Source organism: Terrabacter tumescens, from assembly GCF_014646815.1.
GTDB lineage: Bacteria > Actinomycetota > Actinomycetes > Actinomycetales > Dermatophilaceae > Terrabacter > Terrabacter tumescens.
This window is the reverse complement of the sequence record NZ_BMNZ01000002.1, coordinates 228,939-339,771: the sequence shown is the minus strand read 5'-3', so window position 1 is coordinate 339,771 and position 110,833 is coordinate 228,939. Positions and strand designations below refer to the sequence as shown.

The 110,833-nt window shown below is 72.2% G+C and carries 113 protein-coding genes and 2 pseudogenes (2 of these 115 only partly in view); 58 read left to right on the top strand and 57 right to left on the bottom strand.

Annotated features, from left to right (window positions below; translation table 11 throughout):
* Together IEY30_RS05580 and IEY30_RS05575 are read left to right on the top strand one after the other, a co-directional pair.
* Window positions 1-146: the final stretch of a DinB family protein gene (locus IEY30_RS05580; RefSeq protein WP_229674854.1), read on the top strand. Its footprint begins 484 nt before the window's first position; the window shows 146 of its 630 coding nt (coding positions 485-630); its start codon lies off the left edge, out of view; the stop codon is at window positions 144-146.
* Window positions 143-1,627 carry a sulfatase family protein gene (locus IEY30_RS05575; RefSeq protein ID WP_030198062.1) on the top strand — a complete coding sequence of 495 codons (1,485 nt, stop codon included), beginning with the start codon at window positions 143-145 and terminating at the stop codon, window positions 1,625-1,627. The genes IEY30_RS05580 and IEY30_RS05575 overlap by 4 nt, the downstream gene beginning before the upstream one ends.
* A gap of 30 nt (window positions 1,628-1,657) precedes the next feature.
* Here the strand turns inward: IEY30_RS05575 and IEY30_RS05570 are convergent, their stop codons facing one another.
* Window positions 1,658-2,596 carry a CHAD domain-containing protein gene (locus IEY30_RS05570; RefSeq protein WP_052358515.1) on the bottom strand — a complete coding sequence of 313 codons (939 nt, stop codon included), beginning with the start codon at window positions 2,594-2,596 and terminating at the stop codon, window positions 1,658-1,660.
* Window positions 2,597-2,703: 107 nt separating this feature from the next.
* On the opposite strand from IEY30_RS05570, the gene IEY30_RS05565 reads away from it, so the two are divergent.
* The 5 genes from IEY30_RS05565 to IEY30_RS05545 all read left to right on the top strand — a co-directional run bounded on the left by IEY30_RS05565 (window position 2,704) and on the right by IEY30_RS05545 (window position 8,063).
* Window positions 2,704-3,633, top strand: coding sequence for a S1C family serine protease (locus tag IEY30_RS05565; RefSeq protein ID WP_229674853.1), 930 nt, complete (start codon window positions 2,704-2,706; stop codon window positions 3,631-3,633).
* A 70-nt stretch (window positions 3,634-3,703) separates the two neighbouring features.
* Window positions 3,704-4,885: an AAA family ATPase gene (locus IEY30_RS05560; RefSeq protein ID WP_229674852.1), complete on the top strand. Its 1,182-nt coding sequence runs from the start codon at window positions 3,704-3,706 to the stop codon at window positions 4,883-4,885.
* On the top strand, window positions 4,864-5,883 hold the full coding sequence (locus tag IEY30_RS05555; protein WP_030198050.1) for a DUF58 domain-containing protein: 1,020 nt from the start codon (window positions 4,864-4,866) through the stop codon (window positions 5,881-5,883). The genes IEY30_RS05560 and IEY30_RS05555 overlap by 22 nt, the downstream gene beginning before the upstream one ends.
* A gap of 52 nt (window positions 5,884-5,935) precedes the next feature.
* The gene (locus IEY30_RS05550; protein ID WP_030198048.1) at window positions 5,936-6,940 is read left to right on the top strand and encodes a VWA domain-containing protein; all 1,005 of its coding nucleotides are present in this window, start codon (window positions 5,936-5,938) and stop codon (window positions 6,938-6,940) included.
* A gap of 1 nt (window position 6,941) precedes the next feature.
* Window positions 6,942-8,063 carry a VWA domain-containing protein gene (locus IEY30_RS05545; RefSeq protein ID WP_030198045.1) on the top strand — a complete coding sequence of 374 codons (1,122 nt, stop codon included), beginning with the start codon at window positions 6,942-6,944 and terminating at the stop codon, window positions 8,061-8,063.
* 66 nt (window positions 8,064-8,129) lie between these two features.
* Here the strand turns inward: IEY30_RS05545 and IEY30_RS05540 are convergent, their stop codons facing one another.
* Both IEY30_RS05540 and IEY30_RS05535 read right to left on the bottom strand, forming a co-directional pair.
* Entirely contained in the window at window positions 8,130-8,627 is a 498-nt protein-coding gene (locus IEY30_RS05540; RefSeq protein WP_229674851.1) for an SRPBCC family protein, read from the bottom strand.
* Between the two features lie 124 nt (window positions 8,628-8,751).
* Window positions 8,752-10,596, bottom strand: coding sequence for a GMC family oxidoreductase (locus tag IEY30_RS05535; RefSeq protein ID WP_052358514.1), 1,845 nt, complete (start codon window positions 10,594-10,596; stop codon window positions 8,752-8,754).
* 130 nt (window positions 10,597-10,726) lie between these two features.
* On the opposite strand from IEY30_RS05535, the gene IEY30_RS05530 reads away from it, so the two are divergent.
* Complete coding sequence (locus tag IEY30_RS05530; protein WP_030198027.1) at window positions 10,727-11,137, top strand: MmcQ/YjbR family DNA-binding protein; 411 nt, start codon at window positions 10,727-10,729, stop codon at window positions 11,135-11,137.
* Window positions 11,138-11,162: 25 nt separating this feature from the next.
* Here the strand turns inward: IEY30_RS05530 and IEY30_RS05525 are convergent, their stop codons facing one another.
* From IEY30_RS05525 to IEY30_RS05515, 3 genes are read right to left on the bottom strand one after another with little or no spacing between them, the layout of a single operon-like run.
* On the bottom strand, window positions 11,163-11,756 hold the full coding sequence (locus IEY30_RS05525) for a GNAT family N-acetyltransferase (RefSeq protein WP_030198025.1): 594 nt from the start codon (window positions 11,754-11,756) through the stop codon (window positions 11,163-11,165).
* 9 nt (window positions 11,757-11,765) lie between these two features.
* Window positions 11,766-12,449, bottom strand: coding sequence for an N-acyl homoserine lactonase family protein (locus IEY30_RS05520; RefSeq protein ID WP_052358513.1), 684 nt, complete (start codon window positions 12,447-12,449; stop codon window positions 11,766-11,768).
* Window positions 12,442-12,813: a YciI family protein gene (locus IEY30_RS05515; protein WP_229674850.1), complete on the bottom strand. Its 372-nt coding sequence runs from the start codon at window positions 12,811-12,813 to the stop codon at window positions 12,442-12,444. Before IEY30_RS05515 ends, IEY30_RS05520 begins: the two co-directional genes overlap by 8 nt.
* 205 nt (window positions 12,814-13,018) lie before the next feature.
* Between IEY30_RS05515 and IEY30_RS05510 the strand changes: the two genes are divergently transcribed.
* Both IEY30_RS05510 and IEY30_RS05505 read left to right on the top strand, forming a co-directional pair.
* On the top strand, window positions 13,019-13,651 hold the full coding sequence (locus IEY30_RS05510; protein ID WP_030198005.1) for a dihydrofolate reductase family protein: 633 nt from the start codon (window positions 13,019-13,021) through the stop codon (window positions 13,649-13,651).
* An 82-nt stretch (window positions 13,652-13,733) separates the two neighbouring features.
* Window positions 13,734-14,207 (top strand): nuclear transport factor 2 family protein, encoded by a 474-nt coding sequence (locus tag IEY30_RS05505; RefSeq protein WP_081920474.1) that lies wholly within the window; start codon window positions 13,734-13,736, stop codon window positions 14,205-14,207.
* A gap of 118 nt (window positions 14,208-14,325) precedes the next feature.
* Here IEY30_RS05505 and IEY30_RS05500 read toward each other — a convergent pair whose 3' ends face one another.
* Entirely contained in the window at window positions 14,326-14,529 is a 204-nt protein-coding gene (locus IEY30_RS05500) for a hypothetical protein (protein WP_030198000.1), read from the bottom strand.
* A gap of 50 nt (window positions 14,530-14,579) precedes the next feature.
* Window positions 14,580-17,450: a helix-turn-helix transcriptional regulator gene (locus tag IEY30_RS05495; protein WP_030197998.1), complete on the bottom strand. Its 2,871-nt coding sequence runs from the start codon at window positions 17,448-17,450 to the stop codon at window positions 14,580-14,582.
* A gap of 179 nt (window positions 17,451-17,629) precedes the next feature.
* On the opposite strand from IEY30_RS05495, the gene IEY30_RS05490 reads away from it, so the two are divergent.
* The 4 genes from IEY30_RS05490 to IEY30_RS05475 all read left to right on the top strand — a co-directional run bounded on the left by IEY30_RS05490 (window position 17,630) and on the right by IEY30_RS05475 (window position 20,400).
* Window positions 17,630-17,965 carry a hypothetical protein gene (locus IEY30_RS05490; RefSeq protein WP_052358512.1) on the top strand — a complete coding sequence of 112 codons (336 nt, stop codon included), beginning with the start codon at window positions 17,630-17,632 and terminating at the stop codon, window positions 17,963-17,965.
* Window positions 17,962-18,492, top strand: coding sequence for a YceI family protein (locus IEY30_RS05485; protein ID WP_030197991.1), 531 nt, complete (start codon window positions 17,962-17,964; stop codon window positions 18,490-18,492). Before IEY30_RS05490 ends, IEY30_RS05485 begins: the two co-directional genes overlap by 4 nt.
* A 360-nt stretch (window positions 18,493-18,852) precedes the next feature.
* Window positions 18,853-19,788, top strand: coding sequence for a DNA glycosylase AlkZ-like family protein (locus IEY30_RS05480; protein ID WP_081920472.1), 936 nt, complete (start codon window positions 18,853-18,855; stop codon window positions 19,786-19,788).
* A 21-nt stretch (window positions 19,789-19,809) separates the two neighbouring features.
* Complete coding sequence (locus IEY30_RS05475; RefSeq protein ID WP_030197989.1) at window positions 19,810-20,400, top strand: dihydrofolate reductase family protein; 591 nt, start codon at window positions 19,810-19,812, stop codon at window positions 20,398-20,400.
* Here the strand turns inward: IEY30_RS05475 and IEY30_RS05470 are convergent.
* Window positions 20,372-20,671 (bottom strand): hypothetical protein, encoded by a 300-nt coding sequence (locus IEY30_RS05470; protein ID WP_081920471.1) that lies wholly within the window; start codon window positions 20,669-20,671, stop codon window positions 20,372-20,374. The genes IEY30_RS05475 and IEY30_RS05470 overlap by 29 nt on opposite strands.
* Before the next feature lie 173 nt (window positions 20,672-20,844).
* Between IEY30_RS05470 and IEY30_RS05465 the strand changes: the two genes are divergently transcribed.
* The 4 genes from IEY30_RS05465 (at window position 20,845) to IEY30_RS05450 (ending at window position 24,007) form a co-directional block, all read left to right on the top strand.
* Window positions 20,845-21,909, top strand: a complete 1,065-nt coding sequence (locus IEY30_RS05465) for a saccharopine dehydrogenase NADP-binding domain-containing protein (RefSeq protein WP_030197984.1) — start codon at window positions 20,845-20,847, stop codon at window positions 21,907-21,909.
* Window positions 21,906-23,255, top strand: a complete 1,350-nt coding sequence (locus IEY30_RS05460) for an NAD(P)/FAD-dependent oxidoreductase (protein ID WP_030197981.1) — start codon at window positions 21,906-21,908, stop codon at window positions 23,253-23,255. The genes IEY30_RS05465 and IEY30_RS05460 overlap by 4 nt, the downstream gene beginning before the upstream one ends.
* A gap of 93 nt (window positions 23,256-23,348) precedes the next feature.
* Entirely contained in the window at window positions 23,349-23,606 is a 258-nt protein-coding gene (locus tag IEY30_RS05455) for a DUF4287 domain-containing protein (protein WP_030197980.1), read from the top strand.
* Window positions 23,607-23,725: 119 nt separating this feature from the next.
* Complete coding sequence (locus IEY30_RS05450) at window positions 23,726-24,007, top strand: DUF427 domain-containing protein (protein ID WP_030197979.1); 282 nt, start codon at window positions 23,726-23,728, stop codon at window positions 24,005-24,007.
* Between the two features lie 27 nt (window positions 24,008-24,034).
* Here IEY30_RS05450 and IEY30_RS05445 read toward each other — a convergent pair whose 3' ends face one another.
* Complete coding sequence (locus IEY30_RS05445) at window positions 24,035-24,433, bottom strand: iron chaperone (RefSeq protein WP_030197978.1); 399 nt, start codon at window positions 24,431-24,433, stop codon at window positions 24,035-24,037.
* A gap of 135 nt (window positions 24,434-24,568) precedes the next feature.
* Here IEY30_RS05445 and IEY30_RS05440 point away from each other — a divergent pair, with 135 nt between their 5' ends.
* Together IEY30_RS05440 and IEY30_RS05435 are read left to right on the top strand one after the other, a co-directional pair.
* Window positions 24,569-25,468: a thermonuclease family protein gene (locus tag IEY30_RS05440; RefSeq protein WP_081920470.1), complete on the top strand. Its 900-nt coding sequence runs from the start codon at window positions 24,569-24,571 to the stop codon at window positions 25,466-25,468.
* Between the two features lie 309 nt (window positions 25,469-25,777).
* Window positions 25,778-26,344 (top strand): BUD32 family EKC/KEOPS complex subunit, encoded by a 567-nt coding sequence (locus IEY30_RS05435; RefSeq protein WP_156035249.1) that lies wholly within the window; start codon window positions 25,778-25,780, stop codon window positions 26,342-26,344.
* Window positions 26,345-26,346: 2 nt separating this feature from the next.
* Here IEY30_RS05435 and IEY30_RS05430 read toward each other — a convergent pair whose 3' ends face one another.
* The 4 genes from IEY30_RS05430 to gnd form a co-directional block, all read right to left on the bottom strand.
* Entirely contained in the window at window positions 26,347-27,111 is a 765-nt protein-coding gene (locus tag IEY30_RS05430; RefSeq protein WP_030197967.1) for a GNAT family N-acetyltransferase, read from the bottom strand.
* 72 nt (window positions 27,112-27,183) lie between these two features.
* Entirely contained in the window at window positions 27,184-29,289 is a 2,106-nt protein-coding gene (locus IEY30_RS05425) for a vWA domain-containing protein (protein WP_229674848.1), read from the bottom strand.
* Between the two features lie 9 nt (window positions 29,290-29,298).
* Complete coding sequence (locus tag IEY30_RS05420) at window positions 29,299-30,693, bottom strand: sigma 54-interacting transcriptional regulator (RefSeq protein WP_030197962.1); 1,395 nt, start codon at window positions 30,691-30,693, stop codon at window positions 29,299-29,301.
* An 85-nt stretch (window positions 30,694-30,778) separates the two neighbouring features.
* On the bottom strand, window positions 30,779-32,230 hold the full coding sequence (gene gnd, locus IEY30_RS05415; protein ID WP_030197960.1) for an NADP-dependent phosphogluconate dehydrogenase: 1,452 nt from the start codon (window positions 32,228-32,230) through the stop codon (window positions 30,779-30,781).
* 113 nt (window positions 32,231-32,343) lie between these two features.
* Between gnd and IEY30_RS05410 the strand changes: the two genes are divergently transcribed.
* Together IEY30_RS05410 and IEY30_RS05405 are read left to right on the top strand one after the other, a co-directional pair.
* Entirely contained in the window at window positions 32,344-33,231 is an 888-nt protein-coding gene (locus tag IEY30_RS05410; RefSeq protein WP_162181005.1) for a DUF429 domain-containing protein, read from the top strand.
* Between the two features lie 38 nt (window positions 33,232-33,269).
* The gene (locus IEY30_RS05405) at window positions 33,270-33,737 is read left to right on the top strand and encodes a GNAT family N-acetyltransferase (RefSeq protein WP_030197955.1); all 468 of its coding nucleotides are present in this window, start codon (window positions 33,270-33,272) and stop codon (window positions 33,735-33,737) included.
* Between the two features lie 29 nt (window positions 33,738-33,766).
* On the opposite strand, the gene IEY30_RS05400 is transcribed toward IEY30_RS05405, so the two are convergent.
* The 5 genes from IEY30_RS05400 to IEY30_RS05380 form a co-directional block, all read right to left on the bottom strand.
* On the bottom strand, window positions 33,767-34,870 hold the full coding sequence (locus IEY30_RS05400) for an SGNH/GDSL hydrolase family protein (RefSeq protein WP_030197952.1): 1,104 nt from the start codon (window positions 34,868-34,870) through the stop codon (window positions 33,767-33,769).
* 165 nt (window positions 34,871-35,035) lie between these two features.
* Window positions 35,036-35,860: an SDR family oxidoreductase gene (locus IEY30_RS05395; RefSeq protein ID WP_030197944.1), complete on the bottom strand. Its 825-nt coding sequence runs from the start codon at window positions 35,858-35,860 to the stop codon at window positions 35,036-35,038.
* A gap of 335 nt (window positions 35,861-36,195) precedes the next feature.
* Complete coding sequence (locus tag IEY30_RS05390; RefSeq protein WP_081920469.1) at window positions 36,196-37,134, bottom strand: alpha/beta fold hydrolase; 939 nt, start codon at window positions 37,132-37,134, stop codon at window positions 36,196-36,198.
* Window positions 37,131-38,369, bottom strand: a complete 1,239-nt coding sequence (locus tag IEY30_RS05385; protein ID WP_081920468.1) for an RNA polymerase sigma factor — start codon at window positions 38,367-38,369, stop codon at window positions 37,131-37,133. Before IEY30_RS05385 ends, IEY30_RS05390 begins: the two co-directional genes overlap by 4 nt.
* A gap of 13 nt (window positions 38,370-38,382) precedes the next feature.
* Entirely contained in the window at window positions 38,383-38,778 is a 396-nt protein-coding gene (locus IEY30_RS05380) for a YciI family protein (RefSeq protein WP_030197939.1), read from the bottom strand.
* Window positions 38,779-38,916: 138 nt separating this feature from the next.
* Here IEY30_RS05380 and IEY30_RS05375 point away from each other — a divergent pair, with 138 nt between their 5' ends.
* Window positions 38,917-40,047 carry a glycoside hydrolase family 76 protein gene (locus tag IEY30_RS05375; protein WP_030197937.1) on the top strand — a complete coding sequence of 377 codons (1,131 nt, stop codon included), beginning with the start codon at window positions 38,917-38,919 and terminating at the stop codon, window positions 40,045-40,047.
* A 181-nt stretch (window positions 40,048-40,228) separates the two neighbouring features.
* Window positions 40,229-41,323 (top strand): alpha/beta hydrolase family protein, encoded by a 1,095-nt coding sequence (locus tag IEY30_RS05370; protein ID WP_081920467.1) that lies wholly within the window; start codon window positions 40,229-40,231, stop codon window positions 41,321-41,323.
* A 9-nt stretch (window positions 41,324-41,332) separates the two neighbouring features.
* Here IEY30_RS05370 and IEY30_RS05365 read toward each other — a convergent pair whose 3' ends face one another.
* On the bottom strand, window positions 41,333-42,250 hold the full coding sequence (locus tag IEY30_RS05365) for an amidohydrolase family protein (protein ID WP_030197930.1): 918 nt from the start codon (window positions 42,248-42,250) through the stop codon (window positions 41,333-41,335).
* A 191-nt stretch (window positions 42,251-42,441) separates the two neighbouring features.
* Entirely contained in the window at window positions 42,442-43,776 is a 1,335-nt protein-coding gene (locus IEY30_RS05360; protein ID WP_030197926.1) for a C1 family peptidase, read from the bottom strand.
* Window positions 43,777-44,015: 239 nt separating this feature from the next.
* Between IEY30_RS05360 and IEY30_RS05355 the strand changes: the two genes are divergently transcribed.
* Both IEY30_RS05355 and IEY30_RS05350 read left to right on the top strand, forming a co-directional pair.
* Entirely contained in the window at window positions 44,016-44,249 is a 234-nt protein-coding gene (locus IEY30_RS05355; protein ID WP_030197922.1) for a hypothetical protein, read from the top strand.
* A 51-nt stretch (window positions 44,250-44,300) separates the two neighbouring features.
* Window positions 44,301-44,744 carry a hypothetical protein gene (locus IEY30_RS05350; RefSeq protein WP_156035245.1) on the top strand — a complete coding sequence of 148 codons (444 nt, stop codon included), beginning with the start codon at window positions 44,301-44,303 and terminating at the stop codon, window positions 44,742-44,744.
* Window positions 44,745-44,778: 34 nt separating this feature from the next.
* On the opposite strand, the gene IEY30_RS05345 is transcribed toward IEY30_RS05350, so the two are convergent.
* On the bottom strand, window positions 44,779-45,723 hold the full coding sequence (locus IEY30_RS05345; RefSeq protein ID WP_052358510.1) for an NAD(P)/FAD-dependent oxidoreductase: 945 nt from the start codon (window positions 45,721-45,723) through the stop codon (window positions 44,779-44,781).
* 59 nt (window positions 45,724-45,782) lie between these two features.
* Here IEY30_RS05345 and IEY30_RS05340 point away from each other — a divergent pair, with 59 nt between their 5' ends.
* Complete coding sequence (locus IEY30_RS05340) at window positions 45,783-46,220, top strand: MerR family transcriptional regulator (RefSeq protein ID WP_030197914.1); 438 nt, start codon at window positions 45,783-45,785, stop codon at window positions 46,218-46,220.
* A gap of 62 nt (window positions 46,221-46,282) precedes the next feature.
* Complete coding sequence (locus tag IEY30_RS05335) at window positions 46,283-47,284, top strand: NAD-dependent epimerase/dehydratase family protein (RefSeq protein WP_030197910.1); 1,002 nt, start codon at window positions 46,283-46,285, stop codon at window positions 47,282-47,284.
* A 131-nt stretch (window positions 47,285-47,415) separates the two neighbouring features.
* Here the strand turns inward: IEY30_RS05335 and IEY30_RS05330 are convergent, their stop codons facing one another.
* A complete protein-coding gene (locus IEY30_RS05330) occupies window positions 47,416-47,982 on the bottom strand; it encodes a CGNR zinc finger domain-containing protein (RefSeq protein ID WP_030197907.1) in 567 nt (188 codons plus the stop codon).
* Between the two features lie 71 nt (window positions 47,983-48,053).
* Here IEY30_RS05330 and IEY30_RS21805 point away from each other — a divergent pair.
* The 4 genes and pseudogenes from IEY30_RS21805 to IEY30_RS05320 all read left to right on the top strand — a co-directional run.
* A pseudogene (locus IEY30_RS21805) lies at window positions 48,054-49,286 on the top strand (MFS transporter); the annotation flags it as partial.
* A gap of 4 nt (window positions 49,287-49,290) precedes the next feature.
* Window positions 49,291-49,482 (top strand): annotated as a pseudogene (locus tag IEY30_RS21800) (MerR family DNA-binding transcriptional regulator); the annotation flags it as partial.
* 45 nt (window positions 49,483-49,527) lie between these two features.
* Complete coding sequence (locus IEY30_RS21795) at window positions 49,528-49,713, top strand: hypothetical protein (RefSeq protein ID WP_229674893.1); 186 nt, start codon at window positions 49,528-49,530, stop codon at window positions 49,711-49,713.
* A gap of 135 nt (window positions 49,714-49,848) precedes the next feature.
* Entirely contained in the window at window positions 49,849-51,381 is a 1,533-nt protein-coding gene (locus tag IEY30_RS05320) for a SulP family inorganic anion transporter (RefSeq protein ID WP_081920493.1), read from the top strand.
* Window positions 51,382-51,438: 57 nt separating this feature from the next.
* On the opposite strand, the gene IEY30_RS05315 is transcribed toward IEY30_RS05320, so the two are convergent.
* Window positions 51,439-51,915, bottom strand: coding sequence for an ATP-dependent zinc protease family protein (locus IEY30_RS05315; protein ID WP_030197898.1), 477 nt, complete (start codon window positions 51,913-51,915; stop codon window positions 51,439-51,441).
* Window positions 51,916-51,939: 24 nt separating this feature from the next.
* Between IEY30_RS05315 and IEY30_RS05310 the strand changes: the two genes are divergently transcribed.
* On the top strand, window positions 51,940-53,133 hold the full coding sequence (locus IEY30_RS05310) for a RimK family alpha-L-glutamate ligase (RefSeq protein ID WP_030197895.1): 1,194 nt from the start codon (window positions 51,940-51,942) through the stop codon (window positions 53,131-53,133).
* 67 nt (window positions 53,134-53,200) lie between these two features.
* On the opposite strand, the gene IEY30_RS05305 is transcribed toward IEY30_RS05310, so the two are convergent.
* From IEY30_RS05305 to IEY30_RS05280, 6 genes are all read right to left on the bottom strand, one after another.
* Window positions 53,201-53,536: a twin-arginine translocase TatA/TatE family subunit gene (locus IEY30_RS05305; protein ID WP_030197892.1), complete on the bottom strand. Its 336-nt coding sequence runs from the start codon at window positions 53,534-53,536 to the stop codon at window positions 53,201-53,203.
* 118 nt (window positions 53,537-53,654) lie between these two features.
* Window positions 53,655-54,323 (bottom strand): M23 family metallopeptidase, encoded by a 669-nt coding sequence (locus IEY30_RS05300; protein ID WP_043416703.1) that lies wholly within the window; start codon window positions 54,321-54,323, stop codon window positions 53,655-53,657.
* A 38-nt stretch (window positions 54,324-54,361) separates the two neighbouring features.
* Complete coding sequence (locus tag IEY30_RS05295) at window positions 54,362-55,180, bottom strand: DinB family protein (protein ID WP_030197887.1); 819 nt, start codon at window positions 55,178-55,180, stop codon at window positions 54,362-54,364.
* Window positions 55,181-55,252: 72 nt separating this feature from the next.
* Complete coding sequence (locus IEY30_RS05290; protein WP_030197883.1) at window positions 55,253-55,819, bottom strand: TMEM165/GDT1 family protein; 567 nt, start codon at window positions 55,817-55,819, stop codon at window positions 55,253-55,255.
* 247 nt (window positions 55,820-56,066) lie between these two features.
* On the bottom strand, window positions 56,067-56,849 hold the full coding sequence (locus IEY30_RS05285) for a metal-dependent transcriptional regulator (protein WP_030197879.1): 783 nt from the start codon (window positions 56,847-56,849) through the stop codon (window positions 56,067-56,069).
* A gap of 172 nt (window positions 56,850-57,021) precedes the next feature.
* Complete coding sequence (locus tag IEY30_RS05280) at window positions 57,022-57,702, bottom strand: DUF4396 domain-containing protein (RefSeq protein WP_229674847.1); 681 nt, start codon at window positions 57,700-57,702, stop codon at window positions 57,022-57,024.
* 175 nt (window positions 57,703-57,877) lie between these two features.
* On the opposite strand from IEY30_RS05280, the gene IEY30_RS05275 reads away from it, so the two are divergent.
* The 5 genes from IEY30_RS05275 (at window position 57,878) to IEY30_RS05255 (ending at window position 61,770) form a co-directional block, all read left to right on the top strand.
* Window positions 57,878-58,774 (top strand): hypothetical protein, encoded by an 897-nt coding sequence (locus IEY30_RS05275; protein ID WP_030197871.1) that lies wholly within the window; start codon window positions 57,878-57,880, stop codon window positions 58,772-58,774.
* Window positions 58,775-58,853: 79 nt separating this feature from the next.
* Complete coding sequence (locus tag IEY30_RS05270) at window positions 58,854-59,669, top strand: ABC transporter ATP-binding protein (protein WP_030197868.1); 816 nt, start codon at window positions 58,854-58,856, stop codon at window positions 59,667-59,669.
* The gene (locus IEY30_RS05265) at window positions 59,666-60,466 is read left to right on the top strand and encodes an ABC transporter permease (protein ID WP_052358509.1); all 801 of its coding nucleotides are present in this window, start codon (window positions 59,666-59,668) and stop codon (window positions 60,464-60,466) included. The genes IEY30_RS05270 and IEY30_RS05265 overlap by 4 nt, the downstream gene beginning before the upstream one ends.
* Before the next feature lie 73 nt (window positions 60,467-60,539).
* The gene (locus IEY30_RS05260) at window positions 60,540-61,310 is read left to right on the top strand and encodes a helix-turn-helix domain-containing protein (RefSeq protein ID WP_030197861.1); all 771 of its coding nucleotides are present in this window, start codon (window positions 60,540-60,542) and stop codon (window positions 61,308-61,310) included.
* A 10-nt stretch (window positions 61,311-61,320) separates the two neighbouring features.
* Window positions 61,321-61,770, top strand: a complete 450-nt coding sequence (locus IEY30_RS05255) for a VOC family protein (RefSeq protein WP_030197858.1) — start codon at window positions 61,321-61,323, stop codon at window positions 61,768-61,770.
* Between the two features lie 37 nt (window positions 61,771-61,807).
* Here the strand turns inward: IEY30_RS05255 and IEY30_RS05250 are convergent, their stop codons facing one another.
* The gene (locus tag IEY30_RS05250) at window positions 61,808-62,326 is read right to left on the bottom strand and encodes a putative immunity protein (RefSeq protein WP_030197854.1); all 519 of its coding nucleotides are present in this window, start codon (window positions 62,324-62,326) and stop codon (window positions 61,808-61,810) included.
* A gap of 184 nt (window positions 62,327-62,510) precedes the next feature.
* Here IEY30_RS05250 and IEY30_RS05245 point away from each other — a divergent pair, with 184 nt between their 5' ends.
* Both IEY30_RS05245 and IEY30_RS05240 read left to right on the top strand, forming a co-directional pair.
* Window positions 62,511-63,437, top strand: coding sequence for a hypothetical protein (locus IEY30_RS05245; RefSeq protein WP_030197850.1), 927 nt, complete (start codon window positions 62,511-62,513; stop codon window positions 63,435-63,437).
* Between the two features lie 96 nt (window positions 63,438-63,533).
* Complete coding sequence (locus IEY30_RS05240) at window positions 63,534-64,124, top strand: GNAT family N-acetyltransferase (RefSeq protein WP_030197846.1); 591 nt, start codon at window positions 63,534-63,536, stop codon at window positions 64,122-64,124.
* Window positions 64,125-64,148: 24 nt separating this feature from the next.
* On the opposite strand, the gene IEY30_RS05235 is transcribed toward IEY30_RS05240, so the two are convergent.
* Window positions 64,149-64,856 carry a 4a-hydroxytetrahydrobiopterin dehydratase gene (locus IEY30_RS05235; RefSeq protein ID WP_043416702.1) on the bottom strand — a complete coding sequence of 236 codons (708 nt, stop codon included), beginning with the start codon at window positions 64,854-64,856 and terminating at the stop codon, window positions 64,149-64,151.
* A 115-nt stretch (window positions 64,857-64,971) separates the two neighbouring features.
* Between IEY30_RS05235 and IEY30_RS05230 the strand changes: the two genes are divergently transcribed.
* Window positions 64,972-65,505 carry a DUF1990 domain-containing protein gene (locus IEY30_RS05230; RefSeq protein ID WP_030197840.1) on the top strand — a complete coding sequence of 178 codons (534 nt, stop codon included), beginning with the start codon at window positions 64,972-64,974 and terminating at the stop codon, window positions 65,503-65,505.
* 66 nt (window positions 65,506-65,571) lie between these two features.
* On the opposite strand, the gene dnaB is transcribed toward IEY30_RS05230, so the two are convergent.
* The 8 genes from dnaB to IEY30_RS05190 form a co-directional block, all read right to left on the bottom strand.
* A complete protein-coding gene (gene dnaB / locus IEY30_RS05225) occupies window positions 65,572-68,478 on the bottom strand; it encodes a replicative DNA helicase (protein ID WP_030197837.1) in 2,907 nt (968 codons plus the stop codon).
* Between the two features lie 435 nt (window positions 68,479-68,913).
* Entirely contained in the window at window positions 68,914-69,693 is a 780-nt protein-coding gene (locus IEY30_RS05220; protein WP_030197833.1) for a glucosamine-6-phosphate deaminase, read from the bottom strand.
* Window positions 69,693-70,769 carry an ROK family protein gene (locus IEY30_RS05215; protein WP_052358508.1) on the bottom strand — a complete coding sequence of 359 codons (1,077 nt, stop codon included), beginning with the start codon at window positions 70,767-70,769 and terminating at the stop codon, window positions 69,693-69,695. The genes IEY30_RS05220 and IEY30_RS05215 overlap by 1 nt, the downstream gene beginning before the upstream one ends.
* Window positions 70,766-72,190, bottom strand: a complete 1,425-nt coding sequence (gene nagZ, locus IEY30_RS05210; protein ID WP_043416701.1) for a beta-N-acetylhexosaminidase — start codon at window positions 72,188-72,190, stop codon at window positions 70,766-70,768. Before nagZ ends, IEY30_RS05215 begins: the two co-directional genes overlap by 4 nt.
* 1 nt (window position 72,191) lies before the next feature.
* Complete coding sequence (locus tag IEY30_RS05205) at window positions 72,192-73,055, bottom strand: carbohydrate ABC transporter permease (RefSeq protein WP_030197824.1); 864 nt, start codon at window positions 73,053-73,055, stop codon at window positions 72,192-72,194.
* Complete coding sequence (locus tag IEY30_RS05200; RefSeq protein WP_030197821.1) at window positions 73,052-73,999, bottom strand: carbohydrate ABC transporter permease; 948 nt, start codon at window positions 73,997-73,999, stop codon at window positions 73,052-73,054. Before IEY30_RS05200 ends, IEY30_RS05205 begins: the two co-directional genes overlap by 4 nt.
* Window positions 74,000-74,083: 84 nt before the next feature.
* Window positions 74,084-75,451, bottom strand: coding sequence for an extracellular solute-binding protein (locus IEY30_RS05195; protein ID WP_030197819.1), 1,368 nt, complete (start codon window positions 75,449-75,451; stop codon window positions 74,084-74,086).
* 158 nt (window positions 75,452-75,609) lie between these two features.
* Window positions 75,610-76,746: an ROK family transcriptional regulator gene (locus IEY30_RS05190; RefSeq protein WP_030197815.1), complete on the bottom strand. Its 1,137-nt coding sequence runs from the start codon at window positions 76,744-76,746 to the stop codon at window positions 75,610-75,612.
* Window positions 76,747-76,902: 156 nt separating this feature from the next.
* On the opposite strand from IEY30_RS05190, the gene IEY30_RS05185 reads away from it, so the two are divergent.
* The 6 genes from IEY30_RS05185 to IEY30_RS05165 all read left to right on the top strand — a co-directional run bounded on the left by IEY30_RS05185 (window position 76,903) and on the right by IEY30_RS05165 (window position 80,934).
* Entirely contained in the window at window positions 76,903-77,178 is a 276-nt protein-coding gene (locus IEY30_RS05185) for a DUF2277 domain-containing protein (protein WP_030197812.1), read from the top strand.
* Window positions 77,179-77,225: 47 nt separating this feature from the next.
* Window positions 77,226-77,633 (top strand): hypothetical protein, encoded by a 408-nt coding sequence (locus IEY30_RS21790; RefSeq protein ID WP_030197810.1) that lies wholly within the window; start codon window positions 77,226-77,228, stop codon window positions 77,631-77,633.
* 61 nt (window positions 77,634-77,694) lie between these two features.
* Entirely contained in the window at window positions 77,695-78,216 is a 522-nt protein-coding gene (locus IEY30_RS21785) for a metallophosphoesterase (protein WP_052358507.1), read from the top strand.
* A gap of 10 nt (window positions 78,217-78,226) precedes the next feature.
* Window positions 78,227-78,853: a class I SAM-dependent methyltransferase gene (locus tag IEY30_RS05175; protein WP_030197804.1), complete on the top strand. Its 627-nt coding sequence runs from the start codon at window positions 78,227-78,229 to the stop codon at window positions 78,851-78,853.
* Between the two features lie 33 nt (window positions 78,854-78,886).
* Window positions 78,887-79,597, top strand: a complete 711-nt coding sequence (locus IEY30_RS05170; protein WP_188960103.1) for a DNA alkylation repair protein — start codon at window positions 78,887-78,889, stop codon at window positions 79,595-79,597.
* Entirely contained in the window at window positions 79,594-80,934 is a 1,341-nt protein-coding gene (locus IEY30_RS05165; protein WP_030197798.1) for an MATE family efflux transporter, read from the top strand. Before IEY30_RS05170 ends, IEY30_RS05165 begins: the two co-directional genes overlap by 4 nt.
* Window positions 80,935-81,026: 92 nt before the next feature.
* Here the strand turns inward: IEY30_RS05165 and IEY30_RS05160 are convergent, their stop codons facing one another.
* Both IEY30_RS05160 and IEY30_RS05155 read right to left on the bottom strand, forming a co-directional pair.
* On the bottom strand, window positions 81,027-81,632 hold the full coding sequence (locus IEY30_RS05160; protein WP_188960112.1) for an MSMEG_6728 family protein: 606 nt from the start codon (window positions 81,630-81,632) through the stop codon (window positions 81,027-81,029).
* A gap of 104 nt (window positions 81,633-81,736) precedes the next feature.
* A complete protein-coding gene (locus IEY30_RS05155) occupies window positions 81,737-82,216 on the bottom strand; it encodes an anthrone oxygenase family protein (RefSeq protein WP_030197790.1) in 480 nt (159 codons plus the stop codon).
* Between the two features lie 89 nt (window positions 82,217-82,305).
* On the opposite strand from IEY30_RS05155, the gene IEY30_RS05150 reads away from it, so the two are divergent.
* Window positions 82,306-83,349, top strand: a complete 1,044-nt coding sequence (locus IEY30_RS05150) for an AraC family transcriptional regulator (protein ID WP_030197788.1) — start codon at window positions 82,306-82,308, stop codon at window positions 83,347-83,349.
* A 266-nt stretch (window positions 83,350-83,615) separates the two neighbouring features.
* Here IEY30_RS05150 and iolC read toward each other — a convergent pair whose 3' ends face one another.
* Window positions 83,616-84,617: a 5-dehydro-2-deoxygluconokinase gene (iolC, locus tag IEY30_RS05145; protein WP_030197786.1), complete on the bottom strand. Its 1,002-nt coding sequence runs from the start codon at window positions 84,615-84,617 to the stop codon at window positions 83,616-83,618.
* Between the two features lie 213 nt (window positions 84,618-84,830).
* Between iolC and IEY30_RS05140 the strand changes: the two genes are divergently transcribed.
* From IEY30_RS05140 to IEY30_RS05115, 6 genes are all read left to right on the top strand, one after another.
* On the top strand, window positions 84,831-86,159 hold the full coding sequence (locus IEY30_RS05140; protein WP_052358506.1) for an ABC transporter substrate-binding protein: 1,329 nt from the start codon (window positions 84,831-84,833) through the stop codon (window positions 86,157-86,159).
* A gap of 134 nt (window positions 86,160-86,293) precedes the next feature.
* On the top strand, window positions 86,294-87,289 hold the full coding sequence (locus IEY30_RS05135; protein WP_030197781.1) for a carbohydrate ABC transporter permease: 996 nt from the start codon (window positions 86,294-86,296) through the stop codon (window positions 87,287-87,289).
* Window positions 87,286-88,179 carry a carbohydrate ABC transporter permease gene (locus IEY30_RS05130; RefSeq protein ID WP_030197777.1) on the top strand — a complete coding sequence of 298 codons (894 nt, stop codon included), beginning with the start codon at window positions 87,286-87,288 and terminating at the stop codon, window positions 88,177-88,179. The genes IEY30_RS05135 and IEY30_RS05130 overlap by 4 nt, the downstream gene beginning before the upstream one ends.
* The gene (locus IEY30_RS05125) at window positions 88,176-89,705 is read left to right on the top strand and encodes a GH1 family beta-glucosidase (protein ID WP_030197773.1); all 1,530 of its coding nucleotides are present in this window, start codon (window positions 88,176-88,178) and stop codon (window positions 89,703-89,705) included. Before IEY30_RS05130 ends, IEY30_RS05125 begins: the two co-directional genes overlap by 4 nt.
* Window positions 89,702-90,733: a LacI family DNA-binding transcriptional regulator gene (locus tag IEY30_RS05120; RefSeq protein ID WP_030197770.1), complete on the top strand. Its 1,032-nt coding sequence runs from the start codon at window positions 89,702-89,704 to the stop codon at window positions 90,731-90,733. The genes IEY30_RS05125 and IEY30_RS05120 overlap by 4 nt, the downstream gene beginning before the upstream one ends.
* Window positions 90,734-90,857: 124 nt before the next feature.
* The gene (locus tag IEY30_RS05115) at window positions 90,858-91,295 is read left to right on the top strand and encodes a DUF6299 family protein (protein ID WP_030197757.1); all 438 of its coding nucleotides are present in this window, start codon (window positions 90,858-90,860) and stop codon (window positions 91,293-91,295) included.
* Between the two features lie 174 nt (window positions 91,296-91,469).
* Here IEY30_RS05115 and rplI read toward each other — a convergent pair whose 3' ends face one another.
* The 6 genes from rplI to IEY30_RS05085 form a co-directional block, all read right to left on the bottom strand.
* A complete protein-coding gene (gene rplI, locus IEY30_RS05110) occupies window positions 91,470-91,916 on the bottom strand; it encodes a 50S ribosomal protein L9 (RefSeq protein WP_030197754.1) in 447 nt (148 codons plus the stop codon).
* 26 nt (window positions 91,917-91,942) lie between these two features.
* A complete protein-coding gene (rpsR, locus tag IEY30_RS05105; protein WP_013494395.1) occupies window positions 91,943-92,179 on the bottom strand; it encodes a 30S ribosomal protein S18 in 237 nt (78 codons plus the stop codon).
* Window positions 92,180-92,319: 140 nt separating this feature from the next.
* Window positions 92,320-92,943 carry a single-stranded DNA-binding protein gene (locus IEY30_RS05100; RefSeq protein ID WP_030197749.1) on the bottom strand — a complete coding sequence of 208 codons (624 nt, stop codon included), beginning with the start codon at window positions 92,941-92,943 and terminating at the stop codon, window positions 92,320-92,322.
* Between the two features lie 60 nt (window positions 92,944-93,003).
* A complete protein-coding gene (gene rpsF, locus IEY30_RS05095; protein ID WP_030197748.1) occupies window positions 93,004-93,291 on the bottom strand; it encodes a 30S ribosomal protein S6 in 288 nt (95 codons plus the stop codon).
* A gap of 250 nt (window positions 93,292-93,541) precedes the next feature.
* Complete coding sequence (locus tag IEY30_RS05090; protein ID WP_030197747.1) at window positions 93,542-94,885, bottom strand: glycosyltransferase family protein; 1,344 nt, start codon at window positions 94,883-94,885, stop codon at window positions 93,542-93,544.
* A 40-nt stretch (window positions 94,886-94,925) separates the two neighbouring features.
* A complete protein-coding gene (locus tag IEY30_RS05085) occupies window positions 94,926-97,175 on the bottom strand; it encodes a transglycosylase domain-containing protein (RefSeq protein WP_030197744.1) in 2,250 nt (749 codons plus the stop codon).
* Window positions 97,176-97,474: 299 nt separating this feature from the next.
* On the opposite strand from IEY30_RS05085, the gene IEY30_RS05080 reads away from it, so the two are divergent.
* The 3 genes from IEY30_RS05080 to IEY30_RS05070 all read left to right on the top strand — a co-directional run bounded on the left by IEY30_RS05080 (window position 97,475) and on the right by IEY30_RS05070 (window position 99,732).
* The gene (locus IEY30_RS05080; protein WP_188960102.1) at window positions 97,475-98,119 is read left to right on the top strand and encodes a PadR family transcriptional regulator; all 645 of its coding nucleotides are present in this window, start codon (window positions 97,475-97,477) and stop codon (window positions 98,117-98,119) included.
* A 3-nt stretch (window positions 98,120-98,122) separates the two neighbouring features.
* Window positions 98,123-99,214, top strand: a complete 1,092-nt coding sequence (locus tag IEY30_RS05075; RefSeq protein ID WP_030197737.1) for an inositol-3-phosphate synthase — start codon at window positions 98,123-98,125, stop codon at window positions 99,212-99,214.
* 203 nt (window positions 99,215-99,417) lie between these two features.
* Window positions 99,418-99,732 carry a hypothetical protein gene (locus IEY30_RS05070; protein WP_052358505.1) on the top strand — a complete coding sequence of 105 codons (315 nt, stop codon included), beginning with the start codon at window positions 99,418-99,420 and terminating at the stop codon, window positions 99,730-99,732.
* A 112-nt stretch (window positions 99,733-99,844) separates the two neighbouring features.
* Here IEY30_RS05070 and IEY30_RS05065 read toward each other — a convergent pair whose 3' ends face one another.
* Entirely contained in the window at window positions 99,845-100,675 is an 831-nt protein-coding gene (locus IEY30_RS05065) for a DUF4190 domain-containing protein (protein WP_162181004.1), read from the bottom strand.
* A 124-nt stretch (window positions 100,676-100,799) separates the two neighbouring features.
* The gene (locus IEY30_RS05060) at window positions 100,800-101,486 is read right to left on the bottom strand and encodes a DedA family protein (RefSeq protein ID WP_081920462.1); all 687 of its coding nucleotides are present in this window, start codon (window positions 101,484-101,486) and stop codon (window positions 100,800-100,802) included.
* Window positions 101,487-101,652: 166 nt separating this feature from the next.
* Between IEY30_RS05060 and IEY30_RS05055 the strand changes: the two genes are divergently transcribed.
* Window positions 101,653-102,291, top strand: coding sequence for a peroxiredoxin (locus IEY30_RS05055; protein ID WP_030197729.1), 639 nt, complete (start codon window positions 101,653-101,655; stop codon window positions 102,289-102,291).
* Window positions 102,292-102,485: 194 nt separating this feature from the next.
* On the opposite strand, the gene IEY30_RS05050 is transcribed toward IEY30_RS05055, so the two are convergent.
* The 6 genes from IEY30_RS05050 to IEY30_RS05025 all read right to left on the bottom strand — a co-directional run.
* A complete protein-coding gene (locus IEY30_RS05050; protein ID WP_030197724.1) occupies window positions 102,486-103,547 on the bottom strand; it encodes a threonine aldolase family protein in 1,062 nt (353 codons plus the stop codon).
* A 91-nt stretch (window positions 103,548-103,638) separates the two neighbouring features.
* Window positions 103,639-104,367: an SDR family NAD(P)-dependent oxidoreductase gene (locus IEY30_RS05045; protein ID WP_052358504.1), complete on the bottom strand. Its 729-nt coding sequence runs from the start codon at window positions 104,365-104,367 to the stop codon at window positions 103,639-103,641.
* Window positions 104,364-105,719 carry a DUF6421 family protein gene (locus IEY30_RS05040; protein ID WP_030197717.1) on the bottom strand — a complete coding sequence of 452 codons (1,356 nt, stop codon included), beginning with the start codon at window positions 105,717-105,719 and terminating at the stop codon, window positions 104,364-104,366. The genes IEY30_RS05045 and IEY30_RS05040 overlap by 4 nt, the downstream gene beginning before the upstream one ends.
* An 810-nt stretch (window positions 105,720-106,529) precedes the next feature.
* Entirely contained in the window at window positions 106,530-106,805 is a 276-nt protein-coding gene (locus tag IEY30_RS05035) for a WXG100 family type VII secretion target (RefSeq protein WP_156035241.1), read from the bottom strand.
* 56 nt (window positions 106,806-106,861) lie between these two features.
* Complete coding sequence (locus tag IEY30_RS05030) at window positions 106,862-107,137, bottom strand: WXG100 family type VII secretion target (RefSeq protein WP_081633740.1); 276 nt, start codon at window positions 107,135-107,137, stop codon at window positions 106,862-106,864.
* A 273-nt stretch (window positions 107,138-107,410) separates the two neighbouring features.
* Window positions 107,411-110,833 carry the 3' portion of a type VII secretion EssC family protein gene (locus IEY30_RS05025; RefSeq protein ID WP_030197709.1) on the bottom strand. It continues 978 nt past the right edge of the window, so only the last 3,423 of its 4,401 coding nucleotides appear in the window; its start codon lies beyond the right edge, outside the window — the gene reads right to left on this strand; it ends in the stop codon at window positions 107,411-107,413.

Genomic DNA, 110,833 nt, shown 5'->3' with positions numbered 1-110,833 from the left:
TGCTGCGCGAGTCCATCGACGGACGCGGCGGGCGGGACCACGACGAGATGGGCGGCGAGGAGTGGTGGACCGCCCACCTCGCCCGCATCCAGGCCGCCGCCGACGCGCACCGTGAGACACCGTCCGGCGGGGAGGCCGGGTCGTGAGCCCGCGCCGGCCCAACATCGTCTTCGTGCTGAGCGACGACCACGCCGCGCACGCCATCGGCACCTACGGCTCGGTCGTCAACCGCACCCCGCACATCGACGGGGTTGCCGGCGCGGGTGTGCGGCTCGACAACCTCTTCGCGACGAACTCGCTGTGCGCGCCGAGCCGGGCTTCGATCCTCACCGGCACCTACAGCCACGTCAACGGCGTCACGACGCTCGACACGTTCATCGACGCGTCGCAGCCGACGTTCGTCACGGCCCTGCGCGAGGCCGGCTACCGCACGGCGTTCGTCGGCAAGTGGCACATGGGACAGGGATCGAGCGGCGGGGTCGAGCACGACCCGCAGGGCTTCGACCGCTGGGACGCGCTCATCGACCAGGGCGAGTACCACGACCCGCGCTTCCTCTCCCCCGACGGGCTGCGGGTCGAGCGGGGCTATGCCACCGAGCTCATCACCGACCTCGCGATCGACTGGGTCGAGTCGCTCGCAGATGAGCAGCCGTGGTGCGTGCTCGTGTGGCACAAGGCGCCGCACCGGCCGTGGGAGCCCGACGCGGCCCACGAGGGGTTGTATGCCGAGGGCGGGGCTCTCGGGGGCGCGCCGATCCCGGTGCCCCCGACGTTCACCGACGACCTCGCCGGTCGCTCGGACACCGCTCGCCGCGCCGCTATGCGCGTGGCCGACCACCTGACGGCCGAGGACCTCAAGCAGCCGGTGCCCGAGGGCTTGAGCCACGACGAGGAGGCGCTGTGGAAGTACCAGCGCTACATGGAGGACTACCTCGCGTGCGTGGCGTCCGTCGACGACAACGTCGGGCGCCTCACGGACTGGCTGCGTGACCGGGGCGAGCTGGACGACACGATCGTCATCTACTCCTCCGACCAGGGCTTCTTCCTCGGCGACCACGGCTGGTTCGACAAGCGGTTCATGTACGAGGAGTCCATCCGGATGCCGTTCGTGCTGTCCTACCCACGGGGCATCGCACCGGGGCAGGCCCTCGACCGGATCGTCACCAACGTCGACATCGCGCCGACGCTGCTCGAGGCGGCCGGGGTCGAGGTGCCGGCGCGCATGCAGGGCCGGTCGTTCTGGCCTGACCTGACCGATCCTGTTGCGGGACAGTCGAACCGAGACCGCGAAGCCGAGGGCTTCTACTACCGCTACTGGATGCACGACGACCGCAGCCACCAGGTCGGGGCGCACTACGGCTACCGCACTCACCGCTACACGCTGATCTTCTTCTACAACGACGGGCTCGGGCTGCCGGGCTGCTCCGACCGCCGCTTCGCCCAGGAGTGGGAGCTCTACGACCTCGAGGCCGACCCGGAGGAGCTCGTCAACGTCGCCGACGACCCCGCCTACGCGCAGGTGCGCGACGAGCTCGAGGCGCGGATGTGGCTGGCCCAGAAGGAGGTCGGCGACGACCCCCATCCGGACCAGCCCGTGCCGCGCCTCGTCTCAGCCGGCAACCGCTGACCGTTACCGCTGACCGACAGCGCGGACCGGTCAGAGGGTCGCGTCGAGGGTGTCCTGGAGGTCGTCGACCGACGCCCAGGCCCGCTGCTCGAGCTCGACCATGGCGCGCTGCTCGTCGGCGTCGAGGTGGCCGAGGAGGAACGCAGCTGCCTCGCCGACCGCCTCGTCGAGCGCGAGGTGGCGCAGGATCGCGCGCGTCATGACGGCGTCGTGGTGCTCGCCGAGCGCCGACTGCACGGCCTTGGCCTTCTTCACGACGGGCTTCATCGCCTCCTCGTCGACCGGGCGGGCGGTCTCGGCGGCGTAGCGCAGGCGCTTGGCCGCCTTGCGCACCTCGTGGAGCTGGGCCGGATGGTCGAGGGCGCGGTGCGCCGACGACCCGGGGTCCTGCCCCCCTCGCTCTGCACCGTCCCCACCGGCACCCGCGTCCGCCCGGGCGGTGGCCGCGACGTCGGCGAAGCGGCGGGCCTCGTGGCGCACCCGTTTGCGCGCGACCTTGACGGCGTCGCGCTGCGCCTTGGCGTCCACGAGGGGCGGGTGCGTGACGAGCTCGTCGAGCAGGAGGGTCAACGCGGCATACCTCGTCGAGTCGAGCGTCTCCTCGACGACGTCACCGGCGGCCACGGCGTCGAGGCGCAGCCGGGCGCGCAGGCCGGCCACGGCGTCCTCGTCGACCCCGGCGAGCTCGACGTCCTCGAGTAGGCGGTCGGTGTTGTCGGTGGCGACCTCCGCGTCGCGGGACGACCCGAGCCGGCCCGACGCGTCCTTGAGCTCGGCGCGGAGCGGCTCGGTGACGGACCGGTCGAAGACCGGGCGGAAGGTCGCGAGCAGCGAGCGGATGCGGCGCATGGCGACGCGCAGGTCGTGCAGCCCCGTGGCTTCGCCGGCGCGGACGGCGGCCTCGGCCGCGCGCAGGGCGTCGCGCTGGTCGGCGAGGCGCTGTCGCACGAGGGTCCCGACGGTCGGCATACCTCTCTATACCCGGAGCGCATGGCGCCCGTCCTCGCTTCGCCGGATCCTGTGAAGTGTCAACAAGGCTCTGCCGCTCGCGTCGCGACAAACGTACAGTCGAAAAGGTGGCACGGGTCACCGCTCCCCCTGCGATCGACGCCGCCGTCGCCCCTGGCGCCCGGCCTCTGCTCGGCGCGCCCGACCCGCAGCCCGAGGAGCCTCCCCCGCCAGGCCGCTGGGACCGGATCCGCGACCGGCTGGGCGGTCTGTCCCGCGTGCCGCGTGCCGCGTGGTGGGGCCTCGTCGCGTTCGTCGTCATCGTCGCGCTCGTCATCGGGTATGCCGTCACCCGGCCTCCCGGCCCGCCCGTCCTGACCCAGCGCGACGTCGACACGAGCGTCCAGCGCGGGATCGAGAAGCAGGCCGAGGCGCAGGCGGCCGCCCCGGCGGACGGCACCGTCGCGCACGCCGCGATCGCTCCGTCCCTCGTGCTCATCCAGACGCGCGACACCATCCGCGGCCGCCCGGCCGAGGGCAGCGGCGCCGGCGTCGTCGTCAACGCCGACGGCACCGTGCTGACCGCGCTGCACGTCGTCCAGGACTCCACGGCGATCACGGTCACCTTCGCCGACGGCACGACCTCGCCGGCGAAGGTCGGGAGCGCGAAGCCCGAGAGCGACATCGCCACCCTCACGCCGACGCGGCTGCCGCAGACCGTCGTGCCGGCCGTCCTCGGCGGCGCGGTGCCGGTCGGTGCGCCCGTCTTCGCCGTCGGCCACCCGCTCGGCCTCACCGACTCGCTCTCGGCCGGGGTCGTCTCGGCGCTCGACCGGACGGTCCGGGTCGAGGGCAACCGCAAGCTCGAGCACCTCATCCAGATCGACGCGGCGGTCAACCCCGGCAACTCCGGCGGCCCGCTGCTCAACCGGGCCGGTCAGGTCGTCGGCATCGTCACGGGCCTCGCCAACCCCACCGACCAGGCCCTCTTCGTCGGCATCGGCTTCGCGGTGCCCATCGCGACGGCGGGAGGGGCCGCGGGCAGCCCGCCCCGCTGAGACCACGCCTCCGCGCGGAGGCGAGCACACGGCATACGCGAACAGCACTCCCGAACGGCAGGAGCACGGCATGGACGGCGACACATCGACGGGCCCGCACGCGCGGCACGCGCTCGAGCAGGCGCTCTACGAGGTGAAGCGGACGATCGTCGGGCAGGACCTGCTCGTCGAGCGGATGCTCGTCGCCCTGCTCGCGCGCGGGCACCTGCTCGTCGAGGGCGTGCCGGGCCTGGCCAAGACGATGGCGGTCAAGACGCTCGCGCAGGCGATCGGCGGAGACTTCCAGCGCATCCAGTTCACGCCCGACCTCGTGCCGGCCGACCTCGTCGGGACGCGGATCTACAACCAGAAGGACGGTGAGTTCCAGGTCTCGCTCGGGCCGGTCTTCGCCAACCTCGTGCTCGCCGACGAGATCAACCGGGCACCGGCGAAGGTGCAGAGCGCGCTGCTCGAGGTCATGCAGGAGCGGCAGGTGACCATCGGGCGCGAGACCTACCCTGCGCCCGACCCGTTCCTCGTCATGGCGACGCAGAACCCCATCGAGTCGGAGGGGACGTATGCGCTGCCCGAGGCGCAGGTCGACCGCTTCATGCTCAAGGTGCTCATCGGATATCCTTCTGCCGCTGAGGAGTTCGTCGTCGTCGAGCGCCAGATCTCGGCCGCCGCGGCGACGGTGCAGGTGCTCGACCCGGAGATGCTGCGCGGCTTCCAGCGCGAGGCGGACGCCGTCTACGTCGACCCGGCGGTCATCGAGTATGCCGTCCGGCTGGCCACCGCGACCCGCGAGCCGGCGGGCGTCGGCCGGGACGACCTCGCCCGGCTGCTGACGTACGGCGCGAGCCCCCGCGCGTCGATCAACCTCGTGCTCGCGGCGCGGGCGCTGGCCTTCCTGCGCGGACGGGACTTCGCGCTGCCGGGCGACGTGCGCGATCTCGCGCGGGACGTGCTGCGCCACCGGATCGTGCTGTCCTACGAGGCGCTCGCCGAGGACCTGACGGCCGACGACCTGCTCACGCCGATCCTCGAGGCGGTGCCGGCGCCGACGGCTCCGCTGCGAGAGCAGGAGCGGCAGGCCATGCGGGCCGGCCCCGGTGGGACGGCGGCCGGGTCGAACGGCGGGTCGAACGGCGGGACGTACGGCGGGTCGAACGGCGGGTCGAACGGCGGGGCGTACGGCGTCGAGTCGGGCGGGATCCCGGCGGGTGGCACGGCAGGACCGGGTGACTCGACATGGGCGCGACCACCCCGCTGAGCGCCGAGAGCCTGCTGCGCCGTCTCGAGTGGCGGGTGGTGCGGCGGCTCGACGGGCGACTCCAGGGCGACTACCGCACCCTCTTCCGCGGGGCAGGGCTCGACTTCACCGACCTGCGCGAGTACGTGCCGGGCGACGACCTGCGGCACATCGAGTGGAACGTCACGGCGCGCCTCGACGAGCCCTACGTGCGCGAGTTCGTCGAGGACCGGGAGCTGACGGCATGGCTGTTGCTCGACCACTCGGCGTCGATGGGCTTCGGTCCCGTCGACCGGCAGAAGGACCTCGTGCTCGCCGAGGTGGCGACGACGCTCGCGCACGTGCTGACCCGCGGGGGCAGCCGGGTCGGGGCGATCGTCATGGACACGGGGGTCGACCTCGTCATCCCGCCGGCGTCGGGACGCAACCAGGTGCTGCGGATCGCCAAGACGCTCCTCGACCGCCGCGAGTCCCGCTCCGCCCCCACCCCCACCCCCTCTGACCGTCGAAAGGCCACACACCGGGGAGTCGCGTCATCGCTGCGTCGTGGCGTACGCCGGGTGCTGGGTCGCGGGGCGTCCGCCGGAGTCCCAGCCCCGTCGGGGACGGTCACGGACCTCGGGGTCCTGCTCGCGGCGGCATACGGGATCGTGAAGCGGCGCTCGCTCGTGCTCGTCGTGTCCGACTTCATCACGGCGGACGGGTGGGAGGCGCCGCTGGCGCGGCTGGCGCAGCGGCACGAGGTGGTCGCGCTCCAGGTCGTCGACCCGCGCGAGAGCGAGCTGCCCGACGCGGGTGGCATCTACGTCGAGGACGCGGAGACGGGCGAGCAGATCTTCGTCGACACGAGCGACGCCGGGTTCCGGGCCCGACTGGCCGAGGTGGCGGGGGCGCGGCAGGCGGACCTCGAGGCCCGGGCACGCAAGGCCGGGGTCGACCTCTATCCGGTGCAGACGGACGACGACCTCGTTCGGTCCCTGTTGCGGATCTCCGAGCTGCGGCGGAGGCGGCGGCGATGAGGTGGGCGCGATGAGGTGGCAGCCATGAGGTGGGCGCGATGAGGTGGCAGCGATGAGCGAGCTGTCGCTGACGTGGCCGTGGGCGCTGACGGGGCTGCTCGTCGTGCCGCTGCTCGTCGTCGGCTACCGTCGCGGGCTGCGGATGCAGGAGGCACGTCGTGCCGCGTTGGCGGCCGACGGGCTCGTCGTCCCCGCGCCGGCTCGGTCACGGTGGCGGCACCTCGGCCCGGCGCTGCTCATCGGGGCGCTCGGCGTCATGGTGCTGGCGCTGACACGGCCGATGGCGTCGGTCGCGGAGCCGCACCGGGAGGGGACCGTCGTGCTCGCGTTCGACGTGTCCAACAGCATGGCGGCGACGGATGTGAAGCCGTCGCGGCTCGAGGCGGCCAAGGCGGCGGCTCGGGGTTTCGTGGCGAAGCAGCCGGCGTCGGTGCGGATCGCGGTCGTCGCGTTCGGTGGCACCGGCCTGGTGACGCAGCGGCCGACGGACGACCGGGCCGCGGTGCTGGCGGCCGTGGCGCGGCTCCGGCCGGCGGGCGACACCTCGCTCACCGACGGGATCCTGGGCGGGCTGAGCGCGATCGTCGGCAAGCCGGTGAAGCCCCCGAGCGACACCGAGCAGGGCGCGGGGACAGGCGCGGCCGAGGAGTCGCCGGTCGGCTACCACGGCGGGACCGCGATCGTGCTGCTGACCGACGGTGAGGACACGACCGACGAAAGCCCTTCGGGCGCAGCGGAGCTCGCGTCGGCAGCCGGGGTGAAGATCGAGCCGATCGGGCTCGGGACGACGACCGGGACGACGATCACGGTGGACGGCTTCACCCTCGCGACGGCGCTCGACGAGTCGGCGTTGCGAGCCGTCGCGGAGACGACGGGCGGGACGTACCGGCGGGCGTCCGACGCGGCGTCGCTGGCCGCGGTCTACGACGCGATCGAGCTGCAGTGGACGACGAGGACGGTGCCGCACGAGGTGACGTCCTGGGTCGCGGCTCTGGCGGCGGTCCTGCTGCTCGGCGGCGCCACGGTGTCGGTGCTGCGGCAGGGGCGGGTGATCTGAGGTGAGCTTCGGTGTGCCGCTGCTGCTCGCAACGCTGGTCTTCGTGCCGGTGCTGCTCGGGATCTACGTCTGGCAGCTGCGGCGGCGGAGGCGTCAGGCGGTGCGCTACTCGAACGTGGCGCTGCTGCGGGCGGCCGGCGCCGGTTCGGCGTCGTGGCGGCGGCACGTTCCGATCGCGCTGGTGCTCGGGGCGCTGGCGCTGCTGGGCCTGGCGAGCGCCCGACCGACCGTGCGGGCGAGCGTGCCGACCTCGAGCGCGACGGTGATCCTCGCCCTCGATGTGTCGGGTTCGATGTGCGCGACGGACGTGGCGCCCAACCGGCTCAGCGCAGCCCAGGCTGCGGTGCGGTCGTTCGTCGAGGGGCGGGACGACGAGACGAGGATCGGGCTCGTCGTCTTCTCCGGGTTCGCGCAGCTGGCGGTGGCGCCCACCGCTGACCGGGACGAGCTGCTCGCCGCCCTCGATGCCGTGACGACGGGACGCGGGACGACGATCGGCGCGGCGATCCTCCGGTCCATCGACGCGATCGCCGAGCTCGACCCGAACGTGCCCCCGTCGGACCCGGTCGACGAGCCGTCGACGGACGGTCCCGGCCTCGGCGACCTTGCACCCGCCCCGAGCCCGTCCGTTGGTGGGAGTGGTGGCGCGGGCGCGGGCGCGACAGCCGACGTGGCGCCGGAGATCGTCGTCCTCCTGACCGACGGCGCCAACACGCGCGGCGTGACCCCCGCCCAGGCGGCCGAGCAGGCCGCCGCGCGCGGGGTGCGCGTCTACCCGATCGGCTTCGGCACGACGAACCCGACCCAGATGGCATGCACGCGCGAGCAGTACGGCGGGTTCACTCCGCGGATGCGCGACTTCGGCGGCGCCGGAGGCGGAACGATCGGCGGCCGCAACTTCCTCGTCGTCGACGAGCCGGCGTTGAAGAACGTCGCTCGGACGACCGGTGGCGAGTACTTCGCCGCGACCGATGCCGAAGGCCTGACCAAGGTCCTCGCCGACCTGCCCAAGCACGTCACCGTCGCCGAGCAGGACGTCGACCTCAGCGCCACCGTCGGCATTGTGGCCGCCGCAGTGCTGCTCGCAGGACTGGGCGTGGCACTTCGCCGCTCGACGTCCTGACCCGGTTCGAGCCCCGAGGGACGACGCGTGACAGGCCGGGACGCAAGCACGTCACCCGCCCGTGGGTCAGGGGTCCGAGGAGAGACTGGCACCGCTCTCCACCACGGCACGCATCTGGTTCAGGGCATGAGCGGCGCTGGTTCGGGCCGACTCTTCGGCCTGTGCCTTGGCCCCGGCCGCCACCTGGCCCTCCACCCGATAGGTCAAGCGAGTCTTGCTCCCGAGCTCCTCGAACAGGTAGCTCGCGACGAAAGCCCCGGGAACGGTCAACGAGCGGAACGACACCGACCGGGGTGCGTCCATCCCGACGACCTCGGTGATGTGAGCCGCCAGCACCGCTCCGTGCCGTAGCACCGTGCAGTGCTGCTCGCCGACCGCCATCTCAGGAGAACCGGGGACCCGGAAGGCGTTGACCACCTCCGGGTCGAGCAGCCGGGCGCTGTCCGGGTGCATGACGAACGACCAGACGCGCTCCCTCGTCGCCGATATGACGACGTCGGTGTCGACCCGGATGGGTTCGGTGCCCCTCTGCCGCGCTTCCCACCGTCGCCCCAGCTTGTCCATCAGTGACATGTCGTCACTGTGCCGGATGTGCGCAGTTCTCGTCTCCAGGACACCCCGCCGAGCGGCCATGGCAGCCGACCACCGCGCCCAACGGGGCGAATCCGCCCACCAAGGTGGGTCCTCGTCAGCCGACCATCTCGTGGAGGTGGACGCCGTGGTCCGTGGCGATCAGCTCGGCGGCCTTCTCACCGATCATGATCGCCGCAGCGTTGGTGTTGCCGCTGACGACGTTCGGCATGACGCTCGCGTCGGCCACTCGCAGGGCCTCGATGCCGTGCACCCGCAGACGTGGGTCGACGACCTCACCGATCCGGCACGTCGACGTCTCGTGGTAGACGGTCAGCGCGTAGTGGCGGGCCATGTCCTCCAGCAGCGCGTCGCTCGGCTCGGAGCCGGCCTGATGGCCGTGCGCCCGCGCCAGGTGCGGCGGGATGACCGGGTCACCCAGACCACCGCCCGGCCAGGCCTTCGCGATCTCGAGGGCCCTGCGCATCACGGCGACCATGACCCTGACGTCGTGCGGGTCGTCGAAGTAGTTGAGCTCGATGCGTGGCGGGACGGCGGGGTCCGAACTCGCCAACGTCACCGAGCCCTCGGAGTGTGGCTGCACGGGATTGGGCAGCACGACGACCTGGCCACGGGTCGGGTCGAGGAAGGACTCCGGGTCCTCGAAGAACGCTGACGGCGGGAGCCGGAAGACGGCCTCCCAGATCGGCGGCGTGTAGCCGGTCGCGAGGAAGCCGATCTGCGCGTCGTGGGTGTGCTCGTCGCCCAGCCCGGTCGAGAAGAAGGCGACCGCGTCGTAGAGGGAGGACGACGCGAGGCCACGACCGGTCGTGAACCACTCGGCGATGCGGCGCTCGGCCTCGGCCTTCGCCGCGGCGAGCGGCTCGGGGAGGTCGACGTCGTCGGCGGGATCGGCCGGGAGCGGTCCGGCCGGGGCCCGCAACGCGTCCGGGCCGAGGGACATGGCCACCTCGGTCATCGTCTCGCCGATGCCGTCGGCGGCGAACATCAGGGGTGTGTGGAGGTGGTCCTTGAGGTGCCGACCGACGTCCGGGAGGTCGACGACGCAGTCCACCCCGACGGCGGCGAGCTCGTCGCGCGCCCCGACCCCGGAGAGCAGCAGGATGTGCGGCGACCCGATGGCACCCGCGCACAGCACCACCTCGGTACCGGCGGCCACCTCCTCGTGGGCGCCGTCCTCGGCGCGGTAGGCGACCCCGGTGGCCCGAACCACCTCGCCGTCCGCCTCCTCATCCACCTCGAGCAGGATCCGCTCGACGAGCGCGCCGGTGACCACGGTGAGGTTCGCGCGGTCCATCGCCGGTTCGAGGTAGGCGTGGAAGGTCGAGCTGCGTCGGCCGTCCTTCGTCGTCGTCTGGAAGAGCGAGGCCACCCCCTCGGGGTCGAGGCGGTCGCGGCCGTTGTAGTCGCCCTGCTTCAGACCCGTGGCGCCCGCGGCCTCGACGAACTGGTTCGAGGCACGCAGGATCGGCTGGCGCACCGACACCCCCACGGGTCCGTCATGGCCGTGCCTGTCGCGGTCGGGCTGCAGCTCGGGGCTGTCCACGAAGCCCTCCGCCTTGAGGAAGTAGGGCAGCACGTCCGCATAGGACCAGCCCTCCGCGCCACCGGCGGCCCACGAGTCGAAGTCGCCGGGGTGCCCGCGCACGTAGGCCATGTAGTTGAGACCGGACGAGCCGCCGAGCATCTTGCCGCGGGGCACCATCATCTGACCGCCGACCAGGCCCTTGCCGACCCCACCGGGGTCGGCGTTGAACATCCAGTCGGTCGCGGGATTGTTCTGCAGGCTCGCCACGGCGGCCGGCACGAGCTCCGCGGGGGGCGGCGGACCACCGGCTTCGAGCAGGCACACCGTGGCGTCCGGGTCCTCGCTCAGCCGGGCAGCGACCACGGCGCCCGCCGATCCCGCGCCAACGATCACGTAGTCGTACGTCGAGCCCATCGATACCACCTCGTCGTGGTGCCTCGCCGAGTGGCGGGGACGGTCTCGCCACGCAACCACACTCCGGGAGGGGAGACAAGGGAGTCGTCCAGGGCACCCCGGCGTCGGTGGGCGCTGGCAGACTCGCGGTGTGTCCAGGCCGCCGCGCATCGAGCCCTCCGGCGACGTCGTCGAGCGCATCGGCTCCATCGCGCTGAGCCTGCCCGACGCATACGAGGAGGACGCCTGGACCGGCGTCCGGTGGCGGGTGCGGAGCAAGACCTTCGCCCACGTCCTGGTCGCCCAGGAGGGTTACACCTCGGCGTACCGGGACGTGACCGGGGTGACCGAGCCGACCACGGTGCTGACCTTCCGGGCGTCCGGCGACGAGCTGTCGGCCCTGGTCAACGCGGGGCCACCGTTCTACCGGCCGCCGTGGTCGCCCACCGTCGTCGGCATGGTGCTCGACGACGACACCCACTGGGACGAGGTCGCCGAGCTCGTGACCGAGAGCTACCGGTTCTGCGCGCCCCGCATGCTGAGGCAGCGACTGGGTCGCTGACGTCCGGCTGGGACGGCACCGGCCGTCAGGACGAGGCGCCGAGCCGGTGCCGCACCACCCTCCGCCGCAGGGTCGGGGACGCCTCGACCTCGTAGCCGGCGTCGAGGAAGACCTGGAGCAGCCCGACCGACGCCTCGTCCCAGATCACGGTCTTCCCCGGCGTCGGCTCGGTCGGGTAGCCCTCGAGGACGCGGGCGCCGACCTGCCTGCCGTACTCGACGGTGGCGGCGGCGAGCTCGTACATGAGTCCCTGGCGACGGAAGCCCTTGCGCACGACGAAGCAGGTGACCGACCAGACGCCCTCGGCCTCGGGATCCTGACGCATCCACGGCTTCTGCCGGGCCCAGATCCTCGGGTAGTTCTCCCGCGGCTCGACCGCGACCCAGCCGGCCGGCTCGCCGTCGACGTAGCCGATGAGACCGGACGTGGGACCGCTCGTGCCGCAGCCGGTCTGCTCGACGAGGGCAGCGTCGCGCTCGTCCTGGGTCGTGTCGCGCCAGATCCAGCCCGGGACCTTGAGCGCCTGGCAGCGGCACTTGCGCGCGCCACCGGCGTCGAACACCGCCTCGACGTCCGCGGTCGTCGCCTCGTTGGCCGGTCTCCAGCTGAACTCGGGCACGTCGCGAGGCTAGTCCGCGAGCACGGCCCGTGACGCGTTCGCGGGGCGCCAGGGCTCGTGCTGGTGCGAGAGCCAGACCTCGTCGGGGGCCAGTTCCCGGATCAGTCGCTGGCCCTCGGTCCGTGGACGGTCGAGCTCGTCGTAGAAGACCGCCGTGTCACCGGCGACGACGACCGACCGGCCCCCGGCCTGCACCACGACGACCTGCGACCCCTGCGTGTGGCCGGGAGTCGGGACGAGCCGGACCCCGGGCAGCAGCTCGTGGCCGCCGTCGACGGCCACGTAGTCCACTCCCGGCGCATCGACCCACGCGCGGATCGTGTAGTCGTCCCGGCTCCGAGCCTCCTCGAGCTCCACGCCCTGGACGTAGACCGGCTTGCCGGCGAAGAGGTGGTTGCCGCCGCAGTGGTCGAAGTGCAGGTGGGTGTTGACCACGACGTCGATCCCGGCCACGTCGAAGCCCTCCTGCGTGCTCAGTGGCATGAGCCGCGGATCCATGTCCTCGACCGCAGGGTGCAGCTGCGTCAGGCCGGTGTCGACCAGCACCCGCCCGTCGGGGTGGTCGATGACATGGACGTAGACCGGCATCCGCTCACCGTCGGCGAGCAGCTCGGCGACGAGGACGGGCGTGACCGTCACCGCCGTCGAGCTGCCCTCGGGCACCTCGCCCGTCACCGTCCGTGACTCAGTCATGCTCGCCGGGGGCGTCCGCAGCGTCGGGGGCGTCCGGGCCGTCCGAGATCTGGCGCATGGTCGCGACCACGGTGACCTCGGGCCAGTACTCGGCGTGCAGCTCGGCGAACTTCCGCTGGTCGGCCACGGCCTCCTCGAGGCTGTCGTACTGCATGATCGACCACCCTCCGACGACCTCCTTGGACTCGGCGTACGGCCCGTCGTGCTGGGTGACCTCACCGTTGCTGGCGACGAAGTTCACGGCGTCCTCCGTCCCGTAGAGGCCCCCGCCGTCGAGGAACACGCCGGAGGCGGCCCGCTCGCCGATGAAGACGTCCATCGCGTCGAAGAGCGCCTGCGGAGGCGTCCCGATTCCCTCTTCCATCCTCACGAATCCCATGAAACGCGGCATGTCGATCTCTCCTCTGGTTGCTTTCGAGTGTCCTTCGTACTCCCTCGTCGAGCGGCTGTGGCGCTCTTCGACATGCACTTCGAGATTTCTTTGACCGCACTAGAGTCGGGCTCGGTCGCCGAGCACCTCGACGGCCACCACGACCGGTTAGCGCCCTGGACCACCACGGAGGACACCGATGTCACGCACCCGGATCCACAACTTCTCGATCTCCCTCGACGGCTTCGCCACCGGAGAGCCGCAGTCGCTCGAGGCTCCCTTCGGCCATGCCGGCCAGCGCCTGCACACCTGGATGATGCGCACGCAGTCCTGGGACCCAGACGGGAGCGACGGGGTCGACAACGCCTACGCCGAACGCCACGGTCCCGGCATCGGCGCGGAGATCATGGGCGCCAACAAGTTCGGCCCACCCGGCTGGCACGAGGACCCGGACTGGAAGGGCTGGTGGGGCCCCAACCCGCCGTTCCACACCCCGGTCTTCGTCCTCACCCACCACACCCGTCCCCCGCTCGAGATGGAGGGCGGCAACGTCTTCCACTTCCTCGAGGCCTCCCCCGCGGAGGCGCTCGAGACGGCACGGGCGGCCGCGGACGGGAAGGACGTGCGGATCGGCGGTGGCGCCACGGTGGTCCGCGACTTCCTGGCGGCCGGCCTGGTCGACCATATGCACCTGGTCCAGGTCCCGATCGTGCTCGGTCGCGGCGTCCGCCTCTGGGACGGGCTCGAGGGCGTCGAGGAGGCCTTCGACGTCGAGACCGTCGCCTCCCCGAGCGGCGTCACGCACTTCACCTTCACGCGCAAGACCTCCTGACGGTCGCGCGCGTCGACCCACCCACCGACCCGGCCACACGGCATACGCCATCGGTGGGGGTGGCGCGGCTAGCGTGTGCGCCGTGACGAGCGACGCGACGGCGACCACCACGGCGACGACCACCACGGCGAGCGACCGGGCAGAGGTCCTCAAGATCGTCGACGCGTTCTTCGGCGCGTTCGTCTCCGGACCGGGCTGCGGCGAGCGCATGGACGGGCTGCGCGCGCTGCTGCTCCCGCAGGCCGTCGTCGTGCGGACGTGCGGTCTGGAGCCGGCGGTCATGGGCGTCGAGGACTTCATCGCCCCGCGCGAGGCGCTGCTGACCGGGGGGACCCTCGAGCACTTCCGCGAGTGGCCGGTCGAGGGACGCGTCGAGGTCTTCGGCGACATCGCGCACTGGTTCGGCAGCTACGCCAAGGCGGGCACGCAGGACGGCGAGCCGTTCACCGGGCGCGGGATGAAGACGATCCAGCTCGTCCGCACCGCCGGCGGCTGGCGCATCAGCGCGGCCGCGTGGGACGACGAGCGCGACGGCGTGGAGCTGCCGCCCGTCTGACCTTCACGGGCGGTGGGCTCACCGGGGATCGTGGCAGTGCAGCACCTCGGGACCGCTCCCCTGACCACCGGCGGGCGTATGCCGTGACGGGCGGGGTCCGTGCCGCGTGGCCGCCCCGTCACTCCCCCCGGATGCGCTCCGGCTTGAGCACGACGAGCGCCGCCGCGACGACGATCCCGGCGACGATGCCGACCACGAGCCCGCGACCGACGTCCTTCGTCAGCGCGCCGGCCAGGAGCCCGACGAGCGCCCCGATCGACGCGCACCCGGTGAACGTCGCGATGACCTTGGCCCAGAAGGGCGCCTGCACCTCACCAGCCATGCCGCCACAGTAGTGGCGTCCCGGCGACGCCCGGGCCGACCGGGCGGGTCTCAGCCGCGGGAGTGGTGGCGCACCCAGAGGGCCAGCTCGGTCCGCGTGCTGAAGCCCAGCTTGGCCAGGGCGCTGCGGACGTGGGACTCGACCGTGCGCACCGACAGGACGAGACGTTCGGCGATCTGCTGGTTGGTGCAGGCGTCGGCGACGAGCCGCGCCACCTCGAGCTCGCGGGCCGTGAGCGGGCCGGCCTCGCTGTCCGGCGCGAGGTCGGCGAGGAGGCGTCGGGCCTCGTCGAGAGGCCCCGGCATGTCGAGGACGCGGAGCTCCTCCGCCGCCGACTCGGCCAGCGCACGGACCGACGGCGACGAGGGCGTCCTGGCCGCGTCCGTCGTGTTCGTGGGGCTCGTCGAGCCCGTCGCGCCCGTCGAGCCCGTCGAGCCCGTCGAGCCCGTCGAGCGCGACAGGCACTGCGCCCAGCGGAGCCGCGACAGCGCGACGAACGGACGGGCGCCCAGCCGCAGGTCGGCGTCCACCGCTCGCCGGAAGTGGCCGGCGGCCACGTCGAGGTCGCCGACGGCGAGCGCCAGCGTGCCGACGAGGTACTCGTTCGAGCCGTAGGTGAAGGGGCTCCCGCCCCCGTCCGCGGAACCCCAGTGCGCGATCGGCGCCAGCAGCGCGTGGCATCGGCCTGCCAGCTCTGCGTCACCGACCGCTGCTCCGGCGAGGCCGACCTGGCCGATGGTGCCCATCCACCGGGGGCCCAGCGGCAGGCGTCCCGGCAGGTCGCGCAACGGCTCGAGGACGGCCACGGCCCGCTCCGGTTGGCCCACGAGCACGAGGGTCTGGGCGATCGAGGCGTGCAGGAGCGGGATCGGCGGTGCGCCCCTCTCCATCAGCGGAAGTGCGCCCTCGGGCACGTCGCCCGGGTCCCCGCGCAGGATGGCCAGCTGGATGCTGAGGGCGTGACACATGCCCACCATCGAGATGTCACCGACGCGCTCGGCGATCTGTAGGCCGGCGTCGGACTCGCGCCGTGCTTCGTCGAACGCACCGGTCACGGCCGCCTGGGCTGCGCGGAGGCGGTGCGTGTGCCAGCGGCCGACGGGCGAGGACCGTTGGGCCGCAACGCGGTCGACCTCCTCGATCGACCGGTTGAGCGAACCGAGGTCACCCTGCTGCAGGGCGATCTCGCACTGCCACAGGTGTCCCCAGAGGCCGCCCATGGCCGTGGTGGAGGTGCGCCCAAGCTCGACCGCGCGGTCGGCGAGCACGGTGCGCTCCTCGATGGCCTGCGGATACGACAGGACGTAGTGCCGCGCGGCGATGGCTTCGAGTTCGGCCTGGGCAGAGCCGGACCGGCGAGCGAGGTCCAGAGCACTGGCCGACAGGGGGCCGGCGCTCTCGTCGACGGCCTCGTCCGCAGCAGCCACGGCCATGAGGCACATGAGCCCGGACCGCTCGGCCAGCTGATCCTCCGGGATGAGGGCCAGCGCCCGGCGGCACAGCCGGCCGGCGACCTGCGCGGTCTCGACGGACCCGATCCCCTGCGGCACCAGGGCTGCCCGCGCCATGAGGTCCGGGCGCCCCGCAGCCTCGGCCACGTCGACGGCCTCGACGCACGAGGCGACCCCGTCGGGCACGAGGTTGGCCAGCCACTCGTAGCGCGCCAGCTCGACCAGGCGCTCGGCGAGGTCCGCTCCCTCCGCACCCAGTCGACGCGCGTGGCGCAGGCTCATCCGGGCGAAGGCCACCGCCTCCTCGTGGGCGCGTGCGGCGGCCGCTTGGGCGGCCGCGGTGCGCGCGCCCTCCCGACAGCGCACCGATGCCTCCGGGGTGCCGGCCCGGTCCCAGTGCGCGGCAGCGGCGCCGACGAGCAGCGTGTCGCCGGTCCCCTCCATCGCTGCGGCGATGGCGGCCTCGGCGCTCGACCGCTCCTGCGGGTCCGTGTGGGCGACGACCGCGTCCCGCACGAGGGCGTGCACGAACGACAGGCCCGTCACGCCGTGCTCCAGCAGGCCTGCCCGCGTGGCCGCCGCGATGTGGTCGCTGACGACCGGGACCGTCCGGCCCGTGGCCGCTGCCAGCAGAGTCGGCGAGAGCCGCTCGGACATCAGCGCGGCGGTGGCGATGGTGTGCCGGGCCTCGTCGGTCAGCCGGAGGAGCGGCGCGACGAGCAGTCCCCGCATCCCGCTCCGCTCGGCCAGCACGTCGTGGAGGCTGCCCGACGGCGGCGGCGCCTCCGAGGTGAGGACGCGGATGTAGAAGGGGTTGCCATCGGTCCGGGCCACGAGCTCGTCGGCGAGCGGGCACCATGCCGCCGTCGCCTCGTCGCTCGCCAGCCACTGCACCACCTCGCCCGGGCTCAGCCCCCGCAGCGGGAGCGACTCGGCAGCGCTCCCCCGCAACAGGTCGGGCAGCGTGCGACCGAACGGCGTCGAGGGGTCGTCGCGGGCCGTCGCCACGACGAGCACCGGGGACGCCGCGATGTCGAGCGCGACGTGTCGCAGGAGCGCCACCGACAGCGAGTCGGCCCAGTGCAGGTCCTCGAGGAGGATGAGCAGCCCCGCCGCGCCCGCTGCCCGTCGCAGCCCGTCGGCCACGGCCTCGCTGACGCCGAAACGCACCACGTCGTCGTCGAGGTCCGGCACGGTCACGGCCCCGAGGACCTCCTCCAGCTCCGGGATCCGCGTGCCGACCCGGCGCCACGGCCACAGCACGGGCGCACCCGGGTCGTCGACGGCATACCCGTGAGCGGCTTGCAGGCCCAGGGCCGCCGCCCGCTGCCGGGCCGCGTCGGCCAGCGATGTCTTGCCGATGCCGCTCTCACCCGTCACGAGCACGAGACCACCCCGGCCCGCCGCCGCGGCGGCGAGCGCCCCGTCGATGACGGCGAGCTGTTCCGAGCGACCGACGATCGCGACCACGAGGCGAGTATCCCGCTCGCCACGGTCGCGCGTCGCCCGCGTTTTCAGTGGCGACCTCCGTGGCTCCACTGAGGCGCGACCTGCCCCCCGAGCGGGACGGTGGTCGCATCGCCCGACCGGATCACCGAATCGCCCGTCCGGGACAGCCAGGACCAGGACAGCCAACCCAAGGAGACACCATGCACGCCCAGCTCATCATCTTCGACGGACCGCAGTCGCCCGAGCTGCTCGCGGCCGCCGAGCTCGCCGACTCGCAACGCATCAGGCCGCTCGTCGAGGCCAATGCGCGCATCCGCGACGACATCGTCGCGCGCTACGACCTGCGCCAGCCCGACGGCGGTCGCGCCATGCTCATCGTCACCGGGTCCGAGGCCACCCTCGACGCGATGACGGAGCTCATCATGACGTCCGACCTCGTCCCCGGGGAGGACCCGGCGCTGCTTCCGGGGGCGTCCCGGGCCGAGCGCTACACCGTGGCCGAGGCGTTCGTCGCGGAGACGGCGGGTGCGCGATGAGCAGCCAGGCCGACAGGGCCCTGCGACCGGCAGCCGTCCCGGCCGGGACCTGGACCGTCGACGGACCCGCCAGCACGGCGCGCTTCGCCATCAAGGACAAGCTCGTCCACACCGTCCGAGGCAGCCTGCCCGTCACCACCGGTGCCGTCGTGACGGATGCCGCCGGGCAGGTCGTCAGCGCCAGGGTCGAGCTCGACACGGCCGGCATCATGACCGGCAACGGCCGCCGCGACCGCGACCTGCTGGGCCGCCACTTCCTCGACGCCGAGGCCCACCCCCGCATCGTCGTCGAGGCCGGGACGACCACGACGGGCGACGGCGGATGGACCGTCCACGCGCACCTGTCGGCTCGCGGCGCCTCCTGTCCCCTCGATCTCGAGGTCACGCCGACGACCCTCGACGACGAGCGCGTGCGGGTGCACGTGACCGGACGCCTCGACCGCACCGGCCTCGGTATGCGGGTGCCGACCTTCATCGTCGGACGCGATGTCGAGCTCGACGTCGACCTCGAGCTCACCCGCGGCTGAGCGCGAGCGCACCGCGTCGGGCTCGGGGGCTCGGGGGCTCGGGGGATCTGGGGGCTCCGGTCCCCCGAGCCGCTCGGGTGTCTCAGGTGTCTCCGGAAGGGGTTCGCAGGCTCGCGGGTGGGGACCGGAGCCCGCGTCCGGCCGCGCCCGGCGCTCCGACCGGCACGTGTCGGTGGGGGTGGCTAGGGTCGGCGGCATGGTGGCCCACCAGCTCACGGTCGAGCGCGCACGCCGCATCGCGGTGCACGCGCAGCTGCTCGACCGGCCGCGCCCCACCGACCTCGTCGCGACGGTCGAGCGGCTGACCATCCTGCAGATCGACCCGACCGCGGCCATCGCCCCCAGCGCCGACCTCGTGCTCTGGAGCCGGCTCGGCCGCACCTACGACCCCGCCCACCTCACCGCGGCCATCGAGCAGGACCGCTCCCTCGTCGAGACCGTCGCCTACGTGCGCAGCCCCAAGGACGTCCCGGCCGTGCTCGCCGAGGTCCGCGAGGCCGAGCCCTACCGCTTCATGGCCGACTGGCTCGAGGCCAACGACTCCTTCCGCCGCGACATCCTCGACACGCTCGAGGCCGACGGGCCGCTGCTCTCGCGCGACATCCCCGACACCAGCGTCGTCCCGTGGCCCTCGACCGGCTGGACCAACAACCGCAACATCACCAAGATGCCCTGGCCCTGGCCCTGCGCGGCGAGGTCGCCATCGCGGGCCGCAAGGGGCGTCAGCGCTACTTCGACCTCCCCGGGCGCGTCTACCCGCCCGACCTGCCGCGGCTCACCCTCGAGCAGGCCATCGCCCACCGCAACGAGCGCCGCCTCGCCGCCCTCGGCATCGCCCGCTCGAGCGGCACCGTCATGCCGGGCGAGGGTCCCTTCGTCGGCGAGGCGGGTGAGCCCGCCGAGGTCGAAGGGGTGCCGGGCACGTGGCGCGTCCACCCGGCATACCTCGACGTCGTCGACGACTTCCGTGGGCGCACCGCCCTGCTGAGCCCCTTCGACCGGCTGATCCACGACCGGGCCCGCGCCGAGCAGCTGTGGGGATTCGAGTACATCCTCGAGATGTACAAGCCCAAGCCCCAGCGCCGCTGGGGCTACTTCGCGCTGCCGATCCTGCACCACGACCGGCTCGTCGGGAAGCTCGACGCCCAGGCCGACCGCAAGGCCGGCACCCTCGTCGTCAACGCCATCCACGAGGACGTCCGCTTCACCAAGGCGATCACGACGGCCGTCCACCGCGAGATCGCCGACCTCGCTGCGTGGCTCGGCCTCACCCTCAGTGGTCCCGCCGCGCCCTAGACCCCGACACCAGGAGCCCCCGTGCGTCGCATCGTCGCCTACGTCATCACCTCGCTCGACGGCGCCGTCGACGACCCGAACCGCCTCTTCCCGGCCGACATCGACCCAGAGCACCCCGAGCCGCCCACCTTCGACGACGAGCTCATCGCCCGCGAGACCGCCCTCATCGAGCAGCAGGACGCCGTGCTCCTCGGCCGTCACATGTACGACGCGTGGTCACGCTACTGGCCGACCTCCGACGTCCAGCCCTTCGCCGACTTCATCAACGGCGTCAAGAAGTACGTCGTCACCTCGACACCGCTCACCACCGAGTGGGGCGATGCAGAGGCACTCCACGGCACGCTCGCCGACACCGTCCGCGACCTGAAAGCCCTGCCGGGCAACGACATCGGCGTGCACGGCAGCATCGAGCTCGCCCAGTCACTGATCGCCGAGGGCCTCGTCGACGAGCTGCACCTCGCCGTCGCGCCGGTCGTCGACCCCGAGGGCCGTCGGCTCTTCGAGCGGGCCACCGACCTGCAGCGGCTGACGCTGGTCAGCGCCACGCCGACGCCCACCGGGGCGCTCTGGCTCGTCTACCGCCCTAGGGACGCCGCCCCAGCTGCCCGTTGACGCGATAGCCGCGCACCGCCCGCTTCGACTGCGCCGACATCACTGACGCGTCGCTCTGGTGCGAGAGCACCGACAGCCGGGACATGTTCGACAGCAGCGACACCGCGCTCATCGACGACCCGATCGACAGGAACGACGCGAACGAGCCGACGCCGCCGATCGACAGCACCGAGCCCACGCTCCCGATCGAGAGCACCGACCCCGTCGACCCGATCGACAGGAACGAGTCCCGCGACGCGATCGACCACTTCCCCGTGCGCGACCTCGGCATGCGCCCAGCCTAGGCACGCGTACCCAGATCCGAGGACGTATGCCGTCCGCTGCCCTTCGCGAGGTATCACCCCTTCCGTCCGCTCCTCCTCTCCTGCAACGGCGCCGACCCCACGCACCACGATGCGGCGGACCCGCGCCACCCGGCACACGCAGACCCCTCAGGAGCACCACGTGAGCAGCACGTTCGCCTTCACCGTCCACCCGCGGGCCCGCCTCGGCGAGGACCTCGCCCGCGTCTGGTCGCCGCTCGGCCGCGTGCCGGACCCTGTCTACGACGCGGCGCTGCGCCGTCTCCCGCTGCGCCCGGTCGCCATGGCCGGGATCCACATCGGTGGGGCCCCCGTCGGCCACGTCGTGCTCGTCCCGTTCGGGGCGCGCCACCTGCTCACCTCGCCCGGCGAAGGCCGAGCCCGCGTTCACCGTGCGGTCGACAAGGCCCGCGCCCTCGGCTGCGACGTCGTGGGGCTCGGAGCGCTGACCGCCACGGTGACCGCGGGCGGGGTCTCGCTGCGCAGCCGCACCGACATCGGCGTCACGAACGGCAACGCGTTCACGGCAGCGATCGTCGACGACCAGGCCCGACAGCTCCTGCGCGACGCCGTCGGCCACGCGTCCGACCCGCACGTCGCGGTCGTCGGCGCCACCGGCAGCGTCGGGGCGGCCGTCACCCGGCTACTCGCCCGCGACCGGGCCGTCGCCCGCCTCACCCTCGTCGCCCGCTCGGCCGGACGGCTCGACGCACTCGCCGCCGATGTCGGCCGGCAGGTCCCGACCAGCACCGCCACGACCATGGACGCCGTCGCCACCGCCGACCTCGTCATCCTCCTCACCGCCTCGGCTGACGCCCTGCTCGGGCCGCAGCACCTCGCGCCCGGAGCGGTCGTGCTCGACGCCACGCAGCCGCGCAACACCTCGCCCTCGCTCGTCGACGAACGGCCCGACGTCATAGTCGTGGACGGCGGGGTCGTCGACATCCCGAGCCTTCGCCTCGTCGGCGGCGACATCGGGCTGCCCGACGGCCGCTCCTACGCGTGCTTCGCCGAGACCGCGTTGCTCGCCCTCTCGGGCCACCGCGGCCACTTCTCCATCGGCGTGCCGACGCTCGAGCTCGTCGACGCCACCCGCGGCATGGCGGCCGACCTCGCCCACCTCGGCTTCCGGGCCGCGGAGCCGACGAGCTTCGGCCGGCCGGTCCCCGTACGCCGCGCCACGACGACCCTGGCGGTGGCGTCGTGACGACCCTCGCCCGCGGTGGCGACGGAGTTGGCCACCGCGCCAGCCACCGCGTCGTCCTCCTCGGCGGCGGCTACGTCACCCTCCACGCGTATGCCGGTCTGATGCGTCACGCCGGACGTGCCATCCGCCGCGGCGACTTCCAGGTCGTCGTCATCAGCACCGACGACGCCCACAGCTTCCATGGCTTCACGGGCGAGGTGCTCGCGGGCCTGCTGCCCTACGACCGCACCCGGACTCCCCTCGTCGAGGCGATGCCGCACGCGCACGTCGTCCTCGGGCGGGTGACCTCGATCGACGCCGAGCGCCGTGTCGTCCGCTATCGGCTCGCCGCCGCGTCCGGCGCTGACGGCGGGACCAGCGGGTCCGGCGAGTCCGGCGAGTCCGGCGAGTCCGGCGCGTCGAGCACGGAACGGGTCCTCGACTACGACGCGCTCGTCGTCGGCACCGGCGGCCGCGAGCCAGCGACCACGGTGCCGGGACTGGCCGAGCACGGCTTCACGCTGCGCGCCCCCGGAGACATCGCCGTGCTGGCCGAGCGCGTCCGCGCGGCAGCCGCCCACCGCGGGCTGCGCCGGCACACGGTGCTCGTCGCCGGAGGCGGCATGGCCGGCGTCGAGATGGCTGCGGCGGCCGCCGACCTCGGCGGCGCGCGGGTCCGTGTCGAGCTCGTCCACTCGGGCGACGGCATCCTTCCCGAGCTGCGCGACGACCAGCCCCGTCTGGCACGCCGGGCCGAGCGGGAGCTGAAGCGGCTCGGTGTCCGCGTCCGGCTGGGAGTGCGCCTCGCCTCGGTGACCGAGGACCACGCATACCTCTCCGACGGCACGGCCCTCCCGGCGAGCACCGTCATCGCGACGATCGGCCAGCGGCCCGTCCACGTCCCCGGCCTCGACGCGCACCGCGACCCCCGGGGCCGGCTCGTGACACGGCCCGACCTGTCGGTCGTCGACGGCGTCTGGGCCGCCGGTGACGCCGCGTGCGTCGTCCACCCGACGAGCGGCGAGCCCGTGCCGGCCAACGCGCTGTGGGCGATCAAGGGCGGCGAGCACGTCGGCCGCAACCTCGCGCGGACGCTGCGTGGTCGCCCGACCCGGCCGTTCGCGTACCGCGGCCTCGGCCAAGCGGCGTCCTTCGGCTTCGGCCGATCGATCTCCGAGCTCTACGGCATTCCGTTCACCGGCTGGGTCGCGTGGGTGCTGCGGCTGACGTTCTTCCTGCGGTTCATGCCGAGCCGGCGCAAGGCCGCCCAGGTCGTGGCGGACCTCGCCCGCCACGCGGCACGCGGCCGCACCGCTCCGACCACCGCACCCGCCGACGCCGACCTCGCCGAGGTCCGCACCGCTTAGGCGTCCGCACCGCCTGACGCCGGAGCTGCCGGGGTGTCGAGATGCGCGCGCGCCGGTCGACGTGATGGCATGAAGACCACTTCAGGAGGAGCCATGAGCACGAAGTCCGACAGCGCCGCCACGCCGCCAGCCAAGCCGGCCAAGGGCCCGGCCTCGTACTTCCCGTCGATCGAGCGCACCTACGGCCAGCCGATCGACCACTGGATCGGCCTCGTCCGCGTGCAGCACGCCGCCGGCACGGTCGGGCACGGAGAGCTCGTGACGTGGCTCAAGACCGGGCACGGCCTCGGGCACGGCCACGCCAACGCCGTCGTCGCCCACACGCTCGGCCTCATCGCGGCCGGCGCGTGACCGGTCCGCTCCACGTCACCGACCCGCCCGCTTGTCCAACGTTCGGAAGGAATCGCCAGGCCTCTCCGTTGTCGTCTCAGACGCCCCCACCCCGGGGACCGAACGACGAGGAGCTGAGCGTGCGCGCGATCTGGAACGGCAAGGTCATCGCCGAGAGTGACGACACCGTGGTCGTCGAGGGCAACCACTACTTCCCCCGCGAGTCCGTCGACGACAGTGTGCTCGTCGCCAGCAGCACGCAGACGACGTGCCCCTGGAAGGGCCAGGCCTCCTACTTCTCGATCGCCGTCGACGGCGACACCAACCGCGACGCCGCCTGGTTCTACCCGACGCCGAAGAGCGCCGCCGCGCAGATCCAGGACCGCGTCGCCTTCTGGCGCGGCGTCACCGTCACCGACTGAGGACTCGTCCGCGCAGTCGCGGCTCCGTCACCTGGAGTGGCGGGCCGCGAGCGCGCGGGCGATCCGTTCGACGAGGTCGTAGGGCACCGGGTCCTTGTAGAAGAACCGCACCGTGTCCTTGGTTGTCCGGTGCGGCGCGACCTCGGCCTCCAGGTCCGGGTCGAGCTCGCCGACGGGGTAGAGGCCGACGTGCTTCTTCCATCCCGCGAAGTGGAGGCCGTAGCGGTCGGCGAACATCACGGCCGGCATGCCGTAGCGGATCTTCTCCTCGCCACCCGGCACGCCCCGCAGGATCGCTGCGCGCACCTGCTCGAGCACCTCGCGCTGCTCGGCCGGAAACCCGTCGAGGTATGCCGTCACCGACGTCGGCGCCGCCGTGGCCTTCGTCGCGGGCGCCATCGCGGGTGTCGTCTCTGCCTCGGCCATCGGTCCCCCTCGTCCTCACCACCCTGACCCTCGCCAGTGTGACGGACGGCGTCCCCTGCGGCCATGGTCGATTCGCCGGACACCGGTGCGGCGATCGCCTAGCGTGAGCCGACCACCAGGGGACCAGGGAGCACCATGCGCAGGACCAAGGGACTCGTCACGATCGCCGCCCTCGTGGCGTTGGCCGCGATCGGCGGCAACGCGACGCGGGGGTCCGGCGACGTGGCCCTCGCCGGGTCGGGGCCCGAGCCGCTCGTCACGGTCACCCGCACCACGGCGCCGCAAGCGTCCCGGGCGACAGCCCCTCCCGCGCCCGCGACCACCTCGACGACGCCGACCGCGAAGGCCCCGGCGACAGTGCCGGCGACGACCGGGACGACGTCGAAGGCCGCGACGAAGAGCACCACGAAAGCCACCTCTGCCGCCACGACGTGGGTCGTGACCAAGGTCGTCGACGGCGACACGATCTGGGCCTCACGTGGCGGCGTGACCGAGAAAGTCCGCGTCATCGGCATCGACACCCCGGAGACGGGTCAGTGCGGCTTCACCGAGGCCCGCAACGCCCTGCGCGGCATCATCGGCGGCCAGCGGGTCACCCTGACGCCGGGTGCCCGGACCGACGTCGACCGCTATGGCCGAGCGCTGCGCTACGTCGACGTCAACGGTGTCGACGCCGGGCTGCGCCTCATCAAGCAGGGGTATGCCGTCGCCCGCTACGACTCGCGGGACGGCTACGGGTCCCATCCGCGCGAGGGTGCCTACGTGCGCGCCGACGCCGCGAGCCCGAAGGCCGCCTGTGCCGACCCGAACGCCGGCAGCACGTCGGGCGGCACGAGTGGCAACGGCCTCGCCGGCACCTGGCCCCAGGCTGGCGACAAGTACCCCTGCCCGCAGTCGCGACCGGTCAAGGGCAACGAGGGCTCGATGATCGCCCACGAGCCGACCGACCGCTACTACAACGTCACCAAGCCCGAGCAGTGCTTCGCGACGATGGCCGACGCCGAGGCCGCCGGCTTCCGCCCCGCCAAGGTCTGAGCATCACTGGCGTCCCGTCCCGTCCCGTCCCGCCCCGTCCCGCCCATGAATGACCACCCGCATCACCGGTTGAGCCCGCTCCACCGAGTCGGCATGCTCGCCCGATGAGTGGTCACGCGTCGGAGTCCGGATCCCCTACGCACAGGCCCCAGGCCACGTGCAGCGCTGGGTCGAGGACCGGCTCGGCGGCGACCTCGCGCAGGTCATCGACTGCGTCGGCGGCATGTCGCCGACTGGGTCGTGCTGCTCATCGGGGACCTGCCTGGCTCGCCACCCCCGGCTCCGTGGCGCCACGCCGACCTGGTCCGGGTGAGCGACGCACTCGCCGAAGCGCGGTCGGTGCTGGACGCCGTCGACGCCGGCGACGTGGCCGCGGCGGTGGAGTCCTCACCCATCTTCCTGACCCGGTGGCGAGCGCTGGCTGACCAGCTCCACCTCGTCGACCCGTGGTGGGCGGCGCACCACGACGCGCTGGCCCACCATGCCGAGCGCGCCGCCGGCCTCATCGACGGGGATGCCCTCGTGCACTGGAACATCCGTGCCGACAACGTCGTGCTGACGCCGGACCGGACCGTCCTCGTCGACTGGGGCCAGGCAGGGCGGGGTGCCGCGTGGATGGACCACGCAATGCTCGCGCTCGACTGCTCCATGAGCGGCAGAGAGACGTCCACGGCCGAGCTGGCAAACGCTGACCCCATCCTGCGCGACCGGGACTCGGCGGACCTGCTCGCCCTCGCCGCCGCCGCGGCGATGTCGTTCGTGTCGAGGTCGACCGAGCCGGCACCGCAGAGTCTGCCGACCCTGCCGGCCACCAGCGCGCCGTGGGCCGATGCCTTCCGCCCCTACCTCGCGGAGGCGCTCGCCGAGGTCGGCTGACCTCAGTCGTCGAGGCCGAGGATGCAGGCCGTGCCGACGTCGACGAAGCCCACGCGGCGGTAGATGTCGGCCGCGGCGTCGGACCCTGCCGACAGGAAGACGGTGTCGACGCCGCGCTCGCGGCACGAGGCGACGAGCGTGCTCGTGATCGCCGTCCCGTGACCGTGTCCCCGGTGACCGGGCGGCACCGCGATCCCCATCAGCTCGGCGACGTCGCCGCGGGGAGCCGCCGACCCCGCGCCGCACAGACGGTGGTCCTCGAACGAGGCGACGACCACGAGGTCGCCGCGCTCCATGAGCTCGGGGCGCCGCCCCGGGTCCTTCGGCTTCACCTCGTCGTGCCCGGCGAACCCCGCCGACACCGAGCCCAGGGCGAGCGAGAGGTGCGGCTCGGCAGGCTGCAGCGCCCGGGCCCGCGGGTCCGGCGCCACGACCACGTCGGCCGGCATCACGAGCAACGGGTAGAGGTGCGGCTCGTGACCGGCCGCGCGCACCGCGGGCAGCAGCGACGGGGTGACCTCGTCGACCCACTCGATGGCCCGCGGCACCCCGAGCTGCTGCTGGCGCGCGAGCACACGGCATACGTCCTCGGGCGTGAAGACGCCCCGGCCACCCAGGCGCGGCCGCGCGTAGAACTGCCACCCCGTGCCCTCGTCGGCGACGAAGAGCGTGAAGGGCCCGACCTCCTCGGCAGAGGCGACGGCGCGCGGCACGCAGTCGTAGTACGCCTCGATGCGGTCCAGCCGCGCGTCGTGACCTCGTGCCATGCCGTCACGATGACAGGGACCGCCACCCTCGAGCGACCGAATTGACGCGCCCCCAGCGCCGTTCGGCACCCCTCAGCGCCGCCCGCGACGGGTGCGGAGGTAGTCGGCGACGACGTACTCACCGAGCCGCGCGATGTCGGGCGTGAAGACCCGACCACCCGCCCGGCGCGCCACGGCGTCGACGAACCGTGCGAGCCCGGGGTCGTCGCCGAGCATGAAGATGTTGAGCTGGGCGCCGGAACGTCGCAGCTCGTCGACCTGGGCGACCGTCGCACGCACGGTCTGCTGCGTCGCGGGCCAGTGGAAGGTCGGCCGCCCGTCGATCTCGATGTGCGCCGTCGGCTCACCGTCGGTGACGACGAGGACGACCGGCTCGGCGTCGGGGTGCCGGCGCAGGTGCCGCGACGCGAGCATCAGGGCGTGCTGGAGGTTGGTGCCCTGCACCCACTCGGGCTCGGCCTCGGTGAGCTCGGTGGGCGTCAGCTTCCGCGCCGTGAGGTTGAAGCCGATGATCTGCAGCGCGTCGTGCCGGAAGCGGGTCTGCACGAGGTGCGAGAGCGCGAGCGCCGTCTGCTTCATCGGCCCCCACCGCCCTTCCTGCATCATCGAGAAGGACATGTCGACGCACAGAGCGACCGCGGCGACGGCCCGCCGCTCCGTCTCGGCGACCTCGAAGTCCTCGACGAGCAGCTCCACCCCGCCGCTCCCTGGAGCCGGCGCTCTGCGCCGGAATGCCGGGTCGCCCGGACCCGTCAGGAAATGGGCACTCGACGGGGTGGGGGGCAACCCGCTCGTGGTGGAGTGCCCAGTTCCACGCCCTCGGGCGTTGCGCTGCAATGCGTTGGAGACGGTGCGGACCGTGTCGATGGGCAGCTCGTCGCCGAACTCCCACTGCCGGCTGAGGCCCGTCAGCTCGTCGGCCTGACCGGCGGCGCGGTCGTCGTGGTCACCGCGTCCCGCTGCCTCGACGCGCTCGAAGACCCGCTTGAGCGCCGTCTCCCCCAGCCGCCGCACGGCCCGCGGCGTGAGGCGCAGGCCGTCGTCGCCGCGCGAGACGTAGCCCTGCCGCTCGAGCTCGCGCTCGAGCTGGCGCAGCGCCTCCATGTCGCGGGCGGCGTCGGCGCCGAGGTACTGCTCGAGGCGCTCGACGTCGACGTCGTCGAGGGTGGCGCCGAAGTAGCCCTGTCCGAGCTGCTCGCCGAGCTGCTCGAGGTCGGCGAGCTCGGCCACCGCGCCGACGGCGTCCCCGTAGCCCATCGGCTCGCCCTGCCCCTGCTGCACCGGGCTGCGGCGGTCGAGGCCCGGCCGGAGCGCCCGGAGGTTGTCCGAGAGCTGCGCCATCTGCGAGGCGAGGTCGGGGTCGCCGAGGGCGTCGGACATGAGCTGGCCGAGCTGCTCGCGCTGCTCGGGGGTCAGCGAGGCCATCAGCCGGTCGGCCGCGGCCTGGCGCCGGGCGAGGGCGTCGATGAGCTCGTCGACGGATCCGGGCTGCTCCGGGAAGAGGTCGCCGTGCTTGTCCATGAAGTCGCGGAACTGGTCCTCGGTGTCCTCCCCGCGGGCGTGCGCGGCGAGCAGCTGGTTGAGGTCGGCGAGCATGTCCTTGACCGCCTGCATGGCCTGCGGGTCGTTGCCCGACAGCGCCTGCTTGAGGCCCTCGAACTGCGCGCCGACGACCTCGCGCTGGAGCATCTGCTGGATCTGCTCGAAGGTCTGCTGCGCCTCGGGCGAGTGCCACGCGTAGTCCCCGAGCGCGCGCACGGCGCCGGCGACGTCGTCGGGGATCGTCGCGAGGTCCATCTCCGCGAGGCGGGCGTCGTCGCCGGACTCGCCGGCGAGGGTGTCGCGCTCCTCGGCGAGGGCCTGGTCGAGCATCGCGCGCACCTGGTCGAGCGTGCCGCCGAGGTCGCCACGGCGGCGCGCGGCCTCCCGCAGCCGGCGGACGCGGTCGGCGAGGTCGTCGAGGCCGCGGCGCCCATCCATGCCGCGTCGCATGAGCTCGCGCAGCGCCTCGCGCAGCGAGCCACCGGCCAGGACGTCCTGGCCCACCTCGTCGAGGGCGGAGCGCACGTCGAACGGCGGCGCGAGCGGGTCGGGCCCGCCGTGCCACGGCGTGTAGCGGAAGCGCCCGTGCACGTCACCGCCCTCGCCCGGACCTCTGGGTGGCATCGGCGGTGTCATCGGCACGACCTACGCCCCGTAGACCGTGCGGCCGGCGACGGAGTCCTTGTCGATGCGTCGGGTCAGGTGCAGGCCCTCGAGGACGAACTCGATGGCCGCCGCGACCTGTCCCGGCGTCGCGTCGTCGCCGTGGCCGAGCCGGTCGAGCACCTTGGACAGCCCCGAGATCGGGCCCACCTGGGCGAGCAGGTCGGCGCCGGGCACGAGCTCTCCGGTCTCGACGACGGCACCCTCGGCGAAGAGGTCGGTGAAGCCGGTCAGGTCGAGGCCTGACAGGCGCGCTCGGTAGGTCTCGGCGACCGCGAGGCGCAGCAGGTGCGTCAGCACGTCGCGCTCACGACCCTCCTCGCCCATCTCGAACTCGACCTTGCCGAGGAGCGTGGGCACGACGGTGGGGACGTCGCAGACGCGCGCGACGGCATACGCCTCACCGGTACGGGCCGCACGACGCAGTGCGGAGCCGGCCACCCCCTCGGCCCCGGCGATCGCGAAGCGCGCCGACACCCCCGAGCGCTGGTCGACGGCGGAGGACTCGCGCAGCCCGCGGGTGAAACGCGCCACGACCTCGAGGAGGTGCTCGGGCACGTCGGCGACGAGGTTGGACTCCTGCGCGATGAGGGCGACCTCGTCGCTGACCTCGGTCGGGTAGTGGGTGCGGATCTCGGCGCCGAAGCGGTCCTTGAGCGGCGTGATGATGCGGCCGCGGTTGGTGTAGTCCTCGGGGTTGGCCGTGGCGACGAGCAGCAGGTCGAGGGGCAGCCGCAGCGAGTAGCCGCGGATCTGGATGTCGCGCTCCTCGAGCACGTTGAAGAGCGCGACCTGGATGCGCTCGGCGAGGTCGGGCAGCTCGTTGAGGCCGAAGATGCCGCGGTTGCTGCGCGGCACGAGGCCGTAGTGCACCGTCTCGGGGTCACCGAGCGTGCGACCCTGCGCGACCTTGACCGGGTCGACGTCGCCGACGAGGTCACCGACGCTCGTGTCAGGGGTCGCGAGCTTCTCGGTGTAGCGCTCGCTGCGGTGGCGCCACACGACGGGCAGGTCCTCGCCGAGCTCGGCGGTCATCCGCCGGCAGCGCACGCACGACGGCTGGTGCGGGTCGTCGCCGATCTCGCAGCCCTCGACGACGGGGCTCCACTCGTCGAGCAGGCCCGCGAGCGTGCGCATGAGGCGCGTCTTGCCCTGTCCGCGCTCGCCGAGCAGCACGAGGTCGTGACCGGCGAGCAGCGCCGTCTCGAGCTCGGGCAGCACCGTCTCGTCGAAGCCGACCATCCCCGGGAAGGCGTCCTCACCGGCCCGCAGCCGGGCCAGGAGGTTCTCGCGGATCTCGCTCTTGACGCTGCGGTGGACGTGGCCGGAGGCACGCAGCTCGCCGAGGGTGGTGGCACCGGTGTCGGGGTGGGTCATTGCTTCACGCTACGTCCGACTCCCGACAGTGTCGAAGGGTGCGTATGCCGCGTGCCCGAGTCTCCGGATCTCCGTCGTCTGCTGGTCAGGCCGGCGAGGACTCGGCGCGGTCGCCGGCCCAGTCGGTGTGGAAGGTGCCCTCGCGGTCGGTGCGCGTGTAGGTGTGCGCACCGAAGTTGTCGCGCAGCGCCTGGATGAGCGCGGCCGGCAGGCGGTCGCGGCGCAGTCCGTCGAAGTAGGCGAGCGACGACGCGAAGGCCGGGGCCGGCACACCACGCTCGGCGGACACGGCGACGACGCGGCGCCAGGCCTGCACCCCGTTGCCGATCGCGTCGGCGAACCACGGCGCGGTCAGGAGGGTCTCGAGACCGGGCTCGGCGGCATACGCCTCCTTGATGCGGTCGAGGAAGCGGGCGCGGATGATGCAGCCGCCGCGCCAGATCGTCGCGACCTCACCGAGGTCGAGGTCCCACCCGTGCTCCTTCGACCCGGCGGCGAGCTGGTCGAAGCCCTGCGCGTAGGCGACGATCTTGGACGCGTAGAGCGCGGCGCGGACGTCGTCGACGAAGGCGTCGCGGTCGACGTCACGCTGCGTGGCCGGGTCGAGCTCGGCGAGGTCCGCGAAGGTCTCGCGCACTGCGGCGCGCTGGCTCGTGTGGCCCGACAGGCTGCGGGCGAAGGTCGCCTCGGCGATGCCGGTGACGGGCACGCCGAGGTCGAGAGCGCTCTGCACGGTCCAGCGGCCGGTGCCCTTCTGCTCGGCCGCGTCGCCGACGACGTCGACGAACGGCTTGCCGGTCGAGGAGTCGGTGTGGGCGAGGACGTCGGCGGTCATCTCGATGAGGAAGGACTCGAGATCGCCCTCGTTCCACTCGCGGAAGACGTCGGCGATCTGCGCCGGCTCGAGCCCGAGGACGCTGCGCAGCAGGTCGAAGGACTCGGCGATGAGCTGCATGTCGGCGTACTCGATGCCGTTGTGGACCATCTTGACGAAGTGTCCGGCGGCGTCCGGGCCGAGGTGCGCGGCGCAGGGCGTGCCGTCGACCTGCGCGGCGATGGACTCGACGACGGGCGCGAGGCGCTCGTAGGCGTGGTCCGAGCCACCGACCATGATCGAGGGGCCGTTGAGCGCACCCTCCTCGCCGCCCGAGACGCCCATGCCGACGAAGTGGATCCCCTTGTCGGACAGGGCCTTCTCGCGACGGCGGGTGTCGGCGAAGTACGCGTTGCCGGCGTCGACGACGATGTCGCCCTCGTCGAGCAGCGGCACGAGCTCGTCGATGACGGCGTCGGTCGGGGCGCCGGCCTTGACCATGACGATGATGGCCCGCGGCTTCTGGATCGCTGCGACGAAGTCCTCGATCGTCTCGGCGCCGACGAAGTCACCCTCGTCACCGAACTGCTCCACGAGGCTCGTCATGCGCGAGGTCGTGCGGTTGTGGACCGCCACCGTGTGCCCGTGTCGGGCGATGTTGCGGGCGAGGTTGCGGCCCATCGTGGCGAGGCCGGTGACGCCGATCGTTGCGCGTGTCTCCATGAGGGCGGCAACCTCCTCGGCGACCGGCGCATTCCAGGCCGTCCACCCCTCGGCACGCACCACCCCTGCCACCACCCCTGCCCACCCGCCCGGCGATGGGGTTGGGTGGACCCATGGACGCGGGAGTGCAGCGGCGGGTCGTGGAGCTGGGTGACGAGCTGGCCGGCGAGCTGTCGGGCCTGCCCGCGGACGCCGACCCGGGCGTCCGCGAGGCCCTCGCCGACGGCGTCGCGTCGCTGCGGCGGCTGGCGGACGTGCTCGAGCGGGCCTCGGACGCGGCCGCGGCGGGCCGACCGGCTCCCGTCGACGTCGTCGCGCCGGTGCTCGGCGTCGACGGCTGCAAGGCCGGCTGGGTGGGCGCGCTGCTCGAGCCCGGTGCGCCCCGGCCGCGCATCGTCGTGGCGCCGACCATCGGCGAGCTCGTCGCGATGGTTCGGGAGTCGACCGGCATCCGGGTCGTCGGCATCGACATCCCGATCGGCTTGCCCGACAGCACGATTCGCCAGGCCGACCAGCTCGCGCGGCGGGCGCTCCCCGGCAAGGTGTCCTCGATCTTCTCGACCCTGACGCGCTCGGCGTATGCCGCGGCGACGCGGCTCGAGGCCGACATCGTCAATCGTGGGCTCGTCGGTCAGGGCGTCGGCGCGCAGGCCTTCGCGCTGCGCGACAAGATCGTCGAGGTGGACGCGTGGCTGCGCACCCGACCGACCGTCACGGTGCTCGAGATCCACCCAGAGGTGTCCTTCGCGGCCATGGCGGGCGCCCCGATCGCCGCGAGCAAGAAGACCGACGAGGGTCGCGACCGGCGCCTCGAGGCCCTGGCCGCCGCGGGCATCGCGCGCCCGTCCGTGCTCCGGGGCTCGGGGTATGCCGCCGACGACGTCCTCGACGCCTGTGCGGTCGCGTGGTCGGCCGCCCGGCACGCAGCCGGTCTGGCACGGCCGCTCCCCGACCCGCCCGAGGTGTTCTCCGACGGCATCCCGGCCGCCATCTGGGCCTGAGCGCCGGCCACCGACGCGCGTGCCCGACCATGGGTGCCATGCGGATCACCGTGGACGACCTGACGGACCCGGCCGTCATCGACCTGCTCGACGGGCACGTCTCGCAGCTGCGGTCGATGTCGCCGCCGGAGAGCACGCACGCCCTCGACCTCGACGGGCTGCGAGCGCCGGGCGTCACGCTCTGGGTGGCGCGCGCCGACGACGCGGTGCTCGGCTGCGGGGCCCTGGCCGAGATCGAGCCCGGCCACGGCGAGGTGAAGTCGATGCGCACCGCCCCGGACGCGCAACGCCGTGGGGTCGCTCGCGCAGTGCTGGGCGAGATCCTCGCCGAGGCCCGCCGCCGTGGACTGGCACGGGTCAGCCTCGAGACCGGCTCCGACGACTTCTTCGCGCCGGCCCGTGCCCTCTATGCCGCGCACGGCTTCACCGAGTGCGTGCCGTTCGGCGCCTACCGCCCCGACCCGCTCAGCACCTTCATGACCCTCGAGCTCCGACCTCGCGACTGACGACGCAGACGTCAGCCGCGAGGTGGGCGTCAGCGGCCGACGGCGGTCCGCAGGGCTCCGGCGGTCGCGTCCCAGCCGGGCTGGGTCGGGTGGACGAACTCGGCCGTGTCGCGACCGGGGGTGCCGACGGGCACGAGCCACGCCTTGGAGTTGTCGGCGACGACGTGCGGGTCGAGCCCGTGCACGCGGCCGCCCCAGGCCTGCTTCACCGTGTCGACGAAGTGGTAGTTGTCGGCGCCGGGCTCCGCGTTGAGCTCGGCGACGCCCTGGGCCTGGAGCTGGTCGCCGAGGCGCTGGAGGTCGTTGAGGGCCTTGCCGGCGTCGTAGACCGGGGCGACCTCGGGGATGCCGTAGCTCTCGGAGTTGACGAGGAACGGGTAGCTCAGCAGGTAGACCTGCGCGTGGCCGCCTGACTTCTGCTCGACGGCGCGCAGGGCGTCCTTCGTGCTCTCGACCATCTGGGGCGCCTTCGCCGTGGCCGCGTCCAGCGCCTGCTTGCAGCTGGACGGGTCGCGAAGGGTCAGGCAGTTGACGACGATGGTCGAGAAGCCGATGTCGTTGCCCCCGATGGTGACGAAGACGTAGTCGGTGTCCGGCGTGACCGCGTCGATCTGCGCCCGCGTGACGAGCTGGCACGAGACGGTGCCGGTGTAGAGGTCGTTCACACCCGCGCCGGCGACGAACGTGTAGCGGTAGGAGAAGTCGGGCTGCGCCGGCACGCCGCACAGCCGCTCGGCCTGGGCCCGCTTCAGCCACTCGCTCTTCTGGTCGGGGTAGGCGACCGGGTCGATCGAGTAGGTCGCGGACTTCGTGAAGGCGTTGCCGAGGTCGCGGGGGTGCAGGAGGTCGGCGACCACCCCGCCGCTGCACGCCACGTCGGTGTAGGTCGCACCGATCGAGGCCGCGACCTGCGAGCCGTAGTTGTCGGGCGAGCGGTAGCAGCTGCGCTCCTCGTAGGTCCCCGTGCCGTTGCCGGCCGAGTAGGAGTCGCCGAGCTGGACCACGTGGCGCGTCGTCGCCGCCCGGGCCGTGGGGGCGGTCAGCGCCACGGTCGCGCCGAGGCCCGCGGCCACGGTCAGGGCGGTCGCGACCGCCGTGCGTGCGAGACGGGTGGTGAGCGAGGTTCGGGGCACGGCAGGACTCCTTCGTCCGGTGTCGGTCTCGTGGGGAGAACGAGGCCGGCACCGCCGAGGTCACGCGAGGAGTCCCGCAGGTGCAGCCGTGGACGCAGGCGAAGCGATAGGAGGTATGCCGTCACGACGGTCGTGACGGCATACCTCCTCTGCGTGCGGCGGGGCTCAGCCCTGCGCGAGCTGGGACACGTCGTCCCACTTCTCCCACGTCTCGATCCGCGAGGCGTAGTCCGCCTTGGCGATCGAGAGCGGGGCCGCGCCGAAGAAGACGCGCAGCGGCGGCTCGTCGGCGTCGACGACCTTGAGGACGGCGGCGGCCGAGGCCTTGGGGTCGCCGGGACCGCTCGTGTTGCGGGCTGCGCGCTCGCGGTGGGTGCGCTCGCGGATGGCGTCGTACGTCGACAGCGGCTCGGAGTGCTTCGCCGACGGGCCGGCCCAGTCGGTGGAGAACCCGCCCGGCTCGATGAGGGTGACCTTGATGCCGAAGGGCGCGACCTCCTGGGCGAGCGACTGGCTCAGGCCCTCGAGCGCCCACTTCGACGCGTGGTACGCGCCGACGATCGGGAAGGCGGAGATGCCGCCGATCGAGCTGACCTGGATGATGTGACCCGAGCCCTGCTCGCGCATGATCGGCAGCGCGGCCTGGGTCACCCAGAGGGCACCGAAGAAGTTGGTCTCCATCTGGGCGCGGACGTCGTCCTCGCTCAGCTCCTCGACGAAGCCGAAGTGGCCGTAGCCGGCGTTGTTGACGACGACGTCGAGGCGGCCGAAGCGCTCGTGCGCCTGCTTCACGGCGGCGATGTCGGCGTCGCGGTCGGTGACGTCGAGGGCGATCGGCAGCAGCCGGTCGCCGTAGATCTGGGCGAGGTCGTCGAGGGTGCTGGTGTCGCGGGCCGTCGCGGCGACGTTGTCGCCCCGCTCGAGGGCGGCGGCCGCCCACTCGCGACCGAACCCACGGGACGTTCCGGTGATGAGCCACGTTTTCGTCATGCGCTCGACGCTATGACTTCGAGTGCGCTCCAACGCAAGCCGCGCGGTCGGCCGCGGTCGATGTGAAACACGGATGTCACGCCGATCTCACCGAGACGCAACGTCGTGGGTGCAGCGTGGGTGGTGACGGCTTCGCGGGGGATCGCGGAGTGCATGCGATGAGGCCGCCGCGGGGCCGTCTGTCGTGATCCCGCGAAGGAGAAGCCATGAACCACCTCAGATCGATCGTCCGGTGGCTCGACGACTACACCCTCTGGGCCTTCAACCCCACCGCACGTTGGAGGTCATGCCGTCACCCACCAAGCTCCCGGCATCACCTCGAACGGGGTGAGAGGTCAGGGGCGGGCGGCGCGGGCCGCTCGGGCGAGCCAGGTCAGGGCGTCCTCGGCCGTGCGCAGCACCGAGATGTGGCCGTCGCCGGGCTGGAGCCAGAGCTCGGCGCCCGGGATGGCCCGGGCGAGCCACTCGCCGTGGGACGCCGGCACCATGCGGTCGGCGGCGCCGTGGACGACGAGGGTGGGTGCAGTGACGTCCGCCAGGTCGAAGCCCCAGTCGGAGACGTAGGCGAGGTCGTCGTCGATGAGCGCGGCCGGACCGGCAGCCAGGGCCGGGCCGACGACCGACCCGAACCAGCCCCACGGCCCGGAGAAGGCCTCCTGGTCGGCGGGCACGAACCCGAAGTCGACCTCGCCCTCCGGCACCTGCGCGGCGGCGGCCTCGTGCGTCTCCTTGGCCTCCCGCCCTGCCGCGGCGGCCCGTAGCGAGGCCTCGCCGCCCGGCGCCATCCCGGCGAACCAGTCGAGCCCGAAGGCGCCGAACGGCGCCACCGGCGAGACGCTGACGACGCCACGGACCCGGTCGCCGAGCAACGCGGCAGGAGCGAGCGCGTGCGTGCCGCCGCCCGAGTGGCCCATCACCGCAATGGAGCCCACGCCGAGGTGGTCGGCGACCGCAGCCACGTCGCGCGCCGCCGAGGCGACGTCACGACCGGGGCGAGCGGTCGACCCGCCGTAGCCGGGCCGGTCGTAGGACACCCACCGGATGCCCAGCCGCGCGGCGGCGTCGAAGAGAGGGCGGGGTGGCGCGCCGATGTTGGGCGTGCCGTGGTGCCAGACGACGACGAGTGGCTCGACGCCCGTGGTTCCCGGGTCCCCCGTGTCGTAGACGTGCAGCACGTGCCCGTCGCCGAGGTCGACGTCGCTCTCGGTCACGGTCACGGTCACCGGAGTGGTCGGGGTGCTCGAGGTGCTCGGGGTGCTCGGGGTGTCGGTCACAGTCCTTCGGCCTTTCGTCGGAGGTGGTCCTGCTCGGGGATGCTCGTCGTCAGGCGTGACGCGAGCAGGTAGCTCTCACGGGCCTGTTCGGTGTCACCGGTCATCTCGAGCAGGTGCGCGCGCACCGCGTGCAGCCGGTGGTGCCGGGCCAGGCGCTTGTCCTGCTCGAGGTCGTCGAGCACGGCGAGCCCGGCCGCCGGGCCCTCGACCATGGCGAGCGCCACGGCCCGGTTGAGGCTCACGACCGGTCCCGGGGCGAGCTGCTCGAGCAGCCCGTAGAGCGCCAGCACCTGCGCCCAGTCGGTCTCGGCCGCCGACGGCGCCTCGTCGTGCACGGCCGCGATGGCCGCCTGCACCTGGTAGGGCCCGAGCCTGGTCCGGGTCAGCGCGTCGCTGATGAGGGCGACGCCCTCGCTGACGTATGCCGCGTCCCACCGGGAGCGGTCCTGCTCGGCGAGCGGGACGAGCTCACCGGCGACGTTCGTGCGGGCCGGGCGGCGCGCCTCGGTCAGCAGCATGAGGGCGAGCAGGCCGGTGACCTCACCGTCGTCGGGGAGCAGGGCGTGCACCTGGCGGGCGAGCCGGATCGCCTCTGCCGTCAGGTCGACCCGGTGCAGCTCACCACCGCTGCTCGCGGTGTGGCCCTCGGTGAAGACGAGGTAGAGGACGTGCAGGACCTCCCGCAGCCGGGCCGCCGCGTCGTCCGGCGGCGGCATGCGGAACTCTGCCCCCGCGTCGCGGATCTGCTTCTTGGCGCGGCTGATCCGCTGGCCCATCGTCGCCTCGGGCACGAGGAACGCGTGCGCGATCTGGGCCGTCGTCAGGCCGCCGACGGCCCTGAGCGTCAGGGCGATCCGCGCCGCCGGGGCCAGCGCCGGGTGGCAGCAGAGGAGGAGCAGCGTCAGGGTGTCGTCGCGGTCGGCCGACCCCACGGCATACGCAGGCGGGGCGACCAGGGAGTCGGCAGGCGCCCTCGTCGCGTCGGCGAGCTCACGACGCTCGCGCGCCTCGTCGCTGCGCAGCCCGTCGATGAGGCGCCGCGAGCCGACGCGGATGAGCCATGCCTTGGGGTCGTCCGGCACGCCCTCCTCGGGCCACTGGGCCGCCGCCGCGAGCAGCGCCTCCTGCGCGGCCTCCTCGGCGCGGTCGAAGTCGCGGTAGCGGCGCACGAGCGCACCGATGACCTGCGGCAGCACGCTGCGCCACAGCTCGTCGGTCACCACGGATGCGCCCACGCCACAGGCCTTCTCAGAGGTCCTCGGCCGATCCGCCCATGAGCGGTCGCACCTCGACGGCGGCGAAGCGGGCGTCGGGGAAGCGCCCCGCGATCTCCTCGGCCCGCTCCGGCGTCGCGCAGTCGACGACGAAGTAGCCCGCCATCTGCTCCTTCGACGAGGCGATGGGCCCGTCGGTGACGAGGCTCTCGCCGTCGCGCACCCGGACGCTGCGCGCGGTCAACGGGTCGGCGAGCGCCTGCGCGGTCACGAGCTCACCTGACTCGCTAATCTCGGCCATGAGCTCCTCGAAGTCGCGCAGCATCCCGGCACGCTCGTCGTCGGTCATCGCCGCAGCCTCCGGCGTGCGCAGGAAGATCGGGTGCCCCCACGTCTGCGGGTTGCTCCAGATCATCAGCAGGTACTTCATCTCGACTCCCTCGTCACGCCGTCGCACGGCCTTGCCATCGCTCTGTCGTCCGGGACGTCGGAGCGGGCGGCGCGATCTCGACACCGTTGCCGACCCTTCCACACCGGTGTCCGGATCGGCTCGCGGTAGCGTCGCTGCGTGTCCGCCGGCGACGTCCCTCCGCACCGCCCGACCGCCCTCGACGACCGCGCCGCCGAGGCCGAACGGTCCGTGACGGCGCTCTTCGCCGGCTCCCTGGGCCGAGTGCCGCTGACGCACCTCGCCCGGATCGTGCACCCCGCACCCGGGTCGCGCACGCTCGGCGGCCTGCGCGGGACGTGGCACTACTGGTGGCAGGCGCACTACCTCGACGCCGTCGTCGACGCGGGCCTGCGTGCGCTCCGGACCGGCGACCTGGCCGGGGCGGCCCAGCGTGCGGCTCGGGGAGACCGGCTGCTGAGCACGATCCGGCTGCGCAACCGGGTGCGCTGGACCAACGACTTCTACGACGACATGGCGTGGCTCGCCCTGGCCGCCGGCCGGCTCCGGCTCCTGCACGACGCGATCGGCCGCACGGCCCGGCGCCGTCGCCTCCGGTCGGCCGACCGGCACCTCACCGAGCAGCTCCGCTCGGCGCACACCGACGACCTCGGCGGCGGCCTCTTCTGGAGCCGCGACCGCGACTTCAAGAACAGCCCCGCGACGGGCCCGGCCGCCCTCCACCTCGCGCGACTCGGCGAGACGGACGAGGCACGTCGGCTCGTCGGCTGGCTCTACGCACGCCTGTGGTCCCCGGACAGCGGGCTCGTGCTCGACGGCATCCGGTTGCAGGGCGGCACCGAGGTGCTCGTCCCCGACGTGTGGTCCTACAACCAAGGCACGGTGCTCGGCGCGCTCGTGACCCTCGGCGACCCCGAGAGCCTCGCCCGGGCCGCGGCGCTCGTCGCGGCGGTCGACGCGCGACTGACCGTCGAGGTCGACGGCGTGCTGGTGCTGCGCACGCACGGCGGCGGTGACGGTGGCCTCTTCACCGGCATCCTCGTGCGCCACCTGGCGCTCGCGGCCGACGCCCCGGCCCTCGACGCGGCGGCGCGGGAGACCGCCGGGCGGCTCGTCTCCGGCACGGCCGACGCGCTGTGGCGCGGTCGGGGCAGCCTGCCCGTCGCGGGTGCCCGTGACCCGTCGGTCTTCCCCGTCGAGCCGGGCGGGCGCCCGCCGGCGTCGCCGCTCGAGCTGTCGCCGCAGCTGCAGGCGTGGACCGTCCTCGAGGCCGCCGCCGCGCTCTCCTGAGCGCTCCCGTGAGCCGACGGACGACCGTTGGTATGCCGGCAGACCCGTTCTCCGCGTGTCGCGCGGTGCGTCGCCGGGCGGGCTGCAACAGCGGTCGTCGGGCGGCTGCGCAGGTCTCGCTTCGGGCACGAAGGCTGGGGGCGGGCTGGGAATCGCGCCGCTCCCGGGTGAGACTCGAAGGGTGCGCACCCGCCGAACCGGCACCGCTGCCGTCACCGCCGTCGCCGGCCTGACCGCCGGCCTGCTGCTCGGCGCCTGCTCCACCACGGGGCCGACCGACGACCGCGGCGCCGGGACCCCGGGGCCGCGCCCCACGGCATACGCCAGCACATCGGCCAGCCCCACGAAGACCACACCGCCTCCCACGACGAGCACCCCCGCACCCTCGGAGACGAAGCCGGCGCCCGACCCGGCCTCGGTCGCGGCGCTCATCGCGACCCGCTACAACGCTGGCACCCTGAGGCTCGGGCGCGAGCGCGGCAGCACGAGCGCCTACCGGCAGTACTTCGTCACCTACGAGAGCAACGGCCTGCGCATCTCCGGGCGCATCAACATCCCGCGGGGCAACGGCCCGTTCCCGGCCGTCGTCCTCGCCCACGGCTACGTCGACCCGGCGGTCTACACCAACGGCGAGACGATGCTCCGCGAGCGTGACCGTCTCGCCCGCCAGGGCTACGTGACGCTGCACATCGACTACCGCAACCACGCGCAGTCCGACAAGGACCCGCGCAACGACGCGAACCTCCGGGCCGGCTACACCGTCGACGCGATCAACGCCGGTCTCGCGCTGAAGAAGGCCGGCTACGTCGACCCCGACCGGGTCGCGCTCGTCGGGAGGTCGATGGGCGGCGGCGTCGTCTACAACGTGCTCGTCGTGCGCCCCGGACTCTTCCGCGCCGCAGTGGCCTACGCACCGGTGAGCTCCGACACCGTCGACAACTTCGACAAGTGGGTGCGGCGCGACACCTCTCGGGCGGGTGCGGCCCGTGCCCTCATGGGGCGGCTCGGCACGCCGGAGGCGAACCCGGCCGCCTGGGCCGCCACGAGCCCCCGGACGTACTTCGCGCGCATCACCGAGCCGCTGCTCATCCACCATGGCACGGCCGACGAGGACTGCCCCATCGCGTGGTCGCGCGAGTCGGTCGCGGCGCTGCGGGCCCAGGGCAAGTCGGTCGAGCTCGACGTCTATCCCGGCGGTCGGCACACGCTGACCTCACCCCAGTGGGACACCTCGATCCGGCGCACCGAGGCCTTCCTCGCCAAGCACCTGAACTGAGAGGGCCGCTCAGCTCTCGGACAGCCCCAGCAGGCGAGCACCGTTGTGCCACAGCACCGCCCGCATCCAGTCGTCACCGAGACCCAACCGGGCGAGCGCCTCGAGCTGGTGAGCGTAGGCATACGGGATGCTCGGGAAGTCCGAGCCGAGCACGACCCGGTCACGCAGGCCGGCGAGCCGCTCGACGTACCCGTCGGGGAAGGGCGCGAAGCGGTTGGTGAAGTCGGTGCCGTTCATCGTCGTGTCGAGGTGCACCCCCGCGAACTCGTCTGCGAGGTCGGCGAACTCGTGGTACTCCGGCATGCCGAGGTGTGCCACGACGAGGACGAGGTCGGGGTGCCGGCGCAGCACCTCGCGCACCCCCGCCGGGCCGGTGTGGGTGCCCTGCAAGGGCGCCGAGCCGGCGTGGACGACGACGGGCACGCGGGCCGCCTCGAGGCGCGCCCATGCCGGCTCGAGCCGCTCGTCGTCGGGGGTGAAGTCACCGACCTGGACGTGCATCTTGAACAGGCGTGCACCGTCGTCGAGCGCTGTGGCCACGTAGTCGCCGACGCCGGGCTCCGGGTAGAAGGTCGCGCAGTGCACGGCATCGGGCACGCGCCGCGCGAAGTCGGCGCACCAGTCGTTCAGCCACTGCGCCATGCCCGGCTTGTGCGGGTAGGCCAACGCCGGGATCGCCTTGAGCCCCAGGGTGCGCAGCGTCTCCAGTCGTTGCGCTTCGTCGTCTCGGTAGGTGACCGGCCACGGCGCGCCGTAGTGCTTCTCGGCCTCGTCGAAGTAGCCCCAAACCTTGCGCTGCATCGAGTCGGGCAGGAAGTGCACGTGGATGTCCGCGAGCCCCGGCAGCCCGAGAAAGCGCAGGTAGGCCGGCACCTCGGCATCCGTCGCGGGGCCCGGCGTCGTCGTGGTCGCGTCAGCCGTCGTCACGACTCGCAGCGTAGGCGAGTCGGGAACTGGGCACTCGACGAGAAGCCCCAGTCGAGTGCCCACGAACCGACGTCGGGAACTGGGCACTCGACGAGAAGCCCCAGTCGAGTGCCCACGAACCGACGTCGGGAACTGGGCACTCGACGAGAAGCTCGAGTCGAGTGCCCAGTTTTCGACGACGTCGTGTGGGCTCAGCCGGCGAGGGCGCCCATCGGGTCCCACGCGGGCAGCACGATCGGGTCCTGGTCCAGCGCCTCCTGCAGCTCGGCCGGCAGCGCGTCGCGCCGGACGGCCACCTCGAAGACGAACTCGGCGAACCACGAGTCGTTCATCGTCATGAAGCCCTTGTCGCCCTTCTCGGTGCCCCAGCTGTTCTCGACGCGCCAGCGCCGCGGCACGTCGTCGTGCAGGTCGATGCCGGTGAAGAGCATGGCGTGCGTCATGAGCGACTCGTGGTGGAGCAGCCGGTCGGCCTTGCCAAGGCTCGGGTCGGTGCCGTAGAGCGCGGCGTGGTCGAAGAGGGCGGCGTCCCAGACGCCGAGGTCGGCGTGCGACATCTGGCCCGTGTCGCAGCCGAACCACACCGGCTCGCCGCCGACGATCGCCTGTGCGGCAAGGGACTTCATGAGGTCGGGCTCGACGTTGAGGTAGGTGACGGGCGGCGCACCGACGACGTTGCCGAGGTGCTCGACGGTGAACGTGCGGCCGTAGGGGCTGGTGGCGCGCGGGTCGTTGACGAGGCAGACGTAGTCCTCGAGCGGCACGGTGACGTAGCGCTCGGCGAACTCGAGCGGGGTCATGGCGCCGTCGCGGTGGAAGCCACCCTCGGTGTCCTTCCACTGCCAGACGAACGACTCGGGCGGCGTGCCGAGGTGGATGCACAGCAGCCGGTGGATCGAGGCGAGCACCTGCTCCTTGGCCTCGAGCAGGTCCGCCTCGGACGCGCCGTCAGCGGCCTGGGCGCGCAGGTCGCGCGCCGCCTGGCGCAGGATCGTGGAGATGTCGCGGTTCATCAGGCGCGTGTTGCTCGAGCTCTTCGTCTCGGGCATCGCGACCTTGGGCACGAGTCCGTGCTTGACGACGAGCGCGACGAACATGTTCCACTGGCCGCCGTCCTCGGCCGGCGTCGCGAGCAGGTGGGCGACCGTGCGGTCGTCGACGGCCCCGTCGGCCGTGGCGATGATCGACTCGAGCCAGTGGTTGGCCTTCTCGAACTTGTCCCAGAAGAGCAGGTGGTTCTGCGAGAACTCGAAGTCCTTGACCCCGAGCTTGGCGCGCGCACCGGCGCGGAGCAGGTTGGTGCCGGCGAAGAGCCAGCAGCGGCCGCTCTTCTCCTGCGACGTCGCGGCCCAGTCGTCGAGCAGGTGCGACACCGAGTGGTCGATGCCCGTCACGACGCGGCGGTCGAGGGCGATGTCGTCGACCGAGGTCGTCGTGACGGCGTTCTGCAGCATGCGGGCGGTGGGGTCGGCCTCGAACGCCTTCGTGAGGCGCTCGACGAGGTCGGGGGCGAGGTCGTGCGGCATGGGCCACTCCTTCGAGCTTCTCGGGATCCTTGCATCGTATGCCGGGGGTCGCGGCCGATTGGGCGCTCCGGTCCGCAGGTCGACGATCCGTCCTGAGCCGGCACGTCCCTGCCCCACCTCCCGTCGAGTGAGCGCCTCGTCACAGCCCTCTCCGTCCGTCCGCAGACGAGGTCTCACGCGCCTAGCTTCGTAGGGGAGAGACGTCGCGGCGGCTCGGGCCGCCTGGAGGTGGACGCACCGTGGAGACCGAGCTGTTCGTGCACTTCGCCGAGATCGCCGGCGTCTTCGTCGGGTCCGGCGCCCTCATCAGCCTTCGGAGCACGCACGTCACCGACGTGCACGACGTGGTCTATCTCCAGGCCGCGCTCTACGTGACGGCACTCGCCGCCGGGGTCGCCCTCGCCAGCTACACGCTCCTCGTCTACGTCATGAGCCAGAAGCACGACGCGACGACGGGCCAGGACGGCGCCTGACGTCCGCTCCCCACCGATCCCACACATCAGAGGCGGTGCTACGTTGCCGCGGTGTCGGTCTTGAGCTGGGTGGGTCGTGTCGGCGTGCTCCGCATCCTCATCCCGATCATGGCGCTCACGGCCCTCGTGGTCGGAGCCGGCGCCCTAGGACCCGCCCTGGCCGCCTCGCGGGGTGAGGGCCTGCCGGGCACCGTCACGGTCACCCGCGAGCAGTGCGGCAAGGGTGGCTGCCAGCCGTTCGGCCGCTACGTCAGCACCGACGGGAGCGTGACGCTCCCCGACGCGCACCTCGACGGCGACGGAGCGGTCGGGGACCGCGTCTCCGTCGTCTACCTGGGCGAGTCGAGCCCGGCACAGGTGCACGTGCCGGGGTCCGACCTGTGGGTCCTGATCGCCGTCTTCCTCGTCGTGGCGGGCGCCTTCATCGCGTGGTGGCTCTGGGACATCGCCCGGGCGGTGCACCGGCGCCTGCGTCGACCCTCGGCCCGTCTGTAGGAGCTGCCCGTCAGCCTGCCCGTCAGCGCGGCGGTCAATGGGACAGCAGCGACATGATCGCCGCCGAGGCGGCCAGCTGGCCCGCCGCGGCCGCGGAGACGACCGAGGCCATCGGCATGGGGTAGACCGCGAGATGGGCCATGTCCCCCGCGCAGAAGACACGCTCGCGGCTCGTCCGCGCGAGCTCGTCGATGCGCACGCCTCCCGACGGGTTCAGCTCGAGCCCGAGCTGCTCCGCGAACGGCGCCGACTGGTGCAGCGCAGGCCTGACGAACAGACCGGCGACCTGCTCGTGCACCTGCTCGCCGTCGGGACCCGCGAGCACCACGCGTACTCCCCCGTCGTGCCGCTCGACCGCGACGACCCGCTCGGTGCGCACCGTCGGCCGCTCCTGCCAGTCCGCCGGCAGCTCCTCTCCGTCGGTGAGGACGACGACCTCCGAGGCGATGCGGCCGAGCATCGCCGACAGGTGCGGGGCCACGGAGGCGCCGAGGACGCCGTCCCGCCCGCCGCTCAGCTCGTGGCCGTGGCAGAACGGGCAGTGCGCCACGAGGTCGCCCCAGAGCTGCTCGAGGCCGGGCACCGGCGGCAGCTCGTCGCGCACGCCCGTCGCGAGGACGACGGCCCGCGCAGTCAGCGTGGTGCCGTCGGCCCCGCGTAGGTGGAACGCCCCGTCGACCTCCTCGATCGTCTCGACGCGCTCCTCCCGCACCGTGACGGTGTCGTATGCCGTGAGCTGCCTGCGCGCGTCGGCGCGGAACTCCGCCGGCGGGGTGCCGTCGTGCGCGACGACGTTGTGCATGTGGCTGACCGTCGCGTTGCGGTAGGTGCCGTCGTCGAAGAGGACGGCGTCGCGGTGGATCCGGCCGAGGCTGAGGGCGGCCTGGAGGCCGGCCGGGCCTCCGCCGACGACGGCGACCTCGGTGTGAAGGTGTGTGGGCGCGTCGGCGTTCGGGTCGGTGTTCGGGTCTGAGTCCATGGGGTCTCCTCGGGCGAGGTCGGGTGCTGGTCGAGCCCAGCGTGTACCTTCAGGTCGACATGAAGGCAAGCACGCGCGAGGAGACCTGGACCGTCGGCGAGCTGGCGGCCCGCTTCGACCTGCCGACCCACGTGCTGCGGCACTGGGAGACGCTCGGGCTGCTGACGCCGGAGCGCGACGCGTCCGGCTACCGCCGCTACGGGCGCGGCGACCTCGTCCGTGTCGCAGTCATCCTGCGCAACAAGGCCGCCGGCATGTCCCTCGAGCAGATCGGCGTGCTCCTCGACGGCGAGGCGCAGGGCCGGCACGAGGTGCTCGAGGCGCACCTGCGGGACCTGGCCGAGCGGGCGCGCTCGATCGAGCGGTCGCGCGAGATGACCGAGCACGCGCTGCGCTGCCGGGCCCACGACATCGTCGCGTGCCCGCGCTTCTCGCAGCACGTCGCCGACCTGACCGAGGGCCGGGCGCCGACGGCTCGCATCGCCGACTGGTCCTAGCCGCTCACGCCGAGAGCGAAGGGTCCTTGGCGGGACGCCGGCTCCCGGCGAGGATCGGGCCCATGAGACTTCTCGTGCTCGGAGGCACCCACCACGTCGGTCGCGCGTTCGTCGAGGCCGCCGTCGCCCGCGGCGACGACGTCACGACGGTCACCCGCGGCGTCAGCGGCACGCCGGTCGAGGGCGCCGAGGCCCGCCACGCCGACCGGCTCGACCCCGACGTCCTGAGCGCGGCACTGGGCGACGACGAGTGGGACGCCGTCGTCGACACGTGGTCGGCGGCGCCGGTCGCGGTCCAGACCTCGGCGCGCCTATTGCGCGGACGCGCCTCGCACTACACGTACATCTCGTCGTGCTCGGTCTACACCTGGCCGATCGCGCCGGGGTCCGACGAGGGCGCACCCGTCGTCGACGGGGACGCCGGCTCGCGGGACGCATCCGACTACGCCGCCGCCAAGCGGGGAGGGGAGCTCGCGGTCCTCGCCGAGTTCGACGGCGACGTCGCGGTCGCCCGGGCCGGGCTCATCCTCGGCCCGTACGAGATGGTAGGGCGACTGCCCTTCTGGCTCAGGCGGATCGCCGCAGGAGGTCGCGTGCCGGCGCCGGGGCCACCGGACCGGCCCCTGCAGCTCGTCGACGCCCGAGACATCGCGGACTGGGTGCTCGGGTCACGGCCGGTCGGCACCTTCAACACGGTGAGCACGCCGGGCCACACGACGATCGGCGCCCTGCTCGAGCAGGTCCGCTCCGTGACGGGCGGCGACGCCGAGCTCGTCTGGCTCGACCCGGAGACCGTCGAGGCCGCGGGGGTCGAGCCGTGGACCGAGCTGCCCATCTGGGTGCCACCCACCGGCGAGCTGGCGGGGCTGCACGCGCTCGACACGTCGGCTGCCGCGGCGGCCGGACTGCGCTGCCGGCCGATGCCCGAGACGGTGGCCGACACGTGGGCGTGGCTCCAGCGCGAGGGCCTTCCCGAGCGGCCGACCAACCGCGGCAGCGCGCCCATGGACGCTGCTGCCGAGGCCCGCCTCTGGGCAGCCCACGCGGCTCGCACCGCCACCTGACCCACCCCGACGCCACCACCAATCGAGTGGCCCCGTCGACACACGCGACACGACACCTGCGAGACCGTTCCCACGCACCGGTGTGACGACGGGCCACTCGACGGCGGGTGAGGCACGCGTGGGTTGCAGCGTCAGCGGGTGCGGGCGCGATGGGCGGCGGCCTTGACGCGGCTCTGGCACTGGGTCGAGCAGAAGCGCCGGGTCCCGTTCTTCGACCCGTCGACGTAGACGCGGTCGCACGCCGGCGCGCTGCACACGCCGAGCCGCCCGCCGAGGTCGCTGCCGAGCGCCACGGCGAGACCCGAGGCCAGACCGGCCTGCCACCCGCGGACGTAGCCGTCGTCGGGCCCGTGGAAGTGCAGCTGGAAACGCCCTTCCGCATCGGGGTCGAGCCTCGGACGCGCGGCGGTGGACTCGAGCAGGTCGTTGACGATGCCGGCGGCCGTGGCGAGGTCGTCGCTGGCCGCCGCCTCGAAGACGGCGCGCGCCCGCGGCACCACCTCGAGGAGGGCCCCGGCCTGCGCCGCCGTGGGTCGCGAGCGCCGGTCGGGGGTCGACGTCGCGTCGGCCACCGCCCGCACGAGGTCCGTCCCCACCGGAGGGGCGTATGCCGTCCCGCGGGCCTCGCCGGGGCTCGCGAGGTTGACGAGCGCCACCGTGACGTCGAGGAGCCGCTCGACGTGACTGTCGAACTTCATTTGACCAGTTACCCGTTCGATCGTAGGTTCATGACTGCCAAAGTGTAGTTCGACAGTCAGGATGACCTCCCGTGAGCGCCACCCCACGAGCCCTGCACGCCCGACGACCCTGCCGACGGCCCTCCCTGCCGGCCCGGCTGTGGGTGCTCATCGCCGCGCGCTGCGTCAACCGGCTCGGCGGCTTCTCGATGGCCTTCCTCGGCGTGCTTCTGGTGCGCGAGCTCGGCGCCGGCCCCGGCGAGACCGCCCTCGCGCTCACCTGCTTCGGCGTCGCGACGATCCCGTCGCGGCTCCTCGGGGGACACCTCGCCGACGGCTGGGGCCACCGGTCGACGATGGTCCTCGGCCTGCTCGGCTGTGCCGTCGCCCAGCTCGTCGTCGCAGCGGCGCCGACGGTCACCTGGACGCTCGTCGGCGCCATGCTGCTCGGTCTCGCCTACGAGATCGTCGAGCCACCCACCCAGGCCCTGGTCTCGGACCTCGTCCCCGCGCGCGACCGCGCCTTCGCCTACTCCGCCCTGGGCGCCTCGCTCGCCGTCGCCGGCGTGCTGGCCGGTCTCGTCGCCGCCGCCGTCTCGGGCTTCGGGCTCCGGTGGCTCTTCGTCGTCGACGCCGTCACCTGCGTGACCGCGGCGCTGCTCGTGGCGACGCGGATCCCCGCAGGGACCGCCGGGGCGAAGGCGACCAGGCGCACGGACGACTCGCCGGCGAGCCCGACGTCGTCCCGGGCCCGGTGGGTCGGCGCCCTCACGGACCCGCGACTGCGCCAGGTCGTCGCGTTCGGCACCGTCGTCGCCACCGTGACGATGCTCGTCGTCCTCGGCGTGCCGCTCCTCGTCGAGCAGCGCGGGCTCACCCCGGCGACGACCGGATGGATCCTCGCCGCCGGTGCTGCCGCGAGCGTCCCCGGCGCGTGGATCGCGGCCGCGCTGCGCCGTCGCGCCGACGAGCGGGGAGTCCTCCTCCTCGGCGAGGTCGTCGCCGCGGCAGGTCTCGGCACGATCGCGCTCGCCACCCACCCGCTCGGGCTGACCGCCGGCCTCATCGCCTTCGACATCGGCAGCCTGCTCGTCATCGCCACGACGATGGCGCGCGCCGGCACCCTCGCTCCCGACCACGCGCGCGGCACCTACCTCGCCGTGCTGGGACTGACGTGGGGACTCGCCACCTCGGTCGCACCGGTCGTCCTCACGACGCTCGGCACGGCCTACGGCCCCGGAGCGCCCTTCCGCGCCGCGGCGCTCGTGCTCCTCGCGTCGGCGGTGCTGCGCGCCCTCACGGCCGGCCACGTTTGGACCCTACCCTCACGTGAGGGTAGGGTTCCTCGTCGTGCCAGAGTCTCGAGTGTCCACCGACCTGCTGCAGATCGGCGACGTCGCGGACCGCACGGGCCTCAGCCTCCGCACGATCCGGCACTACGAGGAGGTCGAGCTGCTGCCCGAGCCGCAGCGCAGCCCCGGCGGCTTCCGCCTCTACTCCGAGCAGGCCGTCGAGCGCCTGCTGCTCATCAAGCGGATGAAGCCGCTCGACTTCACGCTCGAGCAGATGCGCGACCTCATCGACATCCGTGACGAGCTGGCCCGCCCGCGCCTCGGCAGGGCGCGGCGCAGCGAGCTGACCGAGCGCCTGCGCGCCTACCACGCCCTCGTCGAGCACCAGCTCGGACGCCTGCGCGAGCGCGTCGAGAGCGCCGAGGCCTTCGCGCGCCAGCTCGGCGACGAGATCGACTGAGCCACAGACCCTTTCAAAGCCACAGCAGTTGACAGCAGCCCGGACACCGTCGTCCCGGACACCCGCGACCGTCCCTCCCCGGCGAGAGCCGACGAGGAGGTGTGCCGTGTCGCCCCCACGCACCAGGAGCCGACCATGCCCGACCCCACCACTTCCCCGACCAGCGCGGTGACCCCACCGTTCGCCCACGAGGCCGACGTGACGTCCGTGCGCGCCGCCCTGCGCTCGCCCCGCCGCCTGCGCGTCGAGGTCCTCGGCGGCCTCGTCGTCGCCCTCGCCCTGATCCCCGAGGCCATCTCGTTCTCGATCATCGCCGGCGTCGACCCCCGGGTCGGGCTCTTCGCGTCCTTCACGATGGCGGTCACCATCGCGTTCGTCGGTGGCCGGCCCGCGATGATCTCCGCCGCGACCGGGGCGGTCGCGCTCGTCGTCGCACCGGTCGTGCGCGACCACGGCCTCGACCACCTCATCGCCACCGTCATCCTCGGCGGCGTCATCCAGGTCGTCCTCGGCCTGCTCGGCGTGGCCAAGCTGATGCGCTTCGTCCCGCGCTCGGTCATGGTCGGCTTCGTCAACGCGCTCGCGATCCTGATCTTCCTCGCCCAGGTGCCGCACCTGCTCGGGGTGCCGTGGATGGTCTACCCCCTCGTCGCCGTCGGCATCGCCCTCATCGTGCTGCTGCCCCGGGTCACCACCGCCGTCCCGGCCCCGCTCGTCGCGATCGTCGTGCTCACCGTCCTGACCGTCGCGGCCTCGATCGCCGTCCCGACCGTCGGTGACGAGGGCAAGCTGCCCGAGTCGCTCCCGAGCCTCCTCGTGCCCGACGTCCCCTTCACGCTCGACACGCTGACGACGATCGCGCCCTACGCGCTGGCGATGGCTCTCGTCGGGCTCATGGAGTCGCTCATGACGGCCAAGCTCGTCGACGACGTCACCGACACCCACTCGTCCAAGACCCGCGAGTCGTGGGGGCAGGGCGTCGCCAACATCGTCACCGGCTTCTTCGGCGGCATGGGCGGCTGCGCGATGATCGGCCAGACCATGATCAACGTCAAGGCCTCCGGCGCCCGCACCCGGATCTCGACGTTCCTCGCCGGCGTCTTCCTGCTCGTCCTCGTCGTCGGCCTCGGCGACATCGTCGCGATCATCCCCATGGCCGCGCTCGTCGCCGTCATGGTCATGGTGTCGGTCGGCACGATGGACTGGCACAGCGTGCGCCCCAGCACGCTGCGCCGGATGCCGCGCAGCGAGACGCTCGTCATGGTCGGCACCGTCATCGTCGTCGTCGCCACGTCCAACCTCGCGATCGGCGTCGTCGTCGGCGTCCTCGTCGCGATGGTGCTCTTCGCCCGCCGCGTGGCGCACCTGACGCGCGTCGTCGACGTGGCGCACCCCGACGCGGACACGCGGCTGTATGCCGTCGAGGGCGCGCTCTTCTTCGCCTCGAGCAACGACCTCGTGACCCAGTTCGACTACGTCGGCGACCCCGCCCACGTCGTCATCGACCTGTCCCGGTCACATGTCTGGGACGCCTCGAGCGTCGCCACCCTCGACGCGATCACGCAGAAGTACGCCGCCCGGGGCAAGACCGTCACGATCACTGGCCTCAACGAACCCAGCCGCGAGCGCCACGAGCGGCTCGCCGGTCACCTCACCGGCGCCCACTGAGGACAGGTGAAGGACCCGGCCGCACGGCATACGCCCTCGGTCGGGTGGGTGACTCGGTCAGCGGCCGCGGTTGCGGCGGCGGACGTCCTTCGGGGGGCGGCCGCCGGCATACGACCGCGAGGGGTCCACGAGGTATCCCTGGCGCAGCGCCTCACGGCCGACGAGCATGCGGAAGCCCATCCGGTCGCGCTTGCTCAGCGTGACCTCGGCGGGCACCGTGCGGCCGGCGAGCGAGAGGTCGAGGCGCACGACGTAGCGCTTGGTCACGTGGCCCGACGAGCTGCGCACGCTGCGGCGGTCGCGCACCCGGCACTCGACGGTGTGCGCGTCGTCGCTGGTGTCCTGCCACGGGTGGACGGTGAAGCGCACCCACGGCTCGCCGTCGCGCTCGAACTCCTCGACGTCCTCGGCGTGCAGCGACGACGTGCGGGCACCGGTGTCGATCTTGGCCTTGACCCACGGCAGTCCCGCGTCGGGTAGGGAGACCCACTCCCGCCACCCGACGGGAGTGCTTGAATAGGCCGGCCCAGACACCCGCCCATCTTGGCAGGACCCAGCATGAAACTCGCGATCCTCTCGCGCGCGCCGCGTGCCTACTCGACGCAGCGCCTGCGCACGGCGGCGCTCGACCGCGGACACCAGGTGCGGGTGCTCAACACGCTCCGCTTCGCCATCGACCTGTCGGGGCCCGAGCCGGACCTGCAGTTCCGCGGCCGCCCGCTGTCGGACTACGACGCGATCCTGCCGCGCATCGGCAGCTCGATCACCTACTTCGGCACGGCCGTCGTGCGGCAGTTCGAGCAGATGGACGTCTACACGCCCAACACGGCCAACGGCATCGCCAACGCGCGCGACAAGCTCCGCGCCGCGCAGATCCTCTCGCGCCACCAGATCGGCATGCCCGCGACGACGTTCGTGCGCAACCGCGCCGACGTCATGCCGGCCATCGAGCGCGTCGGCGGCGCCCCCGTCGTCATCAAGCTGCTCGAGGGCACGCAGGGCATCGGCGTCATCCTCGCGCCCGACATCAAGATCGCCGAGGCGATCATCGAGACGCTGCACAGCACCAAGCAGAACGTCCTCATCCAGAGCTTCATCACCGAGAGCCGGGGCCGCGACATCCGAGCCCTCGTCGTGGGCGACCGCGTCGTGGCCGCGATGCGCCGCCGGGCCAGCGGCGACGAGTTCCGCTCCAACGTCCACCGTGGCGGCACCGTCGAGCCGGTCGAGCTGACGCCGGAGTACGAGCAGGCCGCCGTGCGCTCGGCGCAGATCATGGGACTTCGCGTCGCCGGCGTCGACATGCTCGAGGGCAACGACGGCCCGCTCGTCATGGAGGTCAACTCCTCCCCCGGCCTCGAGGGCATCGAGACCGCGACGAACCTCGACGTCGCCGGCGCGATCATCGACCACATCGCCGGCCAGGTCGCCTTCCCCGAGATCGACGTGCGCCAGCGCCTCACGGTCTCGACGGGCTACGGCGTCGCCGAGCTCGTCGTGCACGCCGGCGCCGACATCATCGGCAAGACGATCGGCGACTCGGGCCTCGAGGAGCGCGACCTGCAGGTGCTGACGCTGCACCGCGGCACGAGCGTCATACCCAACCCGCGCCGCCGCGTCGTGCTCGAGGCCGAGGACCGGCTGCTGTGCTTCGGCCGCCTCGAGGAGATGCGCTCGATGATCCCCGAGCGACGCCGCCGGCGCGCCAAGGTGCGCAAGCTGCCGAACGACCCGATCCACACCGTCGCGTGAGGGTCGCCTGAGGGTCGCCTGAGCGCGCCCGATGGCGTATGCCGCCCGGCGCGCTCCGTGACGAGGGCTAGCTGCCGCTGACGTTGCGACGCCGCACGAGCTCGGCCCGCAGGCGGGCGACCTCGGCGTCGGCCTCGGCCACGCGGTCGTCCGCGCGGGCCACGGCCTCGTGGGCCGCGTCGCGGTCCTCGTCGAACCCCGCGCGAGGGGCCGCGTCGGGGACGCTGTCACGCGACGGGGTGCCCGACGACTCGGACGAGGGCCGCATCTGGTCCACCTCGGACTTGAAGATGCGGGCCGAGCGCCCGAGGCTGCGAGCCATGTCGGGCATGCGCTTCCAGCCGAAGAGGAGCACGACGGCGATGGCGATGATGGTGAGCTCCGGCCACCCGAGATCGGCCATGGCACCCTCCTGGGATCGGCGGGTCGACCGAGCCGGGCGCCCGCGACACTCGATGTGAGCGCACGTTAGGCCCGCCGTCTGGGAGTCGGTCGGGAGCCACCTGTGATCTCCGGGTGCGTCAAGGCACATCGAGGATCTCCGACTCCGCCGGCATCCAGGCACCACTGCGGCCGGGGCGGCGGAAGAGCATCGGCAGGCCGCGCGCCGACGGCCACTCCATCGAGTCGGTCACCTGCACGTGGACGTGCGGCTGGGTGCTGTTGCCCGAGTTGCCGCACTCGCCCACCAGGTCACCGGGCGACACGACGTCGCCCACGGCCACGTGCAGCGAGCCGCGGCGCAGGTGGGCGAGCAGGACGTAGGGTCCGGCCGCGCCGAGCGCGACCACGACGTGGTTGCCGGCGACGGCGGGCGCACCGCCACGCACGCGCCCCGCCTGCCCCACGGCATACGCCAGGAGGGTGAGCTGCGAGCGCCGCGCCACGTGGTCGCCCTCGCCGTCGTGGACGGCGGCCACCCGACCGGCAGCCGGTGCGAGCACCGGCTGCCCGAAGCCGCGGAAGAGCTCGGGCGCCTCCACCGCGAAGGCCGTGCGCCAGGTCCGCGGCGCGGGCAGGCCGCGCTCGTCCACGGCGACGAAGTCGATCGCGTAGGTCGTGCCGAGCAGGTCCGTGCCGTGGCTGGGCACGCGGCGGGCAGGACTGTTGCGCGCCAGCCACCTGCCACGGAAGGGGAGGTCGAGCACGACCGGCTCGCGGTTGGTGCCGGGGTCGTCAGCCGTCGTCACGTGCCCACCCTTCCGCTCCGGCACGGCCGTTCACCGGTTCAGCCGGCCGCCCGCGCCGCGCGCGCCGCGAGAGCGGCGAGGTCACGCTCGGCGTAGAGCCGGTGGAGGTACTCCTCGTTGAGGATCGAGCGCAGGATGCGGGTGACGGCATACGGCTCGGGCTCCGGGTAGCCCGGCTCGAGGACGGGCTGCGTCGTGCCGGCGAGCGCCTCGTCGGTCAGGCCGTCGACGACGCGGCGCACGGTGGCCATGCGGTCGGCGCGCAGGGCCAGTACCTGCTCGAGCGTGGGGCGGGCGTCGCGGTCGCGGGGCACGGGCGGGCTGTCGGGCATGTCGTCGTGGGGCAGGTCGAGGGCGTCCCACGGCTCCGGGTCACCGAGCAGCGCCCGGTTGACCCAGGCGTCGGTGGCGAAGACGAGGTGGCGCAGGGTCTCGATGAAAGACCACTCGCCGTCGACCCGCTCATGGAGCTGCTCGGGCGTGAAGGTGCGGGCCCTCTCGACCGTCTCGGCCCACCGTCGCTCGACGACGTCCCAGGCCTCGCGGTAGCCGGCAGCGTCGGGGGGCCGCATCTTCGGGCGGTCGGGGTCGCGTCGGTCGAGCTCGGCGTCGATGAGCGGGGCGACGTCGACGCCGTTGATGACGAGGTTCTCGACGTCGCCGGTGATGTCGACGTCCTCGAGCCAGACGTCGCGGGCCCGCAGGCCCCGCAGGTCGACCATCCGAAGCGAGGCGTTGCGCAGGTCGACGTCGTGCAGCCGTGCCCCGTCGAGGTGGACGTCCTCGAAGCTCGCCCCGGTCAGGCGGACCCGCTCGAACCGTGCCCCGGTCCGGTCCTCGTACGTGGCGTCGCTCATCCCGGTCTCCCTCGCCTCGCGGCCATCGCGTCAGAGGCAGCGTAGGGCTCGACCCGGACGATCGGCGTCCGGTCAGCGCAGGCCCTCGACGATGAGCAGCACGCCGAAGACGACGAAGGCCGCCGCCGCTCCCCACTTGATGACGTGCTCCGGGAGCCGCTTGCCGAGGGCGGCCCCGACGACGATGGCCAGCGCGTCGGCGGCGACCATGCCGACCGTGCTGCCGAGCCACGTGCCGAACCAGCCGTGCTGCGTCGCGAGCGTGATGGTGGCGAGCATGGTCTTGTCACCGAGCTCGGCGAGGAAGAACGCGACGGTGACGGCGATGATCGCCGTGCGCCGGGTCGTGCGGGCGACGGCTGCCTCCTCGTCGGAGAGCGAGTCGCCCCGCAGCGTCCACGCGGCGAAGAAGAGGAAGGCGACGCCCGCGGTGACGGAGATGGCGTCGCGCGGGAGGTTGTCGCCGATGGCCGCGCCGATGGCGACCGAGCCGAGGTGGACGACGGCCGTCGCGATGGTGATGCCGACGAGGACGTGGAGCATCTTGAAGCGGGTGGCGAACGTCATCGCCATGAGCTGGCTCTTGTCGCCGAGCTCGGCGACGAAGATGACGGCGGCGCTGATCAGAAAGGCGGACACGGTTGGGGTCTCCTCGGCGCGCACGCTCGAAGCACCCGGGGAGCCTCGACCTGGCGCGCCCGTCGGTGGGTCGGCACGAGGTCGAAAGTCTCGTCCGCCGCGGGCCGCGCCTGCCGGGGACGGCGTCGCGATCGGGGCCGGCCGCACCGGGCCGGAGCCAGTGTGTCGATGCGGTCGTTGGGACTACTCCCTTTCGATGTGACGACCGTAGGTGCAGCTCTGCCGTCGGTGCAACGTCTCGGTGCGCCTAGCGATTCTTCTCGGAAACCCTTGGGGCGCTGATGTGTCGACAGTCGGAGTAGTGGCAACCCTTGGCGTTCAACGGTTTTGGCGAGGCCCGTTCGACGCTGACGAGGAGCGCGGCCACCGCCTGGTCGCCGAGCTCGGCAACGAGGTGCCCGTCGACCGCGGCGCCGGGAGCCCTGACGTCGAGCCGGGTCGCACCCCCGAACGGCTTGCGCTCGCGCACCACGACCTCGGCGTCGACGGCGATCCCGGTCTCGGCGAGCCAGCGCAGCAGGGCCGGGTCGTCGTCGTCGATGCGCGCCACGAAACGGCGCTCGCCCACCGGGGTCGTCGCGAGCGGCTCGGCCGTGGGCTGGTGCAGCACCCCGTCGGCCGTCGGGATCGGGTCGCCGTGCGGGTCGCGCCACGGGTGGCCGAGCTGGGTGTCCATGCGCTCGACCATGAGGGTCGAGACCGCGTGCTCGAGCACCTCGGCGTCGTCGTGCACCTCGTCCCAGGCGTAGCCGAGCGACGTCACGAGGAAGGTCTCGACGAGCCGGTGACGGCGCACCATCTGCAGCGCCTGCTCGAGCCCCTCGTCGGTCAGACGCATCCCGCCGTAGCGCTTGTGCGCCACGAGGCCGTTGTCGGCGAGCTTGCGGGCCATCTCGGAGACGGACGAGGTGGACACCCCGAGCCGGGCGGCGACGGCGGCGTTGCTGACCGTCTCGTCCTGCCACTCACCGAGACTGAAGATGACCTTGAGGTAGTCCTCGATCGCGGTGCGGTTCTCGGTCTTGGCCACCGCCAGAGACTACGGGAGCAGCGTGGCGATGAGCACGAAGCACCCGACGAACAGGGCCGTCGTGGCCACCCCGGTCAGGAGGCGTCGGGACGCAGAGTTCGGCATACCCAACTTTTATCATGGGCATGCCTAGCGGGGGACCGATCGCCGTCGGTCCCCCGCGAGAGGCGCGTCACGTCAGGCTGTCCGCGAGGGCCACGACGAACCCACCGAGCATGAAGGTGGCGATCGCGGCCGCGAGCGCACCGGTGGGCAGCACCGGGATGAACCGGCGCGCGCCGGTGACCGGCCCGCTCCCGCCGTGGTGCTCGTGCGTCAGGGCGTGCCCCTTGCCGCGGGAGAGCAGGTAGCGGTTGACGGGGTAGGCGGCGGCGAAGGCGGCGACGAGCGAGATCGCCATGCCGACCCAGAAGACCGTGTTGACGAGACCTGCGTTCATCGCGCCGGGGATGACGGCCATGACGAGGTTGTCGACGACCTCCATCGTGAGGATCGAGACGGTGTCGGCTGCCAGGACGAGCCGGAGCGCCGTGCCGAGGGCCAGGCCACCGCGCAGCAGGGGCAGGCTCGAGAGGGTGTAGCCGAAGAGGAAGGCGAGCCCGATCGACAGCGCGATCGTCGCGCCGTTGCCGAGTCCGGCGGCGGTGCCGATGAGCAGGCCGAGGATCTCACCGATGGCGCAGCCGGTGAGACAGTGCAGGGTGGCGCTGGCCGCCATCGACGCGAGGCCACCACCGTGGCCCGCGTGCGAGCTGTGCTGGTCGTGCTGGTCGTGCTGGTCGTGCTGGTCGTGCTGGTCGTGCTGGTGGGCGGTCGCCTGTTCGGCGGCCTGGGCGTGGGCTGCGTCGGTCATGGTCTCGGCCTCTCCGTCGTCGGGGGCGGGGACGTTCCCGGCCCGCTGTGGTCAGCATGCTGCATACCCCCTATGGGTATGCTTTACGGTCGGACAACGAGGGGAGCCCCCGCGCTATTCCCCGCAGTGGGCGACACGCTGGATCGGGACGTCCCGCTCACGCAAGAATGCGCGCATGACCCCGCCTGAGCACACCGACGACGTGCACGAGCTCCTCCTCGCCCAGACCGACCGGGCCACGACGGGCGCGCTCACGGACCCGGCCGTCGTCGCCGCCGTCGTGGCCGTCGAACGCCTCGTCGTGGCAACGGGATCGACCGACGCGCACGTCCTGCGCGACGCGCTCCTCGGCCGGCCGGTCCCGGGGTCCGACGAGGCGCAGGTGGCCGAGCTCCTCGCCGAGGGACGCAGCCACGTGGCGGCGGGGCTCATCCGTCGCGCGACCGGTCAGGCCGTCGACGCCGGCGTGGTCAACCCGGCCTCGGGCGGCTACGAGATCACGACCGATGCGACCCTGCTTCGTGCGGCGGTGCGCGCCGCCCAGGGGTCGATCAACGCGATGCCCTACTACGGCGCCCGCTACGGAGCGCGGGGCTCGCGCTTCGCCACGACGGACTCGGCGTGGCTGCTCTCCCTCGCCGGCCTGTCCGCGGAGCGCGCCATCCAGCAGGTGGAGTGGCTCTCCCGCGTGCTCGCCGCCCGCGGCATGCCGACCTGGCTGCTCGAGATCCACCTCGACGCCCTCGTGTCGGAGGTGCAGTCGGTGGCGGGCGAGCACGCCGTGGGCTCCCTCCCGGTGGGCGCGGCGGCCCTCGCCGGGACGCGGCGGCAGCACGTCGACGACGACCTCATGCGCTCGGCCGACCTCTGGGCCGACGCCGCCCTCGGCGACGCGCTCCCGGTGCCGCACACCGGCGCCCTGCTCGCGGCCGCCATCGCCGACGAGCGGGCCGGGGTGACGCGCGACGACAGCTCGCTCGTGGACTGGCTCACCGACCCCGAGCGGGTGTCCGCGTCCACCGCCGCGGCCGTGCGCGCGGTCCGGCAACGCATCCTCGACGAGGCCCGCTGACCGTCCCGGAGCGCGGTGGGAAAGACGGTCACGACGAAGGCTTGACCTTGACGCTGGGTCAGGGTTGCAGCCTTGGTCCATGACCACTTCACACGCCATCGAGATCGCCGGACTCACCAAGTCCTACGGCGACCAGGTGGTGCTCCGGGGGGTCGACCTGGCCGTCCCCCGCGGCACCGTCCTCGCCCTGCTCGGCTCCAACGGCGCCGGCAAGACGACCGTCGTCCGCATCCTCTCGACGCTGCTCCGGGCCGACGGCGGGTCCGCCACCGTCGATGGCTTCGACGTCGCCGCCGAAGCGGCCCGGGTGCGCGAGTCGATCAGCCTCACCGGGCAGTTCGCCGCCGTCGACGAGATCCTCACGGGGCGGGAGAACCTCGTGCTCGTCGCGCAGCTGCGACGGCTCGAGCACCCCCAGCGCATCGCCGACGAGCTCCTCGAGCGGTTCGCGCTCAGCGACGCGGCCGGGCGCCGGACCGCCACCTACTCCGGCGGCATGCGCCGGCGCCTCGACATCGCCATGAGCCTCATCGGCGACCCGCCCGTGCTCTTCCTCGACGAGCCGACGACGGGCCTCGACCCGCAGTCCCGCAACGAGGTGTGGCAGACCGTGCGCGAGCTCGCCGGCCACGGCACCACGGTGCTGCTCACGACGCAGTACCTCGAGGAGGCCGAGCAGCTCGCCGACCGGATCGCCATCCTCCACGAGGGCCGGATCATCGCCGAGGGCACCCTCGCCGAGCTCCGGCAGCTCTTCCCCCCGACCGTCGTCGAGTACGTCGAGAAGCAGCCGACGCTCGAGGAGGTCTTCCTCGCGATCGTCGGCCACGACGACGCCGGCCACACTGCCGCCCGCAACGCCGAGCACGCCGTCACCCAGGGAGAGCCGCGATGACCACCACCCGCCTCGAACACGCCGGGCACGTAGGGCACGCCGGGCACGTCGCCGGCGACACGACGGTCCTGCTCAAGCGCTCCCTGCGCCACATCCTGCGCAGCCCCGACACGATCATCACGACCGCCATCACCCCGATCGCCATGCTGCTGCTCTTCGTCTACGTCTTCGGCAGCGCGATCCGCGTCGGCGGCGACAGCTACGTCGACTACCTGCTGCCCGGCATCCTGCTCATCACCGTCGCCTCGGGCATCGCCTACACCGCGTTCCGGCTGTTCACCGACGTCTCGAGCGGCATCTTCGAGCGGTTCCAGTCCATGCCCATCGCGCGGTCCGCCGTGCTGTGGGGGCACGTGATCACCTCGCTCGTCGCCAACCTCGTCTCGCTCGCCCTCGTGGTGCTCGTCGCCCTGGCGATGGGATTCCGTTCGGGCGCAGGGGTGCTCGCATGGCTGGCGGTCCTCGGGATCCTCGTGCTCTTCACGCTGGCCCTGACCTGGCTCGCCGTCATCCCGGGCCTCACGGCCACGTCGGTCGACGGCGTCAGCGGCTTCTCCTACCCGCTCATCTTCCTGCCCTTCATCAGCTCGGCGTTCGTGCCGACCGAGGGCATGCCGGGACCGGTGCGGTGGTTCGCCGAGCACCAGCCGGTCACCTCCATCGTCGACACCATCCGCAACCTCTTCGCCGGCCAGCCGCTCGGCACCGGCGTCTGGGTCGCCCTCGCCTGGTGCGTCGGCCTGCTCGTGCTCGCCTACGCCCTCGCGATGCGCACCTACCGCCGCAAGCTCGGCTGACCGAGCCTTCGACGCGGCACTGACGAGGCGCTGACGAGGCGCGGGAACACCGTCACCACAGGAGAATGGGCACATGCTGACCATCAGCCAGCTCGCGGCATACGCAGGCGTGACCGTGCGTGCGGTGCGGCATTACCACGCCAAAGGGCTGCTGCCCGAGCCCGAGCGCGACCACTCCGGCTACCGGCGCTACGACGCGGCCGCGGTCGTGCAGCTCGTGCGGATCCGCGTCCTCGCCGACGCGGGCGTGCCGCTCTCGCGGGTCCAGGAGCTGCTGGCGGCCGGTGACGAGGAGTTCGCGGCGGCGGTCGAGCAGATCGACCGTCGACTGCGCGCGGAGATCCGAGACCTGCAGCGGCACCGGGAGCGGATCGCCCAGCTCGCCGCTGGTGAAAGCCTGGCGCTGCCGCCCGAGGTCGTGGCCTACGTCGACCGCATGCGCGAGCTCGGCTTCCCCGAGCGGCTCATCGAGGTCGAGCGCGACAGCTGGATCCTCATCTCCGCGCAGATGCCCGACGCGGTCGCCGCCCTCATGGCGATCAAGCAGACCCAGATCGACGACGAGCCGCTGCGGCGTCTCTACCTCGACATCGGCGACCTCGTCGACTGCGGTCCCGACGACCCGCGGCTGCCGGTGCTGGCCGACCGGGTGGCCGCCTTCATCGAGGCCGCCGCAGCCCACGGCGAGGGTATCGAGGACGAGCACCCTGTCAGCGCCGAGCTCGTCGAGCTGCTCGACGCGGCGTTCCTCGAGTCCTTCGCGTGCGCCGGTCGCCTGCTCGAGCTGCTCGAGGAGCGCGGCTGGACCGGGTGGACCGACATCCGTCGCACGGCCGCGGTGTGAGGATGGGCCCATGACCACGGTGCGTCGCTTCGACCACGTCGGCATCACCGTCGCCGACCTCGACGCGGTGACGGCCTTCTTCGTCGGGCTCGGGCTGGAGCCGACCGGTCCCCGCATGACGGTCGAGGGCGACTTCCTCGACACCGTCATCGGGATCCCGGGCGCCCGCACCGAGATCGTCATGCTGCGCCCGCCGGGCGGCGACACGTGCCTCGAGCTGTCGAGCTTCGTCCGACCCGACCACGAGCCGGGCTCGCCGGCCGCGATGGCCAACGAGCTGGGCCTGCGCAACGTCGCCTTCGAGGTCGACGACCTGCGGTCCACCGTCGAGCGTCTCGCTGCCGACGGCTTCGGACTCGTCGGCGGTGTGGGTGAGTACGAAGGCGTCTGGCGCATGGCCTACGTCCGCGGCCCCGAGGGCATCATCGTGTCGCTCGCCGAGCGCATCGACGGGTCCTGAGCGGCGCGTCGCCCGGGGATGCGCAGGGCGACTGCTCTCAGTCGTCGAAGACCGACCAGCAGATGTCGTTGCGCGCCCGCTGGTCGTCGAGGACGAGCTCACGGACCGCGGACGGCAGCTGGTCGCGCTGCCAGCGGCACTCGCGCCGGCCGGCCACCTCGCCCTCGGCTGGGGTGGGCGCGGCGGCACGAACGGCCTTGATGGCATAGGCCGCCGCCCCGAGGTCATGGGCGGCCACGTGCGCGACGCACGCGGCCTGCCCTGCTGCGTATGCCGCGAAGCGGGGTGCGCCGCGCAGGTCGCGGGCCGCACCCATGGCGTGACCACCTGCGGCGCGGGCCGTCATCATCGCCACGTCGCCGCGCGTCCAGGCGCGGGCGTGCTCGATGGCGTCCCGCGGCCGTGGGTCGTCGGGGCGCTCGGACTCGAAGAGTGCGAGCACGTGCTCCGCACACGTCGCCGCCCAGAGGGCGAGCAGGTGGTGGTCGGCGTCCGTCAGGGTCCCGCCGCGACGGATCGTCACGAGGCGCGGGTCAGGGGTCGCGGGCAGGATCACGCGCGGCCTCCCGCCACCTCTACGGACTGCATCCATCGAGGTTACGCAGCCGGGCACGCAGCAGGCGAGACCGGACGGGCCGAGCCTCCACCCGTCGTCGTACGCACCTGCGACCCGGGGCGGACCACAGAGCCCGGAACATCGCTCCACGGTCAGACGCCTCCGGCGGGACGCGTGCCTAGCGTTGCGGCTGCAGACGCCCGCCACCACCGTCCCGGAGATCCGACATGCAGCCCGTCCCCCGCAACAGACCCGCCGGCCCAGTCACCGACTCGCCCGTCCCGACCTGCCCGGCACCGGCCCGGGCGGCCGCGCCTGGGCAGGACTCACGGTCGGCACCGCGGTCGCGCTCGCCGCTGTTGCCGTGCTGCCGTTCCCCGTGGCCGGGCTCGGTCCGGGCGGCGGCTACGCGGACGTGTCGACGCTCGGGGCCGCCGTCGCGGACGGACTGGTGCACTTCTGGCAGGGCGCCAGCCCGGAGCCGGACCCGAGCCCTGCGGCGCCCGTTGCCTTCTGGGCGCGGTTCCACGCCGTCAAGGCCGCTCTCGCGCTGCCGCTGCTCGTGCTCGGCATCATGCTCGGGAGGCGGATCTGGAGCGAGTGCGTCAACGCGCGCAGCGGACGACGCCGCGCCTGGTTCACCGTCGCCGGTCTGGTCGAGGCACCCCTCGTCCTGCTCGCCGCCCTCCTCGTCGTCGCCAACGTGCAGGGCGCTCTCGCTCCGCTGTCCTCGGCCCTCGGTCTGCTCGACGTCCACCCGACCGACCCCGCGGTCGCGACGACCCTCCGCGAGATCAAGGACGGCCTCGAGAACCCGTCGGGAAGGACGGCAACGCCCGCACTGACGCGGCTCGTGGAGGACTTCACGGCATACCACGTCGTCATGGTGTGGCTGGGAGCGAGCGTGACCGTGTGCCTCGTCGTGGTGGCCGCGCGCTGGTGGCGGCGCGCGCGGGGCGCAGCGGCGGCACCCTCACAACAGGTCCGCTCGGCCGGAGCCGCGGTCGCGCTGCTGTCGGCGAGCGCCTTCGCCGTCATTACGGCCGCGAACCTCAGCACGGCCCTGCACCCGGCTCCGGCACTGCTCGGCTTCTTCCAGGGAGGCGCCTGAAACGCACCGCGCCCTCGGGGTCACGGCCGTCGTCGCGGTCGGGACCGGTCACCGCCTACGGGACTCGCCACGGGTCGAGCGGGGTTATCGTGCGGAATGGCCACCGAGTCGTCCTACTCCATCGCGCCGCTCAGCCTCGAGACCTGGCCCGCGTTCGATGCGCTGGTGCAGCGGCACAACGGCATCTTCGGCGGCTGCTGGTGCATCTGGTTCCACCCCGACGGCCCCGAGCGCGGCCAGGGCGCGGAGGCCAACCGGGCGCTGAAGAAGTCCTACGTCGAGCAGGGCAAGGCGCACGCCGCTCTCGTGATGGACGGCGACGAGGCCATCGCCTGGGCCGAGTACGGCACGCCGGTCGAGCTGCCGAGCCTGCACCACCGCAAGGAGTACGACGCCACCAAGACGGCGGACCCCGACTACCGGATCACCTGCGTCTTCGTCGACAAGCGGCACCGGCGCCAGGGCGTGACGGAGCTGGCGATCACCGGTGCGCTCGACCTGATCGCCCGGGCCGGCGGCGGGACGGTGGAGAGCTACCCGCACGACCTGACCGACCAGACCAAGAAGATGTCGTCGTCGTTCCTCTACAACGGCACCCGACGGCTCTACGAGCGGCTCGGCTTCACCTACGACCGGCCCAAGGGCCTGAAGAACTGCGTCATGGTCAAGGTCGTCGAGCCGGCCTGAGGCCGGTGGCCGCCGACCGGGAGCTCAGTCCTGCGCTGCCGGAGGGGCGGCGACGCACACGACTCCCCGGTTGCCCTCCTGGTCGGCGACGACGACGAGCGACGGCGCCTCGCTGTCGTCGACGACGGTGCCACCCGCGGCGAGGGCTGCGGCGACTCGCTGCTCGGCGACCTCGGGCGCCACGTAGACCTCGACGTGGAACCGCTGACGCGGGCTCTCGTGCTCGTCCGCGTCGCCGAACCACAGATTCGGTATGCGTCCGGTGGCGTCGCGGATCTCGTCGCTGGGTGACCCGTGGCCCTGGGACTCGGCGCTCCCGGTCAGCAGCGCGGCCCACACCGGGGCGATGGTCGCGGAGCTCGCCGTGTCGAGTCCGAGCTCGATGACGCTGACGGACGCCGGGTCTGCGGTGAGGTCGTGGTCGGCGGCGATCTCGGTGATCCGGCGGGCGAGGTCGACGTCCTGCTGGGTCACCCACTGGACGACGTGCTCGGTGCCCTCGTCGTCGCGGTAGACGGCGTCGTCGCTGACCAGCTCGAGGTCGACGTACCCACGCCCCATGGACACCATCGGGTGGTGCCCGACCGCGTCGCCTGCCTCACCCACCGCGGCGAGGAAGCGTATGCCGGCGGCGAAGTCCGCGACCACGTAGCGCGCGTGCAGTCCCTGGGCCAGCTTGCGCCAGTCGGCGAGCCGGGCCTGGGCGATCGCGTCCCCTGTCAGCATGTCCATACGCGGGGACCATATCCGCGATCGCCGTCCGATGGCGGCGAGCCGTTGCCACTTCTGGATGTCGTCGATCAGGGCGCGTGCCCGTCCCGCGCCCCGGGTCGGAGATCATGGAGCCATGCCAGTCCAGCTGCTCGGTCACGAGGCCGCGGTCATCCTGGAAGCCGCCCCCCTGACGTACCCGAGCGGACAGGCACCGGCTGACCGGCCTCCACCGGGCTACCGACACTTCGCCATCACCACGCGGCTGCGGCGACGCGACTTCGACGGCGCCGCCCGTGACCTGTTGGGCTGGCGGATGCACGAGCAGGCCCGCCTGCGGATCCAGGCCTCCGACGCGCAGGCCGGAGTGGGCACCGTCGTCGTCATGCGGCTGGGTCTCGGCCCGCTCTCGTTGCGGGTCCCGTGCCGTGTCGTCGAGGTCATCGACGAGCCGAGCCGCCAGGGCTTCGCCTACGGCACTCTCCCCGGGCACCCGGAGTCCGGCGAGGAGCTCTTCGTCCTCGACCGCGACACCGACGGCGTCATCCGGTTCACGGTGACCGGCTTCTCCCGGCCGGCCTCGCTCCTGGCGCGACTGGGCGGGCCGCTCGGTCGCACCGCGCAGGACCGTACGACGCGCCGATATCTCGAGGCCCTCGACCGGCTCTAGGTCGTTCGGAGAGTGACGATGAGGGCGACGCCGGTCGCCCTCACCGTCGGTGTCAGTCCGCCGGTGTCAGAAGTTGTTGGCCATGTTGGTGAAGCGGCTGAAGTGACCCTGGAAGGCGACGACGATCGTGTCGGTCGGGCCGTTTCGGTGCTTGGCCACGATGAGGTCGGCCTCGCCCTCACGGGGAGAGTCCTTCTCGTAGGCGGCCTCTCGGTGGAGCAGGATGACCATGTCGGCGTCCTGCTCGATCGAGTTGTGCACGGCGATGCCGTTGGCGATGAAGTTGTGCGTGCCGATGACCGTGGCGTCGAAGACCTCCTCGACCCCGTCGGGCTCGATGGTCACAACGTCGTCCCACAGGACGTCGTTGGCCGCCTCGAGGTCGAGATCGAGGCTGTGGAAGACCTCCTCGAGGCGCTCGAGGCTCATCCCGTTGTCGTTGAGCACGCCGTCGGCGATGTCCTCGGCCCGGAAGCCGACGCGGCGGGACGAGCGGGTCGCCACGGCAGCGTCCTCGGGGACGGCGGCTCCGGAGCGTTCGCGCACGATCTGCAGCAGCAGCTCGGCGGCCTCGGACTTCTCGGTGTGGACCGCGATCTCCTGGAGGAAGCGGCGCTGGTCGTCGACACCGCGCACGTCGAGCTCCCACATGTCGTCGCGCGGCGCGACGGCGGTCGAGATCCCGAAGCGGAGCATCAGGTGGGCCACGTCGTCGAGGAGTCGCCGTGAGGCATGGCGCAGGACGATGCGCCCCTCGCGCGCGTCCTCGTCGACGGTGATCTCACCGTCGAGGGCGAAGAGTCCGTCGACGAGCAGCCCGATCTGGCGCTTCGGGAAGTGCGAGATGTCGGGCATGAGGGCGCGCGCACTCATCTCGGCGACGTCGAAGCCGATCGAGCACCCACGCGCCGCGAGGCGGCCACGGGAGTCCTCGGGAGTCTTCGACGACAGGATCAGCGCGCCGAGCCGGATGTCGGCGTCGTCGAGGACCTCGTCGAACATCTCCGGGGCGGGGACGTGCCTCGGCACCGCGACGCGGCTGCCGGTGCGCAGGTCGCCGAGCTGGGTCCATCCGGACGTCGTGAGGAACGGGTGGTTCTCGGTGGCGCGGACCGTCTTGCCGGACGCCAGGGTCAGCCGGAACACCGGACGCACGCCGGTGGAGAAGACCTTGGTCATCGGGCGCTTGACGTAGCGCAGCGACTCGTCGAGTCCCCAGACCGGGACCTCGAGGTCCGGGTGGCGGGCATACTCGTCGACGAGCTCGGCGATCGACATCGTGGCGCCGGTGTCGGCGCGCAGGATCCGGGTCTCGGCCGTGAGGCAGCCCGACTCACGCAGGTCGCTCATCGCGGGCTTCTTGTCGGTGCGCTGCTCGGGACCACGGTTCAGCTGCGAGATCGCGATGACCGGCACCTCGAGCTCCTTGGCGAGCAGCTTGAGCGCACGCGAGAACTCCGAGACCTCCTGCTGGCGCGACTCGACGCGCTTGCCCGAGCTCATCAGCTGGAGGTAGTCGATGACGACGAGCTTGAGGTTCTCGCGCTGCTTGAGCCGGCGGCACTTGGCGCGGATCTCCATGAGCGACATGTTGGGCGAGTCGTCGATGAAGAGCGGGGCGTCGGAGACGCGGCCCATCGTCGAGGCGAGGCGGGTCCAGTCCTCCTCGCGCATCGTGCCCTTGCGCATGTGCTGCAGCTGGATGCCGGCCTCGGCCGAGAGCAGACGCATCGTGATCTCGGTGCGGCTCATCTCGAGCGAGAAGACGACGGCGGCCATCTTGTGCTTGATCGCGGCCGACCGGACGATGTCGAGCCCGATCGTCGAGTTGTGAGTCGGGATCATCGCCTCGCCGGCGAGGTACAGGTGGTCGGCCGCCGCGACCTCGATGCAGCGGACCGGTACCGACTCGACCGGACGGATCGCAGAGATCTTCCACGCCGTAGCGTCGATGGCAGTGACGCCGGTCGCCGGGCGCCGCTCGACCGTTACGACACCACTGCGCTCAATGGCCCCCAGAACCTCGGCGGTCGTCACCACTCGACCGGGACCACCGTCGATCGCGACGAACCACTGGTGCTGCTCGTCGGCGACGAGCACCGACCCGTCGGAGAACTCGACCTCGTAGCACGGGCGGTCGACCATGACCTCAGTGGCGGCCACGACGCGAGTGGGCAGTCCGTCCGACCCGATGACGAAGTCACCGACGGAGACCTCGCCCATGGTGGTCCAGCCGCCCGGGGTCGCGAGAGGCGTGTCGAGAGCAAGCGCCTTGCCCATCGCGGGGCGGGCGGCGATGACGATCATCTGGCCGGGGTGCAGGCCGTTGGTCAGGGCGTCGAAGTCGGTGAAGCCCGTGGGCACACCGGTCATCTCGCCGGAGCGGCCCGACGCGACCTCGATCTCGTCGACCGTGGCCTCGATGATGTCGCCGATGGCGTGGTAGTCCTCGCCGCCGCGCTTGTCGGCGACGGCGTAGACCTCGGCCTGGGCGGCGTTGACGATGTCCTCGACGTCGCCACCGCCCTGGGCGTAGCCGAGCTGGACGATGCGGGTGCCGGCCTCGACGAGGCGGCGCAGCACGGCGCGCTCGGCGACGATCTGGGCGTAGTAGCCGGCGTTGGCCGCGGTGGGGACCGAGGCGATGAGCTGGTGGAGGTAGGCCTGGCCGCCGACGCGTCCGAGGTCGCCGCGCTTGGTCAGCTCGTCGCTGACGGTGATGGCGTCGGCGGGCTCGCCGCGGCCATAGAGGTCGAGCACGGCGTCGTAGATGAGCTCGTGCGCGGGCCGGTAGAAGTCGGTGCCCTTGAGCTGCTCGACGCAGTCGGCGATGGCGTCCTTGGACAGCAGCATGCCGCCGAGGACCGACTGCTCGGCGCCGACGTCCTGGGGCGGGAGCCGGTCGTCCGGAGGCCCCCCGTCACGGGTCGACGACGACGCAAACGCACTGGTGCTCAGCTCGTCGAGCGACACGTGCTCCCCTTCCCCTGAACGGTGAATGACCTCGGCCCAACCCGGTCCACACCAGTAGACAACGCAGCCCTGACAGTGCCCGATCCGGGGCGGGACGTAGCCCTCCCGGCCGTCCGTCCGCCCTCCCGTGGGGCACCCGCCCCACCGTAGGTGCGCGACTCGGCCGACAACAACCTCAGGAGCCCCTCACTCCCCGACGCCTGTGGACAACCGGTGGACGGCCACCCTCGACACGCCGTCAACAGGTGTGGACAACGTGTGTGCACAACTGTGGGCATGTGGCGGCGGTCACACCCTCGCGTGCTCGCTGACCTGCGCGGATGCCCGTCCACGGGGTGTGGAGAACAAGTTCCGCACCCCTGTGCGTTGTCCACAGACGTGTGCGACACGCCCGAGCGTGGGGTATGCCGTGTGGCTGGGACGTGCGCGCCGTGCTCACAGTCCTGCGGCCGAGGCGTCGTAGTAGTCCCGGTTGCGCAGGCCGGCGGCGGCTGACTCGTCGAGGACGGCCGTGGCATCAGCGTGCCACTGGAGCACGGAAGCCGGGCACGACGCCGAGAGCGGGCCCTCGAGCGCGGCGGCCACGGCGTCGGCCTTGCCCGGCCCGGACGCGACGAGGACGAGGCGCCGCGCGTCGAGCACGGTGCCGAGTCCCTGCGTCACGCAGTGGGTCGGCACGTCGTCGATCCCGGCGAAGAAGCGCGCGTTGTCGTGCCGGGTCCGGTCCGACAGTCGCTTGACCCGGGTCCGCGATGACAGGGCCGAGCCCGGCTCGTTGAAGCCGAGGTGGCCGTTGGCGCCGATGCCGAGGATCTGGACGTCGACCCCGCCCGCGGCGGCGATGCGACGCTCGTACTCGGCGGCTCCGGCGTCGAGCTCGGCCTCGGTCCGCCCCGAGCCGTCCGGCACGTGCAGGCGGTCGGCCGGCAGCCCCAGCGGGCCGCAGACCTCGCGCAGCAGCACCTCGCGGTAGGACTGCGGGTGTCCGACCGGCAGCCCGACGTACTCGTCGAGGGCGAAGCCGCGGGCCCGGCTCAGGTCGAGCCGGCCCGTCCGCACGGCGGCCGCGAGCTCGGCGTAGAGCCCGAGCGGCGACGACCCGGTGGCGAGACCGAGGGCCGGCTCGGGGGGCCCTGCGACAGTGAGGCCGTCGATGACGACCTCGGCGGCCCGGCGGGCGACGTCGGCGGGCGTGGGCAGGACGAGGACCTCCATCAGCCCACCCTCTCACCGGTCGGGACGACCGTACGGGCGGCGTCCGCAGTAGACTGAGTCGTCCCAGCCGCCCCGGCCGTCCCCGCAGTCCCCGCAGTCCCCGCAACGCGATGTCCGGCGGCCGGCCGCACGGTCCCGGGTCGCACGCTCCCGAGCCAGGCAGCCCCGAGGGCGGCCACCGGCACGTCCGCCGCCAGCAGCTCGACCCGCTCGGGCAGCCCGAGGGTCTCGACGATCCGTGAGGAGCGCCCGCGACGCTCGAGGTCGGCCCGGACGCCACGCAGCAGCGGTTCACCGAGGCCCGCGAGACCGCCACCCACGACGACGCGCTCGGCGCCGGACGCGAGCGCGAGCACCTGGACGGCGAGTCCCACGCCCGTGCACAGCACGTCGACGGCAGCCGCGGCGAGCAGGTCGCCGGCGGCCGCCGCCGCGAACGGGTCACGGGCCCGTCGTCGAGGCTCGGGCCACAGCCGTGCGAGGGCCGATCCGGATGCGACCGTCTCGAGGCAGCCGACCTGTCCGCACGAGCACGGTGCGTCGCCGCCCACCGGGAGGTGGCCGATCTCGCCTGCGGCACCGTCGATGCCACGGACGACGACTCCGTCGCGGACGACGGCGGACGCGAGCCCCGTGCCGAGGTTGAGGTAGGCCAGCGCCGGCGACGAATCGCCCCGCGGCACAGGCCCTTCGGCTGAGGTCCGCAGGCGCCACGCCCCGAGCGCGGCCGCCTTGACGTCGTTCTCCACCGACACCGGCACGCCGAGGCGCCTCGACAGCTCACCGCCGAGGTCGAGCGACTCGACCTCGAGGTTGACGGCGTGCCGCGCGAGCCCGGTCACCGGGTCGACGAGCCCCGGCATGCACGCGCCGACCGACACGACGTCGACCGCCGGTCCCGCGGCACTCCCTTCGAGCACCTCCCGGGCCAGGCGCACCGCCACGTCGACGACGTCGACCGGTCCCCGGCCCGACGGAGCCGAGTGCAGCGCGTGCACCGTGCCGTCGTCGGACACGAGGGCCACTGCGGTCTTGGTCCCACCGATGTCGATGCCGAGCCTGAGCCCGGCCGTCATCGCGGCGGCACCCCGAGATAGCGTCCGAGCGCCTCGGCGACGACGACGGAGCCGCCGAAGGTCACGAGGTCGGCGCCGCCACGGGGCCACCCGCAGTCCACGACGATCGTCGGATGTCCCTGCGCGCGAAGCCGGTCCGCAACAACCCACAGTGGGTGACCGGCCGACAGCCCTCGTCCGGCCACCGCGACCTTGGCGCCGGCGGGCACGTCGGCCTCCTCCGTCGTCAGCCCCACGGCCCGCGGTCCCCAGGCGACGCGGCCGACCGCGAGGTTCGGGTCCGACGCCACCTGCACGATGACCGGCTGCCCGGGCGCGTCGAGCCACGCCCGCACCGCGTCACCGACCTCGAAGCCCTCGACGAGCGCGCCGTTGAGCCAGCCACGCGCTTCACGCTTGCCCTCGCTCCCAAATTCCGCCTTGACCCCAAAATACTTGGACAGCAACGCGACTCGCGCCACCGCATCCTCGAGCCGCGCCACCGGCAGCCGCCCCGACGCTGTTGCCTCGACGACCGCCTCGACGACCGCGAGGTAGCACTCCTCCGTCGTCTCGGACCCCAGGCAGAGCAGGTCGCACCCCGCGACGAGGGCGCGCACCGCCGCCTCCGGGATGCCGGTCTCGGCGGAGGCCCCGGCCATGTCGAGGGCGTCGGACACGATGACCCCGTCGAAGCCGAGCCGTCCGCGCAGCACGTCTCGGAGCACCGCCGGCGAGAACGTCGCCGGACGCTCGGCGTCGATGGCGCTGACGACGACGTGCGAGGTCATGATGCACGCGACACCCGCCTCGATCGCCGCCCGGAACGGCTCGAGCTCGCGCGCGTCGAGCACGTGCGCCTCGACGTGCACGCGCGGCAGGGCGTGGTGCGAGTCGGTCACGGTGTCACCGTGCCCGGGGAAGTGCTTGGCGCAGGCCGCGACCCCGACCGACTGCACACCCGTGACGTAGGCCGCCGAGTGACGCGCCACGTGCGAGGCGTCCGCGCCGAAGCTGCGCGCGCCGATGACCGGGTTCTCGTCGGCCGAGTTGACGTCGACGACGGGCGCCAGGTCGAGGTTGATCCCGTATGCCGCGAGCTCGCGTCCGATGGCCGAGGCGGAGTCCCGGGTCAGCGCGGTGTCGTCCAGGCGGCCGAGCAGCGCGTTGCCGGGCTGGGTCGAGCCGGTCGGGTAGTGCAGCCGGGTCACGTCGCCGCCCTCCTCGTCGACGGCGACGAGCAGGCCCGGCGCGGCCGACCGCAGCGACGCGCACAGCTGCGCGAGCTGGTCGGGACCCACCACGTTGGCGCCGTAGAGGCACACGGAGGCCAGGCCCGCGGCATACTCCCGCTCGACCCACGCGGGGACGGTGGTGCCGACGAATCCGGGCATGAGCGTGCCGACTGCGAGGCGCCGCAGCGCCTCTCGTGAGGTGGTCATGTCAGCCCTTCACCGCCCCGCCGACAAGGCCGTTGCTCATGCGCCCCTGGACGACGAGGAAGAAGATGATGACGGGCACGGCCACGACGGTCGACGCGGCCATGACCTGGCCCCAGTCGGTCTCGCGGGTCGCGCTCGCCTGGACGAAGCCCCGCAGCCACAGAGGCAGGGTGCGGGACTGCTCCTCGGTCATGACGACCAGGGCCACGGTGAACTCGTTCCACGCCTGGAGGAACGCGTAGACGCCGGACGCGACGAGCCCGGGAGCCAGCAGCGGGAACGTGATCCGCAGGAAGGCCTTGGTGCGCGAGAGCCCGTCGACCATGGCGGCCTCCTCGAGCTCCACCGGCACCCCGGCCACGAAGCCGCGCAGCATCCACACCGTGAAGGGCACGACGGCCGCGGTGTAGAGCAGCGCGAGCCCGAGGATGTTGTTGAGCAGGCCGATCGAGCTCATCATCTTGTACTGCGCGATGAACAGTCCCTCGGCCGGCAGCATCTGGATGAGCAGCAGTGCGAGGACGAACGAGCGGCGGCCGCGGAACCGGAAGCGGCTGATCGCGAGTGCCCCGAGGAAGGCGACGACAATGGCGGCCGCGACGGTGATGAGGGTGACGGCGAGCGAGATCCCCAGCGCCCGAACGAAGCCCGCGTCACCGAAAACGGTCGCGAAGTTGTCGAGCGAGCCACCGAAGGGCAGGAACGTCGGGGTGCTCGACTGGAGCGTCACCTTGTCGAGGAACGCCGAGTTGAGCATCCAGTAGACGGGGAACGCCCAGACGAGGGCGACGGCCACGGCGACGACCGTGAGCACCGTGCGCCGCGTCGAGCGTCGCGACCGGGCGGGGCCGAGAGTGCGACTCACGACTCCTCCTTCATGAGGGAGCGGACGTAGTACCAGCTGACGGCCACGGTGAGCAGCAGCATGAGGATCGAGACGGCGCTGGCCATCCCGAAATCGCCTGCGCCCGTGCCGAGCTGGTAGATGTACGTGCCGAGCAGGTGGGTCTCGTTGGCGACGCCGCCGGCGTCCTGGAGCAGCTTGATCTGGGTGAAGACGCGCAGGTCCCAGATCAGCTGGAGCAGCAGGACGATCGAGATGACCGGCGCCACGAGCGGAAGGATGATGAGCCGCAGGCGTTTCCACCCGCCGGCACCGTCGATCTCGGCGGCCTCGAGCACCTCCGGCGACAGCTGGGTCAGTCCGGCGTAGATCGACAGCGCCACGAAGGGCACGCTCATCCACACGACGATGACGGCCGCGACGACGAAGAACGACAACGGTTCGACGAGCCAGTTGTGCCCCTGCGCGTCGACGCCGACGCGGTCGAGGGCCCAGTTGAGCAGTCCGTTGCGCCAGTTGACGATCCACGTCCACACCGTCATCGAGGCGACCACCGGCATGGCCCACGCGAGGAGCAGCGCGACCTGCAGGGTCAGCCGACCGACGCGACCGACCGCTCCCATGAGCAGCGCCAGGGCGAGACCGATGGCGACGGTCAGCAGCGCGCACACGAGGCAGAAGGCGAGGGAGCGCCCGACGATGACCCAGAGGTTCGGGTCGCTGAGCAGGGCCGTGTAGTTCGCCAGGCCGACCCACTCGGGCGGCTGGCCGAACTGCTGCATCATCCCGAAGTGCTGGAAGCTCGTGACGACCTGCCACCCGACGGGGTAGCCGAGGGCGGCGACGAGCAGCACGACCGCGGGCACGACGAGCAGGGCGGGCAGGTGGCGGCGCGGGCGGGGAGCGGGAGGCGCCTCCGGAGGCGCGGAGGCGGTCTCCGGGGGTGCGGTGGCCGTGGAGGTCATGGGCAGGGGCCTTTCGGACCGGGGTCCGGCGGCCGGCTGGGAGGGGTTCCCGGCCGCCGGACGCGGTGTCACGCGGGCGTCAGGTCACTTGAGGTTGAGCAGCGGCGTGATCTTGGCGTCGTACTCCTTGGCGAGCGCCGTGAGGTCCGAGGCGTCGCGGATCTTGGAGAAGAACTCCTCCATGATCATCTTCGACTCGACCGTCGCCCAGCCCGGAGCGGCCGGGGTGAGCTTGGAGTTCGACGCGGACTCGATGAGGGCCTTGGCGAACTGGTCGTCACCGAGCGAGCTGACGTAGTCGCTGTTGGCCGGGCCGAGGCCGGCTCCGCCGAGCTTCTTCTGGTAGTCCGCGGAGAAGATGATCTTGAGCAGCTCGCGCGACAGGGCCTGGTTCTGGCTGGCCTTGGAGATGGCGATGTTCGAGCCACCGGCGAAGACCGGGGCCGGCTTGCCGTCGTTGCCCGGAAGCACGAACGCGCCGAACGTCGCGTCGTTCCACTCGCGGACCTTCTTGCCGTCCTTCTCCTTGAGGTCACCGATCGACCAGTGCGCCCAGCCCGGCGCCATGATCGTGGCGGCCGCGAGCGACGTCTTGCCCGTGACCTTCTGGTTCGCGTCGAGGATCTCGTCGGCGTCGTTGACGTAGAGCCACGGCGTCTGGTCCTTGGCGTCGGCCGGCGCCTTCGAGGCGTCGCGGTAGAGGTCCTGCAGCTGGGTCAGGCCCTTGACCGTGTTGGGGTCCGAGAGCGTCGAGACCCACTGGCCGTTCTCCTGCTTGGCGAGCTCGCCGCCGTTGGCGAAGATCCACGAGATGCCGTTGCGCCAGTCCTGGCCGCCGAGGAAGAAGCCCGAGAAGTTTTTGATGCCCCGGGGGTTCTTGGCGGTGATCGTCTTGACCGCCGTGTCGAACTCGTCGAGCGTCTTCGGCTGCGCGACGCCGGCCTCCTTCCAGAGGTCCTTGCGGGCGAAGAGGTAGCGCGACCCGAAGTAGTAGGGCAACGCATACTGCTTGCCGTCGACCGTGCCCACGTCGACGAACGACTGGAGCAGCTTGCTGCCGCCGAGCTCCTGGTAGAGGTCGGAGACGTCGCTGAAGGCGCCGACGTTGGTGAAGGTCGGGCTCTGGGTGTTGCCGAGCTCGGTGACGTCGGGCGTGTTCTTCGGGTCGGGAAGGGCCGTCGTCAGCTTGGTGACGAGGTCGGGCCAGGTCTGCTCCTCGATGGCGAGGGTGGCGCCCGTCTTGGCCTTGAAGGTGTCCTGCAGGTAGGTGCGCAGCTCCTTCGGGGTGTCGGAGCCCGCGAGCCAGAGGGTGATCGTCTTGCCGGCGTTGCCGGCGGTGCCCGACGCGCTCGGCGAGGGGTCGGAGGTGGAGCCGGTCGCGCCGCCGCCGCACGCGGTGAGCACGAGGGCCGCGGTGGTCGTGGCGACGGCCAGACCCAGGGTCTTCTTCATACCTGTCTTCCTTTCGAAGGGCCGCGGTGCGGACCGGTTGTTCGCTGGACGCGAGTGGAGGGGTGTCCCTGTGGAGGGGAGGTCGAGGGGTGGTGCTGTGGTGCTGTCGTGGCGCTGTGGTCGAGGGATGGCGTATGCCGTCCCGCCGGGTCGGGCGGTCAGGCGACGCCGAGCTGGTCCCAGAGGACGAGGACGGCCGCCCCCCGCAGGACGATGTCGTCGGGGCGGTGCGCGAGACGCACCGTGAGGTCGGTGGTGGTGCGGGCGAGGAGGCGGGCCCGGAGCGTCTCGTCGAGGGCGTCGCGCAGGACGCCGCCGAGGAGGTGCTCGGGTCCGCTGAGCACGACCTCGGAGAGGTCGAGGGCGGCGACGACGGGTGCGAGGGCGATGCCGAGGCGCTCACCGGCCTCGCGCAGCGGCTCGAGGGGGGCGTCACCCGATGCTGCGGCGAGCGCCTTCTCTAGGTTCGGGGCCGACACCCAGGTCTCGAGGCAGCCGACCTTGCCGCAGCGGCAGGTCGCGCCACCGTCGGTGCCGACGGTGACGTGGCCGATCTCGCCCGAGGCGAAGTGGGCGCCGCGGACGCGCTGCCCGCCGACGATGAGGCCGCCACCGACACCGCGGCCGATCTTGACCAGGACGAGGTCGTCGCCGCCGTCACCGAGCGTGTAGTCGGCGTGCACGGCGGCGTCGGCGTCGTTGACGACGAAGACGGGCAGTCCCGTGGCGTTCGCGACGATGTCGCGCAGCGGCACGTCGGTCCAGCCGAGGTTGGGGGCGGTGTCGACGACGCCACCGGGCCCGACGATGCCGGGCGTGCCGACGCCGATGCCGAGCAGGGGCGCGGTGGCGGCGCCGATGACCTCGTGCACGAGGTCGAGCACCTTGTCGACGACGGCCTGTCCGGAATCGTCGCCGATGGGCCGCTCGGCGCGGACGAGGATGTTGCCGTCGAGGTCGAGCACGGCGGCGCGCAGCACCTCGTGCTCGGCGAGGTCGACGCCGATGGCCTGCAGGCCGGTGCGATTGACGTCGACGAGGGTGCCCGGCTTGCCGGGACGCACGACCTCGGAGGGACCGAGCTCGACCGCGTGACCACTGTCCATGAGCTCGGAGACGAGGTCCGAGACCGTCACCTTGCTCATCCCGAGCCGGCGGGCGAGGTCGGCCCGGCTCATCGCGCCGACGGAGTAGAGCATCTGGAGCACGAGCGAGAGGTTGTGCCGACGGCCGTGGGCAGGCAGGACGGCGGAGCGGGGCGAGACCCGGCGGGCACGGGGAAGAGCGGTGGTCACGAGAGTTAGTAAAGTTTACTAACTCTCACCTTGGCAAGGGTTTCCGAGAAATTCACCGCCCGCCCCTTGCTCCCGGTCGAGGTGATCCCGACACCGACGCCGGTCGCGCGATCACCTCGACCCACGAAACGGCCGGGCGCGACCTACAGTCGAGGCATGTGCCGCAACATCCGACAGCTCCACAACTTCGAGCCGGCCGCGACGAGCGACGAGGTCCACGCCGCCGCGCTGCAGTACGTCCGCAAGGTCAGCGGGAGCACCAAGCCCAGCCAGGCCAACCAGGCCGCCTTCGACGAGGCGGTCGAAGCGATCGCCCACGCGACGGCCCACCTGCTCGAGCACCTAACGACGTCCGCACCGCCCAAGGACCGCGAGGTCGAGCGCCAGAAGGCGCGCGAGCGCAACGCCGTCCGCTTCGGCACCCCCGCCTGACTCGCAACGCCCTTCCGACCGCCTACCCCAGGAACCGGCCGATCTCCTTGTCGTTCTTCGTCGTCGCCGTCGCGGCCCTGCTCGCCCTGCTCACCGTCCTGCTCCACCGGCGCCTCGCCGTCGCACCCGGCTGGCCCACACCCGCCAGGCGCTCCGTCGCGGTCGTCCTCACCATCGGGTGGGCCGCGACGCTAGCGGCCTTCGCCGTCCAGGCCGGCGTCATCGACCCCCGTGGCTCACGGTGGCTCGCCTGGGCCGGGATGACGTGGCTGGCCCTCAGCTGGTACCTCCTGCTCGGAGTCCTCGTCCTCGGGATCATCGCTCTCGCAACGAGACTCGCCGGCCGCCCGCAGGCCCGACGGGCTGTCCTGCGCACCGGCACCCCCCTCGTCGTGCTCCTGGCACTCGGCACGACGGCATTCCGGAATGATGTGGCGCAACTCGCACGCTCGTAGCGCCACATCCCCGGCTCCAGACCTCCACGAGGCGGCGGCTCCCTCGGTCACCCCGGTCACCGTGACGGACCCCGACCTGCCGGCCGACTTCGACGGCCTTCGGGTCGCCCTCGTCACCGACCTGCACGTCGGCCCGGTCCGTGACGTCACGTTCACGCGGCGCGTCGTCGACATGCTGCGCAACGAGAACGTCACCCTGACCAGGGGTTCCGCCTCGATCCGGCTCGCCGGCATCCACGACGAGACCGGCACGGGCGTCGACGCGCCCAACCTCGAGCAGGCCCTGTCGGGCGTCCCGGCCGACGCCTTCACCCTGCTCGCCGCGCACCAGCCCAAGGCCGCCGAGTCGGGGCAGGGCCGCGGGGTCGACCTCCAGCTCTCCGGGCACACCCACGGCGGCCAGCTCTGGCCGTTCCGGTACGCCGTGCTGCTCCAGCAGCCGGTCGTCGACGGTCTCGACGCGGTCGGTGACGTGCCCGTCCTGACGAGCCGGGGCGCCGGCGCCTGGGGACCGCCCGTGCGCGTCCTCGCCCCGCCGCAGATCCCGGTCATCACCCTGCACGCGGGCGCGGGCGCACCCTAGGCTGACCGGCATGGGCATCTGGGCGACCCAGGTCACGCCGCGGCTCGTCGCGGCCGGCAGCGAGGACGAGAAGATCCGCGCCCTGCGCGCCCGCGCCTGCGAGGGCCTGCACGGTGAGGTCGTCGAGCTCGGCTTCGGCAGCGGGCACAACATCGGGCTCTACCCGGCCGCCGTGACGCGCGTCGTCGCGGTCGAGCCGTCCGACGTCGCCTGGGAGCTCGGCGCCCTGCGGCGGGCAAGCAGCCCGATCCCCATCGTCCGCGGCGACCTCGACGGGCAGTGGCTCAGCCTGCCGGACGCGAGCGCCGACGCCGTGCTGTCGACGTTCACGCTGTGCACCATCCCCGACATCGGGCGCGCCCTGGCCGAGGTGCGACGGGTGCTGCGTCCGGGCGCCGCCCTGCACTTCCTCGAGCACGGGATCGCCCCCGAGGAGGGCGTGCAGCGCTGGCAGCGCATCCTCGAGCCGGTGCAGAAGAAGGTCTTCGACGGCTGCCACCTCACCCGGCCGATCGACCGGCTCATCGAGGAGTCGGGTCTCGTCATCGAGACGATCGAGCGTGCCTACGCGCCGATGCCGAAGATGATGCGGCCGTGGGTGTTCGGCTACCTCGGCCGCGCCGTGCGACCGGTCTGAGACGCGGTCACCGCCCCCGGCTACCGTGGGCGCATGACGAGCGGCCCCCACCCCGACCTCGCGTCGCAGGTGCGGGCAGCACTCGCGGCTCGCGCCGATCCCGAGCGGGCGGCGGGGCAGCAGCGCTACATGAAGTCGGCGATGCCCTACGTCGGCCTCACGTCCCCGGCGCTCAAGGCCGTCCTCACGCCGCTGCTGCGCGACCCGGGCCTGGCCATGGAGTCGCGCGCGCAGTGGGAGGCGACGATCCGCGAGCTCTGGGACGACGCCACGCACCGCGAGGAGTGGTATGCCGCCATCGCCCTCGCGCGTCACCGCCCCTATCGTGCGTGGGTCGACAGCGACGCGATGCTGTTGTGGGAGAGCCTGATCCGCACCGGCGCGTGGTGGGACGTCGTCGACGACATCGCGACCCACCTCGTGCGTGACACGGTGCTCGCCCACCCGACGGTCGAGGGCCTGCGGATGCGCGACTGGGCCGGGTCGGACTCGCTCTGGGTGCGGCGCGCGGCGATCATCTGCCAGGTCGGGGCGGGCGTCCGTCTCGACCAGTCGCTGCTCGCCGACGTCATCGAGCCCAACATCGAAGACCCGGACTTCTTCGGCCGCAAGGCGATCGGCTGGGCCCTGCGCGACCACGCCCGCGTCGACCCCGAGTGGGTGCGGGCCTTCGTCGCCGCGCACCCCGACCTGTCGGGGCTGTCGCGGCGCGAGGCGCGCAAGCACCTCGGACCCCTGGCGTGAGCGGCGCCGCCACGCCGCCGGTGGGCCACCGGCGCGAGATCGTCCGCCTCGCCGTCCCGGCGTTCCTCGCTCTCATCGCCGAGCCGCTCTTCCTGCTCGCCGACTCGGCGATCGTCGGCCACCTCGGCACGGCCGAGCTCGCCGGGCTGGGCGTCGCGAGCGCCGCCCTCGTGACGGCCGCCGGCATCTTCGTCTTCCTCGCCTACGGCACGACGAGCGTCGTCGCCCGCCACCTCGGAGCGGGCGACGAGAGCTCCGCGATCAGCGCCGGCATCGACGGGCTGTGGCTGGCCGTCGGCCTCGGGGCGGTCACGGCAGCCGCCGTCGCGGTGTGGGCCGGACCGATCAGCGCGGTCTTCGGCGCGTCGCCCGCAGCACTCGAGCAGGCCACGACCTACCTGCGGATCTCGGCCCTCGGCATCCCGGCGATGCTCGTCATCCTCGCCGTCACGGGAGTGCTCCGCGGGCTGCAGGACACGACGACACCGCTCGTCGCCTCGGTCGTCGGCTTCGGCGCCAACATCGCGCTCAACCTGCTGTTCGTCTACGGGTTGCACTGGGGCATCGCCGGATCCGCATGGGGCACCGTCATCGCGCAGACCGGCATGGGGCTCGCCCTCGTCACCGTGCTGCTCGTCAAGGCGCGGGCCCGGCAGGCGAGGCTGCGGCCCCATCCCGCGCGCGTCCTCGCATCCGCGCGCACCGGCATACCCCTGTTCGTGCGCACGCTCGCCCTGCGTGCCACGCTGCTCGTCACGACGTGGGTCGCAGCCTCGCTCGGCGACGTCCCGCTCGCGGCCCACCAGGTCGCGCTGACCGTCTGGTCGTTCCTCGCCTTCGCCCTCGACGCGCTGGCGATCGCTGCGCAGGCGATCACGGGCCGCGCGCTCGGTGCGGGCGACCGCGAGGGCGTGCGGCTCGCGATGGGCACGATGGTGCGCTGGGGCGTCTGGGGCGGACTGGCGCTCGGGCTCGTCCTCGCCGCCCTGCACTCCGTCATCCCGCCGCTCTTCACGTCCGACCCCGCCGTGCAGCAGGCGCTGGGCGCGGCTCTCGTCGTCGTCGGCCTGGGGCAGGCCGTCGCCGGCTACGTCTTCGTCCTCGACGGCGTCCTCATCGGCGCCGGCGACGGCAGGTGGCTCGCCCTCGGGATGGTCATCACCCTCGTCGCCTACCTCCCGTTCATCCTCGCCGTGCGCGCGGCCGGGCCGAGCGGCTCCGCGACCCGCGACGTCGTCGTGCTCTGGCTCGCCTTCACGGCGTTCATGGTCATCCGCGCCATCGTGCTCGGCTGGCGGGCGCGCCGCGACGACTGGATGGTCGTGGGAGCGCGCTGATCGCCTACCCCGGCGGTTCAGGGCGGGATCAGGGCTGGGTCAGGCGGGCGCGGCACGGCGGACGCTCCCGTACACGGCGGCTCGTCAGGTGCTCACGGCTGCGTCGGAGGGCCTGACGTGGCTCGTCGTGTCTGCCAGGCCTTCTTTGCGGCGGCGCTCCGGCGTCGGCGGCGTGCCTCCTGCTCCCTGACGGCGCGCTTCGCCGCCGCCTCCTCGCGGCGACGTTCACGCTCGAGGACCGCCTCGGAACGCACCGGCCAGACGTAGGGCACGTCCGGGTCGGCATCCGGGAAGGCTGACGCGTAGTGCGCCGCGTCCTTGCGCACGAGGGCGGAGCGGTGGCTGGCCTGCACGGGCTCCTCGAAGAGCCAGGCGGGCAGCGCTCCGGCGGCGAGCAGCTCGTCGTAGGTCCGGAGCGGCCCGACGCCGGCCGCAGCGAGGTCTGCCGTGATCGTCCCGGCGCACGTGTCGTCGTAGCCGCGTCGCACCCACTCGTCACACATGTCGAGCCCGTAGCGGCCCAACGCCTCCTCGTGGCCCTTCCACATCAGGACCGCCGGGTGGGATGCCCACGCGTAGCCGGGGACGGTGAGCGCCCGCACGATCTGGATGACCTCGACGCGCTGCTTGCCCAGGCGCTTCGTGTCAAGCACGGCGGCGGTCCGGGCGAAGTCCGCGTACGGCACGAAAGTCTGCACGAGCACCCCTCCAGACGAGCCCGACACGCTGCCGACCCACGGCCGGCCCGATGCCGGCCCGATGCCGACACTGGAGTGGCCGTACCCGCATCACCCGAGCGTCGTCACCCGGACCGCACGGCACCGGCGACCAGCAGCCCCGCCGACACGAGGGAGAGCGCGGCGCGGACGCCGTTCAGGGCGACCCAGCCCGGCGCATACCCCTGCCATGCCTGAGCCGCGACGGCCGAGCCCGCATCGACCCGGCCGAGGGCCTCGTTGCGTGGCACGTGGTAGGCCGCGGTGACGGCGAGCGCCGCCAGGCCGGTCACGGCGCCGGAGGCGAGCAGGGAGCGCGTGCTGCCGTCGGTGTGCAGCAGCGCCGACCCGCCGACGGCGAGCGAACCGAGGGCCGAGACCGCGAGAGGCACCGCGAGACCCCGCGGAGCGGTGACGTTCATCGACTGCATGGCCCGGACAGCCTCACCCGCGGCAAGCCGGTCGAGGGCCGGCATGACGAAGGTCGAGAAGCCGACGAAGACGCCACCGAGCACACCGGCCCCGAGGGCGGTGGCGAGGGTGACGGTGCGCATCAGAGTGGTCATGGGTCCATGGGACCGCGGGCGGATGAGCATCTGAATGCGCTCTCTGCTCAGCCACCTCAGCGATCGTCTCACCAGCGTACGCTCGCCGCATGGACACGCTGAGCTCGGTCCTCGACGGCCACCGCGCCCGAGGCGCCTCGCTCCTGCGCTGCGAGATGCAGGCGCCGTGGGCCCTGCGGATCCAGGACGAGGCGGTGCTCGGTCTCGTCGTCCTCGTGCGCGGCTCTGCCTGCCTCGCGCCGGAGCAGGGCGACGCCGTCGTGCTGGGTGAGGGTGACCTCGCGCTCGTCCGCGGTCTGCGCCCCTACGTCTTCGGTGACGACCCGTCGACCGCCCCGATGGCCGTGGTCGAGCCCGGCAACGTGTGTCGCTCGCTCACCGGCGAGGCGCTGGCGACCACCTACGGCCTAGGCACCCGGACCTGGGGCAACGCGGGCGAGCCCCGCCCCGCCGGCGCCGACGGCCAGCCCGACGGTCAGCGGACCACGACCTTCCTCACGGCGTCGTGGGAGCTGCCCGGACAGCTCACCGGACGTCTCGTCGACGCGCTGCCCGACGTGGCCGTCGTGCCCGCCGAACAGCTCGACCCGGCGCTGGTCGACCTGCTCGCCCGCGAGGTCCAGCGCGACCTGCCGGGCCAGGAGGTGGTGCTCGACCGACTCGTCGACCTCGTGCTCGTCGGGGCGGTGCGGGCCTGGTTCGACCGCGACCGCGCCGCCGCCCCCGCCTGGTGGGCCGCGAGCACCGACCCCGTCGTCGGGCGCGCCCTCGGCCTGCTCCACGGCAACCCCGCCCACCCGTGGACGCTGGAGCGACTGGCGGCAGCCGTGCACGTGTCGCGGGCCACGCTGTCGAGGCGGTTCGCCGACCTCGTCGGCCGCCCGCCGATGGCCTACCTCGCGCAGTGGCGGCTCGCGCGCGCGGCCGACCTGCTGCGCGACGGGACGGCGACGGTCGAGCAGGTGGCGCACGCGGTCGGCTACGCCAACGCCTTCGCGTTCAGCGCGGCATTCAAGCGCGAGCACGGGCTGTCACCACGGGCCTTCCGGGCGGCGTCGACGGCCGGCGGCGCCACGAGACCCGTCCGACCCTCGCGCCAAGGAGCGGGTGCTGCCTCACCGAGCGGCCACTGATCCCGCCGGGCATCCCACGGTCGGGTGGGAGCGGAGTCAGGGCCAACTGCTACGGGTTTCCCAGCGTTCTTTAAGGTCCGGCGCCCATAGTCGTACTCGTGAGTTGCTCCTGTGCGACTCGGTGATCTCCTCCCCTGTCGGATCACCGGGTCAAGGGCACCCGCTCCTGCTGGTCGAGTTCGGCGACGTGACCAGCAGGAGCGGGTTTTCTCTTTCCCGGCACTCGGCGCACTCGTCGGGCATGACGCACGGACACTGACGGCGAGTCACATGGCCCCGTCGGCCACCTCGACGTCCGCCAGCATGGCCTGCACCTCGGCCGTCGTCGGCATGGCCGTCGAGCAGGCGAGCCGGCCGACGACGAGCGCGCCGGCCACGGCGGCGAAGTGGAGGGTGCGCTCGAGGTCCCAGCCCGCGAGCAGGCCGTGCACGAGCGCGCCGCCGAACGCGTCCCCGCCGCCGAGGCCGTTGACTACCGTGACCGGGAAGGCGTAGACGCGCACCTGCTCCGTGGGGGTCATGGCCAGCACGCCGCGACCGTCCTGCGTGACGACCGCGAGCTCGAGACCCGAGGCCAGCAGGGCGCGGGCCGCACGCTCGGGGTCGGTCTCACCGGTGACGACGGTGCACTCGTCGAGGTTGCCGACCGCGACGGTCGCCTGGCGCAACGCCTCGCGCGCCTGGGTGCGGGCGTCGTCGCGGGGGTCCTCGGCGGCGCCGACCCGGTCGCGCCAGAAGGCCTCCTGGTAGTCCAGGTCGAGCACCGTGAAGGGCGCTCGGGCGCGCTCCTCGAGGGCTGCGAGGTGGGCGGCCCGGCTCGGCTCCTGGCTGAGGCCGGTGAGGCTCGACCAGTAGACACGCGCCTCGCGGATCGCTTGCAGGGGAAGGGAATCCGGGGTGATGAGCAGGTCCGGTGCCGTCGGGTAGCGGTAGAACCACCGCGGGAAGTAGTCGGGCGGGAAGATCTCGCAGAAGGTGACCGGCGTGGGCGGTCCACCCGTGACCGTCTGGACGTAGACGTCGTCGACGCCGAGCTGCAGCAGCTCCCGGTGGACGAACCGCCCGAAGGCGTCGTCGGCGGTCGCGCTGATGAGCGCCGCGCGCCGGCCGTGCCGGGCCGCCGCGACCGTGACGTTGGCCGCGCTGCCACCGAGGAACTTCTCGAAGGTGCGCACCTCGTCGAGGGTCACGCCGTGCTGGAGGGGATAGAGGTCGACGCCCACCCGACCGATCGCAACGAGGTCGTACACGATTGCCGCGACGGTCATGGTGCCTCCCTCGGATCCCGGGGCCCGGACGAGTGCCGGGACCTCCACGCTAGCCGCGATCCGGCCGCTCGTTCAGGTCACGGAATGGTCACGGCCCTTGACCGATCGCCCCCAGCACCTCCATTCTCCTCGTGAGAGCGCTCTCACGGCCGCGTTTCACGCACGGAGAGCGCTCCCACACCCACACTGGGGATGAGACCAAAGGAGCTCTCCATGACATCCCGTTCCACCCGGATCGGCGCGCCTTCCGTGCGCTCTCGCCATGCCGTACTCGCCACCCTCACCGTCGGCCTCATGGCCCTGACCGCCTGCAGCTCCGGCTCGAGCGGCGACGGTGCCGCCACCCAGGCCGGGAGCACCGGCGGCGCCGGCGGTCCCGTCACCCTGACCCTCGCGACGTTCAACCAGTTCGGCTACGAGGAGCTCATCCCCGAGTTCGAGAAGTCGCACCCGAACATCAAGGTCACCCACAAGAAGGCCGCGACCTCCAACGAGGCCCGCGACAACTTCTTCACCCGCCTCTCGGCCGGCAGCGGCATGGCCGACGTCGAGGCCGTCGAGGTCGACTGGCTCCCGGAGATGCTCCAGTACTCCGACAAGTTCAACGACCTCAACAGCCCCGACGTCGCCGGACGCTGGCTCGACTGGAAGGCCAAGGCCGCCACCGACGCCGACGGCCACCTCATCGGCTACGGCACGGACTCCGGCCCCGAGGCCATCTGCTACCGCAGCGACCTCTTCAAGAAGGCCGGCCTGCCGAGCGACCGCGAGTCGGTCGCCAAGCTCTTCGGCAACACGTGGGAGAGCTACTTCGCCGCCGGCAAGCAGTTCAAGGCCAAGTCCAAGGTGCCGTTCTTCGACAGCATCGGCGCGACCTACCAGGGCATGGTCAACCAGATCCCGGCCGCCTACGAGAACCCGAGCGACGACAGCATCACGGCGACCGACAACGCCGACGTCAAGAAGGTCTACGACCAGGTCATCCAGGCCGGCATCACCGACGGCCTGTCGGCCAAGCTGCAGCAGTGGGGCGACGACTGGACGGCGAGCTTCCAGAAGGACGGCTTCGCGACGATGCTCTGCCCCGGCTGGATGGTCGGCGTCATCGAGGGCAACGCCAAGGGCGTCAAGGGCTGGGACGTCGCCAACACCTTCCCCGGTGGCGGTGGCAACTGGGGCGGCAGCTACCTGACCGTGCCCAAGCAGAGCGCGCACCCGAAGGAGGCCCAGATCCTCGCCTCGTGGCTGACCGCGCCCGAGCAGCAGGTCAAGGCCTTCAAGAAGGTCGGCGCCTTCCCGAGCCAGAAGCAGGCCCTCGAGAGCCAGGACCTGCTCTCCTTCAAGGTCGCCTCGTTCAACGAGGCACCGACCGGCCAGATCTTCGCCGACCGGGCCAAGGCCGTCACGGTCACGCCGTACAAGGGCACCCACTACTTCGCGATCAACGACGCGATGCAGCAGGCCCTGACCCGCGTCGAGCAGGGCACCTCCCCGCAGGAGTCCTGGGACAAGTGGCTCGGCGACGTCAAGGCGCTCGGCTGACCCCAGCCGCCAGCCGACCAGCTGAGCCGGCCGAACCGCTGACCAGCTGACCGAACAGCCGACCAAGGACGGCCCGGTGCGACACGCACCGCTGACCCGGGCACCGGGCCGTCCTCCCGACCATCGGAACCGCCATGACCGTTCAGTCCCCCTCCCGCACGACGCACCCCGACTCGCCGGGCTCCCCCGCGTTCGTGCAGCGCTCGCCGATGAAGCCCCGTTCGGGGTGGCGCCGGCGCCTGACGAAGCTCGACGAGAAGGGCGCGCCGTACGCATACATCTCGCCGTTCTTCATCCTCTTCGGCGTCGTCGGGCTCTTCCCGCTGCTCTACACGGCGTGGGTCTCGCTCCACAAGTGGAGCCTCATCGGGGGCCAGGGCAACTTCGTCGGACTGAAGAACTACACCGACGTGCTGGCTCAGCCCTACTTCTGGAACGCGCTGAAGAACACCATCAGCATCTTCCTGCTCTCGAGCGTGCCCCAGGTCATCGCGGCCCTGCTCATCGCCGCCGCGCTCGACAGCGGCCTGCGGGCCCGGACGTTGTGGCGGATGGGCGTGCTGCTGCCCTACGTCGTCGCCCCGGTCGCCGTCGCCCTCATCTTCAGCGACCTGTTCGGCGACAAGTTCGGCCTCGTCAACCACCTGCTCGGCCTCGTCGGCATCGACCCGATCCAGTGGCACAAGGAGGTCCTGCCGAGCCACGTCGCCATCGCGACGATGGTCAACTTCCGGTGGACCGGCTACAACGCGCTCATCTTCCTCGCCGCGATGCAGGCCATCCCGCGCGACTACTACGAGGCCGCGATGATCGACGGCGCCGGCCGCGTGCGGACCTTCTTCTCGATCACCGTCCCGCAGCTGCGGGCGACCATCATCTTCGTCGTCATCACCTCGACCATCGGCGGCCTGCAGATCTTCGACGAGCCGCGGATGTACGACCAGTACGGCCTCGGCGGCGCCGACCGCCAGTGGCAGACGCTGACCCTCTACCTCTACCAGCTCGGCTGGACGCAGAAGAACTTCGGCCGCGCGGCCGCGGTCGCCTGGATGCTCTTCCTCATCGTCGTCATCTTTGCGGTCGTCAACTTCCTCGTCACCCGCCGGATCGCCTCGAAGGGACAGCGATGACCGCCCCGACCCTGACCCCCGGCCCCGCCGTGAAGCCCGCGGTCAAGACCCGCCGCGGCGCAGGCCTCGTCCGGCGCACCCAGGCCAGCCCCACGGCATACGTCTTCCTCGCGATCGTGCTCGTCGGCTCGGCGTTCCCGCTCTGGTGGTCCTACGTCATCGGCAGCAAGGACTCCGCGGCGATCGTGCAGGACCCGTACTCGTTCATCCCGGGCGGGCACTTCGTGCAGAACGCCAGCACCGTCATCACGACGATCCCGTTCTGGAAGGCCCTCGGCAACAGCATCCTCGTCAGCGGCACCGTGTCCGTGCTCGTCGTGCTGTTCTCGGCGATGGCCGGCTTCGCCTTCGCCAAGCTGCGCTTCCGCGGCCGGAGCGGGCTGCTCGTCTTCGTCATCGCGACGATGGCCGTGCCGACGCAGCTCGGGATCGTGCCGCTCTTCATCGTCATGAGCAAGCTCGGCTGGATCGGCAGCCTGTGGGCGGTCATCCTGCCGAGCGCGGTCAGCGCCTTCGGCGTCTTCTGGATGACGCAGTACCTCCACGAGGCGCTCCCCGACGAGCTCATCGAGGCCTCGCGCGTCGACGGCGCCTCGACCCTGCGGACCTTCTGGTCGGTGGCCCTGCCGGCCGCCCGTCCGGGCGCGGCGATGCTCGGCCTCTTCACCTTCATCGCGACGTGGACCAACTTCTTCTGGCCCTTCATCATCCTCGACCCGGGCAACCCGACGCTGCCCGTCGCCCTGCAGCAGCTGCAGGCGGCGTACTTCGTCGACTACTCCCTCGTGCTCAACGGGGTCGTGCTCATGGCACTGCCCCTCATCGTCCTGTTCGTCTTCGCCGGGAAGCAGCTCGTCTCCGGCATCATGCAAGGAGCAGTCAAGGGATGACCGCGCAGACGCGTAGCCCCCAGCCCCTCATCGTCCCCACCCCGGATCTCGTGGTGGCACAGAGCCGTCCGGTGCCCGCGGACTTCGTCCTCGGTGTCGCGACCGCCGCCTACCAGATCGAGGGGGCCCGTCACGAGGACGGCCGCACCGACTCGATCTGGGACACCTTCAGCCACACCCCGGGCGCCGTCGTCGACGGCGACACCGGCGACGTCGCGTGCGAGCACTACCACCGGTATGCCGCCGACGTGGCTCTCATGAAGTCGCTCGGGATGCAGTCCTACCGCTTCTCGACGTCGTGGGACCGGGTGTGTCCCGACGGCGGGCCCGTCAACGCCAAGGGCCTCGACTTCTACGAGCGGCTCGTCGACTCGCTCCTCGAGGCCGGCGTCGCGCCGTGGCTGACGCTCTACCACTGGGACCTGCCCCAGGCCCTCGAGGACCGCGGCGGCTGGACCTCGCGCGAGACCGTCGACCGGTTCGTCGACTACTCGCTCGCCGTGCACGACCGGCTCGGCGACAGGGTGCGCACGTGGACGACGCTCAACGAGCCGTTCTGCGCCGCCTTCCTCGGCTACACCGGCGGCATGCACGCGCCGGGACGCACCTCACCGGAGGACGGCCTGGCCGCCGCGCACCACCTGATGCTCGCGCACGGCCGCGTCGTGCAGGAGCTGCGCGCCCGGGACGCGTCGCTCGAGCTCGGCCTGACGCTCAACTTCACCGTCGCCGACCCGCTCGACCCGTCCGACCCCCGCGACGTCGACGCCGCGCGACGTGTCGACGCCCAGATGAACCGGATCTTCCTCGACCCGATCTTCCGCGGCGCCTACCCGGCAGACCTCCTCGACGACGTCCGCCACCTGGGACTCGAGGACCACATCATGGACGGCGACCTCGAGGTCACCTCCACGCCCATCGACGTGCTCGGCGTCAACTACTACAACGGCGAGGCCATCGGCCACGAGCCGCCCGCGGCCGCCCTCTCCGACAGCGTCAACGGCGGTCGGCTCACCCGCTCGCCGTTCCCCGCTGCGGACAACTCCCACCGCCACCCACGCGGCCTGCCCGTCACTGCGATGGACTGGGAGATCCAGCCCGAGGGCCTGACCCGCCTGCTCGTCCGACTGCACGAGGAGTATGCCGGTCCGGCCGGTGTCACCCTGCACGTGACCGAGAACGGCGCCGCCTTCGACGACGTCCCCGACGAGGACGGCTTCGTCGACGACCGCGGCCGCACGGCATACGTCCGCTCGCACCTCGGTGCGATCCTCGACGCGGTCGACGCGGGCGTGCCGGTGCGCGGCTACTTCTACTGGTCGCTGCTCGACAACTTCGAATGGGCGTGGGGATACGCCAAGCGCTTCGGTATCGTCCGAGTCGACTACGACACCCAGGTGCGCACCCCCAAGGCCAGCGCACTCGACCTCGCCCGGATCATCGCGACCCGCCGGCTGCCCGCCCCGTGGGCCGAGCCGGACGCCAGCGCTGCGGGCGACGAATCCGCAGGAGAATCGAGCCCATGACCGACGGGACGCTGGCCACCCACGTCGGGCGACCCACCCTCGAGGAGGTCGCCCGGGTGGCCGGCGTGTCCCGGGCCACGGTCTCGCGCGTCATCAACGGCTCGCCCCGGGTCAGCCCGGACGTGCTCGCCGTCGTGGAGAAGGCGATCGCCGAGCTGAACTACGTGCCCAACCGGGCCGCCCGCTCGCTCGTCGCGCGGGCCACGATGTCGATCGCGCTCGTCGTGCCCGAGGACGCGCACCGCTTCTTCGGTGACCCGTACTTCGCCGATGTCGTCCAGGGCATCAGCGACCGGCTCGACGACAGCGAGTACGTGCTCAACCTTCAGCTGACCCACCCGAGCAGCCCGTCGGAGAAGACCCGCCGCTACCTGCTCGGCGGCAACGTCGACGGCGCCATCGTCGTCTCGCACCACTCCGGCGACCATTTCCTCACCTCGCTCAGCCGGTCGCTGCCCGTCGTGTTCGGTGGCCGGCCCATCGGCGACGGGGCCAAGGACAGCGACTACTACATCGACGTCGACAACCGTCTCGGCGCCGTCACCGGCACTCAGCACCTCATCGACCGTGGCCACACGGCGATCGCGACCATCACCGGACCGGCGGACATGCCGGCCTCCGTCGACCGCGAGCAGGGTTGGCACGACGCCCTGGCCGCGGCCGGGCTGTCGGACCACCGCATCGCCCACGGCGACTTCACCGAGGCCGGCGGCATCCGGGCCGCGCTGACCCTCGTCGACACCTACCCCGACGTCGACGCGATCTTCGTGGCGAGCGACCTCATGGCGAGCGGCGCGCTCGTCGCCCTCGCGGAGCGCGGCCTGCGGGTGCCCGAGGACGTCGCGATCGTCGGTTTCGACAACAGCAAGTACGCCACGCGCGGCAAGGTCGGCCTCACCACGGTCGCGCAGCCGGCCCAGGAGATGGGCGTCGTCATGGCCGACACCCTGCTGCGGCTGCTCGCCGGCGAGTCCCCGCCCCGCGTGACGACCCTCGACACCCACCTCGTCATCCGCGACTCCACCTGAGCCTTCCTGTCCCTCCCCGCACCCGAGTGTCCACGTCGGCACCTCGTGACAACCTTCTCGCCGACGTGACGGTCTTGATGGGCACGGCTCGATGAACGAGCCCAACCGACAAGGGGATCCACACATGTCCGTCACCCGCACCCTGACCGCCCTCACCCTCGCCGCCACCGCGGCGCTCACGACGACGGCCCTCGCCGTCGCACCCGCTCACGCCGGTGGGGCTCCTGACCTCGGAATCGTCACCGTCGACCACCAGGCTCGTCTCACCGCCGACCGAGTGAGCCTCGGCGGCACCTACACGTGCACCGTCCCGGACGCCGCGGTGGCTTCGGGCCCCGGCACCATCGGCATCGAGCTCGTCGCACGCTCGGGCGCGTCCACCTCGGGCCAGGTCGCGGTCACGTGCGACGGGACGACGCGGTCCTGGACGGTCACCGCCCCGGCGGGCGCACTGCGGCAGGGGCGGGTCTGGGTGCACGGCCACCTCGAGGTGCCGGACGCCGCCGGCAACACGCCGTGGAACCTCTTCGACGCAACCGTCACGGTCGTCGGCCGCCGCTGACTCGCGGCCCTCGGCCCTCGGCCGCGTGCCAGCCGCACACCCTCGGGTCGACGCCACACCGTGCACGGCGTACGGCTGGCCCGGGGGTGTGCGGCTGCCCGGCCGGTGGGCATGACGAAGGGCCGGGCTCCGCGTGTGCGGAGCCCGGCCCTTCGGCCGATCAGACCTCGATGGTCAGGCGGGGACGACCTCGAAGGTCAGGGTCGCCGCGACCTCGGGGTGCAGACGGACGGTCGCCTCGTAGGAGCCGAGCGTCTTGATGGCCTGCTTGACCTCGATCTTGCGCTTGTCGAGCTCGGGGCCACCGGCAGCCTTGACGGCTGCGGCGATGTCACCGTTGCTGACGGCGCCGAAGAGGCGACCGGACTGGCCGGACTTGGCCGGGACCTTGACCGAGGTGGCCTCGAGCTGGCCCTTGATGCCCTTGGCCTGGTCGAGGTCCTTGATCTCGCGGACCTCGCGACCCTTGGTCAGGGCGTCGACCTGCTTCTGGCCACCCTTGGTCCACGGGGTCGCGAGACCGCGCGGCATCAGGAAGTTGCGGCCGTAGCCGTCCTTGACCTCGACGACGTCACCAGCGGCACCGAGGCCGGAGACCTCGTGCGTGAGAATGAGCTTCATGGTGTTCTCCTCGTTCCCGAACTAGCTCAGCGAGCCGAGCTCGAGTAGGGCAGCAGGGCCATCTCACGGGCGTTCTTGACGGCCGTGGCGATGAGACGCTGCTCCTGGACGGACACACCGGTCACGCGACGCGCGCGGATCTTGCCGCGGTCGGAGATGAACTTGCGCAGGAGCGCAGTGTCCTTGTAGTCGATGTTCTCGACCTTCGCCGCCTTCAGCGGGTTGGCCTTCTTCTTGGGCTTGCGCACAACGGGCTTTGCCATCGTGGTGCTCTCCTTCTTGATGAGAGCCCGGGGTTGGTGCCCCGGGATGGAAATGAACTTCTTGGTATGCCGTCCGGCTCAGTGCGCCGGACGACGGTGCTGACCTGCTCGACCGAGGTCGACGGAGATCGACGGACCGATCAGAAGGGGGGCTCGTCGTAGCTCGGGGCTGCGCCCCAACCGCCACCCTGCTGGCCGCCCTGCTGACCACCGGACTGCTGGCCGCCGGAGGGCTGGTTGTTCCAACCACCCTGGCCGCCGCCGCCGGCCGGGGCCGACTGGCCACCGGCGCTGCCGCCGGTCGCCCACGGGTCCTCGGCCTGGCCGCCACCGGAGCCACCGCTCCAGCCGCCGCCCTGGCCACCCTGGCCGCCGCCGAAGCCGCCACCGCCGCCGCCGCGCTGGGTCTTGTTGACCTTCGCGGTGGCACTGCGCAGGGACGGGCCGATCTCGTCGACGTCCATCTCCACGACGGTGCGCTTCTCGCCTTCCTTGGTCTCGTAGGAACGAGACTTCAGGCGGCCGGACACGATCACGCGCATGCCCCGCTGGCAGGACTCGGCGACGTTCTCCGCCGCGTCGCGCCACACCGAGCAGCGCATGAACAGCGTCTCGCCGTCCTTCCACTCATTGCTCTGGCGGTCGAACTGCCGCGGCGTCGAGGCCACGGTGAAGTTCGCGACCGCGGCACCGGACGGCGTGAAACGCAGCTCGGGGTCGGCGGTCAGGTTGCCGATGATCGTGATGACGGTGTCGCCTGCCATGCGTGGGCTCCGTTCAGTCCTTCGTCGGGTGATCGAGCGGGTTCAGTGACTGTTACTGAATCAGGCGCCGGGGCGCAGCAGCTTGGTGCGCATGATCGACTCGCTGAGGTTCAGCTGACGATCGAGCTCCTGTGCGGTGGCCGGCTCCGCCGTCATGGTGACGACGACGTAGATGCCCTCGGACTTCTTCTTGATGTCGTAGGCGAGGCGGCGACGGCCCCAGATGTCGACGTTGTCGACGGTGCCGCCATCGTTCTTCACGACGGTGAGGAACTTGTCCATCGTCTTGTCGACGGTGCGCTCTTCGGTCTCCGGGTCGAGGATGACCATGAGTTCGTACTGACGCATGCTTCTAACCCACCTCCTCTGGTCTCGGCGGTCACGAGTCTCTCTCGTGACAGGAGGGTTGCATTCGTCCCGCCGCGGGCACGGGGCCCGGCCTGATCTTCCAGCCGGGGTCAGCCTCGCAGACCTCACCGACATCGAGTCGCTTTGATCCACAGGCCACCGGGCACACGGCGAACTGGGCAAGACTACCGGGCCGGACGGCATACCCCGAAATCGGCGGATCCCGCCGCGTGCGCCCTCAGGCGAACCCTCAGGAGAAGCGGACGATGAGCCGGTCCTCGGCCCCGCTCATCGGGCCGGCGAGGTCGTCGGTCTCGACGGTCCCACGACCCCAGCGCTCCCGCGCCCGCAGCCACACGACGGCCACCAGCCACAGCACGGCCACGACGCGCAGCATCGAGAAGAACGCGTACCACGGCGCCGGCAGGCCCCGGTCGGGCACGGTCGTCGCGGCGATCGTCAGCCACACGGCGACGAAGTTGAGCGCCTCGGCGCCCGCCCAGATGAGGTGGTCGCGCCACTGGAGCGCGCACCAGGCGACGAGCGGCAGCAGCCACACCGAGCTCTGCACCGTGAACGACTTGCCGGTGACGAGGACGAGGCCGACCATGACGAGCGAGACCTCGGCGACCGTGGGGCGCCGCGCCGACGACAGTGCGAGCACCGCCCCGGCGAGCAGCGCGACGAGCCAGCCGGCGACCGCGAGCGCCGTGACGGCCCCGTTGGGCAGCGCGTGTCCGGCGAGCTGCGGCAGCAGCCACGGCGAGCCGTAGCCCGCCCCGGCGGACGCCCAGCCCTGGTAGGGCGACACGGCCGCCTCACGGTTGAGCAGCCAGAGCCCGGACAGCAGCGCCCCGAACGTCAGCAGCGCGTAGCCGACGACGCGGCCCATCTCGCGCAGCCTCCCGGACCGCACGCAGAGCAGCGCGATGGCGACGAGGATCAGCACCGGGTAGCTCCGGGCCCCGATCGCAAGGCCGAGCAGCACGCCCGCGAGCGTCGGGTTGCGCCGCGACCAGGCCCACATGCCGGCGCTGGCGAGCGCCACCCCGAGCAGGTCCGCCGAGATGAAGGCCGAGAGCACCACGACCGGCGAGAGCGCGACGTGCGCCGCGGAGAACGGCCGTGCCGCGGACGACGCGACGAGCCACACGATGGCGAGCAGCAGCAGCGTCAGCAGCACCGACCACAGCGCGAAGTACCACGCCGCGCGCGTCTTGAGCGACCCGTCGTCGGGCCCGATGCTCGCGACGGCGGTCAGCACGAGGCCGGTCAGGGGCGGCTGCCCCGTGGCGGGGGCGCCGTCGCCACCCTGGAGGTATGCCGCGACGCCGGCCTTGACGTTCGAGTCTCGGTAGGCGGTCGGCAGGTCGGCGTAGCAGGCGCTCCAGAACTGGGTGTCGCCGCTGAAGCCGGTGCGCAGGCAGGGCACCCGCAGCAGGATCGCGAGCCCGGCCGTCACGGCCGTCAGGGCGGAGAGCAGCGCGGCCGTGAGCACCCACGGGAGCTCACGGGCCGCGGCATACCGTCCGCGGGGGCCTCCGATGACCTCGGAGGCGGCCCGCACGACGGGATCGTCGACCTTCTCGGTCACCGAGCCGTCACCCGGTCACCGCAGCCCCTGACCGCGTGGGTCATGGCCCGTTGCCTGCCTTCGTCGACGTGGGCGACGGCCCGCCTCCGGGCAGTGGGATGGTGATCGACGGCTGGGTCGTCGTCGGCTGGGGCTTGCCCGTCCCGTTGGTCTTCGTCGGCTGCGTGGTGGTCGTCGGCGCCTGGGTCGTCGTGGTCGGCGCCTGGGTCGTCGTGGTCGGTGCCTGGGTCGTCGTCGTGGTCGGCGGCGGCGTGAACGTCGTCGTCGGGGTCGGGATCTTGTCGTCGCCGACGCCAGCCCGGGTCGGGAAGTCCTGAACCTCCATGTTGTCGGTGACGACCTTCATGAAGTCGAGCCAGATGTTCGCCGGGATCGTCGACCCGTCGTAGAGGGACGACTCCTCCGGGCTCAGCTTCAGGTTGGTCTTGCCGTCGGCCGAGGGCTTGTACATGCCCACCGAGACGGCGAGCTGGGGGATGAACCCCGAGAACCACTTCGACCGGTTCTCCTCGGACGTGCCGGTCTTGCCGGCGACGGGACGGTTGAGCGTCCGGCCGATCTTCGTCGCAGTGCCGCCCGGCTTGACCGTGTAGGTCATGGCGTCGGTGGTGTCGGCCGTGACGTCCTTGTCGAACGCGCGCCGCGTCTGGGGCTTGGCGTCGAAGGTGAAGTCGCCGGTCGTCGAGGTGACCTTCTTGACGAAGTACGGCTTGGACCGGACGCCCTGCGACGCGATCGTCGAGTACGCCGAGGCCATGTCGATGACGTGCGGGGACGCCGTGCCGAGGATGTTGGTGAGGTCGGTCTTCAGGCCGGGCGTCTTCTCCGGGATGCCGGCGTCGATCGCGGCCTGTCGCGTCAGGGCCGGAGTGATCTGCTCGTTGAGGTTGACGAAGGCCGTGTTGATCGAGCGCCCGATCATCCGGCGCATGTCGACCATGCCGTACGAGGTGTCCTCGTAGTTGTTGATCTTCGTCCCGCTGATGGTCTGCGGGGTGTCGCCGTCGAACTTCGTCTTCGTCGAGACGCCGTCGCGGACGGCGGCCAGCACACCGAAGGGCTTGAAGTTGGATCCGCCCTGCATGATCGCCTGCGTCGAGGTGTTGTACTGGTCCTTCGAGTAGTCCGGACCGCCGTACATCGCCACGACGGCGCCGTCCCCGGGCTTGATGGCGACGAGGCCGCCCGTGACCTTCTTGGGCAGGTTGTCCTTCATCGCCGCGACCGCTGCGGTCTGGGCCTTCTTGTCGATCGTCGTGACGATGCGCAGGCCGCCGTTGTCGATGTCCTGCTCCGTCAGACCGGTGCCGAGCAGCTCGCGCTTGACCTGGGCCGTGATGTAGCCGTTGGGGCCGGACGAGAACTTGTTGCCCCTGTAGGGCTGGATCTTCGGCAGCTCGTCGTACTTGGCCCGGTCGGCCTTGCTGAGCCAGCCCTCCGAGACCATGCCGTCGAGCACGTATGCGTAGCGCTTGGTCAGGTTGGCCTTGGCGTTGTCGCCGTTGGCCGGGTCGTAGAGCGAGGGGGCGTTGATGACCGAGGCGAGGACCGCGCCCTCACCGACGGTGAGCTTGGAGACGTCCTTGCCGAAGTAGGCCTTGGCCGCGCTCTGGATGCCGTAGGCGCCGCGGCCGTAGTAGATGGTGTTGAGGTACTTCTCGAGGATCTCGGACTTGGAGAGCTGGCCGTCGATCTTGATGGCGATGAGGATCTCCTTGGCCTTGCGGGAGATCGTCCGGTCCTGGGTGAGGAAGTAGTTCTTGACGTACTGCTGGGTGATCGTGGAGCCACCGACCTGGGCCTCGCCGGTGACGCTCGTCTTGACGGCGCGCAGGATGCCGCCGACCGAGATGCCGTTGTTCTGGTAGAACGTGCGGTCCTCGGCGGCGATGTGCGCGTCCTGGACGAACTTCGGGACCTTCGAGAGCGCCACGGACTCGCGGTTGCCGTCCTGGACGGCGATGCGGTCGAGCTCGGTCTTGCCGTCGCTGTAGTAGACGATCGAGACCTGCTTGTTGGCCAGCTCGTTGGGCTGCGGGATCGCGGTCTGGTTGTAGGCGATGACGACGCCGATGACGCCGATCACGAGCAGGACCGCCGCGGCGATCGAACCCCACTTGAGCGTGCCGAGGACCCACTTCTTCCAGCCGGTGCGGCCCTCGCCGTCACCGTCGTCGAAGCTCGCGCCCCGCGTGGGCCGGCCGTTGCCGTTGCCGCCGCCGGCGCGCTGGGCACGGGCCTTGTCGGCCGCCAGCTGGGCAGCGCGGATGTCGCGCCTGCTCTGCGTCACAACCTGCTCCATTCAGTGATCAGGCCCGAGGAACCGTCCCGAGCCGCCACTCAGTATGACCTGACCGGCGCCTCGACGACGAAACGAAGGAGGCGGCTCACACCTGCGGCACAAGCACCCCACAGACTTCCTGCACACGCCGTCCGTGACATACCCCCGGGCGGGACCGGGGGGTCGAGCGGCCGGAACGAACGCCGGTGTCGGCGGGTCCGCGCCGCAACCGGGGTTCCCTTCGGCCGAGCAACCCGGTGTGACGTCGTGATGTATCGCAGCGATATATCTGGGTGTACTCTGGAGCGGTGCCGTCCTCCCCTCGTCCTCAGAGCCGCCGCGCCGCGCTGCTCGAGTTCTCGGTCCTCGGCCTGCTCCACGACGGCCCGCTGCACGGCTACGAGCTGCGCAAGCGGCTCACCACGGCGCTCGGCATCTTCCGCGCCCTGTCCTACGGCTCGCTCTACCCGGCCCTGAAGCACCTCGTCGACTCCGGCTGGATCCACGAGACCACCGAGGTGGCCACCGCGAGCAGCAAGCGCCCGCGCATCACCTACGAGCTGACCGCGGATGGCAAGGAGCACTTCCAGGACCTCGTCGCGGCCAGCGGGCCCGACGCCTGGGACGACGACGACTTCGACGTCCGCTTCGCCTTCTTCTCCCGCACCGAGGCCCAGGTGCGCCTGCGCATCCTCGAGGGCCGCCGCTCCCGCCTCGAGGAGCGCCTCGCCAACATCCGCGACGCCTCGCACGCGCGCCGCGAGCGCATGGACAGCTACACCCTGGCCCTCCAGCAGCACGGCGAGGAGCGCGCCGAGCGCGAGGTGCGCTGGCTCGAGGAGCTCATCGTCGCCGAACGCCGCGCGGCCCTCGACCCGGGCCCCACGGCATACGACGACACCACCGCAGACATCTCCACCCCCCAGAGCACGACCACCAACAACAAGGAGTGATCCATGGGATCCGTACGCGTCGCCATCGTCGGCGTCGGCAACTGCGCGAGCTCGCTCGTGCAGGGCGTCGAGTACTACAAGGACGCCGACCCGACCGCCGGTGTCCCCGGCCTCATGCACGTCAAGTTCGGCGAGTACCACGTCTCTGACGTCGAGTTCGTCGCCGCGTTCGACGTCGACGACAAGAAGGTCGGCAAGGACCTGTCCGAGGCCATCAACGCCTCGGAGAACAACACCATCAAGATCGCCGACGTCCCCACCACGGGCGTGGAGGTCCAGCGCGGCCACACGCTCGACGGCCTCGGCAAGTACTACAAGCTGACGATCGACGAGTCGTCCGCCGAGCCGGTCGACGTCGTCCAGGTGCTCAAGGACCGCAAGGTCGACGTCCTCGTCTCCTACCTCCCGGTGGGCTCCGAGGAGGCCGACAAGTTCTACGCGCAGTGCGCCATCGACGCGAAGGTCGCCTTCGTCAACGCCCTGCCCGTCTTCATCGCCTCCGACCCCGAGTGGGCCGCGAAGTTCGAGGCCGCCGGCGTGCCGATCATCGGTGACGACATCAAGAGCCAGGTCGGCGCGACGATCACGCACCGCGTCATGGCCAAGCTCTTCGAGGACCGCGGCGTCGTGCTCGACCGGACGTACCAGCTCAACGTCGGCGGCAACATGGACTTCAAGAACATGCTCGAGCGCGAGCGCCTCGAGTCCAAGAAGGTCTCCAAGACGCAGGCCGTCACGAGCAACCTCACCGGTCCGCTCTCGGGTCTCGTCGACAGCAAGAACGTCCACATCGGCCCGTCCGACTACGTCGCGTGGCTCGACGACCGCAAGTGGGCCTACGTGCGCCTCGAGGGCCGCGCCTTCGGCGACGTGCCGCTGAACCTCGAGTACAAGCTCGAGGTGTGGGACTCCCCCAACTCGGCCGGCATCATCATCGACGCCATCCGTGCGGCGAAGATCGCCAAGGACCGTGGCATCGGCGGCGCCCTGCTGTCCGCCTCGTCCTACCTCATGAAGTCCCCGCCGGAGCAGCGCCCGGACGACCTCGGTCGCGCCAAGCTCGAGGCCTTCATCGCGGGCACCGAGGAGCGCTGACCTTCCGGTCACGTGATCCTGAATGCCGTGAGGCCCCCTTCCAGCCGGGAGGGGGCCTCACGCATGCGTGGGTTCGGTGGACCTGGCCGGCCGGAGCGGGCGGGGCGGGCGGGTGCGGGCGGGTGCGGGCGGCGGTGGGTATGGCTGCAGGGAGACCGTCGGCGGCCAGTCCAGGGCCGCCGACCCGAATTACGGAGGCTCCCATGAAGAGACTGCTCATCGTCACCGCCGGCGCCGTCGGCTTCCTGCTCGGCTCGCGGGCCGGCCGCCAGCCCTACGAGCAGTTCATGCGCACGATCGGCCAGCTCAAGGACGACCCCCGCGTGCAGGAGAAGGCGCAGCAGGGTGTCCAGCTGGTGCGCGAGCAGGCGCCGGTCGTGGCCGAGAAGGTGGCAGATGCCGCCCGGACCGCGACCGACAAGGTCACCTCGCACTCGACGAGCGATGATGCGGACGCCCGCATCGAGGAGGCCGTGCAGTACCAGAAGGAGCACGGGCCCAAGGGTCCGCTGCCCTGAGCCTCGGTCTCCACCGAGGACAGCGCTGCACTGCCTGAACATGCCGTGAGGCCCCCCTTCGAGAAGGGGGGCCTCACGCGTCGTCGGCCCCTCGGCGCCTGGGTGGGGTGGACTACCGGAGGGCGGAGCCGGTCGTGGTGCCGGACGGGGCCTCGACGAGGCAGAAGACCGATCGGTCACCGCGCCAGGTGTCCGCGTCGGGGTAGATGAACGACGGGTCCAGGTCGGCGTAGGCCTTGTCGGTGATGAGCGGGTCCATCTTGTCGGCGCAGCCCTTCTCGGCGGCGTCGGTGACCTTGCCCTCCCCGGGGTAGGGGCCGTCCGGCAGGTCGAAGATCACGATGACTTGGCTCTCGTGCGGGGACGAGCACGGAATGGAGGTGACGAGGTCGATCTGGTCGGTGCGGCCGCCCGAGAAGCAGTCCCCGGCCCGGAGCTTGTCGACGAAGACCTTCGACTGGCCGGCGACCTGTCCGGACGCCGAGCGCACCGGCTCGTCATCGACCCCGGTGACCACGGCGACGATGAAGAAGGCCCAGGCGAGCGTGCCGAGGACGCCGAGGACGATGCCCGTGACGGCCATGCCCCGACCGCGCTGGAAGCCGCTGCGCAGCTGGTTGAGGGCGACGATGCCGAGCACGACGGCGACTACGCCGACGAGCGGCAGGAACGCACCGAGCCCGCAGCACAGGGCGGCCACCGCCAGGCCGTTGCGACCGACCGGTCCCGGCGGCATCCACGGCAGTCCCGGCTTGCCGGGCTGGCCGGTGAACGCCGGCTGACCGGGGAACCCCGGCTGGCCGGTGAACCCCGGCTGACCCGGGAAGCCCGGGTGGTCGGGGTGACCCGGCTGGACGGCATACGGCGGCGGCACCGCGTCGGTGGACCGCGGGTTGGGCACGGGGTGCGGCGCGCCACTCGGGGGAGGGAGGTCGATCGTCACGCGGTGGAGCATGGCACGCAGAACGCGCGGGAAGGGCAGAACGGGACCCTCGCGGCCGGATCGTGACGCACCACCGCACACCGGTCAGAAGTGGAGGACGGGAGCGGAAGGGCCCCTGCCTCGGTCAGCCGGCGGACGGCATACGCGAAGGGGCCTCGCTGCGCTCCGCGGAGCCGGCGTTGCCACCCGTCGAGTCGCCCTCGCCGCGGTGGCGGCGGACCTGCCACACGACGAGCGCCGCGACGACGACGAGCCCCACGGCGACGGCGGCGCCGCGACCGAGCCACGTCTCGACGCGGGCGTAGGACTGGCCGGCGAGGTAGCCCGCCGTGACGACGACGCTCCCCCACGCGATGCCGCCGGCGGCGTTCCAGGCGAGGAAGGTCGGGTAGTGCATCTTCGACATCCCGGCGAGCGCCGGCATGACGGCCCGCAGGAACGCGGTCCACCGGCCGAGGAAGACCGCGGCCCCGCCGCGACGACCGAGGAAGCCCTGCGCGCGGTCGATGCGGTCGCGGTGCCGGTCGAAGGCCCGCAGCTGCACGACCCGGCCGCCGAGGTGTTGGCCGACCTCGAAGCCGACGCTGTCACCGACGATGGCGGCCACCACGACGACGACGAGCACCGCTGCGAGCGGGACGTGACCGAGCGAGGCGGCCACGCCGCCGAGGATCGCTACGGTCTCGCCGGGGACGACGAAGCCGACGAAGATCGCGTCCTCCACGAAGACGACGCCGCCCACGACGAGGAGCACGAGCCAGACCGGTGCATGCAGCACCTGGGTCGTGATGGTGTCGAGCAGGGCGGTCACGTCGGCTCCTCGGGACGGCGACAAGGCCTCCCAGTGTTCGTCGCCAGGCTGGACGTTGGCTGAATGCACGTCACGACATTTGGACACCCATAATGCGATGCATGGTCTTGTGGTGAGAATGAAGCAGACGGGGCGCGCCGGGCGCCCGACCGCGAGAGGACCACCCATGGCAACACCGCGACTGGGCGAGATCGCCCCCGACTTCGAGGCCACGACCACCGAGGGCCCGATCCGCTTCCACGACTGGAAGGACGCCAGCTGGGCGGTCCTCTTCAGCCACCCCGCTGACTTCACCCCCGTCTGCACGACCGAGCTCGGCCGCGTCGCCGCCCTCGAGGACGAGTGGGCCCGCCGCGACGTCAAGGTGCTCGCCGTGTCGGTCGACCCGATCGAGCAGCACGAGGAGTGGAAGGGCGACATCGAGGAGGTCGGCGGCGCCCCGGTCAGCTACCCGATCATCGCCGACGACTCCCGCCAGGTCTCCGAGCTCTACGACATGATCCACCCCGGCGAGGGCGACACGTCGGGCGTCCGCTCGGTCTTCGTCATCGACCCGTCCAACAAGGTCCGGCTCTCGCTGACCTACCCCAAGAGCGTCGGTCGCAACTTCGACGAGATCCTGCGCGCCGTCGACGCCCTGCAGCTCACCGACCGCGGCCCGTTCTCGACGCCGGCCGACTGGCGCGAGGGCGAGAAGGTCATCGTCGCCCCGACCGTCTCGACCGCCGACGCGCGCGAGCGCTTCGGCGACGACGCCGTCGACGAGGTCAAGCCCTACCTGCGCTTCACCAACGCTCCCGCCTGACCGGTCCGACCCGAAGGTCTGACGCATCGGTCTGACGCATCGGTCTGACGCATCGGTCTGACGCAGCACGGAGCCCGCACCTCGACGAGGTGCGGGCTCCGTTGTCGTGCCGTGCTCGGGCGTGCTCGTGGCGTGCTCGTGCGTGCTCGTGTCCGGGCTCGTGACCGGGCTCGTGACCGGGCTCGTGACCGGGCTCAGGCGCCGAGGAGGCGCCGGAGCTCGGCCAGGAACGCGTCGACGTCAGCCTCGGTCGTGTCCCACGAGCACATCCAGCGCACCTCGCGGGTGGCCGGGTCCCAGTCGTAGAAGCGGAACTTCTCGCGCAGCGCGTTGGCCACGTCGCGGTCGAGCACGGCGAAGACAGCGTTGGCCTCGACGGGGCGCTGGACCGTCACGCCGTCGAGCGGCTCGACGCCGGCGGCCAGCCGGGCGGCCATCGCGTTGGCGTGCGTGGCCGACCGCAGCCACAGGTCGCTGCCGTAGAGCGCGACGAGCTGCGCCGACACGAAGCGCATCTTCGAGGCGAGCTGCATCGAGAGCTTGCGCACGTGGATGAGGCCCAGGGACGGGTCGGCGGCGAGCTCGGGGTCCACGACGACGACCGCCTCGGCGGCCATGGCGCCGTTCTTCGTGCCGCCCAGGCTGACGACGTCGACGCCGGCCTCGCCGGTGAAGGCGGACAGGTCGGTGCCGAGGGTGGCCGCGGCGTTGGAGATGCGGGCGCCGTCGAGGTGCACGCGCATGCCGAGCGAGTGGGCGTGGTCGGCGATCGCCTTGACCTCGGCCGGCGTGTAGCAGGTGCCGAGCTCGGTGGTCTGGGTGATCGAGACGACGAGCGGCTGCGCGCGGTGCTCGTCGCCGAAGCCCCAGGCCTGCCGGTCGACGAGCTCGGGGGTCAGCTTGCCGTCGGGCGTCGGGACGGTGAGCAGCTTGATGCTGCCCATCCGCTCGGGCGCGCCGCCCTCGTCGGTGTTGATGTGTGCCGTCTCGGCGCAGACGACGGCGCCCCAGCGCGGGAGCAGCGCCTGCAGCGCGACGACGTTGGCGCCCGTGCCGTTGAAGACCGGCCACGTGACGGCGCCGGCGCCGACGTGCCCGGCGACGACCTCCTGCAGCCGGGCCGTGTAGGCGTCCTCGCCGTAGGAGATCTCGTGGCCGCCGTTGGCGTCGGCGATGGCGGCGAGCACCTCGGGGTGCAGGCCGGCGTAGTTGTCGGACGCGAAGCCGCGGCGGTCGGGGTCGTGCAGGGTCGTCACGGGATCCTCACTCGGGTCGTGGGGTGCTGGTCGTGCAGTGCAGATCGTGCGGAGACGATGCGGCTCTCGGCCGGCCGCCCGCCCGGGCCGACTACAACTCGACGCGCGTGCCGTTGAGAGCCGAGGCGTCGCCGTCGAGCAGCTCGGTGAGCCACTCGGCGATCCTCGCCGGGCTGGTCGCCGTGCGACCGGTCCCGATCCACTTCACCACACCGACGACCGCAGCCGAACCGGGGGTCGCGTCCTCGGACCCGAAGGAGTCCGCGAGCGCCGCGAGCCACGTCTCGGCCGCGGCCTTCGCGCTGGCGTATGCCGCGTTGCCGGCCGTGGGTGCCTGCGCCGCCGCCGCGCTGATGATCGCCACCCGCCCGCGGCCCGAGGCGAGCAGGGCGTCGTGCAGCGAGAGCGTCGTGTGCCGCAGCGTGTCGACGAGGTTGCCCGAGAGCCAGCGCCAGTCGTCGTCGGTGGACTGGGCGAAGTGCTTGCCGCCGCGCCAGCCACCGACGAGGTGGAAGAGCGCGTCGACGTGGCCGTGCTCGGCGATGACCTCGCGGGCGAGCTCCTGCACGGCGTCGCCGTCGAGCAGGTCGCAGACACGGGTCTGGAGGTGGGTGTCGAGGCGGTCGTCACCGGCGCCCGAGAGCTCGTCCCGAAGGGCCGCGAGCGTCGCCTCGTCCCGGCCGACGGCGACGACGCGCTCGCCGTGGGCGAGCAGGGCCGCGCAGGTGGCGCGGCCCGTCGCCCCGGTCGCCCCGGTGACGACGACGACGCGCGCGCCGTCAGCCGAGGCGTCGGCCGGACCGGTTCCCGAGGCCGTCACGCGCTGGCCCCGGTGATGCCGGACGTCGACTCGATGACGCCCTTCATCTTCTTGGACAGGGCTTCGTAGAACATCGACAGCGGGAACTCGTCTGGCAGGACCGCGTCGGTCAGACCCTTGGGCGGCCCGTCGAGCGGCAGGGCGGCGAGGTCGCCCTCGCGGTGACGCGCCCACGCCGAGAGTGGGTGCGGCGTCAGCACCGACGCGACGAGGTCGTAGGCCGCGAGCCAGTGCGCGGTCTTGGGCCGGTCGATGGAGCGCCAGTAGAGGTCCTCGACCATCCGGCCGAGCTCGAGCACCGGCTCAGCCACGCGCTCCCACTCGATGGTGAGGCGGTTGTCGGTCCAGTGCAGCACGCCCTTCTGGTGCAGCCAGGCGAAGAGCAGCTGGCCACCGAGGCCGTCGTAGTTGCGGGTGCGGTCACCGGTGATCGCGAAGCGGAAGATGCGGTCGAAGAGGACGGCATACTGCACCGACCGGGCGTACGGGTGGCCCTCGCCCTCGAGCTTGACCGCCTCACGGAAGGCCGTGAGGTCGCAGCGCAGCTCCTCCAGCGAGTAGAGGAAGTACGGCATCCGCTGCTTGATCATGAACGGGTCGAACGGCAGGTCGCCGTGCATGTGGGTGCGGTCGTGGATGAGGTCCCACATGACGAAGGCTCGCTCGGCGAGCTCCTGGTCCGCGATGAGGCGCGCGGCGTCCGGCGGCAGCGACAGGCGCGTCACTGCCGAGGCCTCCGACACGACCCGGCGGAAGCGCGCGGCCTCGCGGTCGGCGAAGATGCCGCCCCACGTGAAGGTCGGGATCTCGCGCATCGCGACGGTCTCGGGGAAGAGCACCGCGGAGTTGGTGTCGTAGCCCGCAGTGAAGTCGAGGAAGCGGATCGGCAGGAAGAGCTTGTTGGAGTAGTCGCCACCCTCGAGCTCGGCGACGAAGTCGGGCCAGATCACCTCGAGCAGCACGGCCTCGACCTGGCGGTTCGGGTTGCCGTTCTGGGTGTACATCGGGAAGACGACGAGGTGGAGCTGCCCGTCGACGCGGTGCTGCGCCGGCGCGAAGGCCACGAGCGAGTCGTAGAAGTCGGGCACGCCGAAGCCGCCGTCGGCCCAGCGGCCGAAGTCCTTGACGAGGGCCTCGAGGTAGTCGGCGTCGTGCGACAGCTGCGGCGCGAGCGCCTCGATGCCGGCCGTGAGCCGTCCGACGTGGCGGGCCGCCGCCTCGTGGTCGCCGGCCTCGGGCACGGAGCCGTCGGCGGCCTGCAGCAGGCGCAGGTCGCTGACCGCGGACTTGAGACCGAGCCACGCCTCCGAGGCGACGAGCGGGTGCGTGCTGGCGTTCTCGGCACGGCGCACGGGGCGGGGCGCGACGAAGCAGACGGCGTTGTGCACGAGCTCGGCGAGGGACTGCTCACCGGCGGGCGTGCCGGCCTCGGGCGTCACGGCGAGCACGACGAGCCGGCCGCTCTCGGGGGTGGCTGCCATCGCCGCCACGGTGGCCGGGCCCGCGGCGAGCAGTGCGCGGGCCGGAGCCTGGACGCTCAGCGAGCCGGTGGCGCCCAGGGCGCCGAGGTCGACGCGGGCGAGCAGGTCCTCGCCGATCTCGGTGTCGCGCTCGACGCGCACGGCAGGACGCAGGGCCCCGGTGGGCAGCTCTCCGGCATCACCGGCCGGAGCGATGCCGGCCAGCTCGACACTCGGGGCGCCGAGGACGACGACGCCGCGGCCGGTGGCGAGCGCGTCACGCACCTGCGTGGCCATGGACACGGCCGTGGTCGGGTCAGCGGCAACAGCGGCGTCCACGACGAGCACGTCGGCTGCGTCGGCGGGGGTGGGCACAGCGCCGCGACGGGTCAGCGCGTCGGCCAGACCGGGTCGGTCGGCGGTGACGGCCACGAGGGGAAACAGGCTCACGAGGGGCCTCCTGTCCGGAGATACTTCGGCGTTGATGCCTTGCTGATGAAGAATCTACGGGCTCCTGACGCGCCGACGCCAATTCGTCTCGCGCATGCGTGACGTCGCCCACACTCCGGCAGGGTGGGGCGCCCTCGTGCGCCGGGGCACACGAAAGGGTGGCCGCTCCTCCCCTGTCGGGAGCGACCACCCTTCGCGCCTTGCGGATGCCGCGGAGCCTCGGACCGATCCGGGCTCACGCAGCAGCCGGGCTCACTTGGACGACGTCTGCTTCTGCGTCTCGGCGTTGGTCTTGCACTTCTTGCCCATGGCGTCGAGCTTGTCGCCCGCGGCCGACACGACCTGGCGCTGGCCGTGCCAGTCGCTCTGGAAGCGGTCGGCGTCCGTGCCGCCCCAGTTGCCCTTGATCGTGGAGACGGCGCCGTTGACGGCCTCGACGATGCCGTCAAGCTCGCCCTTGTAGCCGACGAGCTTGTCGCCCGACGCGGACACCGCGTCGGCGTTCATGCCCTTCTTGTAAACAGCCATGTCAGTTCCCCTTCAGAAGTGAAGCGTGTGTAGGTCGATGTGTGAGCTGAGGTCGATCAGTACTGCGACGAGGTGCTGCGCTGCTGCTGGACCTCGTGGTCGATCGTCGACTTCATCTCGGTGAGCAGCTTCTGGGCCTTCTGGAGCTCGGGACGGTGCGTGCCGGTCCACTCCTGCTCGAACTGCTTGGAGTCGTCACCCTGCCAGTTCTGCTTCAGGGACTCGACCTCCTGGTCGACCTTCGTGATGAGCTTCTGGATGGCCTCCGCCTGCTGCTGCAGGACGTTGCCCTGGGCGTTGACCTCATCGTCGTTCATACCGAGCCAAGCCATGACCTTCTCCTTTGCCTGTGTTCCCCCGACTGATTCGGGAAGTTCTCTTCCGGACCAACCGTTCAGGCCCGCGCCATGCGAAACTTCTCGACGTCCGCACCCTTCGTCCGAAGAGCGGCTTTCGTCGACATGCAGAAACCTATGTCAGCCCTCGGGGGGTGTCGATGGGGAGCACTCCCCATGACCTCCCCACCCTTGCGGGCACCGCTGGCGTATGCCGCGTGCACCCTCGGGCTCCCTTGTGACCCAACGCTTTTCGCGCACTCTCAGACGTCACGGCAGGGCCACCTGGACGAGCTCGAACTTGCCCTTCTCGATGAGGAAGCCACGGCCCGGGGGGAGCTCCGCGCGGTTGAGCGCGGGCAGGTTGGCCTTGAAGACCGAGAGCCCCTCGTTGCCGTCCGGGTGCAGGGCCAGCCCCGAGCGTGAGGTCTTGAGCAGCGCCTGGAGCCCGAAGTTGCTGCTGAAGAAGGCGGCCTCGCCCTCGGCGACGACGAGCTGGTCGTTGTCGACGCAGGCCTTGGCCAGGGTGGTCAGGGCGTTCTCGGCGCCGGACGGGGCGAGGTCGTCGATGCGCTCGACGAAGACCGCGATCGGCCTCGTGACGCGCCCCTCCTCGATCTCGGCCGCGAGCCGGCTCGCCAGTGCCGACGTGGGACCGCTGCCGACGGCCGTCTCGGCCCAGATGCCGAGGTCGAGCAGCTCGGAGCTGCGTCGCGGCGTCATGAGGTAGAGCGCCGACGCCGAGCTGAACCGGAAGAGGCCGGCGGCCGTGGCGGCGACCGCCGTCGTCCGGCCGGACCCCGACGGGCCCGTGATGATGAACGTGCCCTTCGGGTCGAAGCCGTGCGGCTCGAGGCTCGAGGAGGCGACGCCGACGACGGGGCGGCCGTGGAACTCCGACGGGAGGTCGCCGAGGGGGATGACCTCGGCGAGGCTCTCGATCGGCGGCGCCTGGCTGACGCCGGCCTTGCGCGTCGCGTCGGCGAAGGCCTCGATGGCGGCGGCCTGGACCGTGACGTCGGACGAGCCGCCGAGCACCGCGACCTGCACCTCGGACCCGGACATCAGGCCACGTCCGGGGGGCGAGGCCATCGTCAGCACGTCGCCGGGGACGCCGAAGACGGAGTAGTCGTCGACGTTGCTCATGCGCAGGATGATCCGGCCCTGGACAGCGGCCGCGAGGTTGGTCGGCAGGCCGGTGCGCTGGTCGGACGCGATGATGAAGTGGACCCCGACGGGACGGCCGTCGGCGGCGAGACCGGCGAGCGCGTCGAGCCACTGGAAGCGGCCGCCCACCTCGTAGGCCTGGCGGAAGGCCGTCATGTTGTCGATGAGCACGATGATGCGCGGCTCGTCGGGGTGGCCGGCGAGGCGGCGGTAGTCGGTGATCGTCGCGGCACTGACGGCCGAGTAGCGCGAGGCGCGCTCGTCGATCGTGGCCCTCAGGGTGCGGATGAGCCGGACGACGCGCTCGTGGTCACCGCCGGGGATGATCGAGCCGACGTGCGGCAGCGCCTCGAGCATCGCGAGACCGCGGTTGCCGAAGTCGAGGCCGTAGACGTGGCAGGGCCCGCCGCGCACCGTGTAGCCGGCCGCGACCGCCATCGAGCGCAGGAAGACGGACTTGCCCGAGCCGGACGTGCCGTAGATCGCGATGTTGCCCTCCTTGTCGGGGCGGAAGGCGATCTCCGGCTGGGCCTGGTTGTCGGGGTCGTCGGCGATGCCGAAGACGAGCTCGTCGTCGCGGCGCTGCGTCGGCAGGGTCGCGAGGTCGTAGACCGCGCGCATGTCGGGCAGCCACGGCTTGCGCGGCTTGGGCAGCTCGGCCACGCGCGCCGCGCGTCCCAGCGTCGACACGAGGCGCTGGATGTCGGTCGGGCCGAGGTCGGCGGAGTCGTCGGCGCCCTCGACGCGCGGGGGCTCCCACTCGGTGCCGCGCCCGAAGGTGAGCGTCTCGACCTTCATGTCGGGAGGCGGCGGGACGTCGGAGGTCCACCCACCGGCATACCCCGTCTGGAAGGGCACGAGCCGGCCGGGACCCGTCTTGGAGACGGCACGACCCGGGAGGGCGGGGTCGAAGAACGCGGCCTCCTTGGAGCCGAGGACGTCCTCGGAGTCGTTCTCGTCGGCCATGCGCAGCGCCATGCGGAGGTTGGTGTTGGCGCGGAGGTTGTCCTTGATGACGCCGGCGGGACGCTGCGTCGCGAGGATGAGGTGCAGCCCGAGGGACCGTCCGCGCTGGGCGACGTTGACGACGCCGTCGACGAACTCCGGCACCTCCTGCACGAGCGCGGCGAACTCGTCGACGACGAGGATGAGCGAGGGCGGGGCCTCCACCTCACCGCGGCGCTCGAGCTCGAGCAGGTCCTTGGCCTTGTGCCGCGCGAGCAGGTGCTCGCGGTAGTGCAGCTCGGCCGCGAGCGAGGCGAGCGCACGGCGCACGAGGTGGGGCGAGAGGTCGGTGACGAGGCCGACGGTGTGCGGCAGCTTGACGCAGTCGCGGAAGGCCGAGCCACCCTTGTAGTCGACGAGCAGGAAGGTGACGCGCTGCGGCGAGTGGGCCGCGGCCATGCCGAGGATCCAGGCCTGGAGCAGCTCGGACTTGCCGGCGCCGGTCGTGCCGCCGACGAGCGCGTGCGGGCCGTCGCTGCGGATGTCGACCGAGAAGGTGCCCTGGCTCGACTGGCCGACGATGGCGCGCAGGTTGCCGGGTTTGCGCGGCAGGACCGCCGGCGCGTACGGACCGGTGAGAATGGAGCGCGACTCGCCCCACTTCTCGATGACCGCCTGCTCGGAGCTGGCGAGGTCGGTGCCGGCGAGCGTGAGCAGCGAGACGGCGCGGGGCAGGTCGCTGGCGTCGTCGACGGGCACACCGGCGTCGACGACGGGCGCGAGCTGGCGGGCGCAGGCCATCGCCTCGTCGTAGGAGATGGCGTCGACGGCGACGGGCTGCACCTCCTCGCCGGCGTGGACGTAGCCGGCGAGCGAGCTCTGGTCGTCGGCCACGACGAGGAAGGTCTGGCACGCGGCCGGGAGCAGCTGCTGCGTCTCGGCGACCCAGAGGACGACGATGCCGTGCCGGTGGCCGCGCTCGGCGATCGCGACGAGGCGGCTGCGGTCGATGGGGGCGTCGCTCTCGACGAGCACGAGGACCGTGGGCCGCTCGGCGACGGCCTGCTCCTGCTCCTTGCCGGTGCCCTTGGCCTCGACGATGTCCTCGAGCGCGTCCGCGAGCGCCGAGCACCCGGGGGCGCTGGCGGCGAGGTGGTCGACCCCGATCGGGCTGTGCGGCGAGGTCGTGTGCGGGAGCCACTTGAGGAAGTCCCAGTCGCGGGCGGAGCTGCCCGAGGCGAAGGAGCAGACGGCGAGCTCGGCCGGCGAGTGCAGCGACGCGGTCTGGAGCACGAAGGAGCGGGCCGCGCCCAGGGCGGCGGCACGCTGGCCGGCGATGCCGACGGCGCCGTCGGTCAGCGGCGTGGCGACGACCGGGACGTCGTGGACGACCTCGAGACCGCTCAGCTCCTCGGAGACCGCGAGCCACGCCTCGGCCTTGGAGCGGCCGACGGCCGGCATCTTGATCGCGGAGCGGGACGGGCGGGTGCCGAGGCCGAGCCGGAGCTCGCCGTAGCCGTGGCCGTCGCGGCGGCGGGTCCAGAGCAGGGCGCTGCGGTCACGGACGGCGGTGAGGCAGTC

Excerpts from the sequence above, each read along its gene's own strand:
- IEY30_RS05570 (WP_052358515.1), bottom strand. The coding sequence starts at position 2,596 with ATGCCGACCGTCGGGACCCTCGTGCGACAGCGCCTCGCCGACCAGCGC.
- IEY30_RS05560 (WP_229674852.1), top strand. The coding sequence starts at position 3,704 with ATGGACGGCGACACATCGACGGGCCCGCACGCGCGGCACGCGCTCGAG.
- IEY30_RS05555 (WP_030198050.1), top strand. The coding sequence starts at position 4,864 with ATGGGCGCGACCACCCCGCTGAGCGCCGAGAGCCTGCTGCGCCGTCTC.
- IEY30_RS05550 (WP_030198048.1), top strand. The coding sequence starts at position 5,936 with ATGAGCGAGCTGTCGCTGACGTGGCCGTGGGCGCTGACGGGGCTGCTC.
- IEY30_RS05540 (WP_229674851.1), bottom strand. The coding sequence starts at position 8,627 with ATGGACAAGCTGGGGCGACGGTGGGAAGCGCGGCAGAGGGGCACCGAA.
- IEY30_RS05535 (WP_052358514.1), bottom strand. The coding sequence starts at position 10,596 with ATGGGCTCGACGTACGACTACGTGATCGTTGGCGCGGGATCGGCGGGC.
- IEY30_RS05520 (WP_052358513.1), bottom strand. The coding sequence starts at position 12,449 with ATGACTGAGTCACGGACGGTGACGGGCGAGGTGCCCGAGGGCAGCTCG.
- IEY30_RS05515 (WP_229674850.1), bottom strand. The coding sequence starts at position 12,813 with ATGGAAGAGGGAATCGGGACGCCTCCGCAGGCGCTCTTCGACGCGATG.
- IEY30_RS05510 (WP_030198005.1), top strand. The coding sequence starts at position 13,019 with ATGTCACGCACCCGGATCCACAACTTCTCGATCTCCCTCGACGGCTTC.
- IEY30_RS05500 (WP_030198000.1), bottom strand. The coding sequence starts at position 14,529 with ATGGCTGGTGAGGTGCAGGCGCCCTTCTGGGCCAAGGTCATCGCGACG.
- IEY30_RS05490 (WP_052358512.1), top strand. The coding sequence starts at position 17,630 with ATGCACGCCCAGCTCATCATCTTCGACGGACCGCAGTCGCCCGAGCTG.
- IEY30_RS05485 (WP_030197991.1), top strand. The coding sequence starts at position 17,962 with ATGAGCAGCCAGGCCGACAGGGCCCTGCGACCGGCAGCCGTCCCGGCC.
- IEY30_RS05470 (WP_081920471.1), bottom strand. The coding sequence starts at position 20,671 with ATGCCGAGGTCGCGCACGGGGAAGTGGTCGATCGCGTCGCGGGACTCG.
- IEY30_RS05455 (WP_030197980.1), top strand. The coding sequence starts at position 23,349 with ATGAGCACGAAGTCCGACAGCGCCGCCACGCCGCCAGCCAAGCCGGCC.
- IEY30_RS05445 (WP_030197978.1), bottom strand. The coding sequence starts at position 24,433 with ATGGCCGAGGCAGAGACGACACCCGCGATGGCGCCCGCGACGAAGGCC.
- IEY30_RS05440 (WP_081920470.1), top strand. The coding sequence starts at position 24,569 with ATGCGCAGGACCAAGGGACTCGTCACGATCGCCGCCCTCGTGGCGTTG.
- IEY30_RS05430 (WP_030197967.1), bottom strand. The coding sequence starts at position 27,111 with ATGGCACGAGGTCACGACGCGCGGCTGGACCGCATCGAGGCGTACTAC.
- IEY30_RS05425 (WP_229674848.1), bottom strand. The coding sequence starts at position 29,289 with ATGACACCGCCGATGCCACCCAGAGGTCCGGGCGAGGGCGGTGACGTG.
- IEY30_RS05420 (WP_030197962.1), bottom strand. The coding sequence starts at position 30,693 with ATGACCCACCCCGACACCGGTGCCACCACCCTCGGCGAGCTGCGTGCC.
- gnd (WP_030197960.1), bottom strand. The coding sequence starts at position 32,230 with ATGGAGACACGCGCAACGATCGGCGTCACCGGCCTCGCCACGATGGGC.
- IEY30_RS05410 (WP_162181005.1), top strand. The coding sequence starts at position 32,344 with ATGGACGCGGGAGTGCAGCGGCGGGTCGTGGAGCTGGGTGACGAGCTG.
- IEY30_RS05405 (WP_030197955.1), top strand. The coding sequence starts at position 33,270 with ATGCGGATCACCGTGGACGACCTGACGGACCCGGCCGTCATCGACCTG.
- IEY30_RS05395 (WP_030197944.1), bottom strand. The coding sequence starts at position 35,860 with ATGACGAAAACGTGGCTCATCACCGGAACGTCCCGTGGGTTCGGTCGC.
- IEY30_RS05380 (WP_030197939.1), bottom strand. The coding sequence starts at position 38,778 with ATGAAGTACCTGCTGATGATCTGGAGCAACCCGCAGACGTGGGGGCAC.
- IEY30_RS05360 (WP_030197926.1), bottom strand. The coding sequence starts at position 43,776 with ATGCCGCACGACCTCGCCCCCGACCTCGTCGAGCGCCTCACGAAGGCG.
- IEY30_RS05345 (WP_052358510.1), bottom strand. The coding sequence starts at position 45,723 with ATGGACTCAGACCCGAACACCGACCCGAACGCCGACGCGCCCACACAC.
- IEY30_RS05340 (WP_030197914.1), top strand. The coding sequence starts at position 45,783 with ATGAAGGCAAGCACGCGCGAGGAGACCTGGACCGTCGGCGAGCTGGCG.
- IEY30_RS05335 (WP_030197910.1), top strand. The coding sequence starts at position 46,283 with ATGAGACTTCTCGTGCTCGGAGGCACCCACCACGTCGGTCGCGCGTTC.
- IEY30_RS05330 (WP_030197907.1), bottom strand. The coding sequence starts at position 47,982 with ATGAAGTTCGACAGTCACGTCGAGCGGCTCCTCGACGTCACGGTGGCG.
- IEY30_RS21795 (WP_229674893.1), top strand. The coding sequence starts at position 49,528 with ATGCGCGACCTCATCGACATCCGTGACGAGCTGGCCCGCCCGCGCCTC.
- IEY30_RS05320 (WP_081920493.1), top strand. The coding sequence starts at position 49,849 with ATGCCCGACCCCACCACTTCCCCGACCAGCGCGGTGACCCCACCGTTC.
- IEY30_RS05310 (WP_030197895.1), top strand. The coding sequence starts at position 51,940 with ATGAAACTCGCGATCCTCTCGCGCGCGCCGCGTGCCTACTCGACGCAG.
- IEY30_RS05305 (WP_030197892.1), bottom strand. The coding sequence starts at position 53,536 with ATGGCCGATCTCGGGTGGCCGGAGCTCACCATCATCGCCATCGCCGTC.
- IEY30_RS05295 (WP_030197887.1), bottom strand. The coding sequence starts at position 55,180 with ATGAGCGACGCCACGTACGAGGACCGGACCGGGGCACGGTTCGAGCGG.
- IEY30_RS05280 (WP_229674847.1), bottom strand. The coding sequence starts at position 57,702 with ATGACCGACGCAGCCCACGCCCAGGCCGCCGAACAGGCGACCGCCCAC.
- IEY30_RS05275 (WP_030197871.1), top strand. The coding sequence starts at position 57,878 with ATGACCCCGCCTGAGCACACCGACGACGTGCACGAGCTCCTCCTCGCC.
- IEY30_RS05270 (WP_030197868.1), top strand. The coding sequence starts at position 58,854 with ATGACCACTTCACACGCCATCGAGATCGCCGGACTCACCAAGTCCTAC.
- IEY30_RS05265 (WP_052358509.1), top strand. The coding sequence starts at position 59,666 with ATGACCACCACCCGCCTCGAACACGCCGGGCACGTAGGGCACGCCGGG.
- IEY30_RS05260 (WP_030197861.1), top strand. The coding sequence starts at position 60,540 with ATGCTGACCATCAGCCAGCTCGCGGCATACGCAGGCGTGACCGTGCGT.
- IEY30_RS05255 (WP_030197858.1), top strand. The coding sequence starts at position 61,321 with ATGACCACGGTGCGTCGCTTCGACCACGTCGGCATCACCGTCGCCGAC.
- IEY30_RS05240 (WP_030197846.1), top strand. The coding sequence starts at position 63,534 with ATGGCCACCGAGTCGTCCTACTCCATCGCGCCGCTCAGCCTCGAGACC.
- IEY30_RS05235 (WP_043416702.1), bottom strand. The coding sequence starts at position 64,856 with ATGGACATGCTGACAGGGGACGCGATCGCCCAGGCCCGGCTCGCCGAC.
- IEY30_RS05230 (WP_030197840.1), top strand. The coding sequence starts at position 64,972 with ATGCCAGTCCAGCTGCTCGGTCACGAGGCCGCGGTCATCCTGGAAGCC.
- IEY30_RS05220 (WP_030197833.1), bottom strand. The coding sequence starts at position 69,693 with ATGGAGGTCCTCGTCCTGCCCACGCCCGCCGACGTCGCCCGCCGGGCC.
- IEY30_RS05215 (WP_052358508.1), bottom strand. The coding sequence starts at position 70,769 with ATGACGGCCGGGCTCAGGCTCGGCATCGACATCGGTGGGACCAAGACC.
- nagZ (WP_043416701.1), bottom strand. The coding sequence starts at position 72,190 with ATGACCACCTCACGAGAGGCGCTGCGGCGCCTCGCAGTCGGCACGCTC.
- IEY30_RS05200 (WP_030197821.1), bottom strand. The coding sequence starts at position 73,999 with ATGACCTCCACGGCCACCGCACCCCCGGAGACCGCCTCCGCGCCTCCG.
- IEY30_RS05195 (WP_030197819.1), bottom strand. The coding sequence starts at position 75,451 with ATGAAGAAGACCCTGGGTCTGGCCGTCGCCACGACCACCGCGGCCCTC.
- IEY30_RS05185 (WP_030197812.1), top strand. The coding sequence starts at position 76,903 with ATGTGCCGCAACATCCGACAGCTCCACAACTTCGAGCCGGCCGCGACG.
- IEY30_RS05175 (WP_030197804.1), top strand. The coding sequence starts at position 78,227 with ATGGGCATCTGGGCGACCCAGGTCACGCCGCGGCTCGTCGCGGCCGGC.
- IEY30_RS05170 (WP_188960103.1), top strand. The coding sequence starts at position 78,887 with ATGACGAGCGGCCCCCACCCCGACCTCGCGTCGCAGGTGCGGGCAGCA.
- IEY30_RS05155 (WP_030197790.1), bottom strand. The coding sequence starts at position 82,216 with ATGACCACTCTGATGCGCACCGTCACCCTCGCCACCGCCCTCGGGGCC.
- IEY30_RS05150 (WP_030197788.1), top strand. The coding sequence starts at position 82,306 with ATGGACACGCTGAGCTCGGTCCTCGACGGCCACCGCGCCCGAGGCGCC.
- iolC (WP_030197786.1), bottom strand. The coding sequence starts at position 84,617 with ATGACCGTCGCGGCAATCGTGTACGACCTCGTTGCGATCGGTCGGGTG.
- IEY30_RS05140 (WP_052358506.1), top strand. The coding sequence starts at position 84,831 with ATGACATCCCGTTCCACCCGGATCGGCGCGCCTTCCGTGCGCTCTCGC.
- IEY30_RS05135 (WP_030197781.1), top strand. The coding sequence starts at position 86,294 with ATGACCGTTCAGTCCCCCTCCCGCACGACGCACCCCGACTCGCCGGGC.
- IEY30_RS05130 (WP_030197777.1), top strand. The coding sequence starts at position 87,286 with ATGACCGCCCCGACCCTGACCCCCGGCCCCGCCGTGAAGCCCGCGGTC.
- IEY30_RS05125 (WP_030197773.1), top strand. The coding sequence starts at position 88,176 with ATGACCGCGCAGACGCGTAGCCCCCAGCCCCTCATCGTCCCCACCCCG.
- IEY30_RS05120 (WP_030197770.1), top strand. The coding sequence starts at position 89,702 with ATGACCGACGGGACGCTGGCCACCCACGTCGGGCGACCCACCCTCGAG.
- IEY30_RS05115 (WP_030197757.1), top strand. The coding sequence starts at position 90,858 with ATGTCCGTCACCCGCACCCTGACCGCCCTCACCCTCGCCGCCACCGCG.
- rplI (WP_030197754.1), bottom strand. The coding sequence starts at position 91,916 with ATGAAGCTCATTCTCACGCACGAGGTCTCCGGCCTCGGTGCCGCTGGT.
- rpsR (WP_013494395.1), bottom strand. The coding sequence starts at position 92,179 with ATGGCAAAGCCCGTTGTGCGCAAGCCCAAGAAGAAGGCCAACCCGCTG.
- IEY30_RS05100 (WP_030197749.1), bottom strand. The coding sequence starts at position 92,943 with ATGGCAGGCGACACCGTCATCACGATCATCGGCAACCTGACCGCCGAC.
- rpsF (WP_030197748.1), bottom strand. The coding sequence starts at position 93,291 with ATGCGTCAGTACGAACTCATGGTCATCCTCGACCCGGAGACCGAAGAG.
- IEY30_RS05075 (WP_030197737.1), top strand. The coding sequence starts at position 98,123 with ATGGGATCCGTACGCGTCGCCATCGTCGGCGTCGGCAACTGCGCGAGC.
- IEY30_RS05070 (WP_052358505.1), top strand. The coding sequence starts at position 99,418 with ATGAAGAGACTGCTCATCGTCACCGCCGGCGCCGTCGGCTTCCTGCTC.
- IEY30_RS05055 (WP_030197729.1), top strand. The coding sequence starts at position 101,653 with ATGGCAACACCGCGACTGGGCGAGATCGCCCCCGACTTCGAGGCCACG.
- IEY30_RS05035 (WP_156035241.1), bottom strand. The coding sequence starts at position 106,805 with ATGGCTGTTTACAAGAAGGGCATGAACGCCGACGCGGTGTCCGCGTCG.
- IEY30_RS05030 (WP_081633740.1), bottom strand. The coding sequence starts at position 107,137 with ATGGCTTGGCTCGGTATGAACGACGATGAGGTCAACGCCCAGGGCAAC.